Origin of the sequence: Amycolatopsis pittospori (assembly GCF_013870525.1) — a bacterium.
GTDB classification, from domain to species: domain Bacteria; phylum Actinomycetota; class Actinomycetes; order Mycobacteriales; family Pseudonocardiaceae; genus Amycolatopsis; species Amycolatopsis pittospori.
The window spans coordinates 1-110922 of record NZ_JACBXD010000008.1 but is presented as its reverse complement, the minus strand read 5'-3'; the positions used below and the strand labels follow the sequence as shown (position 1 = coordinate 110922).

At 68.4% G+C, this 110922-nt stretch carries 117 protein-coding genes and 1 pseudogene (1 of these 118 only partly in view); 44 read left to right on the top strand and 74 right to left on the bottom strand.

From position 1 onward, the window contains the following. A protein-coding gene (locus tag H5J31_RS06770) for a toll/interleukin-1 receptor domain-containing protein (protein ID WP_181771595.1) crosses the window boundary here: on the top strand, positions 1–298 show its 3' portion. It extends 257 nt beyond the left edge of the window; only the last 298 of its 555 coding nucleotides appear in the window; the start codon falls outside the window, past its left edge; the stop codon is at positions 296–298. A gap of 7 nt (positions 299–305) precedes the next feature. Here the strand turns inward: H5J31_RS06770 and shbA are convergent, their stop codons facing one another. Further along, the gene (gene shbA, locus H5J31_RS06765; RefSeq protein WP_181771594.1) at positions 306–956 is read right to left on the bottom strand and encodes an RNA polymerase sigma factor ShbA; all 651 of its coding nucleotides are present in this window, start codon (positions 954–956) and stop codon (positions 306–308) included. A gap of 4 nt (positions 957–960) precedes the next feature. Then, a complete protein-coding gene (locus H5J31_RS06760) occupies positions 961–1395 on the bottom strand; it encodes a hypothetical protein (protein ID WP_181771593.1) in 435 nt (144 codons plus the stop codon). Positions 1396–1654: 259 nt separating this feature from the next. Here H5J31_RS06760 and H5J31_RS06755 point away from each other — a divergent pair, with 259 nt between their 5' ends. Then, the gene (locus H5J31_RS06755) at positions 1655–4471 is read left to right on the top strand and encodes a tetratricopeptide repeat protein (RefSeq protein ID WP_181771592.1); all 2817 of its coding nucleotides are present in this window, start codon (positions 1655–1657) and stop codon (positions 4469–4471) included. A gap of 3 nt (positions 4472–4474) precedes the next feature. Continuing rightward, positions 4475–6067, top strand: a complete 1593-nt coding sequence (locus H5J31_RS06750; protein WP_181771591.1) for a protein kinase domain-containing protein — start codon at positions 4475–4477, stop codon at positions 6065–6067. 110 nt (positions 6068–6177) lie between these two features. Here H5J31_RS06750 and H5J31_RS06745 read toward each other — a convergent pair whose 3' ends face one another. Next, complete coding sequence (locus H5J31_RS06745) at positions 6178–7158, bottom strand: hypothetical protein (protein ID WP_181771590.1); 981 nt, start codon at positions 7156–7158, stop codon at positions 6178–6180. A gap of 265 nt (positions 7159–7423) precedes the next feature. Between H5J31_RS06745 and H5J31_RS06740 the strand changes: the two genes are divergently transcribed. The 7 genes from H5J31_RS06740 (at position 7424) to H5J31_RS06710 (ending at position 14752) form a co-directional block, all read left to right on the top strand. Next, positions 7424–7582, top strand: a complete 159-nt coding sequence (locus H5J31_RS06740) for a hypothetical protein (protein WP_181771589.1) — start codon at positions 7424–7426, stop codon at positions 7580–7582. A 205-nt stretch (positions 7583–7787) separates the two neighbouring features. Then, complete coding sequence (locus tag H5J31_RS06735) at positions 7788–9971, top strand: tetratricopeptide repeat protein (RefSeq protein WP_181771588.1); 2184 nt, start codon at positions 7788–7790, stop codon at positions 9969–9971. An 80-nt stretch (positions 9972–10051) separates the two neighbouring features. Next, positions 10052–11050, top strand: coding sequence for an SEFIR domain-containing protein (locus H5J31_RS06730; protein WP_181771587.1), 999 nt, complete (start codon positions 10052–10054; stop codon positions 11048–11050). 49 nt (positions 11051–11099) lie between these two features. Continuing rightward, positions 11100–11687 carry an RNA polymerase sigma factor gene (locus H5J31_RS06725; protein WP_181771586.1) on the top strand — a complete coding sequence of 196 codons (588 nt, stop codon included), beginning with the start codon at positions 11100–11102 and terminating at the stop codon, positions 11685–11687. After that, positions 11684–12865 (top strand): hypothetical protein, encoded by a 1182-nt coding sequence (locus H5J31_RS06720; RefSeq protein ID WP_207897585.1) that lies wholly within the window; start codon positions 11684–11686, stop codon positions 12863–12865. Before H5J31_RS06725 ends, H5J31_RS06720 begins: the two co-directional genes overlap by 4 nt. A gap of 152 nt (positions 12866–13017) precedes the next feature. Next, positions 13018–13422: an STAS domain-containing protein gene (locus H5J31_RS06715; protein WP_207897583.1), complete on the top strand. Its 405-nt coding sequence runs from the start codon at positions 13018–13020 to the stop codon at positions 13420–13422. 88 nt (positions 13423–13510) lie between these two features. Continuing rightward, the gene (locus tag H5J31_RS06710; RefSeq protein WP_181771585.1) at positions 13511–14752 is read left to right on the top strand and encodes a PucR family transcriptional regulator; all 1242 of its coding nucleotides are present in this window, start codon (positions 13511–13513) and stop codon (positions 14750–14752) included. A 200-nt stretch (positions 14753–14952) separates the two neighbouring features. On the opposite strand, the gene H5J31_RS06705 is transcribed toward H5J31_RS06710, so the two are convergent. Next, positions 14953–15342, bottom strand: coding sequence for an STAS domain-containing protein (locus H5J31_RS06705; RefSeq protein WP_328701397.1), 390 nt, complete (start codon positions 15340–15342; stop codon positions 14953–14955). A gap of 147 nt (positions 15343–15489) precedes the next feature. Between H5J31_RS06705 and H5J31_RS06700 the strand changes: the two genes are divergently transcribed. Further along, on the top strand, positions 15490–16404 hold the full coding sequence (locus tag H5J31_RS06700; protein ID WP_181771584.1) for a universal stress protein: 915 nt from the start codon (positions 15490–15492) through the stop codon (positions 16402–16404). A gap of 3 nt (positions 16405–16407) precedes the next feature. Here H5J31_RS06700 and H5J31_RS06695 read toward each other — a convergent pair whose 3' ends face one another. Next, on the bottom strand, positions 16408–16776 hold the full coding sequence (locus tag H5J31_RS06695; protein ID WP_181771583.1) for a hypothetical protein: 369 nt from the start codon (positions 16774–16776) through the stop codon (positions 16408–16410). Positions 16777–16847: 71 nt separating this feature from the next. On the opposite strand from H5J31_RS06695, the gene H5J31_RS06690 reads away from it, so the two are divergent. Further along, positions 16848–17921: a carboxylate-amine ligase gene (locus H5J31_RS06690; RefSeq protein WP_181771582.1), complete on the top strand. Its 1074-nt coding sequence runs from the start codon at positions 16848–16850 to the stop codon at positions 17919–17921. Positions 17922–18067: 146 nt separating this feature from the next. Here the strand turns inward: H5J31_RS06690 and H5J31_RS06685 are convergent, their stop codons facing one another. The 11 genes from H5J31_RS06685 to H5J31_RS06635 form a co-directional block, all read right to left on the bottom strand. Next, entirely contained in the window at positions 18068–18928 is an 861-nt protein-coding gene (locus tag H5J31_RS06685) for a glycosyltransferase family protein (RefSeq protein ID WP_236004781.1), read from the bottom strand. A gap of 111 nt (positions 18929–19039) precedes the next feature. Further along, positions 19040–19327 (bottom strand): PhoU domain-containing protein, encoded by a 288-nt coding sequence (locus H5J31_RS06680; protein WP_328701396.1) that lies wholly within the window; start codon positions 19325–19327, stop codon positions 19040–19042. A 63-nt stretch (positions 19328–19390) separates the two neighbouring features. Next, positions 19391–20443, bottom strand: a complete 1053-nt coding sequence (locus H5J31_RS06675; protein ID WP_181771581.1) for an FUSC family protein — start codon at positions 20441–20443, stop codon at positions 19391–19393. A 61-nt stretch (positions 20444–20504) separates the two neighbouring features. Further along, positions 20505–20732: a hypothetical protein gene (locus H5J31_RS06670; protein ID WP_181771580.1), complete on the bottom strand. Its 228-nt coding sequence runs from the start codon at positions 20730–20732 to the stop codon at positions 20505–20507. 148 nt (positions 20733–20880) lie between these two features. Continuing rightward, positions 20881–21894: a TauD/TfdA family dioxygenase gene (locus H5J31_RS06665; RefSeq protein WP_181771579.1), complete on the bottom strand. Its 1014-nt coding sequence runs from the start codon at positions 21892–21894 to the stop codon at positions 20881–20883. Between the two features lie 6 nt (positions 21895–21900). Beyond that, the gene (locus tag H5J31_RS06660) at positions 21901–23322 is read right to left on the bottom strand and encodes a cation:proton antiporter (protein ID WP_181771578.1); all 1422 of its coding nucleotides are present in this window, start codon (positions 23320–23322) and stop codon (positions 21901–21903) included. A 10-nt stretch (positions 23323–23332) separates the two neighbouring features. Then, complete coding sequence (ddaH, locus tag H5J31_RS06655; RefSeq protein WP_407925039.1) at positions 23333–24181, bottom strand: dimethylargininase; 849 nt, start codon at positions 24179–24181, stop codon at positions 23333–23335. Between the two features lie 43 nt (positions 24182–24224). Beyond that, positions 24225–25478 carry an ATP-grasp domain-containing protein gene (locus H5J31_RS06650; protein ID WP_181771576.1) on the bottom strand — a complete coding sequence of 418 codons (1254 nt, stop codon included), beginning with the start codon at positions 25476–25478 and terminating at the stop codon, positions 24225–24227. Then, the gene (locus H5J31_RS06645) at positions 25475–26632 is read right to left on the bottom strand and encodes an NAD(P)/FAD-dependent oxidoreductase (RefSeq protein ID WP_181771575.1); all 1158 of its coding nucleotides are present in this window, start codon (positions 26630–26632) and stop codon (positions 25475–25477) included. Before H5J31_RS06645 ends, H5J31_RS06650 begins: the two co-directional genes overlap by 4 nt. Before the next feature lie 105 nt (positions 26633–26737). After that, on the bottom strand, positions 26738–28306 hold the full coding sequence (locus tag H5J31_RS06640) for a carbamoyltransferase C-terminal domain-containing protein (protein ID WP_181771574.1): 1569 nt from the start codon (positions 28304–28306) through the stop codon (positions 26738–26740). 87 nt (positions 28307–28393) lie between these two features. Continuing rightward, on the bottom strand, positions 28394–29860 hold the full coding sequence (locus tag H5J31_RS06635; RefSeq protein ID WP_181771573.1) for an NB-ARC domain-containing protein: 1467 nt from the start codon (positions 29858–29860) through the stop codon (positions 28394–28396). Positions 29861–30047: 187 nt separating this feature from the next. Here H5J31_RS06635 and H5J31_RS06630 point away from each other — a divergent pair, with 187 nt between their 5' ends. Both H5J31_RS06630 and H5J31_RS06625 read left to right on the top strand, forming a co-directional pair. Then, the gene (locus H5J31_RS06630) at positions 30048–30764 is read left to right on the top strand and encodes a hypothetical protein (protein WP_181771572.1); all 717 of its coding nucleotides are present in this window, start codon (positions 30048–30050) and stop codon (positions 30762–30764) included. Further along, on the top strand, positions 30748–31098 hold the full coding sequence (locus tag H5J31_RS06625; RefSeq protein ID WP_181771571.1) for an MmcQ/YjbR family DNA-binding protein: 351 nt from the start codon (positions 30748–30750) through the stop codon (positions 31096–31098). The genes H5J31_RS06630 and H5J31_RS06625 overlap by 17 nt, the downstream gene beginning before the upstream one ends. A gap of 408 nt (positions 31099–31506) precedes the next feature. On the opposite strand, the gene H5J31_RS06620 is transcribed toward H5J31_RS06625, so the two are convergent. From H5J31_RS06620 to H5J31_RS06560, 13 genes are all read right to left on the bottom strand, one after another. Continuing rightward, the gene (locus tag H5J31_RS06620; RefSeq protein ID WP_181771570.1) at positions 31507–31836 is read right to left on the bottom strand and encodes a hypothetical protein; all 330 of its coding nucleotides are present in this window, start codon (positions 31834–31836) and stop codon (positions 31507–31509) included. Next, positions 31833–33077: a glutamate synthase-related protein gene (locus H5J31_RS06615; RefSeq protein ID WP_181771569.1), complete on the bottom strand. Its 1245-nt coding sequence runs from the start codon at positions 33075–33077 to the stop codon at positions 31833–31835. Before H5J31_RS06615 ends, H5J31_RS06620 begins: the two co-directional genes overlap by 4 nt. Next, positions 33074–34069, bottom strand: a complete 996-nt coding sequence (locus H5J31_RS06610) for an asparagine synthetase A (RefSeq protein WP_181771568.1) — start codon at positions 34067–34069, stop codon at positions 33074–33076. Before H5J31_RS06610 ends, H5J31_RS06615 begins: the two co-directional genes overlap by 4 nt. Continuing rightward, positions 34069–35373, bottom strand: coding sequence for a methylaspartate mutase (locus H5J31_RS06605; protein WP_181771567.1), 1305 nt, complete (start codon positions 35371–35373; stop codon positions 34069–34071). The genes H5J31_RS06610 and H5J31_RS06605 overlap by 1 nt, the downstream gene beginning before the upstream one ends. Further along, positions 35370–35831, bottom strand: coding sequence for a cobalamin B12-binding domain-containing protein (locus H5J31_RS06600; protein ID WP_181771566.1), 462 nt, complete (start codon positions 35829–35831; stop codon positions 35370–35372). The genes H5J31_RS06605 and H5J31_RS06600 overlap by 4 nt, the downstream gene beginning before the upstream one ends. After that, the gene (locus tag H5J31_RS06595) at positions 35828–37108 is read right to left on the bottom strand and encodes an ATP-grasp domain-containing protein (protein ID WP_181771565.1); all 1281 of its coding nucleotides are present in this window, start codon (positions 37106–37108) and stop codon (positions 35828–35830) included. Before H5J31_RS06595 ends, H5J31_RS06600 begins: the two co-directional genes overlap by 4 nt. Continuing rightward, complete coding sequence (locus tag H5J31_RS06590) at positions 37105–38856, bottom strand: ABC transporter substrate-binding protein (RefSeq protein WP_181771564.1); 1752 nt, start codon at positions 38854–38856, stop codon at positions 37105–37107. The genes H5J31_RS06595 and H5J31_RS06590 overlap by 4 nt, the downstream gene beginning before the upstream one ends. A gap of 30 nt (positions 38857–38886) precedes the next feature. Beyond that, entirely contained in the window at positions 38887–40143 is a 1257-nt protein-coding gene (locus H5J31_RS06585; RefSeq protein WP_181771563.1) for an MFS transporter, read from the bottom strand. A gap of 6 nt (positions 40144–40149) precedes the next feature. Further along, positions 40150–41778 carry a class I tRNA ligase family protein gene (locus H5J31_RS06580; RefSeq protein ID WP_181771562.1) on the bottom strand — a complete coding sequence of 543 codons (1629 nt, stop codon included), beginning with the start codon at positions 41776–41778 and terminating at the stop codon, positions 40150–40152. Beyond that, positions 41775–42140, bottom strand: coding sequence for a cupin domain-containing protein (locus H5J31_RS06575; RefSeq protein ID WP_181771561.1), 366 nt, complete (start codon positions 42138–42140; stop codon positions 41775–41777). The genes H5J31_RS06580 and H5J31_RS06575 overlap by 4 nt, the downstream gene beginning before the upstream one ends. A gap of 23 nt (positions 42141–42163) precedes the next feature. Continuing rightward, the gene (locus tag H5J31_RS06570; RefSeq protein WP_181771560.1) at positions 42164–43477 is read right to left on the bottom strand and encodes a lysine N(6)-hydroxylase/L-ornithine N(5)-oxygenase family protein; all 1314 of its coding nucleotides are present in this window, start codon (positions 43475–43477) and stop codon (positions 42164–42166) included. Positions 43478–43535: 58 nt separating this feature from the next. Continuing rightward, positions 43536–44792: an ATP-grasp domain-containing protein gene (locus H5J31_RS06565; protein ID WP_181771559.1), complete on the bottom strand. Its 1257-nt coding sequence runs from the start codon at positions 44790–44792 to the stop codon at positions 43536–43538. 154 nt (positions 44793–44946) lie between these two features. Continuing rightward, positions 44947–45432, bottom strand: coding sequence for a winged helix-turn-helix transcriptional regulator (locus H5J31_RS06560; protein WP_181771558.1), 486 nt, complete (start codon positions 45430–45432; stop codon positions 44947–44949). A 92-nt stretch (positions 45433–45524) separates the two neighbouring features. Here H5J31_RS06560 and H5J31_RS06555 point away from each other — a divergent pair, with 92 nt between their 5' ends. Further along, entirely contained in the window at positions 45525–46076 is a 552-nt protein-coding gene (locus H5J31_RS06555; protein WP_181771557.1) for a dihydrofolate reductase family protein, read from the top strand. Positions 46077–46514: 438 nt separating this feature from the next. On the opposite strand, the gene H5J31_RS06550 is transcribed toward H5J31_RS06555, so the two are convergent. Together H5J31_RS06550 and H5J31_RS06545 are read right to left on the bottom strand one after the other, a co-directional pair. After that, positions 46515–46883 carry a hypothetical protein gene (locus tag H5J31_RS06550; RefSeq protein ID WP_181771556.1) on the bottom strand — a complete coding sequence of 123 codons (369 nt, stop codon included), beginning with the start codon at positions 46881–46883 and terminating at the stop codon, positions 46515–46517. A 143-nt stretch (positions 46884–47026) separates the two neighbouring features. Further along, positions 47027–47434: a VOC family protein gene (locus H5J31_RS06545; protein ID WP_181771555.1), complete on the bottom strand. Its 408-nt coding sequence runs from the start codon at positions 47432–47434 to the stop codon at positions 47027–47029. 520 nt (positions 47435–47954) lie between these two features. Here H5J31_RS06545 and H5J31_RS06540 point away from each other — a divergent pair. Beyond that, positions 47955–48434 (top strand): DUF2975 domain-containing protein, encoded by a 480-nt coding sequence (locus tag H5J31_RS06540; RefSeq protein WP_181771554.1) that lies wholly within the window; start codon positions 47955–47957, stop codon positions 48432–48434. Then, positions 48434–48649 carry a helix-turn-helix domain-containing protein gene (locus tag H5J31_RS06535; protein WP_181771553.1) on the top strand — a complete coding sequence of 72 codons (216 nt, stop codon included), beginning with the start codon at positions 48434–48436 and terminating at the stop codon, positions 48647–48649. The genes H5J31_RS06540 and H5J31_RS06535 overlap by 1 nt, the downstream gene beginning before the upstream one ends. A 134-nt stretch (positions 48650–48783) precedes the next feature. On the opposite strand, the gene groL is transcribed toward H5J31_RS06535, so the two are convergent. The 9 genes from groL to H5J31_RS06490 all read right to left on the bottom strand — a co-directional run bounded on the left by groL (position 48784) and on the right by H5J31_RS06490 (position 58002). Next, entirely contained in the window at positions 48784–50475 is a 1692-nt protein-coding gene (gene groL, locus H5J31_RS06530; protein ID WP_181771552.1) for a chaperonin GroEL, read from the bottom strand. Positions 50476–50504: 29 nt separating this feature from the next. Further along, positions 50505–51530 carry an NAD(P)-dependent alcohol dehydrogenase gene (locus H5J31_RS06525; protein WP_181771551.1) on the bottom strand — a complete coding sequence of 342 codons (1026 nt, stop codon included), beginning with the start codon at positions 51528–51530 and terminating at the stop codon, positions 50505–50507. Beyond that, positions 51527–52246: an iron-sulfur cluster assembly protein gene (locus tag H5J31_RS06520; RefSeq protein WP_181771550.1), complete on the bottom strand. Its 720-nt coding sequence runs from the start codon at positions 52244–52246 to the stop codon at positions 51527–51529. Before H5J31_RS06520 ends, H5J31_RS06525 begins: the two co-directional genes overlap by 4 nt. Next, on the bottom strand, positions 52243–53280 hold the full coding sequence (locus H5J31_RS06515) for an amidohydrolase family protein (RefSeq protein ID WP_181771549.1): 1038 nt from the start codon (positions 53278–53280) through the stop codon (positions 52243–52245). The genes H5J31_RS06520 and H5J31_RS06515 overlap by 4 nt, the downstream gene beginning before the upstream one ends. A 33-nt stretch (positions 53281–53313) precedes the next feature. Next, on the bottom strand, positions 53314–53685 hold the full coding sequence (mimD, locus tag H5J31_RS06510; RefSeq protein ID WP_181771548.1) for a propane 2-monooxygenase effector subunit MimD: 372 nt from the start codon (positions 53683–53685) through the stop codon (positions 53314–53316). Next, positions 53682–54851, bottom strand: coding sequence for a ferritin family protein (locus tag H5J31_RS06505; RefSeq protein WP_181771547.1), 1170 nt, complete (start codon positions 54849–54851; stop codon positions 53682–53684). The genes mimD and H5J31_RS06505 overlap by 4 nt, the downstream gene beginning before the upstream one ends. A gap of 4 nt (positions 54852–54855) precedes the next feature. Further along, positions 54856–55887 (bottom strand): NADH:ubiquinone reductase (Na(+)-transporting) subunit F, encoded by a 1032-nt coding sequence (locus H5J31_RS06500; RefSeq protein WP_181771546.1) that lies wholly within the window; start codon positions 55885–55887, stop codon positions 54856–54858. Between the two features lie 88 nt (positions 55888–55975). Continuing rightward, complete coding sequence (locus H5J31_RS06495) at positions 55976–57625, bottom strand: ferritin family protein (RefSeq protein WP_181771545.1); 1650 nt, start codon at positions 57623–57625, stop codon at positions 55976–55978. 131 nt (positions 57626–57756) lie between these two features. Beyond that, positions 57757–58002: a hypothetical protein gene (locus H5J31_RS06490; protein WP_181771544.1), complete on the bottom strand. Its 246-nt coding sequence runs from the start codon at positions 58000–58002 to the stop codon at positions 57757–57759. Between the two features lie 166 nt (positions 58003–58168). On the opposite strand from H5J31_RS06490, the gene H5J31_RS06485 reads away from it, so the two are divergent. Continuing rightward, positions 58169–59959: a sigma-54-dependent Fis family transcriptional regulator gene (locus tag H5J31_RS06485; protein ID WP_181771624.1), complete on the top strand. Its 1791-nt coding sequence runs from the start codon at positions 58169–58171 to the stop codon at positions 59957–59959. Positions 59960–59963: 4 nt separating this feature from the next. Here H5J31_RS06485 and H5J31_RS06480 read toward each other — a convergent pair whose 3' ends face one another. The 4 genes from H5J31_RS06480 to H5J31_RS06465 form a co-directional block, all read right to left on the bottom strand. Then, positions 59964–60815 (bottom strand): hypothetical protein, encoded by an 852-nt coding sequence (locus tag H5J31_RS06480; RefSeq protein ID WP_181771543.1) that lies wholly within the window; start codon positions 60813–60815, stop codon positions 59964–59966. Between the two features lie 11 nt (positions 60816–60826). Then, on the bottom strand, positions 60827–61321 hold the full coding sequence (locus H5J31_RS06475; RefSeq protein ID WP_181771542.1) for a SigE family RNA polymerase sigma factor: 495 nt from the start codon (positions 61319–61321) through the stop codon (positions 60827–60829). Between the two features lie 368 nt (positions 61322–61689). Continuing rightward, complete coding sequence (locus H5J31_RS06470; RefSeq protein ID WP_181771541.1) at positions 61690–61887, bottom strand: hypothetical protein; 198 nt, start codon at positions 61885–61887, stop codon at positions 61690–61692. Between the two features lie 119 nt (positions 61888–62006). Further along, complete coding sequence (locus tag H5J31_RS06465; protein WP_181771540.1) at positions 62007–62969, bottom strand: TIGR03557 family F420-dependent LLM class oxidoreductase; 963 nt, start codon at positions 62967–62969, stop codon at positions 62007–62009. A 112-nt stretch (positions 62970–63081) separates the two neighbouring features. Between H5J31_RS06465 and H5J31_RS06460 the strand changes: the two genes are divergently transcribed. The 3 genes from H5J31_RS06460 (at position 63082) to H5J31_RS06450 (ending at position 64716) form a co-directional block, all read left to right on the top strand. Then, a complete protein-coding gene (locus tag H5J31_RS06460; protein ID WP_181771539.1) occupies positions 63082–63414 on the top strand; it encodes a plasmid stabilization protein in 333 nt (110 codons plus the stop codon). Positions 63415–63478: 64 nt separating this feature from the next. Continuing rightward, positions 63479–63931 carry an ATP-binding protein gene (locus H5J31_RS06455; protein WP_181771538.1) on the top strand — a complete coding sequence of 151 codons (453 nt, stop codon included), beginning with the start codon at positions 63479–63481 and terminating at the stop codon, positions 63929–63931. After that, a complete protein-coding gene (locus H5J31_RS06450) occupies positions 63928–64716 on the top strand; it encodes a SigB/SigF/SigG family RNA polymerase sigma factor (protein ID WP_181771537.1) in 789 nt (262 codons plus the stop codon). Before H5J31_RS06455 ends, H5J31_RS06450 begins: the two co-directional genes overlap by 4 nt. A gap of 219 nt (positions 64717–64935) precedes the next feature. On the opposite strand, the gene H5J31_RS06445 is transcribed toward H5J31_RS06450, so the two are convergent. Then, the gene (locus tag H5J31_RS06445; RefSeq protein ID WP_181771536.1) at positions 64936–65397 is read right to left on the bottom strand and encodes a hypothetical protein; all 462 of its coding nucleotides are present in this window, start codon (positions 65395–65397) and stop codon (positions 64936–64938) included. Between the two features lie 95 nt (positions 65398–65492). Then, positions 65493–65954, bottom strand: a complete 462-nt coding sequence (locus H5J31_RS06440) for an SRPBCC family protein (protein WP_181771535.1) — start codon at positions 65952–65954, stop codon at positions 65493–65495. 137 nt (positions 65955–66091) lie between these two features. Between H5J31_RS06440 and H5J31_RS06435 the strand changes: the two genes are divergently transcribed. Genes H5J31_RS06435 through H5J31_RS06420 form a run of 4 tightly spaced genes read left to right on the top strand, consistent with a single transcriptional unit; the run spans position 66092 to position 68365 of the window. Next, on the top strand, positions 66092–66505 hold the full coding sequence (locus H5J31_RS06435; RefSeq protein ID WP_181771534.1) for a phage holin family protein: 414 nt from the start codon (positions 66092–66094) through the stop codon (positions 66503–66505). Then, positions 66502–66807 (top strand): DUF3618 domain-containing protein, encoded by a 306-nt coding sequence (locus H5J31_RS06430; protein ID WP_181771533.1) that lies wholly within the window; start codon positions 66502–66504, stop codon positions 66805–66807. Before H5J31_RS06435 ends, H5J31_RS06430 begins: the two co-directional genes overlap by 4 nt. Beyond that, positions 66804–67070, top strand: a complete 267-nt coding sequence (locus tag H5J31_RS06425) for a DUF4235 domain-containing protein (protein WP_181771532.1) — start codon at positions 66804–66806, stop codon at positions 67068–67070. The genes H5J31_RS06430 and H5J31_RS06425 overlap by 4 nt, the downstream gene beginning before the upstream one ends. Positions 67071–67072: 2 nt before the next feature. Next, positions 67073–68365: an NAD(P)/FAD-dependent oxidoreductase gene (locus H5J31_RS06420; protein WP_181771531.1), complete on the top strand. Its 1293-nt coding sequence runs from the start codon at positions 67073–67075 to the stop codon at positions 68363–68365. A gap of 3 nt (positions 68366–68368) precedes the next feature. Here the strand turns inward: H5J31_RS06420 and H5J31_RS06415 are convergent, their stop codons facing one another. Genes H5J31_RS06415 through H5J31_RS06405 form a run of 3 tightly spaced genes read right to left on the bottom strand, consistent with a single transcriptional unit; the run spans position 68369 to position 70174 of the window. After that, a complete protein-coding gene (locus tag H5J31_RS06415; protein WP_181771530.1) occupies positions 68369–69130 on the bottom strand; it encodes an SDR family NAD(P)-dependent oxidoreductase in 762 nt (253 codons plus the stop codon). Between the two features lie 32 nt (positions 69131–69162). Continuing rightward, positions 69163–69759 carry a TetR/AcrR family transcriptional regulator gene (locus H5J31_RS06410; protein ID WP_181771529.1) on the bottom strand — a complete coding sequence of 199 codons (597 nt, stop codon included), beginning with the start codon at positions 69757–69759 and terminating at the stop codon, positions 69163–69165. 46 nt (positions 69760–69805) lie between these two features. After that, a complete protein-coding gene (locus H5J31_RS06405) occupies positions 69806–70174 on the bottom strand; it encodes a winged helix-turn-helix transcriptional regulator (protein ID WP_181771528.1) in 369 nt (122 codons plus the stop codon). Positions 70175–70242: 68 nt separating this feature from the next. Here H5J31_RS06405 and H5J31_RS06400 point away from each other — a divergent pair, with 68 nt between their 5' ends. The 3 genes from H5J31_RS06400 to H5J31_RS06390 all read left to right on the top strand — a co-directional run bounded on the left by H5J31_RS06400 (position 70243) and on the right by H5J31_RS06390 (position 73158). Further along, a complete protein-coding gene (locus tag H5J31_RS06400) occupies positions 70243–70767 on the top strand; it encodes a GNAT family N-acetyltransferase (protein ID WP_181771527.1) in 525 nt (174 codons plus the stop codon). 313 nt (positions 70768–71080) lie between these two features. Then, positions 71081–72274: a cytochrome P450 family protein gene (locus H5J31_RS06395; protein ID WP_181771526.1), complete on the top strand. Its 1194-nt coding sequence runs from the start codon at positions 71081–71083 to the stop codon at positions 72272–72274. A gap of 26 nt (positions 72275–72300) precedes the next feature. Further along, entirely contained in the window at positions 72301–73158 is an 858-nt protein-coding gene (locus H5J31_RS06390; protein ID WP_181771525.1) for an LLM class F420-dependent oxidoreductase, read from the top strand. Here the strand turns inward: H5J31_RS06390 and H5J31_RS06385 are convergent. Beyond that, positions 73139–74539 carry a serine/threonine-protein kinase gene (locus H5J31_RS06385; RefSeq protein WP_181771524.1) on the bottom strand — a complete coding sequence of 467 codons (1401 nt, stop codon included), beginning with the start codon at positions 74537–74539 and terminating at the stop codon, positions 73139–73141. The two genes, H5J31_RS06390 and H5J31_RS06385, sit on opposite strands and share 20 nt — an antisense overlap. Before the next feature lie 229 nt (positions 74540–74768). On the opposite strand from H5J31_RS06385, the gene H5J31_RS06380 reads away from it, so the two are divergent. From H5J31_RS06380 to H5J31_RS06370, 3 genes are all read left to right on the top strand, one after another. After that, positions 74769–75554 carry a helix-turn-helix domain-containing protein gene (locus H5J31_RS06380; RefSeq protein WP_236004779.1) on the top strand — a complete coding sequence of 262 codons (786 nt, stop codon included), beginning with the start codon at positions 74769–74771 and terminating at the stop codon, positions 75552–75554. A 95-nt stretch (positions 75555–75649) separates the two neighbouring features. Next, positions 75650–76912 carry an HNH endonuclease signature motif containing protein gene (locus H5J31_RS06375; protein ID WP_328701394.1) on the top strand — a complete coding sequence of 421 codons (1263 nt, stop codon included), beginning with the start codon at positions 75650–75652 and terminating at the stop codon, positions 76910–76912. A gap of 902 nt (positions 76913–77814) precedes the next feature. After that, positions 77815–79377 carry an amidase gene (locus H5J31_RS06370; protein ID WP_181771623.1) on the top strand — a complete coding sequence of 521 codons (1563 nt, stop codon included), beginning with the start codon at positions 77815–77817 and terminating at the stop codon, positions 79375–79377. A gap of 57 nt (positions 79378–79434) precedes the next feature. Here H5J31_RS06370 and H5J31_RS06365 read toward each other — a convergent pair whose 3' ends face one another. From H5J31_RS06365 to H5J31_RS06315, 11 genes are all read right to left on the bottom strand, one after another. Further along, the gene (locus tag H5J31_RS06365) at positions 79435–79614 is read right to left on the bottom strand and encodes a hypothetical protein (protein ID WP_181771522.1); all 180 of its coding nucleotides are present in this window, start codon (positions 79612–79614) and stop codon (positions 79435–79437) included. Next, positions 79611–80288 carry a hypothetical protein gene (locus H5J31_RS06360; protein ID WP_181771521.1) on the bottom strand — a complete coding sequence of 226 codons (678 nt, stop codon included), beginning with the start codon at positions 80286–80288 and terminating at the stop codon, positions 79611–79613. Before H5J31_RS06360 ends, H5J31_RS06365 begins: the two co-directional genes overlap by 4 nt. Positions 80289–80324: 36 nt before the next feature. Then, positions 80325–80675: a hypothetical protein gene (locus H5J31_RS06355; protein WP_181771520.1), complete on the bottom strand. Its 351-nt coding sequence runs from the start codon at positions 80673–80675 to the stop codon at positions 80325–80327. A gap of 20 nt (positions 80676–80695) precedes the next feature. Then, positions 80696–80995 carry a hypothetical protein gene (locus H5J31_RS06350; protein WP_181771519.1) on the bottom strand — a complete coding sequence of 100 codons (300 nt, stop codon included), beginning with the start codon at positions 80993–80995 and terminating at the stop codon, positions 80696–80698. Beyond that, positions 80992–81318, bottom strand: coding sequence for a YbaB/EbfC family nucleoid-associated protein (locus tag H5J31_RS06345; RefSeq protein ID WP_236004777.1), 327 nt, complete (start codon positions 81316–81318; stop codon positions 80992–80994). The genes H5J31_RS06350 and H5J31_RS06345 overlap by 4 nt, the downstream gene beginning before the upstream one ends. Before the next feature lie 82 nt (positions 81319–81400). Further along, a complete protein-coding gene (locus H5J31_RS06340; protein ID WP_181771518.1) occupies positions 81401–81961 on the bottom strand; it encodes a TetR/AcrR family transcriptional regulator in 561 nt (186 codons plus the stop codon). A gap of 367 nt (positions 81962–82328) precedes the next feature. Next, the gene (gene kstD, locus H5J31_RS06335) at positions 82329–84104 is read right to left on the bottom strand and encodes a 3-oxosteroid 1-dehydrogenase (protein ID WP_181771517.1); all 1776 of its coding nucleotides are present in this window, start codon (positions 84102–84104) and stop codon (positions 82329–82331) included. Positions 84105–84245: 141 nt separating this feature from the next. Further along, complete coding sequence (locus tag H5J31_RS06330; RefSeq protein WP_181771516.1) at positions 84246–85283, bottom strand: LLM class flavin-dependent oxidoreductase; 1038 nt, start codon at positions 85281–85283, stop codon at positions 84246–84248. Next, positions 85283–85798 carry an SRPBCC family protein gene (locus H5J31_RS06325; protein WP_181771515.1) on the bottom strand — a complete coding sequence of 172 codons (516 nt, stop codon included), beginning with the start codon at positions 85796–85798 and terminating at the stop codon, positions 85283–85285. The genes H5J31_RS06330 and H5J31_RS06325 overlap by 1 nt, the downstream gene beginning before the upstream one ends. 47 nt (positions 85799–85845) lie before the next feature. Beyond that, complete coding sequence (locus H5J31_RS06320; RefSeq protein WP_181771514.1) at positions 85846–86370, bottom strand: winged helix-turn-helix transcriptional regulator; 525 nt, start codon at positions 86368–86370, stop codon at positions 85846–85848. Between the two features lie 60 nt (positions 86371–86430). Further along, entirely contained in the window at positions 86431–87354 is a 924-nt protein-coding gene (locus tag H5J31_RS06315; RefSeq protein WP_181771621.1) for a tetratricopeptide repeat protein, read from the bottom strand. Positions 87355–87512: 158 nt separating this feature from the next. On the opposite strand from H5J31_RS06315, the gene H5J31_RS06310 reads away from it, so the two are divergent. Further along, the gene (locus H5J31_RS06310) at positions 87513–87779 is read left to right on the top strand and encodes a hypothetical protein (RefSeq protein ID WP_181771513.1); all 267 of its coding nucleotides are present in this window, start codon (positions 87513–87515) and stop codon (positions 87777–87779) included. A 122-nt stretch (positions 87780–87901) separates the two neighbouring features. After that, on the top strand, positions 87902–88315 hold the full coding sequence (locus tag H5J31_RS06305) for an SsgA family sporulation/cell division regulator (RefSeq protein WP_181771512.1): 414 nt from the start codon (positions 87902–87904) through the stop codon (positions 88313–88315). Between the two features lie 171 nt (positions 88316–88486). On the opposite strand, the gene H5J31_RS06300 is transcribed toward H5J31_RS06305, so the two are convergent. The 4 genes from H5J31_RS06300 to H5J31_RS40385 form a co-directional block, all read right to left on the bottom strand. After that, on the bottom strand, positions 88487–89860 hold the full coding sequence (locus tag H5J31_RS06300) for an LLM class flavin-dependent oxidoreductase (protein WP_181771511.1): 1374 nt from the start codon (positions 89858–89860) through the stop codon (positions 88487–88489). Between the two features lie 103 nt (positions 89861–89963). Continuing rightward, complete coding sequence (fgd, locus tag H5J31_RS06295) at positions 89964–90968, bottom strand: glucose-6-phosphate dehydrogenase (coenzyme-F420) (protein WP_181771510.1); 1005 nt, start codon at positions 90966–90968, stop codon at positions 89964–89966. A gap of 148 nt (positions 90969–91116) precedes the next feature. Then, the gene (locus H5J31_RS06290; RefSeq protein WP_181771509.1) at positions 91117–91638 is read right to left on the bottom strand and encodes a hypothetical protein; all 522 of its coding nucleotides are present in this window, start codon (positions 91636–91638) and stop codon (positions 91117–91119) included. Between the two features lie 19 nt (positions 91639–91657). Then, positions 91658–92881: a lipase family protein gene (locus H5J31_RS40385; protein WP_181771508.1), complete on the bottom strand. Its 1224-nt coding sequence runs from the start codon at positions 92879–92881 to the stop codon at positions 91658–91660. Positions 92882–92989: 108 nt separating this feature from the next. Here H5J31_RS40385 and H5J31_RS06280 point away from each other — a divergent pair, with 108 nt between their 5' ends. Then, complete coding sequence (locus tag H5J31_RS06280) at positions 92990–93601, top strand: TetR/AcrR family transcriptional regulator (protein WP_181771507.1); 612 nt, start codon at positions 92990–92992, stop codon at positions 93599–93601. Positions 93602–93634: 33 nt separating this feature from the next. Then, positions 93635–93859 (top strand): annotated as a pseudogene (locus H5J31_RS06275) (VOC family protein); the annotation flags it as partial. 13 nt (positions 93860–93872) lie between these two features. Here H5J31_RS06275 and H5J31_RS06270 read toward each other — a convergent pair. Beyond that, on the bottom strand, positions 93873–94073 hold the full coding sequence (locus tag H5J31_RS06270; protein ID WP_181771506.1) for a hypothetical protein: 201 nt from the start codon (positions 94071–94073) through the stop codon (positions 93873–93875). Between the two features lie 135 nt (positions 94074–94208). Between H5J31_RS06270 and H5J31_RS06265 the strand changes: the two genes are divergently transcribed. Next, complete coding sequence (locus H5J31_RS06265; RefSeq protein ID WP_407925040.1) at positions 94209–94715, top strand: GNAT family N-acetyltransferase; 507 nt, start codon at positions 94209–94211, stop codon at positions 94713–94715. Here H5J31_RS06265 and H5J31_RS06260 read toward each other — a convergent pair. Further along, positions 94640–95575, bottom strand: coding sequence for a DMT family transporter (locus H5J31_RS06260; RefSeq protein ID WP_181771504.1), 936 nt, complete (start codon positions 95573–95575; stop codon positions 94640–94642). The two genes, H5J31_RS06265 and H5J31_RS06260, sit on opposite strands and share 76 nt — an antisense overlap. A 456-nt stretch (positions 95576–96031) precedes the next feature. Between H5J31_RS06260 and H5J31_RS06255 the strand changes: the two genes are divergently transcribed. Then, positions 96032–98314: an ATP-binding protein gene (locus tag H5J31_RS06255; protein ID WP_328701393.1), complete on the top strand. Its 2283-nt coding sequence runs from the start codon at positions 96032–96034 to the stop codon at positions 98312–98314. Positions 98315–98425: 111 nt separating this feature from the next. Here the strand turns inward: H5J31_RS06255 and H5J31_RS06250 are convergent, their stop codons facing one another. Further along, complete coding sequence (locus H5J31_RS06250) at positions 98426–99649, bottom strand: cytochrome P450 family protein (protein ID WP_181771502.1); 1224 nt, start codon at positions 99647–99649, stop codon at positions 98426–98428. Between the two features lie 140 nt (positions 99650–99789). On the opposite strand from H5J31_RS06250, the gene H5J31_RS06245 reads away from it, so the two are divergent. Further along, entirely contained in the window at positions 99790–101337 is a 1548-nt protein-coding gene (locus H5J31_RS06245; protein ID WP_181771501.1) for a GGDEF domain-containing protein, read from the top strand. Positions 101338–101435: 98 nt separating this feature from the next. Here the strand turns inward: H5J31_RS06245 and H5J31_RS06240 are convergent, their stop codons facing one another. Continuing rightward, positions 101436–102383, bottom strand: a complete 948-nt coding sequence (locus H5J31_RS06240; RefSeq protein ID WP_181771500.1) for a phosphatase PAP2 family protein — start codon at positions 102381–102383, stop codon at positions 101436–101438. Between the two features lie 110 nt (positions 102384–102493). Between H5J31_RS06240 and H5J31_RS06235 the strand changes: the two genes are divergently transcribed. The 4 genes from H5J31_RS06235 to H5J31_RS06220 all read left to right on the top strand — a co-directional run bounded on the left by H5J31_RS06235 (position 102494) and on the right by H5J31_RS06220 (position 105960). Beyond that, entirely contained in the window at positions 102494–103189 is a 696-nt protein-coding gene (locus tag H5J31_RS06235) for a response regulator (protein ID WP_181771499.1), read from the top strand. Further along, complete coding sequence (locus tag H5J31_RS06230) at positions 103186–104598, top strand: sensor histidine kinase (RefSeq protein ID WP_181771498.1); 1413 nt, start codon at positions 103186–103188, stop codon at positions 104596–104598. Before H5J31_RS06235 ends, H5J31_RS06230 begins: the two co-directional genes overlap by 4 nt. Beyond that, complete coding sequence (locus H5J31_RS06225) at positions 104595–105092, top strand: GerMN domain-containing protein (protein ID WP_181771497.1); 498 nt, start codon at positions 104595–104597, stop codon at positions 105090–105092. Before H5J31_RS06230 ends, H5J31_RS06225 begins: the two co-directional genes overlap by 4 nt. A 196-nt stretch (positions 105093–105288) precedes the next feature. Beyond that, a complete protein-coding gene (locus tag H5J31_RS06220) occupies positions 105289–105960 on the top strand; it encodes a hypothetical protein (RefSeq protein ID WP_181771496.1) in 672 nt (223 codons plus the stop codon). A gap of 6 nt (positions 105961–105966) precedes the next feature. Here H5J31_RS06220 and rnhA read toward each other — a convergent pair whose 3' ends face one another. From rnhA to H5J31_RS06200, 4 genes are read right to left on the bottom strand one after another with little or no spacing between them, the layout of a single operon-like run. Beyond that, a complete protein-coding gene (gene rnhA / locus H5J31_RS06215; RefSeq protein ID WP_328701392.1) occupies positions 105967–106461 on the bottom strand; it encodes a ribonuclease HI in 495 nt (164 codons plus the stop codon). 21 nt (positions 106462–106482) lie between these two features. Continuing rightward, positions 106483–107673, bottom strand: a complete 1191-nt coding sequence (gene dinB, locus H5J31_RS06210; protein WP_181771495.1) for a DNA polymerase IV — start codon at positions 107671–107673, stop codon at positions 106483–106485. Positions 107674–107717: 44 nt separating this feature from the next. Then, positions 107718–108011 carry a putative quinol monooxygenase gene (locus H5J31_RS06205; RefSeq protein WP_181771494.1) on the bottom strand — a complete coding sequence of 98 codons (294 nt, stop codon included), beginning with the start codon at positions 108009–108011 and terminating at the stop codon, positions 107718–107720. 21 nt (positions 108012–108032) lie between these two features. Then, positions 108033–108452: a DUF6010 family protein gene (locus tag H5J31_RS06200; protein WP_181771493.1), complete on the bottom strand. Its 420-nt coding sequence runs from the start codon at positions 108450–108452 to the stop codon at positions 108033–108035. Positions 108453–108545: 93 nt separating this feature from the next. Here H5J31_RS06200 and H5J31_RS06195 point away from each other — a divergent pair, with 93 nt between their 5' ends. Continuing rightward, positions 108546–109484, top strand: coding sequence for a GlxA family transcriptional regulator (locus tag H5J31_RS06195; protein ID WP_181771492.1), 939 nt, complete (start codon positions 108546–108548; stop codon positions 109482–109484). 12 nt (positions 109485–109496) lie between these two features. Here H5J31_RS06195 and H5J31_RS06190 read toward each other — a convergent pair whose 3' ends face one another. Beyond that, on the bottom strand, positions 109497–109787 hold the full coding sequence (locus tag H5J31_RS06190) for a hypothetical protein (RefSeq protein WP_181771491.1): 291 nt from the start codon (positions 109785–109787) through the stop codon (positions 109497–109499). A gap of 129 nt (positions 109788–109916) precedes the next feature. Here H5J31_RS06190 and H5J31_RS06185 point away from each other — a divergent pair. Then, positions 109917–110922: MFS transporter (locus tag H5J31_RS06185; RefSeq protein ID WP_181771490.1), on the top strand; the 1006-nt coding region annotated here is incomplete at its 3' end.

Sequence of the window (110922 nt, the reverse complement as noted above, 5' to 3'; positions counted from 1 at the left end):
CGACCGCAATCTCGGCGGTCAAGCCGAAGCGGCCCTGTTACGCGACCTTCTCCAGGGTGACCGGAAGACCTGGACCGCGAAGATCCTTCCTGTCCTGCTTCCCGGTCAAGACATCGAAGGAATTCCACTCTTCCTCCAGCCGTACGCGGCGGACCGGTACCCCATCGCGTCCTTGACCGTCGAGGGGGCCGACGGCCTGCTTCGCACGATCACCGGACAACCACGACACCTCCGGCCCCCGCTCGGACGGCCTCTCGTGCTCCCGCCGGAGTCGGGCCCTGGAGCAGGTCCAAGCTGACCTCGCTTCAGAAGTCGTCTTCCTCTTGCGCCAGTTCGCGGAGCTTCAGCAGGGCCCGGTGCTGCTTGACCCGCACGTTGCCCGGCGTCAGTCCGAGCGCCTCCGCGGTCTCGGTGGCGGACAGGCCGACGACGATCCGCAGGGTGAGTACTTCCTGCTGCATCTTCGGCAGGGTGGCCACCAGCCTGCCGAGCCGGGCGCCGAGGTCGACGCCGAGCATGTGGTCCTCCGGTTCGTTGTGGACCGGCCCGGCCTCCGGGAGTTCCGGTACGGGGTCGGACCGGTCCCGCGAAATTGCGCGGAAGGCGTCGGCGACCTTGTTCGCCGCGATCGCCCGGACGAGGTAGATGAACGAGCCGCCGCGATCTTCATACGCCGGAAGCATCTTGAAGACCGCGAGGCAGACCTCCTGTGCGACGTCGTCGGCCGACAGGTAGGAGAGGTCGCGGCCTCCCATGCGGGCGCGGCAATAGCGCACCAGCGCCGGCTTCACGACGGCCAGCAGTGCGTCGACGGCGGCCGGGTCGCCGGTCTTCGCCGCGACGACGAGCGGATCGAGCACTTCCCTGGTCATCCGGCCGGGCGCGCGCGGCGCGGTCTCCAGCCTGGTGTAGCCCTTGACGTCTTCGTCGGTCGGACGCGTGTCGAGAGTCGTCATCGGATCAGCCCATCACTTTCGCACTGGAATCGAGCCGTCGTACCTGCGCGATGAAGGCGTTCATCCGCCACCGCATCGTGTAACCCTTGGCCGTACCGCCGAGGACCCTCTTCGAATGGCGGATCACGGCCAGTTCCGCGACCGTGCGCCCGTTCGCCTCCGAAATGTTCAGGGAGATCTGACGGCTGATTCCGTCGGGCAACGTGAACTGGGCGACCATCGGATTGCCGTCGTCGGTAATGGACCAGCCGTTCCTCGCGACCTTCTTCTTGAAGACCTGCCGCAGCTGCTGACCGCTCAGCGTCGTTTCCACCCGCCGCGGCCGGAAACCGTGTCTCTTGAAGGCGTTGTAGCCCAGGTACAGACCGATGATCACGATGACGATCAGAGCGCCGACCGTGCTGTTCCCCTCGCTCGCGGGGCCAGTGGCGATTCCCATGTTCTCTCCCGGGCGTTCGCGGTTCGAATGCCCGGTAATCGAGGAGGCGGGCCGCGATGTTGCGGGCCGTCGTTTGTTGTCCAGGTTTTGTCCGTTGACAAAATACGTGTCGCGGAGGTTTCCCGGCGGAATCCGCCGACGGACCTGCCAAATCAAGGACAGTTCCTCGTATCCGCTCGATCACCGGTAGCGAAATCGCGTTCGTGATCGATCCTTGCGCAGGCGAACCGCCGCGACCACTGGGAGAGAGAGTGCGCAGATGACGGATCCCGACCCTGGCCTGTCCGATGCTCGCAGCTCGGATCGTTTCGATGTCTTCGTGTGTTTCACCCGGGCCGATCCCGAGGGGGCGGAACGGGTGGCCGAGCTGGAAACCGCGCTCCGGGCCGCGGGGCTCCGCGTTTTCCGGGACACCGTCATCGACGAGTTCGCGCCGATCACCCGTGAGCTCGCCGACGCGATCGCCGGTTCGCGCGTCCTGCTCGTCTACTACTCCCGTGTGCTTCCGACACGCTATGCCTGCCAGTGGGAGCTGACCGCGGCCTTCATCGCGGCCGGACGTCACGGCGCGCCGGCGAATCGGGTTCTCGCCATCAATCCCGAGCCCGACAGCAGGCATATCGCGCCGGTGGAACTGGCCGACGCGAAATTCTTCTCCGGGCCGGTCACCGAGCGGACCATGCCCGTTCTGGTCGACCGCGTCCGGCGCAAGGTCGCCGAGGCCGGACATCCCCTCGGCGCCGGGAAGCGGCCCCCCGGACGGCGGCCCCCGGCGCGGATCGTCGGAAGGTACCGGGAGCTCTGGTCCGTCCACAGTGGTCTGCATGCCGCTGAATTCCCTGGTATGACCCCGTATTCGCGGCCCGTACTGATGCTGCGTGGACTACCTGGTGTGGGGAAGACCGCGTTGGCCGAGCAGTACGCGTACCTCTTCCACGACGCTTTCGACGGCGGTGTGATCAGGCTGGGACCGTTCGGTCATCACGCGCCCGAAGAGGTCCTTTCCCAGTTCCACCTGGGGTTGGCGCGGGTGGCGGCCGAACGGCTGGGCACCGACGTCTCCGGAATGGACCTCGACCGGTTACGCGACCACGTCGCCGAGCGGCTCGGCGCCGCCGGCGAGAAGGTTCTCGTGATCGTCGACGACGTTCCGGCCGGGCTCCCGCCGAACGTCCTCGACCGGCTGCTACTGCCCGCGTCCGAGGTGTCGACCCTGATCACCAGCCGGGTCGAGCATTCCCCGTGGGACGTCGCCGCGGTCGACCTGCCCGGGCTGTCCCCCGAAGAGGGACTCCGGCTCTTCAGTGAGTATCGCGAGCCCACCGACGACGCCGAACGAGAAGCTGTACTACGTCTCGTCGAGCGCTGCGGCGGACACCCGATCACGGTGCGCGCCAACGCTTTGGCCGCGCGACATCTACCCGGACGACTCGACGACGTCTCCCTCGCCTCTCGCCCGGACACCGCCCCGCCCGCGATCCGTGACCTGCTCGAGGGCTTCGGACCGCTCGCTTCCCGGCTGATCCGGCTGGGCAGCCTGCTGGCCCCGGTGCCCTTCCCACTCGACTTCGCCCGCGAGGTGCTCGGTTTCGCCACCGAACGCGAGTTCGCCGACGCCGTCGACGAACTCGCCGCGCACTGTGCCGCCTCGCGAGTGGACGGGGGCCTCCAGCTGCAGCCGCTCGTGGCCGAGGTGGCCAGGGCCGAACTGGAGCCGGGCGACCTGCACGAGCGCGCGGCGGAAACCTTGCTGCGACTGCTCTCCGACGAAAACGCCGGATACCGGGACTTCCTCCTCCAGCATGCGCGCACCCTCGCCGAACGTGCTCCGGCGCAGCACCGCATCCGGCTGCTGCGCCCGATCGCGACCGCGCACGAGAAGCAGGGTGATCCACTGGCCGCGGGCGAAATCCACGCCATGATCCTGACCACGGAAGGGGCGACGAGCGCGGACTTCGCGGCGGCGGCGCGCGTGGAGATCGCCTGCGGTCTCTACCCGGAGGCGGCCAGGCATGCCCGGCGCGCTCTCCTGCTGGCGGATTCCGAGGACGAACGGTACGCGGCCAGGCTCATCACCGCCCAGGCGCTGGACTGCCAAGGGGACTACGACGCCGGCGACCGGACGTTCTGGCACGAGTATCGCGGCCGGTTCCCGAGCCGCCACGAAGACCGGCTGGCCGCGGTCGTGGCGACCGCGCAGGCGTCCCGGTTGCGCGGGCGCCCCCGCGAGTCCATCGCCGCACTGGACGCGCTCTTGCCGGAGCTCCGCGACGCCCCACCCGGACCGTTACGCGACGACCTCCTGCCCGCCGCTCTGCTCGAGTACGTCCGCGCACTGCTTCTCGACGGCCATCCCAGGCGGGCACGTCAGGTCGCGGCCGAGGTGGTGTCGTCCTTCCATGCCACCGGACGGGAACGGCACTTCCGCTGTACCGAAGCCGAATTACTGCAGGCGGAAGCGACCGTCACGCTCGATCTGCGGGACCTGCGGCCGGATCGGGCCGACTGGGAACGGTCCGCCACGGAACTACGCGAGCTCGAAAGCGCGTACGAGAAACGCTACGGCGCGGAGAACCCGCTGACCCTGACCGTCGCGGTCATGGCCGATCGCGCGCTCCTGGCGCTGGGACAGCCGGAACAGGCCTTGCGCGTGCTGAGCGCGACCGAGCAGACCGTGCTCCGCGTCCTCGGGAGCGAGCACCAGCTGCGGTACCGGATCAGGCACGGGATGGCGCTGGCCCACGGGCAGCTGCGCGAGTTCGGCCGCCAGGCCGACCTCCTGGAGGACATCCTCCAGCCCCAGATCCGGCTGCTGGGCCTGACCCATCCGGAAACCCTGGAAAGCCGGCTCGACCTCGGTATCGCACTGGCGTTCAGCGGACGCGACCAGTACCGGCGCGCCACGGAGCTGGTCGACGGCGCCGCGGACGACATCGTCGCGGCACTCGGCATCGCGACCGAACTCTCCACGAAGGCGATCGCGGCGAAACGGGTGATCCGGCTCCCCCGGCCCCTCGTCTCCGCGCTGTTCACGGCCGAGCGGTTGTTCGGCACGGGCAAGAAGAAAGGCGAATGACTCATGGAAGGTGAACTGGCCGGGCGCTACCGGCTCGGTGAATCGCTGGGCCGGGGTTCGGTGGGAGAGGTCTTCGCCGCCACCGGGCCGGACGGCGAAGACTACGCGATCAAGCTGCTGCCCTTCGGACGCACTCGCGACCCCGCGCTCGTCGAGCGTTTCCTCCGTGCGCAGTCCCAACTCGTCGGTCTGCGGCATGACAACCTCGTGCTCCTGCACGACGTCGTCATCGAGGACGACGCCATCGCGCTCATCCAGGACCGCGTACCCGGTGGATCGCTGAAGCGATGGCTCGGCACCGCGGGCACCCTGCTGCCCGCCGAGATCGCCAGGATCGGCGCGGGGATCGCGTCCGCCCTGCACGAGGTGCACGCGCTCGGCATCGTCCACGGGGACGTCCGGCCCGCGAACGTCCTGATGGACGACAGCGGTTCGGTCCGGGTCCCCCGGTTGGCGGACACGGCCTGTTCGTCGCTGACACAGCGTACTTCCGGACAGACGTCCCTGCTGGCCGCGTCGACCTACGCCGCGCCCGAAGCCGAGGACGCGCCGCCGTCGGACATGTACTCGCTCGGAGCCCTGCTCTACGAGCTGTACTGCGGCGTCACCCCGTTCGCCGCCGGTTTCGTCCGGGCCGTCGACGAGGGACCGGGACGACCGGGTCAGCTGCCGGAACCCCTGTGGGACCTGATCCGGCTCCTGCTGGCCTTCGATCCCTCGTTCCGGCCGACCGCGGACCGGACGGCGGCCGTTCTCCGCGCGATGACACCCGACCTGCTCGGAGCGCCGGTCGGGCAACGACTCGAACGGGCTCCGAAGCCCGAATCCGCGAAGGACCGGCAGGACACTCTCCCACCCTCGTTCATGATCGGAGACCAGATGTACGGCGAGCAGTTGTACAGTCCCCCGCCCAAACGGAAGAGGAAGTGGGTGCCGATCGCCGTCGCGACCACCGTGGTCGCCGCCGGGGCGATCACGACCGTCGCCCTGACCGGCAACTCGCGGACCCCCGTCGAACCGGCGGCCGCGCCGGTGCCCACGACCACCGTGCAGGTCACGGCCACGGCCCCGGCGACCGAGGCGCCGAGCGGCACCGCTCAGGCGGGAAGCGCCTCGGTTTCGGCACCGCCGAGTTCGCCCGCGCTGCCGGCCGAGCGCTACCTCGGCGAACTGGAGCCGGTGCGGGGCCAGTTCGACTCCGACCATCAGACCGGCTCGGTCGCGGGCAAGACCTACCTGCACACCGTCGCCACCAGGATCTACGAGTGCAACGATCCCGGATCCGTCGAGTACAACCTTTCCAAGGGTTTCCGGCGTCTCGTCGCCTCGGCGGGCCTCGACGACAACTCCCCGGACTCGTCGCTCAAGGTACAGCTGGAGATCTTCGGCGACGACCGCAAACTGCTTTCGACCACGACCGTGCTGGGCAAGATGGTGCCGGTCGACGTCGACCTGACCGGGGTGCTCCGGCTCAAGATCGGCTGGCAGCCGGTGAAATCCGGGGAATGCGGCGGGTCTGGCAACTATCTCGACCTCGGCGAGGCCAAATTGCTCGGACTCCCCGAGGAGGTTCCGCCACCCACGACCACGAGTTAGCGGCGCCGGCCGAAGGTAGCGACGGTTACCGAGCAGCGAGGCGAGGGGCGTCTACGGCGGTGTGGGTCGTGCCGAAGACGTCCGTCAGCCGGCACCGGCCCGCCCGGCCGTCAGGTGACCGGGCCGGGATCGGGGTATTTCCAGCGCACCCCGTAGGCGAAACCCGGCGCGAGCCGACGGAACTGGACATGGATCTCGCCCGAGGCGTCCGGTGTCAAGGAAAGCCCGCGTGTCGCCTCATCGCTCGCGTCGTCCTGGAATACCCGGTCCAGTTGCACGACCTCCACGGGCATCGGCAGCGGGAATCGGACGTGCAGGTCGAACAGGTCCACCGGATGCCGGGGAACACACACGAAATGCGGCTGTTTGAACTCGCCCCGGTACCGCAACCCGATTTCGTGGCGACTTCGTTTGTGGAGCGGTTCCGGTAACCGCAACGCGAGGCCGACCCGGTCACTGGACTCCATCACGCGCCCGGTCAGGCGTCCACCGTGGAACACGTCGACCCGGAGCTCCTCGTCGCCGATCGATTCGCCGCGGTAGTCGGAGTCGGTCTGCGTCAGGGCCAGGTCCAGCTCGGCGATGTCGTCGGCGTCCGCGACGATCCGGCGGAACTCGAAAACCTCCGGAACGGGCTGATCGAGCGCGAGGGTCACTCGTAGGTCTTCGGTGTGCCAACTCTTGCTGGGGTAGGAGGCTTCGCCGACCTCGGACTCGCTTGTGGACGCGATCGCGACCTCGGCGAGCTGTTCGATGCCTTCGTCGATCCGGCGCCGCGCCGTCCGGTCGTCACGTTCCAGCTTGCTCGCCAGCCAGTGCACCCTGTCCTGATAGAACGGGTTCCGCGCTTCTTCGTGCAGCGCGAACGCAGCGAGCACGGCGACGCGCAGGTCGTCGGGCAGCGACGCCGCCCACTCGGTGATGCAGTCCCCTATCTTTCTCCGGACCTCCGCGTTTTCGTCGTCTTCGTCGATACGGCAGACCGCGCGCAAGGCCGGCCCGGCTCGTTCGGCGAGCTGAGGTGCCGGAATTCCCCTGCCCCTTCGGAGCAGCTTCAATTCGGCGACCAGGTCCGCGGCGCTGACGTTCACCAGTCCTCCCCTAGTGGTTCAAGCACGGTGGTCAATAGTCGTCAGCGCGGCGGCCCGTGTCCAGCCGGTCACGGCGGTATATCGCCGATCGTTATTTTTGGTTTTCCTTTCCCGCCCATACGGGAAACAGGAAACTCCTTGTCGCCCCCAGGCGGGCATCGCATTCTTGGTGGACCGCGACGATTTCGCGGCGAAATAACAACCGGACCAGCGGTTTTACCGCGTTGTCGAGTGCTGCCCAAGCACGCCCACCCAAGGAGTCGGAATGAAGGTCATGTGCTCGTTTTCGCTGCTCTTGCGGCTGGCCTTCTGGCTCGGGGTGGTCGCGCTCTTCATGGGAGTGCTGCTCGGCAGCGCACAGGGAACCGCGCCCGCGACGCCGGTCGAACCCGTGGTCGCGACGCACGGAGAGGAGGTGCGCTGACCATGCAGACCCACGCCATCGGCCTGATCCTGGCCCTGCTCGGCTTCGTGTTCAGCTGAGGACGACGATGATGAACGACGATCACGGGCTGTGCGCGCAGCCGCCGGCCGGGTCCGCGGACCCGGCCGGCGCCCCCGCGGTGAGCGAACGGTGCCGGGGCACCGTCCACACCGTCATACTGGTCCTCCGACGAGGATGGGTGCTGATGAACGAGAGAGCCACGTTCGGGGCCGAACTCAGACGCCGTCGCCGGGCGGCCGGCCTTTCGCTGACCGAACTCGCGGCTCGCACCCATTACAGCAAGGGTTACCTCAGCAAGGTCGAAACCGGCCTCGCCCAGGCGAATCCGGCACTCGCCGCCCTGTGCGAAACCGAACTCGGGACGCAAGGGCTCACCTCGCTACTGCCCGCCGAACCCGTGCGGCGCCGGACCAGACCCGACGTCCGCCCGTCCGGATTGCCGCCGATGACGAACGCTTTCGCGGGCAGGGACGCGGAATTGCGGGCGATGCGCACGGCGCTGGAAATCGACGGCGGAGTCTGTGTCGTGTCCGGGATGGGCGGTGTCGGCAAGACCGAACTCGCGGTCCGATGCGCGCACCGGCTGGAATCCGGATTCGCCGACGGCTGTCTGTTCATCGATCTGCGCGGATTCGGTGACGCCACCGCCGGAACCGCGGCCGTGCACGACAGATTGTTGCGTGTGCTCGGTGTTCCGGCGGATCGGATCCCCGCCGATCCGGACGATCGTGCCGCGCTGTACCGGTCCCGGCTTCGCGGCCGCAGTCTTCTGCTGGTGCTGGACAACGCGGTCAACGCGGCGCAGGTGCGGCCGCTGCTGCCCGCCGAGCCGAAATGCCGGGTGCTGATCACCAGCAGATCGAGACTGAGTGCGCTCGACGACGCCGGACACGTCTCTTTGGACATGCTCCCGCTCGCCGCGGCCGTCGAACTTTTCAGCTCTGTCACCGGTGTTCCCGCCGGAGATGCCGTCACCCGGGTGGTCCAACGGTGCGCCCGGCTCCCCCTCGCGATCCGGATCGCCGCCGCGAGATTGCGCGCGCATCCCACCTGGGACGTCGCCGAACTCGAGCGCAGGCTCGACGACGAAAACGCTCGCCTGGGAGAACTGGACGACGGCGAACGCACCCTCGCCGCGACTTTCCAGCTGTCCACAAGGCAGCTTACCGATGCCGAATCGCGGCTGTTCGGCCTGCTCACCGTCCACCCCGGAACCGATGTCGACATCCATGCCGCGAGCGCGTTGAGCGCGCTTTCCTATCGGGAGACCGATCGCTTGCTGGAACGTCTGCACGAAGCGCACCTGCTCACCCAACCAGAACCTGACAGGTACGGATTCCATGACCTGCTCCACGCATTTGCCACTGAATTCGTACAAACAGACGCGGAGGACGGCATGAACGCGTTTCGTCGGCTCACCACTTTCGCGGTCCGGAATGCCGCTCACGCCGATAATCTGCTCACTCCGTCCCGGTTCGTCCCGGAGATCTCCTTCGATCCCGGGACCCCGGAACCGGCCCGGCTGGACGACAGCGAAATGGCGATGTCCTGGTTCCGCGCCGAATGGCCGGGGCTGGTCGCGCTGTGCCGGGCGGCGGGCGAGCGCGGCGAACACGAGCGATGCTGGCAGCTCGCCTTCTTCCTGCGTGACTTCTTCTTCGTGGCCAAGCTCTGGGATCCCTGGCTGGACACCCATCGCTGGGCCCGCGCGTCGGCCGCGACGATCGGGAACACCTGGGCGCTCGCCACGACCACGGCCAATCTGGGGGTCGCCTTCGTCGATCGCGGCGACCTCGACGAAGCGTCGGCCTGTTACAGCGAGGCCCTCGGGCTCTTCCGCAGCATCGGTGACGGCCACGGGGAAAGTACGGCGCTCGCGCACAGCGGCTGGGCCGAGCACTACCGGGGCAAGCACACTGACGCGCTGCGGGATCTCCGGCAGGCGCAGGCGTTCTACGTCCGCGACGGCAATCGCCGCAACGCCGCGATCACCGGCCGCGGGATCGCGCTGGTGCTGACGGCACTCGGCGAAGCGACGGAGGCGGCCGAGCTGGCCGCCGGCACGCTGTCCGTCTTCGACGAACTCGGCTTGGACCTCGATGCCGCGATGGCCCTCAACTGCACAGGATGGGCCTGGTACACCGCGGAGCGCCACGAGCTCGCGGCGTCGGCGTACCGAGCCGCGGTGGAACGTGCCGAAGCGTGCGGAAGTCCATATGAGACAGCCCGCGCGTACACCGGCCTCGGCAATGTCGCGGCAGCGCAGGGCTCCGCCGACCTGGCCGCCGAATTCTGGGAGCGCGCCGACGAAATCCACCCGGATCTCGATCAGGTGATGGTCGGCGAGGCGCGGGCGCGGCGGGCGTAACGGCCCGGTCCGGCGGACCGACTTCCGCACGGACACCGCCGATTCGCCGCGTACCGACGTCAGCGGCCTGGAGACCGACGATGACAGCCCGCCCCCGCGTCTTCGTTTCGTATTCGCACGACAGTGAAGAGCACAAGACCCTCGTGCGGCGGTTCGCCGATTTCCTGGCCACGAAGGTCGGGCTCGAGGTGCACCTCGACCAGTGGGCCGACGGCGCCCGGATCGACTGGTCGAGGTGGGCGCTGCGACAGCTGAAGGCCGCGGACTACACGATCGCCATCGCCTCACCGTGGTACCGGCGGCGGACCGACGGCCTGGAATCCCCGCATATCGGCCGCGGTTCGCAGTTCGAAGGCGCGATCCTGCGCGATCTGCTGACCGAGGACATCGAGGAGTACACGGCACGGATCCTGCCGGTGGTCCTGCCCGGCCGGTCCATCGACGACATCCCGCAGTTCCTCAGCCCGTACAGCGCCACGCACTACATCGTCCAGCGGTTCGTCCGTGAGGACCCCGGTGTCGAGGACCTGGTCCGCGCTATCCGGCGGCAGCCCCGATATCCACGACCTTCCGGGGAACTGCCGCCTTTCGAGGACGGCACGTACGTCCGGCCGGCCACCAGGGCGAAACTCCTGCTGACCCGCGAGCTGACCCCGGTGGCGAAGAGCTCCGATCTCCGCGTGGAGGCGGCGACACTCAACGGCGTGCACTACGGCAACAGCCTCACCTATCGCTGTTCGGCGTTCTGCAACGATCCGCGAGGGGTCGTCGAGTACGACCTGGGCAGACGCTACCGACGCTTCTCGGTCACCGCCGGTGTGCTCGACGACGCCCGGGACTCGCGGCAGATCGGGCACTTCGAGGTCTACCTGGACGGCGTCCGGCAACCGGGCGAGTCGGCGAAGCTCGGCTCTCCCGTCCTGATCGAAGCCGAGGTCGCGGAGGTCCTGCGCCTCCAGCTGGTCGCGTACCGGACCGACACGACGGCCCATCCGATGCTCGCCGGGGCGCGGATGGCGGGCGGGCTGTCGAACGGGCTTCCCGAACTTGCTTGGGGCGACCCCACCGTCTCCGTCTGAAACCGGGCCGCAACACTGGCGCGGATGGCGGTCACTGATGGGTGTGACCATGCAAAGGACCGGAGCGGAGGCACCGGTGGGGGCAATCTCCGACCTGGGTGACCGGGAACTGTGGGACCGGGCGGCAGGCGGGGACGAGACGGCGTTCGCGAGGTTGTTCGAGCGGCACGTCCAGGCGGTGTGGAACCACGCGTACCGGCTGACGGGCTCGTGGACGTCCGCCGAGGACCTGACGTCGAACACGTTCCTGATCGCCTGGCGTAAGCGGGCCGACGTGGCGTTGGTGCGGGGTAGCGCGCTGCCCTGGCTGTACACCGTCGCGGGCAACCTCGCGCGCACCGAACGCCGCAGCGCGAGCAGGCGATCACGGCTGTTGCGGCGTATCCCCGATCCACCGGACGTCCAGGACCACGCGGACACCGTCGCCGCGCAGGTGGACGGCGAGGAACGACTACGCCAGGTGATCGACGCGGTACGCGCACTACCGCCCGCCCAACGGCAGGTGGTGGAGCTGTGCCTGCTCGGCGATCTGTCGATCGCCGACGCGGCCTCGTTGCTCAAGGTCGCCGAAGTAACCGTACGTGCACATCTGTCTCGGGCGCGAGCTCAACTGCGCGCCCTGGTGGAGGCGAAATGACCATCGAAGAGCTCCTCCCGCCGCGGCGTGAGCTACCCGAAGACCTGCGGTACCGACTTCGCGAAGACGTCCTGACCAGGCTCGACCGGCCGAAACGGGGACGGTGGGGTGTCGTCGCGGCCGCGGTCGTGCTGCTGGCAGGCGCGGCCACCGCCGGCGTGCAGTTGTGGCGCGACGAGAGCCCGCCGGTGGCGGGTCCTTCGGCGGATCCGGCGGCCCTTGTCCTCGACCGCTGCTGGGCGGCGGCGGAGACCGCGGGCAAGGCCGGGCAACTGCCGCCGCGCGGATCGTGGACGTCGCCGGTCAGCGCCGGCGAAGGCGAGCACGTGGGCGTGGCGTTCCTCGCGGCGGGCAAACCCGCCGTCTGCGAGACGACGGCGACCTCGGTGACGCTCACGAACCCCGACGCGCCGCTCGCTTACGCCGAGGGAAGCCGCACGGCGTTGCTGCTCCACACGACCGGCGGGCTGGCCGCCGGCATCGCCGATCCGGCCTGGGCTCGGCTCGAGCTCTCCCGCGAGGACGGGCTCGGCATCACGATGGAGCGGATCACCTCGCCGGAGCACCTTTTCTTGAGCTTCACGAAGACCCCGCCGTCCATGGGCGCGCTGTGGGCGGGCCGCTGGGACACCGACCAGATCGAGCGCACCTGGCCGCGGGCGGCGCTGCCCGCACCTCCTCCGCCCCTGTTCAGCGTCATCGACCGGGCCGGCGACCGCTCCTCCCCCGCCGGCGCCGCGCTGAAGGAGTGCTTCGCACGGGCGAGCCACCCGCCGGACGACGCCGACTCCTACCAGGCCGGGACGCTGCTCGAAAACGGGCGGTTCCGCGTCGTGGTGGCCCGCAACGCCGCGCACGCCCTCGTCTGCTCCACCGACGGCGAGACCGCCCAGGTCCACGTCGACACCTTCGTGGGCAAGTCGATCCCGGTCCGCCGGCTGATCGTCCCGGACGTCGGCGGGAGAGTGGCGTTCGTCGGGATCGTCCCGCCGTCGGCGACCAGGATGATCGCGGACTTCGGCACCGGGAAGCCCGTCGACGTCCCGGTCGCCAACGGGACGTTCGCGATCTGGCCGCCCGAGGGCTCGATACCGGTCGAAACCAGTGGAACGACCTGGGTGAAGGCCTCCACCGCCCAGGGAACTCCGCTGTTCAACGGGGAGATCGGCGGGAAGTGAACGGCTCGGAGGCGTTCAGCGGGCAGTTCCGGGCGTGGGGCTGCTACGGTTGACTCGTCGCGGTTCAGACACCAGCCGCCGGGCCCTTTTCTCCGGTTTCCGGCCGCCTGCCTGGACCTTGGCCGGTTCCCCCTTACCGGCAAGGAGTCATCTTGACCGACTATCGCGCACCCGCCTCCGATCCGCCCCGTTCGAGCAGGAGATTCGTGTCCTCGCTCGACGTCTCGGTCACGGCCACCGACACCGACACCGTCGTCACCGTGTCCGGCGAAATCGACCTCGCGGTCTCCGACGGCGTACGGCAAAGCCTCGAGGACGAACTCCGCTTCGCACCTGCGGCGCTGATCGCGGACCTCTCCGAGGTCACCTTCTGCGACTCCTCGGGCTTCACCGCTCTCGTCCAGACTCGCGCGAAGGCCGAGGAAGCGGGTATCCCGTTCATCCTGGTCACCCAGGAACGGGCCCTGCTCCGCCCGATGTCCCTCCTCGGCCTCGACGCCGTCTTCAACGTGCACCCGACCATCGCGTCGGCGCGGGACGCCCTCGCTCCTCGCTGACGCGCCCCCGGGCCGGCTGTCATGATGAATCACTGACAGCTGGAGGAGCCATGGGACGCATCACCAGGTCGACCCCGGGATCGTTGTGATGAGTCACAACGATCCGGGGTTCCTCATCGGCGGACGCCCCCTCGCGGAGCGGCTGACCGACGTTCTGCCATCGCTCACGAAGGCGGTACTCGGCGAGATCGTCACCAGGATCCCCGAGTACGGCCTGCTCCCAGCCGAGGAGCTCAGTGGCGACATCACGCACGTGATCGAGCAGAACCTGCGGTCGTTCATCGACACACTGCGTACGGGAGCGATGCCTGCCCGGGAGGAGATCGACTTCCTCCGCGAATCGGCGGCCCGCCGCGCGGAAGAGGGCATCCCGATCGACATCGTCCTCACCGCGTACCACATCGGCATCCAGGTGGTCTGGGCGTCGCTGACCCCGGACGTCCGGCCGGAGGAGGTCACCGACGTCCTGGCCGTCCACCAGCTGACGCTCCGCTACCTCGAAGTGGTCACCCCCGCGGTCGGCGCCGGCTACCTCGACGAACGCCGGACGATGTTCGACGACGAACGTTCGGCGCGGCATACGGTGCTTTCCGCCCTGCTCGACGGGGAATCGGCCGACGTCGCCGCCGGGCAGGCTGGCCTGCGGCTGCCGCCGTGTTACGTCGTCCTCGCCGCGTCGGTCGGGGCACATCCCGACGAGGAGGCCAACGGCGTCGACCCGCTGGTGGCCGGACGGCGGAAGCTGCGACGGCTGCGGGTCGAACTGGAGCGCCAGATCCGGGGCACGGTTTTGACCTCGCTCACGCCCGAGGGCGGGATCGCCTTGCTGCCGCACGAAGACACGGCAGGAGAACTGTCCACACACGACTGGGCGCGACTGGAGCGGATACTGGCGGACGTGGCCCGCACGGCGGGCGCGGAGGTGATCGCCGGGGCCGCGGCGGCCGAACCGGCGCAGCTGCCCGCCGCGGCGAAACTGGCGCAGGACGTCCTCGCGGTCGCCACCGCGTCAGGCAGGCCACCGGGGCTGTACCGGCTCGACGACGTCCTGCTCGAATACCAGCTGTCCCGCCCCGGTCCGGCGCTGGACCGGCTGGCCACCCGGCTGGAACCGTTGGACGGCAACGAAGAACTCCTGCAGACGCTGGAGACGTTCCTGCGCCGTGGAGGCAGGCGGCAGACCGCCGCCGCTCTCCACGTCCATCCCAACACCGTCGACTACCGGTTGCGTCGGATCGCCGACCTCACCGGGCTGGATCCCACCCGGCTCGAACACATCGCCCTGCTGAACGCGGCCCTTGCGGCCCGCACCGTCACCGGACGGAAGTGAGGTCGTGAGTGGCGATTCGGGTTCTACTGAGGTGCACGGCAACGTGTCGTGTCCCGTACCGGCGTTGCCTCCGGCCGCGCGGCGGGTGTTGCGAAAGCCACTTTCGCAACGTTCAAGGTTGCGAAAGTGGCTTTCGCAGCACCTGAAAGTGGGCGGATAACGGGTTCCTGAGTGGTAAGGGGGTTCGACCGGCTTGCCACTCACGAGCCGGCGACCCACTCGGTTCCGGTGCCCCGTGTGCTCGCGAGGGCTCGGAGGCCTTCACCGTCGTAGAGGTCGAGCATCCGGCGCGCGGAACGCGATTCGCCGGGGAAGACGAACAGCAGCGTCCCGGTCTCGTCCGCGAGCAGTTGCGCCCGCTGGAGGACGCGAATCCCGGTGGCGCCGAAGAACTCGACCTCCGAGAGGTTGACGATCAGCTTGGCACCACGGCCATGGAGCCGCTCACTGAGCATCTCCCACAACCGGGGCGCGGTGTCGAGGTCGATCTCGCCGTTCACCTTGACGACAGCGGTTCCCTTCGCGGGCCTCGACACCCGCAGGCGAAGGCGGCCCCCTGGCGCACCCAATGCCTGCAACTCCGCGGGCACGAACAGAGCACGCTTCGTTTGAGGCGTACGAGGTACCGACAGAGAGGTCATACGGTGGAAGTACCCCGTTTTCGCGCCGCGTGAAACAGCCGGACGCTTGAAGATCGGCTCGAACGGGTACTCGTCGCACGTCGGAGGTGATGGTCGATGTCGCAAGCACAGTACGGAACCGGGCCCGTGGTGACCGGATTCGACGGGTCGCGGGAAGCTCGCCGGGCCGCCCAGTGGGCGGCCGCCGAAGCGAAGACCCGAGGGCTCGGCCTGGTCCTCGCGTACTGCACCGGGGATCGCTTGCCACCGCCCGGTTCCGACCCCGTCGCGGCACCGCTCACCGAGGTCGTCCCCGGCTCGGCCGAGGCGGAACCGGCGCGACTCCAACTGGATTCCATGGCCGAAGCGCTCCAGCACACCGACCCGGGACTCGACGTCCGGACGGTCGTCCGGGGCGGCACCCCGGACGAGGTGCTGACGTCCGTCGCCGACGAGACGGACGCGACGATGATCGTGCTGGGCGAATCCCACACCGGCGTATTCGCCCGTGCCATGACCGGCTCGACCGAATCCGAGGTCACCACGCACGCCGGGCGTCCGGTGATCGTCGTCCGCGGGGACGAGGCCCCGCCGGACGGTCCGGTGATCCTCGGTACCGACGGCACGGAGCAGAGCGCTCAGGCGGCCGGATTCGCGTTCGACTTCGCGGCGAGGCACGGTCTGACCGTGCACGCGGTCCACGCCGCGAGGCTTCCCGTCTGGGGACCGGCGAGCGAACCGCTGCTCGGCGGCCCGGTACTGGATCCGGCGCCGGCGATCCCCCAGGACGTGGCCGACGAACTCGTCGACCGGCAGCTGAGCCCCTGGCGGGAACGCTATCCGGACGTGCCCGTGGAGATCGTGCACGGCGTCGGCCCGACAGCGCAGGCGTTGACCGTCCAGTCCAGCGAGGCGGCGTTGCTGGTGCTCGGCCGGAGCGACCATGGCGGTCTGCGGCGTCTGTTGCTGGGTTCGGTCAGCGACGACGCGCTCCATCACGCCCATTGCCCGGTAGCGGTGGTGCGTTCGTGAGGGTCACCCGTCCAGCGGGGCGGCCAGTCCGCCGAGAACCTTTTGCGACGCCCGCAGTTCCTGCGCCATGAGGAGGCCGGCGGCCCGCGCCTTGGCGAGGTTCTGCCCGACCTCGGACACGGCGTCCCAGGCTTCGGCCGCCGGGCCGGTGGCCGGGAGGTCGCCGTCCAGCAGGCTCTCTTCGAGCTGCTGCTGGAGTCCGGGAAGGACGTGGGCGAGGTCGTCGGCCAATTGACGCAACGCCCCGAGCGTCCGGCCGAGGTCGGCTGCCGAGTCCGGCTCGCCGTCGCGCACTCGCCGGTACAGGTGACGCACCACGGAAGAGGCCTGTGCGGCCAGCAGGTACGGCGGCTCCGCCGAAACGAGGTCCATGACCGCTAATACCCAGCGGGGGCATCGGGAAAACAGGTTTGCCGTTTCGAAGCCGGGGTAATCCCCGCTTCGTGACCGGAGACGACCTCACGTTCGGTATCGAAGAGGAGTTCTTCGTTGTCGACCCCCGAGGACAGCTTTCCCAGAGTGGCGACCTCGTCATCGACTCCGCCGAGGAGCCCCGAGGCGAACTCCAGCGCGAACTGACCCGATCGCAGGTCGAAACCGCGACGGACATTTGCCGCACGCACGAAGAAGCGTTGCGTCAGTTGCGGGGCCTGCGGGGCGAACTCGCCGAAGCCGCGGCACAGCGTGGCTGCCGTCTGCTGCCCTGCGGGAGCCCGCCGATGGCCGAGAGCGACCTGCCGCACATCACGCCGAATCCCCGCTACGAGCGGATGGCCGAACATTTCGGTGCCACCGCGAGGACTTCGCATACTTGCGGTTGCCACGTCCACGTCGCGATCCCCGATCGTGAGACGGGGGTCCGGTTGATCTCGCATTTCCGCCCCTGGCTCCCCGCGCTGCTCACGCTCACCGCGAATTCCGCGATCTCCGACGGTTTCGACACCGGCTACTCCAGTTGGCGCTACCAGCAGTGGACCCGATGGCCGTCCGCCGGGCCGCCGCCGGAGTTCACCTCGCTGGACCACTACGAGAGCATCGTCGACGCCTGGCTGCGCGCGGGCGCGATCCTCGACCGCAAGATGGTTTATTGGGACGTAAGGCTTTCCGAGGCGCAACCGACCGTGGAGTTCCGGTTCTCCGACGTGGCGGCGACCCCGGAGGAAGCGACGCTGCTCGGCGTCCTGATCCGGGGCCTGGTCACCACGATCCTCGACAGCACCGAGCCGGCGCCCGGGCTCTCCAACGAAATCCTCCGCGCTCACCTCTGGCGCGCGTCGCGAGAAGGACTTTCCGGCCAGTGCCCGCATCCGCGGACCGGTGACCTCGCCCCCACGGCGAAGGTGATCAGCGACGTCGTGGACTTCGCCGCGGCCGCGCTGGAGATGACCGGGGACCTGGACTTCGTCCGTGACGGCTGTGCCCGGCTGATCGCCGACGGCGGCGGCGCGGACCGCCAGCGCGTACTGTTCGCGCGATGCGGGCTGCCGGGCGACGTCGTGGAGCAGTTCGCCTTCTAGCGCTTGGTCTCGGTGACCGGCGCGCCGACGTCCCTGCTTCGCCGGGGCTGCCCGCGCCGGGTCACCTCGCGGCCGGTGGACGCACAACCTCGCTACGCCGGCCGCTATCCGGCGGGTTACCCGCTTTGGCGGCGATAAACCTCCGGCTACCCGGCCGATCCGGCCTTGAGCGCCTTGAGCATGTCCCGCATCGTGCCGTCGTCCACCGGCAGCGCCCGCAACGCCGCCACCGCCCGGCCCTGAACCGACGAACACCAGCGCCACCAGGAATCGAGGATCTCCGGCTCTCTCGCCTCGTCCGCGGGCACGAGCGCGGGCCAGCCCAGCGCGTCGGCCTGCGCGGTCACCGCGCCACCGCCGTCGACCGGGTCGACGGCCAGCACCGGGATCCCCGCGCGGAGTCCCAGCACCAGCCCGTCCGGGCGGGTGGTGACCGCGACGTCCAAATGGGACAGGATCGAGGTGAATTGATCAGGTGTCGCACAGTGTTCCCAGTCGGAAGCCGCCAGACGCGGGTCGAGCGGGACCCGGCCGCAGTCGAGTCCGGCGAGCCATTTCGTCACCGAGGCCCGCACGGGGCCGGGCTCCGGCCCGAGGATCACCCCCACCACCAGGACCTCGTCGGTCGGGGCGCCGACCGCCAGGTCCGGGGTGGCGATCCCGGGGTGCGCCCCGGCCAGCACCTCCTCGAAGCCGGCGACCGTCTCGTCGTCCGGGTCGTCCACCGAGACGCCGACGGCGATCCGCGAACAGTGCGCGAACCGCCGGTGCACCTCGCGGATCTGCCACCCGTGGACAGGGCCACCGGCGAACACGACATGGCTGTAGCGCGCCGGATCCGCCTCCTCGTAAGCCAGGCCTTCCCGTCGGCAGGCGGGGCTCCACGCTAGGTCGTGAGGCATTCCCGCGGCGGAAAGGGCCACGCCGACCCTGCGCATACCGAGAACGTCCCCCGCGGAAGCGCCACCGTCACGGAAACTCGCCCATCCGATCACCAAAGCTCGCATACCCGACGCTTACCCCGCCTGGCCGGGTTCACACCTCGCGAACCTGTTGCGGGAGAGCCGGCTGTCCGGGGACTCGTGAGTGTTTTGGGTCGTTCTAACGACCCAAAACACTCACGACCGGGCGGAAGCGTCCCGCACGGCCGACTCGGGCAGTTCGCCGGCGGGCGCGACGCCGTCGATCCAGTCCTGCCCGGTGACCAGTTCCATCAGTTCCTCGTAGAGCGCGTCGACGCGCTGGTCGGATCGGGCCAGGGACTGGAACACCTCGGTCGTCGGTCCCTCGAACGCCTTGCCGAGATCCTCCGCCATCGAACAGACCAGCCCGGCCATCTCGCCGAAGCGACCGGAAAGCCCGATCGGGACGGTGAACTCGGGCCGCAGCAGTTCCTTCTCGTTCACGGTCTCGCCCTTGTGGCCCGTATTCCCTTCGTCATGGGTAGGGCTACCCGCTGTGGTTCCGGCTTAACCGGCGTCGAGGCGCTGGACGAGACGGCGGGCGGGCAGCGCCATCGCGCCGAGCCCGATCGACGTCGTCACTTCGTCCGTGGGCGTGACGAGCAGCTGGTCGATCTCTTCGACCAGCGTCCGGCAGCGCTCCAGCTTGTCCGGATCACCCGAACGAGCCACCTCCGCGAGCGTCTCGAGCAGGTCGCCGACCACCCCGCGCGCGTATTCCCCGGGATGCCGGAACGGCTGCTCGCTCCGGGCCGCCTCGCTGACCGCGTCGATCAGCTGGGCGAGCGGCGGCCACAGGGAAACGAGGTTCGCCAGCGGCTCCTCCCGCACCTCACGCCGTCGACGCAGATTCAGGTACCGGCCCTCCCGCTGCCAGCCGATCGCGTCCTCGGCTTCGGCCGCCAGGCTCCGGACGTCGCGCATACGCCGGTCCAGATGATCCGCCGCTTCGGGCGGCTCTCCGCCGCGGACCAATGCGGCGGTCTCCTTCAGGACGTCCTCGATGGCCGACGCGAGCCGGGACGTCGCGGACCACAGGCGTTCACCGTGCAGTGGCGGCAGGACGACCGCGTTGAGCACCGCGCCGATCGCCGCGCCCAGCGCGGTTTCCAGCAGCCTGTCGGCGAGCAGGACGGGTTCGGTCGCGTTGCCGTAGGAGATCAGCAGCATGCCGGTGATCCCGACCCAGATGCCCGAATCACCGAAGCCCTGCCACGAACCGATCAGGAGTCCGGCGAAGATGACCACTCCGAGCGCCACCGTCACCGATGGGATGAAGTGACCGGCGCACGCCGCGAGGAGTACGCCGGCCCCGACCGCGCCGACCTGCTGTGCCCAGCCACGCAAAGACCGGTAGACGGTGGCCTGCACCAGGAACACGGCCGCGTACGGAGCCAGGAACGGCTGCGGCAGGTGCAGGACCGACGTCGCGACGATCCACGCGATCACGGCGGCCGCCGCGGCCTTCGCGGTCTGGACGAGACTCCGTCGTTCCTCACCCGGGAGCCGCATCGCCCGGCGAAACCAGGCGTACGCCGATGTCCGGCCCGTTGTAGTCATGGGCACCTCCTCGTGCCCCGGCTACCCGGTCCGGCCACCCGGCGAAACCGCGGCGCCGGTCTCAGCGCCGGTAGTGGACCTCGCCACGCAGCGCGGGTGCGGTGGGGTCACCGCAAAGCTGTTCGAACGTCACGTCGAGGGCGGTGAGGCCTTCGGCGTCACGTTCGAGGTGGCTGACCGTGTACGTCGAATAGTCGTCTTCGCAGCCCAAACCCAGTGAAATGGCATAGATGCGCGCACCACCGGCGTAGGTGATCGGAGCCGTACACCTCGAGTGGGGGCCCGACACGCGAGTCACGTCCCGCGGGAGTGTTGCGAAGCCACTTTCGCAACGTTGAAGGTTGCGAAAGTGGCTTTCGCAACACTCGTCGCAACACCCGCCACGGCGCCGGACCCGACGACCGGCACCGGCCACGACACGTCTGCCTTACCCCTTCTCAGTGCACCCGCCGGTCTTCGGCCGTGCCCCGGTACCGGATCGTCCACAGGCTGCGCCGGATGTAGGTGCGTTGCAGCCACCGGTCCCGCCCGTTGTGCCGCGCGAAGAACTGCGAACGCGCGTGCAGGCCCTTGCGGTTGTTGATCAGCAGCGCGGTGCCCGGCTCCAGTTTGACCTGGTGCGCGACCTCGCGGCAGATCCGCTGCAGTTCCTCCAGCGCCTGCTCGGCCTCGACGGTCTCCCCCACCACGCCGTTGGCCGAGACGGCCACCTCGGGCGAGTCCGCCGGCCCGGAGATGACCGGCACCAGGTCCGACAGTACGTCGGCGCCCTTCGCGACATCGCGCACGTAGCTGCCGGGCGCGTTGAGCCGGAACAGCGGACGGCGCAGGGTCTCTAGGACCTCGGGGCTCAGGGCCGCCGAGATGTCCCGGCCGTCGGCGTAATAGGTGACGGCTTCCTTGTTCCCGTCCTGGCGAACGCAGTTCAGCACCAGGAAGTCCGGATTGGACACGTCGTACCGGCCGACCTCGTCGTGCACGATGTCGTTGTGGAAGTTCAGGAACACATGCGAGCTCTGATTGGTCTGGCTTCGCGCCCCAGCCGACACCGGGACGACGTCGTGTACGAGACGCCCGCTCTTCTCGGTGGTGAAACCGACCGGCTCGCCGAGCAGCTGGCTCAGTCCCAAAAGGACGGTCTCGGCGACGAAGGTCTTCTTGTCCTTGCTGGGCTCGCCGTCGATCGGGGTCTCCGGCAGTTCCGGGTCCACCGGCAGGTTGCGCACGAGTGCGACGCCGGGCGTGTCGACGTGCCTGCCGAAGTCCAGGATCGTCTGCAGCTGGTCGATGGGCAGCCGTGAGAAGGCCACCCGGAGCATCGCCAGCGAGCGGTCGATGTCGTCGACGGGGTTCGGGAAGGTCCGCAGTTCGCTTCCGATGGTCTCCCGGACCTCGTCGGCGAGGACGACCTCGGCGAACGTGCTGACAAGGGTTTCCTGCTTGCTGGTCATGGCGTCCTATCTACTTTCCGCCGCCGCTGGATCGACGGTCTTCTCCGAGTCCTTTTCGGACTTGTTCCGGAACTTGGCGATCAGGGTGAGCGCGGGCGCGGTGGCGATCGTCGAGACCAGCGTCATGATCACGAGCATCGCGAACACCGTCGGACTGATCACCTTCAACTGGAGCCCGACGTTGAGCACCACCAGTTCGGTCAAGCCCCGGCAGTTCATCAGCGCCCCGAGTGACATCGATTCGCGCCAGCCGACGCCGGTCAGCCGTGCCGCCGTGGTGCTGCCGACCCATTTGCCGAACACCGCCACCGCCGTGATCACCACGGTCCACAGCCACATCGAACCGGAGCCGAGCAGGCTGAACTCGGTGTGCAGTCCGGTATAGGCGAAGAAGAGCGGGAGCAGGAGCGTCAGAGTCACGCTGCCGAGTTTCCCGGCGGCACGGGCGACGACCGGATCCTTCCGCGGCGCGATGACGCCGAACAGGAAGGCGCCGAACAGCGCGTGGATGCCGATCTCGTTGGTGGCCAGCGCGGACAGCATGATCCCGCCGAGCAGGATCGCCAGCACCGCGGGCTCGGGTACCCGGGCGAGCAACTTGAGCAGCAGCGGCCGGACCACGTAGATCATCACCACGACGAACACCATCGTGAGCCCGATGGTCAGGAACACCTCGGACGGCGTGCCGCCCTGGCTGACCGCGACCACCACGGCGAGGAGACACCACGCGGCGACGTCGTCGACGGCCGCGCAGGTGAGCGCGAGCGCGCCCAGCGGGGTCTTCGAGATGCCCCGGTCGGTCAGGATCCTCGCCAGGACCGGGAAGGCCGTCACGCTCATGGAGACCGCGATGAACAGCCCGAAGGCGAGGAAGCTGACGTCACCGCCGAAGATCGGGTACATGCCGAGCGCGAGGACGATGCCGGAGACCATCGGCAGCGCGATGCTGACCTGGCTGACCGTCACCGCGGTGAACCCGCGCCGCCGCACCGCGTCGACGTCGATCTCGGAACCGACCAGATACATGAAGAAGATCAAACCCAGCTGCGACAGGATGTTGATCGCCGAGACGACGCCGGTGGGGAACAGCCAGCCGAACCCGCCGGGCCAGAGCAGCCCGAACAGGGACGGTCCCAGCAGGATGCCCGCGACGATCTCACCGATCACGGCGGGCTGGCCGAGCCGTCTGGCCAGCACTCCCGCCAGGTAACAGGCGCCGAGGATCACCGGCAGCGCGACCAGAAGGCGCGCGTAGGTGTCGGGGCCACCCGCGGCCGCCTTCGCGGGCGTGCCCGCGACCGGCTCGTAGGCCGAACCCAGCCCGAGCACGACGACGACCACCACCGCCGGCACCGCGATCAGTACCGTCCCGACGAGGATCCGGCGCACTGTGGTTCGCCGGCTCCGCTCCTGTACCGCTGACTCCATCGAGATCTCCTTAACCCGCACGCAATTCCAGCGTGCAGCATTTGACGCTGCCACCCGCCTTGAGCAATTCGGACAAATCGGCACCGATGGGTTCGAAACCGTGTTCCCGCAATTGCGCGGTCAGACCGGTGGCCGCCTGCGGAAGCACGACGTGCTTTCCGTCCGACACGGCGTTGAGGCCGAAAACGGCGGCGTCGCGCTCCGAGGCCAAGATCGCGTCGGGGTACATCTCCTTGAGTACCAGGCGGCTGTCCTCCGAGAACGCCTCCGGGTAGTACATGACCGTGTCGTCGTCGAGTACCGCGAGCGCGGTGTCCAGGTGGTAATAACGCGGGTCTATCAAGGTCAGCCCGATCACCGCGCGGCCGAAGAACTCCCGGGATTCGTTGTGCGCCTCGGGGTTCGTGCGGAAACCGGTCCCGGCGAGAATCCGCTGCCCGGCGACGAGGTAGTCGCCCTCCCCCTCGTTGACCCACTGCGCTTGCCGCACATAGCGATAGCCGTTCGCCCGGAACCACTCCAGGTACGCCTCGGATTCACCGGCGCGCTGCATGTGATGGAACCGTGCGACGAGCACCTGACCGTCGACGACGGTGGCGCCGTTGGCGGCGAACACCATGTCGGGCAGGCCGGGCACCGGTTCGAGCACTTCGACGCGGTGCCCCAGATCGGTGTACAGATCGTGCAGCCACTCCCACTGTGCGACGGCCAGTTCGGTGTAAGTGGGCTTCTTCGGGTCCATCCACGGATTGATCGAATACTCGACGTCGAAGTACGTCGGTCTGACCATCAGATAATGCCGTTCAGTGGCTGTACGAGACACGCTGTCCTCCACGCGATTTTGGGCGTCTTCCACCACCGGGCCCTGGGTAAGGGTCCGGATCCGTCGAAAGAATTCGTTGCTACTTCTGGGTTTCGCTGAGCTTGACCTCGATCTTCCCGGCCAGGTCGTTCGCGTTCCGCATGGCGTCGTCGAACGACGAACCGAGCGCGCCGATACCGCCGAAGATGTTGTTGCCCAGCGGCGGCCGCTTGATCAGATCACCCGGCTTCGCGAAGATCTTGAGGTAGTACAAGGATTGCGAGTTGTTCACCGCCGGCGGGACGGCGATCGACTCGATCACGCCACCCGGGCAGATCAGGCACATCGCCGCCGTGTGCACTCCGGTCGGGGTGAAGTGATCGACGTCCGGCCGCACGCCCCGGGAGACGTCCATGAGTCCCTTGATCGGGTCGTAGCCTGCCGAAAGCCGGGCCATATGGTCGAGCCCTCCTCCGCCGGGACGGACGGCGATCTCCAGCAGGAACGGCTTTCCCTGGTGGAAACGGACTTCGGCGTGCAGTGCGCCGCGGGTGATCCCCTGCGACTGGACCCCGGCGGCCACCACGGCCTGCACCTCGGCCACCTGCTCCGGCGTGAGCGACGTCGGGGCGTGGTGCACGTCGTCGTCGAAGGTCTCCCCCTCGGAGGTGACGCGGTCCACAATGGAACCGAGGTAGACCTCTCCGTCCCAGGCGAGTGCCTCGATGAGGTGCTCATGACCGTCCAAGAAGGACTCGACGAGCAGGCCGTGCGGGCCGAGGTCCAGCCCTTCGGCCTCCATGTTGTACCAGGTCATCCGATCGATGCCTTCGCGCGCCTGTGCGTAGCGCTCCCGCATCTTCTCCTCGTCGTCGACCCGGAAGACGAAGTTGCTGGCCGCGCCCAGGGTCGGCTTCAGGATCACCGGGTAGCCGAAGTCTTCGGCGGCCTGCAGGGCCGCGTCGAGGTCCTCGACGAACCGGAAGTCCGGATGCGCCGCACCGCCCTTTTCGTGTGCCTGCCGCATGATGAGCTTGTTCCGGCTGGTCCGCGCCGCGTCGACGCCGATCCCGGGCAGGCCGAGCGCGTCGGCCACCGCGGCGACCAGGACCACGCCGGACTCGGAGAAGGTGAGCACGCCGTCGAAGGATTCCTCGGCGTGCCAGGCCTTCGCGTGGCGGATGAGGTCGTCGATGTGGTTGCTGCCGGCGATCCGGTAGCGCTCGGACGGCCAGAGGTCCTCCGTGCCGATCCCGTTGAGCACGTACAGGACCCCGCCGAAGTCCTCGATCTGCTGATACCGGGGAAGGTAGTAGTAGGAGTTCTGGCTGGCTTCCAGCGCGAGCAGTTTCACGACACACCTCGTAGGGCAGGACGGGTTGGGTGGATGCCGGACGCGCGCACGAGCGGCCGGTCGAGCGGTTCGAGTCCGGTGGGGACCGGGTTCGCGCCGGTCAGGCGGGCGGCCAGCGACCGGGCGATCAGCGGGGCGAATTTGAACGACGAGCCCCCGCACGCCGCGTAGGACAGGACGTGGTCGCCGAGGATGGCGAGCATCGGGCCGAGGGTGGAGCGCCGGGCCAGGTAGTGGCAGTCCCGGGTGTCGACCAGCCAGTCCCGGCGGAAGCCCGGGATCAGCGCGGCGAACGTGTCGATCAGATGCTCGCGCCACCAGGAGGGCGTCCTGCCGCCGCCGACCTCGTCGACGACCCGGCAGGCGCTCGCGGCACTGAGCTTCAACGGCGTCCCGGCGACCGGTGGCACCAGCCAGGCGCCGCCGGGGGTGCCGAGCGAGGTGATCGCCGGTGTGGCCGCCCACGCGGCGGCGTCGGACGGTGGGATGTCGCAGTAGAGCATCGTCTGCCGGTGCAGCACGAGTTCCCTGGACAGCTCGGGCGCCAGCAGGTCTCGCGACCACGGCCCGGCCGCCAGCAGGACGGCGTCGCCCCGCAGGATCTCGCCGTCGGCCAGCCGCACCTCGGCGCGATCGGCGTCGACCCCGACCACCTTGCGGTGCGGATGGAGTTCGGCGTGCGCGTGCCAGCGCAGCCAGCCGGCGCAGGCCGCCAGGACGCGATCCGCGAGCAGGACCCCGGCGTGCGCCTCGTGGACCGCGCCCGTGCCAGGGGCGAACCCGGCGTGGGGGAACTCGGCGGCGAGCTCGCCCGCGCCGAAGAACTCCGCTTTGGACCCCGCGGCGGTCAGCAGTTCCTGCGCGGCCGTCGCCTTGCCGTCGGCGATCGCGGTGAGCGCGCCGACCTGTTCGTAGAACGACGTGGACAGCAGGTGTTCGAGTTCGATCCACGCGTGATGCGCGCCGACCGCGGCCGCCGTCGTGGCGGGATCGTCGAAATGCAGGGCGCGCAGGACCCGGTGACGATCGAACGACGTCGCGCCGGAGAACGGGATGTCGGCCTGGTCGGCGATGACCACCTCGTGCCCGGCCGACACGCACTCGACGGCGGTCAGCAGCGCGATGACGCCACCGCCCGCGAGCACGATCCGCATGGCCTTCCCCCTCCGGACGAAAAGTTCAGGTGGACACCACGGGATGCCCGGACGCCGCGGCCGGGTGAGGCGCGGCGTCCGGGACGACCCCCGGTGCGAAAGGAATCAGGAGTTGCGCGGGGTCACGAACGTGTCGTTGATGACGTAGCCGTCGAGGCCGTACGTCTCCCCGTATTCGATGAGATCACTGGTGCGGTTGAGGAAACCGCGCCCGTTGTTGTTCAGCGAGGTGTTGCACAGCACGCTGAACCCGGTCTGCTCGCGGAACGCCTCGAGCAGATCCGTGATGCCGGCGTTGCGTTCCCGCGTCACCGTCTGGGTGCGCGCGGTGCCGTCGACATGGGTGATGGCCTTCAACTCGTCGGAAGTGACGTGGTTGAAGTACAGCATGTACGGATCCTGCACCGAACCGACGAACCACTGGGGAGCGTCGGATTCCAGCGCGATCGGCGCGATCGGGCGGTAGTCCTCCCGGCGCTTGATCTTGTTGAGCCGCACGGTGGTGTCGACGGTGAACGGCGCGGCGAGAATGGACCGGTTGCCCAGCGCCCGCGGCCCCATCTCGTACCGGCCCCTGGCCCAGCCGATGATGTTGCCGTCCTTGATGTACTTCGCGACCTCGCTCGCCACGAGCGGCCGCGTCTCGTACTTCGCCGGATCCGGGACGACGTCCTCGACGAAGTTCTCCCCCGCGTAGACGTCCCAATCGATGGTCGCCTGCCCGGTGTAGAACCACTGCGCGTCGATCGCCGTGCCCAGCGCGGAACCGCTGTCGTTGGGGCAGGGCGGCACGAACACCGAGGAGAACAGGCCGCTCTCGCGCCACAACCGGTTCCAGTCGCAGTTCAGCCCGCAACCGCCGGAGATCAGCAGAGGCAGTCCCTCGGTCATGTTCTTCGCGGCGTAGTCGTAGAACCGGTCGAAGATCGCCTGCGAGTGTTTGGCGGCCGCGTTGCGGTACTCCTGCGACCAGACACCGGCGTTGTACAGATGGGACCAGGACATCTCCTCTTTGGACAGACCGAGGATGATGCCGTCGCGGTCGAGGATGAAGTCGATGGTCTTCTGCTCGTCGGGTGTGAGCGGGCCCGGCTCCGCGAACCCGGTCAGCGCCATCTGCTTGCCCGCGTCGTTGAACCGGAACTTTCCCTTGCCCAGCGGGAACTTCGGGTCCGCCAGGGCGAACAGGTAGGCGTACTTCGCGCCCGGGTCGGTCAGCACGTGCTGCAGGTGAGTGGCCTCACCGCGCTCGTCGATCCGGTAGAAGTCCCCGATGTTCCCTTCCCACACCAGGGAGTAGTACGCCTGGCCGGGTGCCGCGGGGGCCATCCCGAGGGAGGTGTAGATATGCGAGCGCTCGTGGGTCGAGGAGAAGTAGCGCACGTCCTTGCCGAAGAACTTCCCCGCCTCGTCGGAGACCGCGCCCTCGCCGACACCGAAGTATCCGGTGCGGGAAGGGGGTTCCACCGAGAACTCGCCCTTGACCCAGCCGCCGAGCGCGACCACGTCGGGCTGTCTGTCGAGCATGCCCGCCGCACGCGCCATCAGCTCGCCGGTGATCCGGTCGTAGCGCGGGTAGTTGTCCTTTTCCGACTCCAGCGCGAACAGCAGCTTGCCGTCCTCGATCGCCACGATCCCGCCATCGTGACCCTCTTTCATGGACAGAATCAGCATTGTGTCACCGAATTTCGCTCGCCTTCATTCGTCGATTCATTCAAGCCGCGCGGCCCGTTGACCGGAAGCTCCGCACGGGGAGAACAATCAACCTTCGGACGAGCCACCCGGCAGGGTGCGCACGGCCTCGCGGCGCAGCGACTCGAACGCGGTCTTCCGCGCCCTGCGGCCCGCCATCGGGACGGCGGCGGCGAGCGGGTTCGGATCCCGTTGCCGCTCGGCGGCGAAAGCGCTGACCAACCGGGAAACCGCGTAGCGGCCGGCCACGTTGGCGCGCTGCAGCAAACCGGCGTCCACCACGGATTCGAGGAGTTCGTCGGCCGTTTCGATCATGATGCCCATCGCCGCGGCGACGCCGATGGACGTCGTCCAGCCCGCGCCGCTCTGCCCGAAGTGATGGATGGCCTCCCGCCCGGCGGGCGAAAGATGTTCGTACGCCGACGTGAACCGGTCGCGCACATTGACGTCACCCACACAGAGGCTGTCCATGAGCCGTTCGCGATCGGCGAGCTGGCCCGCCGTGTAGGCGATCGCCCATTCCGGACGCGCCGCGATCCTGCGGCCGACGATGTTGACCGCCAGCGGGAGATCGCCGCACAGATCGGCGATCGCGTCGGTCGCGTCATGTTCGGCGCGGACCCGGTTCGCTCCGGCGATCCGGACGATCAATTCCAGGGATTCGTTGCGCGTGAACGTATCCAGCTCGACACGGTTCGTGTCCTCCAGGCCGAGCAGCCGGGCGCGGCTGGTCACCACGACCTGACTGTGCGGCGCCTGGCCGAGCAGCGGCCGTACCTGACCTTCGTCGCTGACGCCCGCCAGCAACACGAACAACCTGCGTTCCGCCAACAGGGATCGGTACAACCCGATCCGCTGCATCGGGTCGTCGGGTACGAGGTGCGCCGGCACGCCGAGCGCGCGCAGGAAGCCGCGCACGATCCCGTTGGCCGACCGGCCACCGGTTCCGCTGTTGCTCAGATCCGCGTAGAGCTGCCCGTCCGGGAAGTCCGCGGCGACCTCTTCGGCCAGCCGCAAGGCGAAGGCCGTTTTACCTACACCGATCGGACCACTGATGAGCAACGGCACTTTGACCGGCCCGGTCGCCCCGATCATCCCGGCGGCTTCGGCCAGATCACGCTCCCGGCCGACGAAGGTCCTCGAACCCATGGGCAGCTGCGCCGGACGGGCGAGGTGGATGACCCCGGACGCCAGCGCGTGCGCGCCGTCCACGGGAACCTCGGCCTGCGGTGGCGCCGGCGCACGCTCCTCGCGCGCCTCGACGCCGACACCCGTCTGCCCGGCGATGCTCCGCCAACGCCGTTCCCACGCCGCGCGGTCCCCGCCGCACGCGGACACGAACGCCAGTGTCACGGCGAGGGTGGGCAGCCGGTGGCCGCTGGCCGCGCTGGACAGCACGGAAGGCGCGAACAGCGCCGTCCGGGCGAGTTCCCGGTAGCTCGGGTTTCCCGCCCGGTTCCGTAACACCCGCAGATCATGAGCGAATGCGGCGATCGGACCAGTGGAGCCGTCCAACGGTCGCTCGGGTCTGCCCATGCCATCTCCTCCCCTGGATGGGGCAACGCGATCGCGCTGCGTGACCGACATCCTTGCGGCCTTCCTGGCCACAACCCTAAAGGACCAATGAACCATGCAGCAGATACAAATAGGTGACTCAATGTACAAAGTCCAATAGTTGGACGCGGAAATTCACCTGCTTGGTGGCACCGGATAGGGTTCGTCCATGTCTGACCCCCTGCCGCCACTCGCGGAACTCCGGCGAGCCGCCGAAGTGTTCAACGGCTTCGCGAATGCCGACACCTCATGGCTCCGGCTGATCCACGAAACAGCCGACAAAAGAGGGCTCTCCGCGATCGACCTGTCACAGGCCGCTCATCGCACAATTCTTCTGCGCTGGCTGAACTCGTGGGGATGCCGCATCCGGTATCCGCGCGAAGGCGAGCCCGCCCCCTACGACGACGGGGTCCGGACCTGGTGGGAAGCCTGGGGCGCCCGCCTGCCGGACGTCGACCTCGTCCACCTGACGGATGCCGGTATCGACACGGCCGCGAAGGCCTACTCGGACCTCGCGAGCGTCGTCGTCTCAGCCGGACGGTCGCGGCGTACGCTGGGCCCGACCGCCGCGGCCAAGGCACTGTATGCGTTGCGGCCCAACACGATCATGCCGTGGGACGCCGCGATCGCGGCCACCCTCCACGGCGACCGGGACGGCGCCGCGTTCGGCAGGCACCTGCGCCTCGGCCGCGACTGGGCCGCCGCGGTGATCGCGGAGGCCGGGTCTTCCGGGATCTCCGGGGAAGCGATCCCCGCCCTGATGGGCAGGCCGGTGCCCCTGGCGAAGATCCTGGACGAATACCTTTACGTCGCCTTCACCATGGGCGACAGAGGTGACTGGGGAACAGAAAACGGAGAATGGTGGAAAAATGGCAACCGGGGATGACGTCAGGAAGATCGCTTCGGAGCTGCCCCGCGCCTATGAGGCGCTGGTCCGGGACCGAGTGAAGTTCCGGGTGGGGCGAATCGTCTTCCTTTCGCTCTCGCCCGACGAAACCGTACTGGGATTCGGCTATCCCAAAGAAGAGCGGGAAGCACTGGTGGCGGGCGAGCCGGACAAGTTCATGATGCCGATCGCATCCGATATGCGCTATCAGTGGGTTCGCGTCCGGCTGTCCGCGATCGATTACGAGGAGTTACGAGAGCTGATCGTCGACTCGTGGCGAATGTGCGTACCGAAGAAGGTCTGGACGGAATACCTGGAAAAGAACCCGAGCTGACTACGCCTTTCGGAGTGAGCCGTTCAGCCCCTCCGACTGCCCTTTTCGGTCGCGTGAATTGCCTTTCGGCCGACCGAAAAGACCCTTTCACGACAAAGGGGGCCTGCTGCCCGGGCTGCGGGTGGTCGTGAGTGGCGATTCGGGTTAGAACCCGAATCGCCACTCACGACCACCCCGGCCCGGCCGCCTCCCTCCGCCGGAAGTCCGTGAAGGCCTCCTTCCCTACCTTGAGCGTAGGGAAGGAGGCCTTCACGGACCTGGACCCCGCACAACGAGTGGGTGGGCGGGGGACGCGCGTGCAATGAACGGGCCGTTCCTTGCAAATTTTGCAAGGAACGGCCCGTTCATAGCGTCCGGAGCGCCGGCCGGCAGCCGGGAGACAGGAGCGGAGTGCGGCAGGCAGGCCGGCTACTCGGCGACCTCCTCGATCGCCGAGGTCCCGCGTGAACCGTGGCTCCCGTATCGCTCCCACACCTCGTTCAGCCGGATCCGCCCGTCCGGCAGGAACTCCGGCGTGTTCGTGCTGTGTCCCGAGACGACCTGTCCGCTGGCCAGCACCATCGTGTAGGCCATGTCGATCGTCCCGTCCTCGCCGCATTTCCCGGTCAGCGAGCCGAGCCGGACGCCACCGCCGGTCAGTTCGGCCCAGACGAGGTCGTCCTTCTGCCGGTACAGCGTCACCGGCGCGTTCGGGTCGGCGCTGACCTTGCGGAACCGTTTCCCGTCGTAGTTGATCATCCGTTCTGCTCCGTCCGAGTCGGGAACCAGAGGTCGTCCGCGGTGAGGTCCGCGAGGTCGTACTTGCCGAGCGCGCTGGTGAGCAGCCTCAGTTCGAGGTCGAGGCATCGCACCAGCCGCACGAGTCCTTCGGACGCGTCTTCGTCGACGGCCAGCAGCGCTGCCCGGCCGAGGCCGACGGCGGACGCGCCCATGGCGAGGCATTTCAGCGCCCGGCCGCCTTCCCAGATCCGGCCGGACACCAGCAGCGACGCGTCGTGTTTCCCGATCCGGCGCAGGCATTCCACCAGCGGCAGGCCGACCTGGTCGAGGAACACCGACGGCGCCCAGCCGGTGCCGCCTTCGGCACCGTCCACGGTGACGGCGTCCGCTCCCGCGGCCCAGGCGACCTCGGCCGCTTCGGCGACGTCCCGGCCGGGGTGCAGTTTCACCCAGGCGCGGGCCCGCGGGTAGTTGTTGCGCATCAGGTGGATCTGCTGGCGCAGGATCTCCCCGGTGAACGTGCCGGGGCTGCTGGAGCGCAGCACCATGGCGGTGTCCGTGCCGAAGGTTTCGTCCACTGTGTACTGTTCGGCGACCTCGCCGGCGGCCGTGCGCGAGAGTACGGTCATCCCGCCGAGACCCGGTTTGGCGCCCTGCCCGACCTTGAGCTCGAACGCGAGCCGCCCGCTCTCCAGCAGTTTCGTCGCGGACGGGTCGCTGTAGACGAGGTTCCACACCTCGGCGTCGGCGTCCTCGGTGCTCTGCTGCACGACGACGCCACCGAGTCCGTCCGGCACGGCACCGGCGTACGCGCGGATCCGGCCGAGCAGGCCGTCCTCGGCGCTTTCGCCCATCCGGCCGTATCCGTGCATGGGCACGACGTTCTCGCCGATCACCATCGGCATCCCGAGCCTGCCCGCCTGTTCGCTCGCGGCGATCCCGAGACCGCTGCCCGCCACCTGCGTGGATCCGAAGGCGCACAGGAACACCGGCGACGGCGAGACGAAGCCGCCCAGGACCGTCCGCAGCCCGACATCGCCGTAGACCGGTTCGCGCGCGAGGTCGAACATCTTCTCCAGACGCCGCGGGACGAACACCGGCGGCACGATCCGCGCGCGGTCGAGTTCATCGGTACCCGAGTCGACGTCCGCGCCGAACAACGAACGCCCGTATCCCCCGACGTCGGGGAAGATCGCCGCGCTGCCTTCACGCGCCCGGGCGCGGATCGCGTCTTCGGGAAGCTGCCGTGCGGTGATCACGGCGTCGCGATCCCGGGCAGCTTCGGGTACGCGTTGGCCTGCCAGACCGCGTCCAGCCCGGCGAGGTACCGCGTCACCCGCTCCAGTCCCATGCCGAACCCGGCGCTCGCCGGCAGGCCTTCGCGCGCGAGCTCGAGGTACCAGGCGTACTTCGCCGGGTTCTCCCCCGTCTCCCGCATCCGCTCGATGAGCCGCCGGTACTCGTGCGTGCGCTCACCGCCACTGCACAGCTCGCCGTACCCGTCCGAGGCGACCAGGTCGAAGTTCCGCAGCACGCCCGGTTCGGTGCTCGATTCGCCGTCGGTGAACCCGCGCGACCCCTTGGGATAGTCGACGATGAAGAACGGCCGGTTCGTCTGCTCGGAGATGATCCGCTCGCCCTGCCAGTCGATCTCCGCGTCGGCGCTCTGCCCGTGCAGCAGTCCCTGCAGCCGCGACACCGCCTCGCGATGCGTCATCCGCTCGAAGTCCTCTTCCAGCAGCGGAGTGAACGCGTTCTGATCCCGCCCCAGGGCGGCCAGGTCCATTTTGGACTCTCGTAGCGTGTACGTGACCACGTGGCGGAGCAGACCCTGTGCGAGGTCGAGGACGTCCTCACGGCTCGCCCGCGCGACCTCGACGTCGATCTGCGTGAACTCGACCAGGTGACGTCCGGTGGTCGAGGTCTCCAACGGCTCCAGCCGCACGTTCGGGGCGACGTAGAAGATCTTGTCGAACGCGAGCAGCGAAGCCTGCTTGTACAGGATGACACTGGTCATCATCTTGTACTTGTGCCCGTAGTAGTCGACGTCGACCTGTTTGGCGCCACGGCATCCCGGGTCGGTGACCGGCCCGATCAGCGGCGGCTGCAGTTCGACGAACCCGTTCATGCCGAGGTACTCGCGGGTGCCCGCGGTGATGCTGTTCTGGATGCGCAACGCCGCCTGCGTCACCGGTGACGTCAGGTGCTCGCGGGTTCCCGGCGGCAGTGCCGCGCCCGGTGTTCCGGTCATCATCTACTCCCCTGAATTAGTTGCACGGTCTCGATTCCGGGCATCCCGAACCGGTCGTCGAACGACCGCTCGACGTACCGGAGCGCGTCCAGCAGGTCGCCCGACGTCATCCGCCGGTCCGCGGGCAGGTCGACGAGATCCCTCAGCGGCATCGCGCCGATCCGCTGCCATTCCAGGCGCCCGCTGGGGTCCAGCCTGCCCCGCGCGCGGCCGGCGTTGTCCGGGTGCAGGCAGAACGGGACGTCCAGCTGCCCCCGCGCGAACGCGGTGACCAGCGCGCGGCCGAGATCGCCGTCGAGCGAGAGGACGTTGTCCACCAACGCCTTCGCCTGCGCGTGGATCCCGGTGTCGCCGAGGTGCCCGATCCGCGAGACGCCCTTGGCGGCGCCGGCGGCGTGTTCGAGGGCGGTCACGTTCTCCGCCACGGTCGGCAGCCGGTGCGCTTCGGCGGTGGTCTTGACGATCAGCCTGCTCGCGCCGGTGCGGGCGGCCAGCCGCGCGGACTCCGCGATCAGCGCGAGCGCGCCGCCGGGGGTCCTCGGGTAGACGCCCATGTAGCCGTAGATCACCACATGCGTCCGCGCATGCGGTACGTACTCCCTGATGAGGGCGTGCAGCGCGGCGACGGCCTCCTCGTCCTGGCCGGCGTGCGTCTGCTGCGCGTAGCTGAAGGAGATGCAGCGGACGCCGTGCCGCCAGAAGAACATCCCCTCCAGCACGCTGAGCGCGACCAGGAGCGCGGGCGGGCACAGCTGCCCCATCATGCAGCCGCCGAACGTCTCCAGATGCGGCTCCAGCCACGGACTTCTGGCCTCCGCCAGCGTTTCGCAGCACCGACGCCAGTTGTCGACGGCCGCCGAAAGCGGCATCCGGCTGTAGGGCAGGCAGTACGAGACGGGTCCGCCCTCGGTCGCGTGCAGGCCGAAGTCCAGCAGCGTCCGCACGATCCGGCGGGGGTCCGCCGAACCGTGCCGGATCTGCACCGGGAAGTCCCTGGCGAGCACGCCGTCGAGCAACGCCGTCGTCGTCGCGGGGTCGTGGTCGACGAGCGGGTACCCGTTGAGGTCGGCATCGGCGGCCAGCGCCTTCCGCGCCGCCTCGTGGTCGCCGACCCGGGTGTAGCTGTCGATCGTGATGGTGCCGACCGTCGCGGCCCGCGCCGCCCTGGTCGCCAGCAGCCCCCGGGTCATCCGTTCCGGATCGGCGAACCCCATCCGGGGCTGGACGACCAGGTCCCCCTGGGCGTGGTGGCGCGAGACCACCTCGCCGAACGAAAGTCCCCGTCGCGGGGCGAGCACGCTCATCCGGCACCCAGCGGGACACCGGTACGCACGGCCAGGGTGTGGATGAACGTCCGGAACGGGCTCAGCCCGCCGGAGTCCTCGAACACCGCGTCGAAACCGGCCTCCACCAGCCGCGCGGCGTTGCTCCCGCCGATGACGTCGAGCTTCCCCCCGATGACGACCGGCATCGTGACCAGCGCCGGATGCGCCCGGAAGGTGTCCATCAGCCGGACCCCGTCCTGGCAGCCGTGCCCGTTGAGGCTGCTGATCACCACCAGGTCCGGACGGCGGACGGCGCATTCGCCCACGATCGTCGCGTCCGGGACGCAGGCGCCGAGATTGGTCACCCGGCAGCCCAGTTCCTCCAGCAACAGCTCCAGGTACACCAGGTTCCAGGTGTGCGCGTCGGACGAGAGCCCGGTGACGATCACGTCGAGTCCGGCGTCCGGGAGGGCGGGCTGGACGGCTTCGATGCTCATGGCGCGGCTTTCTCCCTCTCCTCACCGTCCGGCCGCACGTCGATCTCGATCAGCGCGACCGCCTCTTCGGCCAGGCGCAAGGCCTTCGCCGGGCTGTCCGCCGTCACCATCAGATCGCCGACGCGGTCCCACGAGCTCTTCAGCCCGTCGAACCGGTCACCGGCCGAAACACCGACGTCGCACATGAACACGCCCTCGGCTTGCGACGCCTTCTCGACGCCGCGCACGTCCTCGATGACGCCGGGCTCGATGGACAGGAACCGCACGGCGGCCCCTCCTTCGGCCTTGCGCGGCAACGTGTCCATGACCGGCTCGTCCTTCATCACCGCGAAGTAGGCGCGGTTGAGCTCCACCGGGTAGGCGCGCTGGATCAGCTCGATGATGCCGTCGCCCGCGAACCGGCCGGCGCATTCGACCAGGTACGGGACGCCGTCCGAGACGATCCATTCACAGTGGACGATCCCGGTCCGGAACCCGGCCGCGCCGGTGAGCCGCCGCGTCTCCTCGTTCAGCAGCGTGGTCAGCTCGTCCGGGATGTCGGCGGGGACGATATGCGCGAGTTCCACCGGACGCGGCCCGGGGAACAGCCGTTTGCCGGTGACGTTGGCGAACAGCGGTTCGCCGTCCCGCAGCAGCATTTCGACGCTGTACTCGTCGCCCTCCACGAACCGCTCGGCCAGCATCCGCAGGTCCATCGCGCGGTCCGGGACGAAGACGCCCTCGTCCTGTTCGGTGCAGTTCTCCCACGCCTGGTCGATCTCGGCGGCGTCGGTGATCACCTGCGTGCCCACCGACGCCTGCCGGTTCGCGGGCTTCAGCACGATCTTCCCCGGATGCTCCGCCAGGAACGCGCGGACGTCTTCGGGGCCTTCGACCCGCGCCGACTCCGGGTTCGCGATCCCCGCCGCCCGGCTGACCTGACGCAGCACCGCCTTGTCCCGCAGGATCTGCGCCGCGCCGAATCCCGCGCCGGGCAGCCCGTAGCGCTCGGCGAGCCGGGCCGCGAACGGTGTCGCGTACTCGGTCAGCGGCACCACCGCGGCCGGGTCCAGGTCGCGGTGCAGATGGTAGAACTCGTCGGCCTTGCCCGGGAGATGGAATTCCCACTCGATCAGCTCGCGCACCAGCGCCGAGCCGGCCACCGTCTCCCGTGCGTTGCGTTTGCGGACGACGTCGGGCTCCTCGACGAAGATCACCGTGCCGTCCTGCTGGAAGTCCTTGATGGACGAACCCAGCGCGGCGGCCACGAACCCGACCAGGACCACCGGGCGCGTCATGATTCGTCCTGGACGTAGTACCAGTTCTCCGGGTTGATCAGCCCGTACGGATTCAGCGGCGCGAATCCGCGCAGGTTCCCGGCGACCTCGAACAGCCGCCGCGGGAACGTCGGCATGAAGATCACCGGGGCCTGGTCGGCGATGTACTCCTGGTACTCGTACAGCGCTTCGAGGGAGTCCGTGGTGACGGTCTTCGCGATGAGCTCGTCCGCCCTGGCGTCGCGGTAGTTGCTGAAGTTGCAGGCCGCGCCGCTCTGGAAGAGGTTCTCGCCGGTCGGGTAGTTGTAGACCCAGCCGCCGCCCCAGCAGGACAGCTCCCACATCCGTTTCTCACCCGGCCCGTCCTCCGCCACCAGGACCGAACCCATCACCTCTTCCAGGCGGATCTCGATGCCGGCCTTGCTCGCGTCGTCCCGGAACTGCGCCATGAGCCGCGCCAGCGACGGACGCCCTTCCCAGTAACGCAGGGAGAAGCTCAGCTCGGTCCCGGCCGGGATACCTTCGCCCGCCTCACCGGGGCCGGTGCCGGGCCGGACGCAGACCGCGGGGGAAGCGCTGACGTCCCACCCGTTCTCGGCCAGCAGCGTCCGCGCCTTCTCCAGGTCGAACGGCCAGAAACCACCGCGTTCGGTGATCTTCGGCGACACGAGGTCGCTCTTGGGCAGCACCGGGATCGACCCGGTCTGGCTCCAGCCGTAGCCCTGGTAGACCTCGCGGGCGCCGTACTCCTGGTCGAAACAGCTCTGCAGCGCCTGCCGGACGTACGGCTGCCCGATCAGCTTGCCGGCGACCGTCGGGTTGCTGAAGTTCACCGCCATGAAGTTGATGTTGAACAGGATCTGCGGCTCCAGCTGGAAGCCGTCCCCCAGCGGGTTCGGCCCGCCCTTGGTCGGGTCGCCGTCCGGCTGGACGCCCATCCCCGGCGGGAGGAAGCCGACCTGGACGTCGCCCGACTTCAGCAGTTCGTACTGCTGCTCGTCCGACGTCGTCGAGACCTGGCGCAGTTCGTCGAGATGCGGCGGGTTCGGGCCGCTGTAGTGCTCGTTCGGGACGAAGGTGATGACGCCTTCCTCCGTGTAGCTCTTCAGCCGCCACGGCCCGTTCACCACACTCCACACAGGACTGGCCGCCCAGCGCGTGCGATGGCTGTTGTCCTCGGCGACCGGGTCGCCGTTCTCCGCCATCAGGAACTCGTAGACGGCTTCGGCCTGATCGATGTCGTGCGTGGCGTCGGCGGGACCGTCCGCGGTGCGGTCCCACGCCTTCGGCATCGGTGTGATCATGGTGAGCTGGTTCAGCAGCACCCAGTTCTTCGAGTACGCCTTGTCGAAGGTGAAACTCACCTTGTCGTCGGCGACCTTCTCGAACGACACCAGGTTGTCCGGGAAGTACCCCTCGGAGTAGGCACCGAACTTCGGCCCCTTCACCTTCAGCATGTTCATCCAGAAGATGACGTTGTCCGCGTTGACCGTCTCGCCGTTGGACCACTTCCACGGTTTGATCCGGACGGTGCAGGTGCGGCCGGTCTCGTCCCACACCGGCTCTTCGCCGACGCTGAGGTCGTAGTCGATCTCCGGCGCGCCGTCCCGGCCCAGCCAGTAGAGCGGCCGGTACATCAGCATCTGGAATTCGTAGAGGTTCCGCACGCCGAAGCGCTCGCCCGGGGTGAACGGGAAGATCACCGCGGGCGGGAACCCGGGCAGGCAGGCCCAGGTCGCCACGCCGCCCTTGATCGGCTTGTCCGTCATGGCTTTCGTTTCCTCCGTAGTGGGCCGCGCTCAGGCGGCGGTCGCCTCGAGAACCTCGACGGGCTGCTTCTTTTCCTGCGCCGAAAGCGGTTTCGCCAGACTGAAGTAAGTGCCGATCACGATCGCGCCCTGCAGGATCGCCAGACCCCAGAAGGCGTAGGGCACGCTGAACGCGTCCGCCAGCGTGGACAGGCCGACCGTCGCGCCGACGCCGAGCCCGAGGCCGACCGCTTGCGTGCCACCGAAGATCCGGCCGACCCGCTCCTCCGGGCTCGCCCGCATCAGCAGCGTCCGGGCGGCGATCCGGCCCTGCGCGAAGCAGAAGCCCGCGAACGGGATGGCCGCCATCAACGCGATGTAGTGCAGTGGCTGGATGGCCAGGCAGATCAGGTTCCCGAGGGTGCCGAGCACGGCGAGATGGATGCCCTTGAACCGTTTGCTGACCTTGCCGTACATCGCGGCGCCGACGATGAACCCGACACCGGCCAGCGCGTCGACCACGCCGATCATCCACGCGCCCTGGCCGAACGTCTGCAGGATCAGCGTCGTCAGGATGACGTTGGCGACCATCAGGCCGATGTTCCCGTTGGCGTACAGCAGCGCGAGCCGCTTGATCGGCTGGCGCACCGGGGCCTCGACCGGCGCCGACGGGTCGATCACCGTCTCCTCGACCACCGGCGCCTTGGCCGGCTTGCGGCCGATCGCGTAGACGAGGACGGCCGAGACGATGAAGGTCAGCGAGTTGAAGATGAACAGCGGCGTCGCGCCGAACCAGATCACCAGGAAGCCGGCCAGCGACGATGCCAGCAGCATGCCGGCGTTGCTCGCCATCTCGAAGTGCGAGTTGAACTTCCCGAGTCGCTCGTCTCGGATCCGTTCCTTGATCAACCCGTTGCTGGCCGGCATGAACAGCGCCGCGGTGCAGGCGAGCATGAAGTTCGCTATGTAGGACCCCAGGTTCGCGGGGCCGCCGATCCACAGCCAGACCGGCAGGGCGAACGCGGTCATCGCGCTGACCAGGTCCGCGGCCACGCACAGCATCCGCCGGTCGACCTTGTCGACCAGCTTGCCGAACAGCAGCGCGAGCGCGACCTGCGGGATCGACACCGCGATGAACAGCCAGCCCACGGCCAGGGTGGTCTGCTCGGCGTGGAAGACCAGGATCGCCGCGGCGGTGATCTGGAACGCGTTGCCCGCCGTGGTGACGAACCCGGCCGGGACCAGCAGGCGTTCGGCGAGCCGGGAACTCCGGACCGCGTCGGCGGAGAGGGTGGTGTCGGGTGACATGGGGTCTCAGACCTCGCTCGTCGGGGAGAATTCCAGTGGTGGCACGGCGAACGCCGTGGTGTGCGTGACGTCGTGGGCGGCCGCGGTGATCCGGAGGTCGAACCCGCCGGCCCGCGCGGCGCGTTCGGTGACGTCGATCAGGATCGGCGACGCGCAGCCGATCAGCGCACGCGTTTCGAGGAAGAGGTCACCCAGCCTGCCGCGGAGCACCTCCTGGTCGAGGTTGCCCTCCAGGGTGCGTTCGGTCTCGGCCCGCAGGCGTTCGACGTGCTGCACCACCAGATCGGCGGCCCGGCTGAGGCTGAAGTCCTCGAGTTCGTAGTTGAGCGCGAACCGCGACACCATCGCCGCCGCGCGTTCCGTGGCCTCCGTCGACACGGGCAGCCGGTCGGCCTCGCCGCCGACCTCCGCGGTCAGCTTCGCGAGCGTCTCGGCGAGCTCGTTCCAGGGCGTGACCAGCCGCTCCCTCGCGATCTTCTCCAGCGCGGCGCGGCTGAAGTTGGTCCGGGCGAACTCGGGCGCGGTGAGGTTGAGGTAGAGCCGCGCGATGTCACGCGGCACCTCGGCCGCGAGATCGCGGGCCCAGACCACGTGTCCCTTGCTGGTGGAGAACTTCTCGTTCTCCAGTTCGTAGAACTCGTTGACCAGCAACGTGTCCGGGAGGACGTAACGGCCTTCGAGGGCCATCAGCTCCGCGACGTGGACGACGCCCCAGGTGAACAACGGGTCGAAGCCCATGAACACCACGACCCGAGCGTCGTTCTGCGCGAGCCACGCGTCGTCGTCGGCGACCACGGGCTTTCCGTTGCGGCGCAGGGCGTACTCGGTGCAGTACATCGAGGCGGGCATACCCTCGACCCACGCGTTGAGCCGCTGACCCGGCGTCTGGAGGAACGGCGCCGGCAGTCCCCATTTCACCGGGTACGTGATCGCGAAGTCGGGCAACGGCCCGGCCAGCAGTTCCCGCATCAGCCCGAGCACATGCGGCCGCCACGCCGGACCGCGCTCCTCGTAGTAGGCGAGGAGCTGCTCGCGGTACTCGGAGACGGGGAAGACCATGATCTCGGTCTCGCGGTAGGTCACCTCGTGGGCCGGGTCGAGTACCGAGTACGGCTCGATGAGCGCGTCGAAGTCGATCGGATGTCCGCAGCCCTCACAGAACCCGCCGCGGCTGTCGGCGAGACAGGTCGGGCAGCGTCCGCCGACGAAGCCCTCGACCAGGAACTCGCCCTTGTTCTCGTCGTAGGGCAGCCGCACCTTGCGAAGGCGAAGCTTTCCCTTGTCGTACAGCCGTTTGACGTAGTCGTGGACGAGTGCCTTGTAGCCGTCGTCGGTCGGAGAGAAGCCGTCGACGTCGACGCCCATCGCCTCGAACGTGCGCTGGATGGCGCCGGTCGACTGCTCCACCAGCGCGGGCGGCGTCGTCCCGACCCGCGCCGCGCTGGTGACGAGATAGGTCTGGCTGTCGTCGGTGCAGGAGGCGAAGACACCCTCCCGGCCGGCCGCACGCAGGTAGCGCCGGTGGACGTCGGCGCCGAGGTACGGGCCGGCGATATGCCCGATGTGCAGGTCCCCGTTGGACGTCGGGGGGCCGCCGATGATCACCACCGGCCTCGTGTCGGGTGACGCGGTCACGCCTTCTCCTCGTGCCGGGCGGCGAACTTCGCCGACATGTCCGTGTCCCACCAGATCGCGTACATCTCGAAGTCTTCGGCGCCGTCGTTGAGGATGCGGTGCTCGGTGCCGGGCTTGTGGTACTCGATGTCACCGGGTTTGAACGCGCGCCGCTCTCCCCCGGTCTCCACGACCGCCTCGCCGCTGACGGCGATGAAGATCTCGTACTCGTGGTGGGAATGCGCACCCGTCGCGCCGTGCGCGGGCACCGTGACCCAGGCGCCTTCGAACGGCGCGTTCAGCGCCGTCCACGGCAGGAGCCGCTGCCCGAAGGCACCGTTCTCGAAGACCATCTTCTCCCGCTCCAGCGGACGGATCTCCATGACTGTCTCTTCCTTTCCGATGCTCAGCGGGTGGCGACGATGGGAGCCGTGTCGGACGTAGGCTGCGGGGGCACCGAAGGCGTCTCGCCGCGATGGGCGAGGATGTCCTGCAGGATGTCGTTGGCGCGCGGGGCGAGGACGCTCAGCAGCGAGTCCGCGATGCCGTGCGTGGCCTCGTTGACGCCCTGCAGGTAGACCGCGGCGGTGGCGGGCTGGTCGATCTCCAGCCGGTAGTCGCGGGTCACCTTGATCTCCGCGAGACCGATCGACTTCGCGATCTCCTGGACCATGCGCGGCATCTCCGGCGAGAAGCCGGTGCCGAGCAGCACGAGGTCCGTGCGCAGTTCCTGGACCTCGCCGGTGCGGCGGTCGGTCAGTTCCAGTACGACCTCGTCGCCCTCGTCGCGGGCGTCGGTGATGTCGTTCATGGTGATCATCCGAAGCCGGGAGCGACCGGACAGGCGGTCCAGGTACACCGAGCGGTAGAGCGAGTCCATCGTGCCCGGCGCCAACCCGGAGTAGTTGGTGTGGTGCATCTCCTCGAGCATCTGCTCGCGGGCGTCCGGCAGCGCGTCGAAGAACTTGTCCACATGGGACGGGAAGAACAGCTCGTTGTTGAACTTGCTGCTCTCGTAGTAGTTCAGCCCGATCGAACGCATCACCATGGTGGGCTTGCATTCGGGCAGGTCGTTCTGCACCGAGCAGAACAGTTCCGCCGCGCTCTGCCCGGCGCCGATCACCGCCACGCGGTACGGCAGGTCCTTGCGGAGCTTCGCGATCCGCGGCAGGTACTGCGTGCTGTGGATGACGCGGTCCTGGTTCACCGTCCGGAGCTGGTCCGGGATCCGGGCGTCACGGCCGGCGCCGACCACCAGGTACCGGCTGCGGATGGTCTCGCCGTCGGCGACCCGCGTGTCCCAGCCGGTGAGGGTGCCGTCCGTCCACACAGGAGTGATGTCGAGGCATTCCCGGCCGCGCTGCAGGTCCACCAGCGAAAGCGACTCGGCCGTCCACTTGAGATAGTCGGCGAGCTCGACCCGGTACGGCACGAAGCTGCCCATGTTCACGAACTCGTTGAGCCGGTTGGTGTCGTGCAGGTAGTTGAGGAACGAGAACCGGCTGCGCGGATTGCGCAGGGTCACCAGATCCTTGAGGAACGAGACCTGCGACAGCGCCTCCGGCAGGAGCATGCCCCGCTGCCAGGAGACCTCCTGGTCGCGCTCGATGAGGACCGAGTCACGGGCAAGGCCGGGTGCGAGCTCCTCCAGCGCCACGGCGAGTGCCAGATTGGACGGTCCTGCTCCGACTGCGAGAAGCTCGACATCACGGTTAGCCATAGTTTGCTCCGCCATCGTTGTGAGTGCTGGGAAAGTGTCCTGTGGTCCCGATGCGCCTTCAGCCACCGGAAGCCACCGAAGGCAGCAGGGGATGCGCGGTCAGCCGGACCTGGGCCATCGCCTTGTCCAGCATCACGTCACAGTCGTCGGGATCGCTGCCGGCGCAGATCACATACGCGTGGCGCGAGATGAACTCCGCCGGCGGCAACCGCATCCGGGAGCCGGGATCGACGAGCGCGTCGGCCGCGAGGATCCCGGTGCCCGGTGAGGAAAGCGGTACGGACACGGACTCGACGACGCAGTCCTGCTTCGGGTAGCCGAACCGCACGCCGACCCACCTGGGCTCGGCCTCGTAGGGGATGTGCGGGCGCATGCCGAGCGCGACGTCGACCGCGGCGGCACCCGGATCGACGCCGGTCGCGTACCGGGCCAGCAAGGGGATCAGGTCCCCGCCGAGCCGTCCGTTGATCTCCACGATCACCGGCCCGCGTCCGGTGAGCTTGAGTTCGGTGTGGGTGATGCCGTACCGGAAATCGATCGCGCTGTGCGCGCGGGCCAGCGTCGAGCGCAGCACCGGGTCGGCGAGCAGTTCGTCCTTCGAACTGACCAGATGGCCCAGTTCCTCGAAGTACGGGTGCATGCCGACCGTCTTGTGCGCCACGAACATCGGCGTGTACTCGCCGTCCACGACGGCGCCGTCCACGCTGATCTCGGGTCCGGTCAGGTACTCCTCGACCAGCGCCCCGCCCTTGTAGGCGGGAGAGCCGCCGAAGCTGGCGTCCTCCGCGGTCCGGAACGCGTCCCGCACGGCCCCGGCGTCCGCCGCGAGACTGACGCCGATGCTCGCCCCTCCCCCGCGCGGTTTGACGACGACCGGGTACCCGATCCGCTCGGCCACCCGGACCGCCTGGTCCTCGTCGTGCACGAACCCGAAGTCCGGCTGCGCGACCCCGGCCGCGGTGAGCGTCCGGCGGCTGAGCCACTTGTCGCGGCAGCCCTCGATCGCGGAGATCCCCGCGCCCGGCACACCGAGTTCGTCCGCGACGTGGGCCGCCGTCACGATCAGCGCTTCGTCCCACGACACCACGCCGAGTACCGGCGTCGTCGCGTCGAGCGCACGGGCCGCGGCCAGTACGGCGTCACGATCCTGCAGGTCCAGCACCGTGGCGCCGGTGATGTAGCGCTCCTGCCAGGTCGGTTCGGCCCCGTTGAACAGCCACAAGGGATGCCGGTGCCCGGCCGACGCCAACAGGTACTCCCGGTACGGCCGCATCCCGCAGCCGATGACCAGGACAACACCCTCCGCTGAGCTCATTCCCTCTCCCCACCAGCCCGTCGCTTCGTCGCGGGCTACTACATCCCGGGGATTGGTTGACCGGAACCCTTGATTCGGGCAGAACAATCAACGAGATGCGAGAGAGGGTGCGGGGTGCTATGGGTCGACCTGAGTCCACAAAGGACCGAACAGGTCAGAGAGCGGCCTCGTAGGCCTCCGCGAGACGTCGCAGCACGCCGGGCCCGTCCCCGGACGACGCCGGTTCGCCGAGGTGGACGACCCGCAGCTCGGCCATGAACTCCGCCCACAGCTCCGGCCCGCCCGCGGCGAGCAGTTCGGCCCGGACACGCAGGCGCTTCGTGGTCGGACGATGGTTCAGTCCCCACGAACCGAGCTGAGCGAACACGGGCACCAGCTGGATCGACGCCTCGGTCAGGCTGTACGCGGCCCGCTTGCCGGGGCCGGCGTCCTCGCGGGTCAGCAGCCCGGCCTTGACCAGCCGCTTCAGCCGGTCGGCCAGGATGTTCGAGGCGATGCCCTCTTCCGAACCGGCGAGCAGTTCCCGGAAGTAGCGACGCGTGCCGAACATGATGTCCCGCAGCACGAGCAGGCTCCAGCCGTCGCCGAACGCCTCGACCGCGGCGTTGATCGGGCAGCCCGAACGGGCGGTGTCCGCCATCCGTTTCACCTCCGGGAGAAGTGGTTGCAATCTACCACCGGGTTTTCTAGGGTGAGCGAACCGGTTGCGAATCGCAAGCAGTAGGAGGCGGGATGCTCGAACCACAGACCGCGAACGGGAAAGTGCTCTGGCACTTCACGATGTCGCTGGACGGCTTCGTCGCGGGCCCGGGCCACAGCATGGACTGGATGACGGGCACCACGTTCCGCCCGAGCCTGGTGGACGAGTACGCGAAGACCACCGGCGCCGTCCTCGGCGGCCGCGACGGCTGGGACGCTTACCCCGACCCCAGCGGCATCTACGGCGGCGCCTGGAAAGGCCCGCTCTTCGTGCTCACCCACCACCCCGAGGACGCGACACCCGTCGAAGGGGTCACCTTCCTGAACTGCGGCCCGGCCGAAGCGGTGCGGATCGGACTCGAGGCGGCGAACGGGAAGAACCTCGAAGTGTTCTCCCCGGACATCGGCCGCCAGCTGCTCGAACTGGGGTTGATCGACGAGATCGACCTGCACATCGCGCCCGTACTGCTCGGCGACGGCATCCGGCTGTACGACAACCCGGGCGGCACGCCGATCCGGCTGCACGGGCTCGGCGTGACCGACCCGTCCGGCTCGACCGACGTCCGCTTCAAGCCGGCTCCTTGAGCCTTCCTGTACTGGGGAAGGTGTGAAGGTCGAGTTTCTGCGGCTGAGCCGAGCGAAGGGGTCCTTCACGGACCACGGCCCCGCCCCGGCAACCGGCGGTAGCCGAAACACTCTTGGTCCTGACCCGAATCGCCAGTCACCACCACCCGGGCCGAGTCGGTACTTTCGCGTGACTGGGTGGACGGCATGTGTGATCGGACGGGCGACGCACGTGATCAGACGGACGACATTCGGCGACGGCCGAGTCCTACTCACGACCCGCTTGCCCAGCCGCTCTCCGGTGTTGCGAAAGCCACTTTCGCAACGTTGAAGGTTGCGAAAGTGGCTTTCGCAACACCCGCCACGCAGCCGGACGACCACCCCGAGAGTGTCCTTTATGCACAGTCGAGAATGTCAGGCCGCTACGAGCCAGACGCAAGAACGGGGCCTTCCTGTACTTCAGTTCCGGTTCCCGTACGACTGCTCGCACGGATACCCGTCGCGATCGGCGTCCCAGCTCAGCGGGCGCCCCGCGTTGATCCACGCGCTGAAGGCGTAGTCGAACGAGTACCCCTCGGAGAACAGGCGCTGACACGGGGTGAGACTCGGCGCCACGGGTGCCCGGGTCACGGTCACCCGCGGCTCCACCACGACGATCGAGGTCGGCGGTGGCGCCACGACGGCGGTGGTCGTAGACGGCGGCGGCGGCACGACCTCCCGCACCACCGTGATCGGTGTCCCGGCGGTCGTCGTTCCACAACCACCCAGTACCGCGACGAAAACGGCGGCACCCGCTGAAACCAGTAGTGCCGCGAATGTCCTGTCCATACCCTCGCCTTCCGGTGAAACCGCTGAACCCTCATAAGGACGGCGGTTTCACCGGTGGCATAACGGGTTTCGCGAGATCGGAGCCGCAAGTCCCCCGAAGTCAGGCGCTTCGGCACGGATCCGGTAGGGCCATAGTCCTCTGGTCAGGACTGGGTGACGTTCACCATCCACGAGATGCCGAACTTGTCGGTGCAGGCGCCGAATTCGTCGCCCCACATCTGCTTTTCGAACGGGACCGAAACGGTACCGTCGGCGGACAGTTTCTCCCAGTATCCGCGCAATTCCTCGCCGTCGTCACCACTGAGGCTGACGGAGAGGTTGGTCCCCGGTTTGTGTTCCATTCCCGGCGGCGTGTCCGACGCCATGATCGTGTAGCCGCCCGGGGAATCGAGCTGGCTGTGCATGATCTGGTCCTCCACACGCGACCCCGCCATACCGGACTCGCCGAACGTGTTCAGCGTCAGTTCTCCGCCGAACACCGATTTGTAGAACTCCATGGCCTGCCGGGCGTCGCCGGCGAAGCTGATGTAGGGATTGAGACGGGAAGCCACTGGACGCTCCTTCGGTTCGGGTCACGAGCATCCTGGCAGACACCACCGGACGCGACAACGACTGAACTACGGCCGGGTGAATTCCTTCGGGCAACGAAAATTCAACCCCGTTCACCGAATGCGGTGAGCAATTCTCCGAACACGCTCCAACAGCCCGAACGGGAACGACCACGCCCTGGGCGGCAAATGGACGGTCCCGCGTGACGGGATGGACGGCGCACATGTTCAGAGGGGAAGGCTCACCGCGCGGCCCGGCCCCGTTCCTGCCGTCCATCCCGTCACGCATGCCGTCCATCCCGTCACGCGTGCCGTCCATCCACTCACGCGAGACCACCGGCTCCAGCACGAGGGCCCTGATCCGCATGGACGATGAGGACCGTCCCGCCCTGTTCCAGGACATCGTGAACAGTTCCGGCCAACGATGCTCGCCCCGCCCGACCAGCGGCCGCTCCTCGTCTTGGCACGCACAAGTCGATAGCTACCGATTGACTTTCGATAGATAACCAGCGAACATCGATGCATGTTCACCGCGCAACGGGCGGTCGCGCCCCTCAGAGTGTTCCTCGTGCTGCTGTTCGGGGTCCTGGTCCTGTTCCAGGTCATGTCCCTGCCGGGGCAGTTCGCGCATATGGCCAGGCAGGACCCGGACATGGCATACCTGCGCTGGCCGGCGACGGCCGTGTCCGTCTTCTGGGTGCTCTGCGTCCAGGTCGTGGTCGTGGCCACCTGGCAACTGCTCACCCTGGTCAAGAAGGACCGGATCTTCACCCGGGCCTCGCTGGTCTGGGTCGACGCGATCGTGTGGGCGATCGTCGCCGGCTGGGTGGTGCTCGCGGGGGTGTTCCTCTACGTCGGCTTCAACGCCGACGACCCGGGCCTGCCGCTCCTGTTGTTCCTGGCGTTGATCGGCGTCGCCGTGCTGGGCCTCCTCATGATCGTGCTGCGCACGCTGTTGCGGCAGGCCACCACGCTGCGGTCCGACATGGAACAGGTGATCTGATGCCGATCGTCGTCCGCATCGACGTCGAACTGGCCAAACGCAAGATGAGCGTCGGCGAGTTCGCCGAACTGGTCGGGCTCACCCCGGCGAACGTGGCGGTGCTGAAGAACGGCCGCGCCAAGGCCGTCCGCTTCAGCACCTTGGAAGCCATGTGCCGGGTCCTCGACTGCCAGCCCGGGGACCTGCTCGAATGGGTCGAAGACGAGACTCGGTGAAGGGCAACCCAGTCCGATTGATGCCTCAAGGTGCAGTTCGTGGCCGGGGGGTCGTGAGTGATAAGTGTCGTTCTAACCCTCCTTATCACTCACGACCCCCTTCTGGAACGCATCGCGCCGCGCGAACCCGTCGATCAGCCGACCGACGGCCCCATCCCCAGCGACTGCGGGGTGCTGGAGTCCGGCGACGGCTGGTGCAATCCGCCGTCGAGGGGCCCGAATTCGGTCATCAGCGCCGCGCTCCCGCCCCACGGCGTCTGTTCCTCGGCGATCAGCGAGTTCGTCGTCAGCAACAGTCCCGCCACCGACGCCCCGTTCTGGATCGCCGAACGGCAGACCCGCAGCGGATCGACGACGCCCATCTCGATCATGTCGCCGTAGCGGTCGTGCAACGCGTCGAAGCCCTCGTCGTCGCCCAGTTCCCTGGTGCGGGCGACGATCTCGTGCGCGGGGTGGCCGGCGTTGAACGCGATGAGGTACGCGGGTTCGCACAACGACTGCCGCACGATCTCGGCGCCGATCGCGTGATCGCCTTCCAGCGCGAGGTCTTCCAACGCCTTCTCCGCGTGCACCAGTGCGGCGCCGCCGCCCGCCACGATCCCTTCGGCCATCGCGGCGCGGGTCGCCGAGAGGGCGTCTTCCACGCGGTGCTGGAGTTCCTTGAGTTCGGCCGGGGTGGCCGCGCCGACGTGGACCACGGCGACCTTGCCGGTCAGTGCGCCGATCCGTTCGGTCAGCACGTCCTCGTCGACGCCGAACTGCGCCCGCTCCAGTTCGGATCGCAACTGCCCGACCCGGAACTCGATGTCGTCCGCGGAGCCGGCGCCGCCCACGATGGTCGTCTTGTTCTCGGTCACCCGGACCTGCTTGGCGCGGCCCAGATGCTCCAGCGTCATGGTCTCCATCGAGAACCCGGACTGGCGCGAGAGCACCGCGCCGCCGACCACCGCGGCGAGGTCCTCCAGTTTGTGCAGCCGCCGGTCGCCGAATCCGGGCGCGCGGATCGCCACCGACTGGAACGTGCCGTTGACGTGGTTGTGCACCAGCATCGACAACGCGGTCCCCTCCACCGTCTCGCCGATCACCACGAGCGGTCTCGGTGCCCGCATGATCTTGTCCAGCAACGGCATCAACTGCTGCACCTGGGTGATCTTCTCGCTGCACATCAGGATGTACGGATCCTCCAGCACGGCCTCCAGCCGTCCCGGATCGGTGACCAGATACGGCGAGAGATACCCGTTGTCGAATTCGAAACCCTCCACGAAGTCGACGCTCATCCCGATGGACGCCGCCTCCTCGACGGTCACCACACCACCCTCGCCGACGGTGTGCAGCGCTTTCGCGATCACTTCACCGACGGCGTCGTCGTCGTTCGCGGAGATGGCGGCGACCCGCGCGTAGTCCTGTTCGGACACCACCGGATGGGCGTGCTTCTCCAGATGCTCGACCAGCAGGCCGACGGCGTGGTCGATACCGCGTTTGACCAGCACCGGGTTCCCGCCACGGCCGATGGCCTGCATCCCGGCGCGGATGATCGCCTGCGCCAGCACCGTCGCCGTGGTGGTGCCGTCGCCCACCACGTCGTTGGTCTTGATCGCCGCCTCCTTCACCAGTTGCGCGCCCATGTTCTCGAACTGGTTCTTGAGGTGGATCTCCCGCGCGATGGTCACGCCGTCGTTGGTCACCACGGGTGAACCGGTGATCTTCTCGATGATCACGTTGCGCCCCTTGGGACCGAGTGTCGATTTCACCGCCTCGGCGAGTTGGTCGACCCCCGAAAGGAGGAGGTCGCGGGCGTCCGAGCCGAAACGCAGTTCCTTGGCCATCGTGCGTGCTCCTCGATCGATGCGGCGGGTCAGGGGGTGAGGATCGCGCGGCCGCGGACCCGGCCGGCGTCGAGATCGGCGAGGGCGTCGAGCGCCGCCTCCAACGGATATTTCTTGGTGTGCAGGGTGACCCGTCCCGTCTGGGCGAGCACCATGAGTTCGACCAGGTCGTTGTAGGTGCCGACCAGGTTGCCGATCACGTTGCGCTCGGTGGAGATCAGGTCGATGGTCGGGATGTCGATGTCGCCGCCGTAGCCGATCACGAACTGCGATCCGGCCCGCCGCGTCATCGCGAACGCGTCCTGCTGCGCGCCCTGTTCGGCGACGAAGTCGAGGACGACCTCCGCGCCGTTGCCGCCGGTGAGATCGAGGACGGCCTCGACGTGTTTCCCATCGGCGAGCACGGTGTGGTCGGCACCGAGTTTCGCCGCCAGGTCAAGGGCTTCGGCGTTGCGGTCGACCACGACGACGGTGGCCGCGGTCAGCGCGCGCAGCGACTGGATACCGATATGCCCGAGCCCGCCTGCGCCGTTCACCACGCACACCGTGCCCGGAGGAAGCAACGGAACGGCCTTGCGTACGGCGTGATAGGCGGTGATCCCGGCGTCCGCGAGCGCGGCGACGTCCTCGGGCCGAGTCTCCGGGTCGAGTTTGATGCAGGCTCTGGCCGAGGTCAGCAGGTACTCGGCCATCCCGCCGTCACTGTCGATCCCGGGGAAGCTCCCGTTAGGACAGTGCATGTCGTCACCGGCGCGGCAGGCGTGGCACAGTCCGCAGGTCGGCGTCGGATGCAGGATGACCGTGTCGCCGACCTCCACATTGGACACGGACGAGCCGATCTCGTGCACCCAGCCCGCGTTCTCGTGCCCGATCGTGTAAGGCAGCGTGACCCCGGATTTCTCCGCCCACTGTTCCTCGATGATGTGCAGATCGGTGCGGCACACGCCGGCACCGCCGATCTTGACCACGACGTCGAACGGGCCGGTGGCGCGGGGTTCCGGGACCTCCTCGACGACGGGCTGCTTGTGGTACGAGTGCAGGCGGACCGCTTTCATCCCGTGTTCTCCTCTTCCTGGACTTGCGGGTACCGCACGCGCAGCATGCCGCGGCACACGCCGGAATTGGCCTCCATACTCGTCCGGGTGAGCCGGGCGAAGGCCAGATGCCGCTTCGCCTCCGACGGCGTGATCGGCAGCGCCGTCACCGGGTCGAGCAGTAACGCGTCCTCGTCACCGGCGGGCAGGCACAGTTCGGCCCGCCGCCGTCGCACCCTGTCGAGATCGGGACCGGCCGGGACGTCGCCCAAGGTGAGCCCGGGCAGCCGGGCGGCGTCGACGCCCTTGGCGAGCAACGCCCGGCATACCCGGTCGGTCCCGGCGAGGACGGCCTTGCGGACGAAATCGGTACGCAGACCGTCCAGCTCACCGGCCGCTTCCCCTTCGAACGACGCCACGAACCCTTCCCGCGCCGCCACCCCGCGATTGATGGCGTCGGCGGCGAAATGGTCGAGCAGTACCACTTCCACCGCGGTCACCTCGTCCACACCCGCCACCGCGTCGTAGGCGTCGGCGACCATGAGGAACGCGAAGTTGGGTGCGCAGAAGTACGTGGGCAGCCGCAGTTCCACCCGGGCCCGTCCCGCCGAGTCGACCTCGCACAGTGCCACGAATCCGAGGTCCGGCAGCGGTTCGTCCAGTTCCGGATCCCGGACGGCGCGCAGGGCGGACCAGACCGCCGCGGTGGCGGTGCGGTCCGCCGACACGGCGGTCATGGCTGTTGCACGCCGACCGGCTCGACCTCGGTCTCCTGGGCGAGCCGCAGCTCGGGCGGGACTTCGATGTCGTAGAGCCGGGCCGCGTTCAAGCCCAGGATCTTCTTCTTCTGCGCGACGGTGAGCGGGGCGAAGTCCGACAACTCGTCGTCCTCGGGCATGTTCCAGTCGACGAAGCCCTCGACCTGCCACTTCGGTTCCCAGATCGCGTAGTCGGCGCCGAAGATCAGCTTGTCCTCGCCGATCCAGAACATCAGCTCGCCCATCACCTTCGCGAAGAACTTCGGCCGGGCGTGCATCAGCCCGCCGACGACGACCGCGAGCCCCGCGTAGACGTTGCGTTCCTGCGTGGCCATGAAGCAGAAGTCCTCGATCCGAGGCAGACCGACGTGCTCCACGATGAAGTTCAGCCCCTGGAAGTTCGTCGCCACGTGGTCGATGTCGGAGACGTCGAAGGCGTCCTTGTCCAGCGGCCAGATCGTCGGTCCTTTGTGGACGTGGATGTTCTTGACGCCCAGTTCCTCGCACTTCTCCAGATATCGGGCGGCTTCCGGATCCTTCAGGCTCCAGCCGCGCGACTCGCCCCGCCACTCCGCCGTGTAGAGCTTGACGCCCTTGGCGCCGTAGCGCTTGACCCGTTCCTCGAACGCCTTCAGCCCTTCGTCGCCCTCACGCGGGTCGAACGTGGTGTTGACGAGGAACCTGCCGGGATACTTCTCGGCCAGCGCGCCGTCGACCTCGGTGGTGTTGAACCCGTTCTTGTACCACTGCCGCAGATTCGTCGGCTGGAAGATCGCCTTGTCGACGTGTCCCACTTCGAACAGGTCGTGCATCATCAGTTCTTCGGAGTACTTCTGGAACCGGTCGATCGGCCAGTGGGTCTCCTTCGGGCCGAGTCCCTGGTAGGCGTGGAAGCATTCGATCCAGCCCTTGGCGAACTCCTCCTGCCCCGCCACCCAGTTCTCCGGGCTGGCGTCCCAGAAATGGGTGTGGCTGTCGACGACGAAGTACTTCTCTCCGTCCTTTGTGTACATGAGCGTGCCTCCGGCTGGGTGGTGGGCGGGGCGTCAGCTGACGGGCTTGAGGTCGAAGTCGAGGTACTCGGCCGCGTCCTCCGGGTTGGCGAACATGATCGTGCGGTCGTCGAGGTGCACCATCCGGCCGTAGTGGGTGGACATGCTCTCCTCGAACTCGGCCGCGTTGAACCAGCCCTCCTCCTCGCCGGCGGCCTCGTCGACCTCGGCGTACACGAGGTCCATCCGGCCGGTGGCGTCGACTCGGATCATCGAAGGCAGTGGCGTGATCGTGACGTTCTCCAGGCTTCCCGCGACCTCCGCGATGATCGCCCCGACCTGGTTGTTCATCAGGGTGAACCCGCACATGTTGGACGCGGTGTTGTTGGCCTTGTACGGGCTTTCGGCCGTTTTGAAGATGGTCACTGGCCCAGCTCCTTCGGTGCTTTGAGACCCAGATCGGACAGGATGCCGACGAACCGGCTCTTCGCCCGGTCGAGGCCGTCTTCGAACCGGGTCGGTTTGGCGTCGGGCTGCGACCACAGCGGCTGCAGCGTGCGGGCGGCGGCGATGCACCGGGGAACCCAGTCCTGGAGCCAGCCCTGGAGGATCTCCTTGTTGGGGTCGGCGTACTGGCGGTCGTCGACGAGCAGGTCGAACATCTGCTTCGTGTAGCGGAGATCCCGCTCGGAGTAGTCGAATTCCTCGGCACCGACGAGGGTCGGGGTGACGAAGTCGCCGTTCGCCGGCGCGGCCTGCTGTACGAGGTTGCTGCGGAACAATTCGCCGACCAGCGGCTCGAACACGACGTTCGCGGCGAAGATCGCCTCGCACCAGTCCCAGATGCCGGTCAGCTGCTCGGCCGTCTCGCGTACGCCCTGCCACGCGGGATCGGAGTTCCACGTCTCCAGATGCGCGGAGCCGTCGAAACCCTCGATCTCCTCGGTGAGGGTGAGGTTGTACAGCGCCAGATCCTGCGCCGCGCGGATGCGGTGCATGCTGTTCACCGAGATCGCGTTGTTGTGCATGTTGGTGGGCGCGCGGCGGTTGGCGTTGGCGAACAGGTACAGCCCGAGACCGTGGTCGACGTGCATCCACGCCCCGACGTTCTTCGCCACGAAGTCGATCCAGTTGGGGTTCCACTGCTCGAAGGCCTTGGCCTGCCGCGCCGCGTCGACGTTCTGGTTGAGCTGGCGGACGACGTTCGCGTTGTACCGGTAGAGGGTCAGCTCCCATTCCTCGTTGGGGTCACGGAATTCGTGCCAGCCGTGCGCGGGCCAGTCGTAACCCTTGCCTCCCGAACCCGGGCCGCGTTCCGGTTCCGGCCGATCCGAACCCCATGCCTTGAGCGCCGTCCACTCGAGCGGGTAGCCGCCCTTGCCGTCGGCGAACGCGTACAGCCAGCCTTGGGAGAGGTAGTGCCGCGGATCTGGCTGGACCTCGACGGTGACATCCTCGTAGTGGCTCTGCTTGCGCTTGGCCGAGTGGTAGTAGTTGAACCGGCGCGCGTCCGAATCCGGGAACACCTTGGCTCCGGCCTCGGCGTCGGTGAAGACCGGCTTCGGCACACTGCGTTCTTCGGTGGCTGTCATGGGTTCATTCCTCACCGGTAGTGGTGAACTTGTCGTAGAAGACGCGTTTGTCCGCGACTCCGAGGGAAGGCAGCAACTCCAGAGCCGCCTCCACCATCGGCGGTGGCCCGCAGACATAGGCGTCGGCGCCGGCGAGATCGTGTCCGGCTCGCTTGAGCACGTCGGTGACGAACCCGGTCTCGCCGTCCCAGTCCTCGTCCCCGGATTCGGAAAGTGCCGGTATGTAGCGGAAATTCTTCAGTTTCCCGGCGAGTGCGGTCAGTTCTTCCTCGAAGCAGAGATCCTGGCGCCGCCGGGCTCCGTAGTAGAAGGCGGCCTTGCGGTCGATACCGCGTTCGGCCATCGTCCGCAGCAGGGCCAGGATGGGCGCCATCCCGGCCCCGCCGCCGACGAACACCACCTCGGCGCCCGGCGCGTCCCGGAGGGTGAACACGCCGAACGGGCCGGTGACCTCCAGCCGGTCGCCCGCTTCCACCTTGCTGTCGAGGAACTCCGAGAACAGGCCACCGGGGTAGATCTTGACGACGAACTCCAGCAACCCGTCCCGCGCGGAGGTGTTGGCCATGGAGAACGACCGCGTCTCGTCCGTGCCGGGGATCTTGAAGTCCAGGTACTGGCCGGGAAAGAACTTCAGGTCCGCCGGTTCGACCAGCCGGACGACGAGATGCCGCAGATCGTGGGTGACGTTCTCGTTCGAAACGACCTCCACCACCGCGTCGGTGATCGGCAGCCCGGACTGGATCATCTCCTCGTCGTAGTTGAGGAGTTCGATCGTGAGGTCTTCGTAGGCGTGTGCCCGGCACAGCAGGGTGAAGCCCTCTTCCTTTTCGTAGTCGGGCAGGGCGAAGGTCGAGTACCGGTCGTGTTCGACGTCGTCGCCGTCGAGGATGAAGGATTTGCAGGCCGCGCACTGCCCTTCCTTGCAGCCGTGCATGAGCATGACGCCCTGCTCGGCGGCGGCACGCAGGATCGTCTGGTCCTCGTCGACGTCGATCTCGATGCCGACCGGCTCGAACCGCACCCTGTGCTTTTCCATGGGCTCCTCGTCCGGGCGAGAATTGGTGGCGGGGAGGACGTTGTGTCGCGGAGGGGTCCGCCCTCCCCACCTGGTCTCAGGGTGCGTCTCAGGTACGCGGTGCCGGGCGGCCGGCCGGGCCTTGGCGGTTGTAGTCGGCCTGGAACGCGGCGCGTTCGGCGTCGGTCATCTGGTTCAGCAGCACGTTCGGCGACTGCACCTCGGGCATCCGGCGCAGATGGTCGAGCGTCCACATCTTCTTCGGGTCGAGGTCCAGATGCGGCTGCGCGACCATCGTCTTGCCGTCGTCACGCACGAAACCCATGTCGGAGACGACGTCGGCCCAGTTCCAGCCGTGGTACAGCGTTTCCCATTCACGGGCGCCGACGAGCTTGCCCATGTTCGGCGTGCTACGGCCCTGGTAGGTGGGCTGGAAGGCTTCGGCGTCGGTCCAGCGACAGGTTTCCGAGCAGTAGGTGCGCCACTGTCCCTCGACCTTGTCGGTGACCATGTCCTCGCGGATGAGGCACGGCACCATGCAGGTCCAGCACCGGTGCGGGTACACGTAGTCGACGCCTTCGGCGACGATCGGGTGGTGCCCGTTCGGCGTGGCGAGGCGGTTGTAGTTCTCCCACCACTTGCCGTACTTGTCGTACCAGCCCGGATACTTGTACTCGAACCACTCGAAGTCCTTGTCCGTCATCGGGTCGATCCGCCAGTAGTTGGCGAGCCAGCCGGTGGCGAAGAACTGCGCGACCTCGTGCACGTAACCCTTGTTCCAGATCCGGTTCCACGACTCTTCGATGAGGTCGTGCGGGATGACGAGACCGTACTTCTCCAGCGGGACGAGGTAGCTGCGGTAGTAGTCGTCGTAGATCCAGCGGCGCCACATCTCCGCGTAACTCTCGCGGTCCTTGCGGCGGTCCTTGGTGCCGTATTCGATGAACGTGCCGATCGCCGCGTCGACGACGGCGTGGTTGTTCCACCACGCGTACCGCAGGTCGCGTTCGAGCAGTTGATGGTTGCTCTCGTCGGACAACGCCATCAGCAGTGTCGCGTAGCCGTTGCTGATGTGGCGGGATTCGTCGGACTGCACGGAGTGGAACACCGTCGGCAGCAGATAGTCGCCGTTGGCGGCGGCCTCGGCGGGCATCGCGACGAACAGCGTGTTCGTGAACGCCGTCTCCGCCACGATGGTCAGGTAGATGCTCGCCGCGGTGATGGCGTCACCGGTGATGAACCCCTCGGCGAACTGACGGCCGATCGTGCCGCAGTAGTCGTTCTGGAAGTTGCGCAGACTCGAGTTGAAGCCGGCCGGGTCGATGTAGTTCTGCATGTACAGGCGTTTGAGGTTCTGCTGGATCGTGGAATGCCGGACCTCGTCGATCATCTGGATGGCCTGGCCGTTGTGCAGTTCCGGGTTCGGCACCGTGCGGAACAGCAGCGGCATCGCCCGCGCGGCCGAGATCTCGGGCAGCGGGATGATGCTCAGGAACAGTTTCTGCCACTCCAGCCAGCGTTCCTGGACCTGACGGAACATATTGCCGCGGATCGCGCCGTCCTCGGCACCGTAGACCCGGTGGTCCTTTTCCTCCTGCATCGGGAAATAGGACCGGAGGACTTGTTTGAGCGGATCCTTCTTCTTGGCCTTGCGGAAGGTGTAATCGGTTCCGTAGTGCGACACCGGCGTGTGATACGCCGGTTCCCAGGACAGTTCCTGGATCTTCTGGTGGGCTTTCGCCACACTCTGGCGGCTCATGGATCACTCCTTAATCCGTGGCACCCGGCGGCCGGGCTGCTCCCCCACCGGCCGGTTCGGGGCGCACGTCCTGCGCTCACCATTAGAGGGCGGCCCGCGAACGCCGCGGGTCTCAATGTGAGACACCCGGCCTAACGCTCGCCGAGCATCCGGGCGCGGAGTTCGGCCAGCTCGTCGTGGATCCCGCGCTGGATCCGCGCGTCGCCCTCGACGGTCGGGGTGATCCCGAAGGCACGCAGAAGGTCCGCGGCCGGTTCACCCGGATGGCCGTCGGCGCCGAGCACGGGGTGCAGACCCTGCTCGGCCAGATGACGGAAGACGAGATTGACGACGGTCCACGGGTTGTAGGTCTCCGAGGGCGGGCTGGCCGGTGGCATCGGGCACTCCTCGCTTCGGCGGGCTGACCCCTCATCGCACCTCGCGCACCGACACCCGGACGTCTCAATTTGAGACACCGCCCCCGCCCACCCGCCTCTACCCTGGGAGGAGCGGCACAAGGGTGTGCCCGCACCCACGCGGGCCGCGGGACTCGCGGGAGGTCAGGTGGACGGCATGGTCGTCGCCGACGAAGAGCTCGCCCGGACCAGGATCCGGTTCCTCACCGAGGAGCAGGTCGAATCGCGCCATGTCCGGCAGCCGATCCTGGCTTCGTGGCGCCGGTCGCGGGACTTCCGGGTGCAGGCCGACCGGATCGACCCGCGCTACCTCGGCGACCAGAACCTCGACATCCCGCTGATCCGCGGTGCCGAGCCGGTGCTGGCGAAGCTCGGCGAGCAGTTCGACGGCCAGCCGATCAGCCTCATTCTCACCGACCCGAACGGCGTGGTCCTCACCCAGAGCACCGGTGACAACGAACTGCGCCGCCATCTCGAAAGTGTCGAACTGGTCCCCGGGTTCAGTTACGGCGAACAGTCCGTCGGCACCAACGGGATCGGCACCGCGCTCGAAGACGGCCGGGCCACGCAGGTGTTCGGGCACGAGCACTACGCGGAGCATCTGGAGAACCTGGCCTGCGCCGGCGTCCCGATCCATCATCCGATCTCCGGTAAGAAGATCGGCGCGATCGACCTCACCTGCTGGTACAAGGACGCGGGCGGGCTGCTGCTGGCGCTGGCCCGTTCCACCGCCGAGCAGATCCGGCAGGCGATGCTCCGGCACAGCGATCTGCGGGAGATGCTGCTGTTCCAGAACTATCTGCAGACCTGCCGCCGCTGGACCGGGATCGTCCTGGCGTTCAACGAGGACATCGTGATGATGAACGACCGGGCGCGGCAGTTGCTCGACCCGGCCGACCAGTCGGTCCTGCTCGGGTTCGCCGCCGAGGCGCTGGAGTCGGGTGGCCGGACGACGGCGAGTCTCGCGTTGTCGAGCGGTCAGCGGGTCCGCCTGTTCTGCCGCCGCGTCCCCGGACGACGGGACGGCGACGTCGCGGGCGGCGTGCTGTCGGTCAAACTCGTCGAAACCGAGGAGTCCACCTCCGGGAGCACACCGATGCTGCCGATGTACCTGCCCGGCGTCGTCGGCTCCGCGCCGATGTGGCTGCGGTGCGGCCACGAGCTCGAAGCCGGGTTCGGCCGCAAGGAATGGGTCGTCCTCGAAGGCGGCCCCGGCACCGGGAAACACGTCCTGGCCAAGGGTATGCACATGCGCCGCAGTCCGGCGGAACGACTGTGCACAGTGGACACCGCGGGCGCGGAGGGCGCGGAGTGGGCGGCCGATCTGCACCGCGAACTCCGCGCCCATCCCCCGGCCACCCTGGTCATCCGGCAAGCGCACCGCCTCCCGGCCGCCGCCGCGGACGCGCTCGTCCAGGTGCTCCGGGAACTCCACGACGACGGCCCGTGGGTGGTGCTGACGCTGGCTCCCGGCACCGAAGCCGCGCCCGCGCTGGCGGAGGTGCTGAAATTCTTCCCGCGTACCGTCCAGGTCCCACCGCTGCGCCACCACGCCGAAGACCTCGCCGAGCTCGTCCCCTTGTTCCTGAGCAAACTCGGCTACGGCGGGCGGCTCACCTGTTCGGCGGCCGCACTGCACCTGCTCATGCGGGCCGAATGGCCGGGCAACGCCGGCCAGCTCTACCAGGTGCTGCGGAAGGTCGCGCAACGCCGCCGCGCGGGGACCATCGTCCCCGGCGACCTCCCCGCCGAGTTCCACGCCGTCACCCGCCGCCCGCTCAACCGGTTCGAGGTGATCGAACGCGACGCGATCGTGCGGAGCCTCGAGGACGCCGACGGCAACAAGATGCGCGCGGCCCAGCTTCTCGGCATCTCCAGGGCGACGATCTACCGGAAGATCCACGAGTACGGCATCGTCGCGCCGGCGCGGAACTCGTGACCGCTCACGGGTAGAGCGTCATCCCGGGATCGAGCGCGATCTCGGTCAGCTGCTCCAGGGTGAGCGGCGGCGCCGGGCTGTCCGGCTTCCCGTCGCGCTTCGCGTCGACGGCGTTCGCGGCATCGAGGATCACCCCGATCCTGTCGGCGCGGGCGACCTCGACCCGGTGGATCGACGGCCCGCCGCCTTTCGCGGTCAAGGTGGTCGCCACGATGACCTCCCCCTTCGGCCCGATCGTCCGGCGGCACACCTGCTCCATCCCCTCCGGTGCCTGGTCCACGCAGTCCGCGGGCAGGTTCAGGCGGCCGCCCATCCGCCCCAGCGTCGCTTGGACGCCGCCTCTCTTGCCCGACCGGACCGTGGTCGCCCCCGCGAGGAACTCGTCCTCGCCGCCGCTGCACATGCCGCCGCCGCCGTTGGTCACCGGCCTCGACGAGTGGACGACCTGCAGCGGTCCGCGCCCGGGGTCGGCCTCGGGGTAGTTCGCCGCGCTGGGGGTCAGTGTCGTGCCCGCCGCGAGCCGGGCGGTCACCGCCGTGGTCAACACCCCGGTGAGCCGTGTCATCGCGTCGGCCGGTTTCTCCGTCGGCACCGGGCCCATCAGGGTGGGGATCTTGCAGGGCTCCGGTAGTTCCGGCGGCGAGGACGGCGGAGCCGCCGGGCTCACCGTCCCCGACGATCCGGGGGCGAGGACGAAGGCCGCCCCGACCGCGACGGCGGCCACCCCGGCGGCCGCCGCCATCCAGGGGTTCGGCCGGAGCCAGGCTGTCTTCCGCTCTCGCGCCACGATCGCGTCGACGTCCACAGTGGACGGCGGGGCCGCGCCGATGATCTCGTCGATCCGTTCCTTGGTCATCTCGATCTCCTTCAGCTCAAGGTGGTTTCGGCCAGCCGGGCACGCAACGTGTCGAGGCCCCGCGCGGTCTGGCTCTTCACCGTTCCCGCCGAACAGCCGAGGATCCCGGCCGTTTCCTCGACCGAGAGGTCGCAATAGATGCGCAGCACGACCGCCGCCCGGCGCCGCGGCGGCAGGGCTTCGAGCAGATCGAACAGCTGCGCCCGGTCCAGTACCCTCGAGGTCAGCTCCACCGCCGGTTCGGGCAGGTCATCCGCCGGTTCTTCCCGCCGCCACGGCCTGCCGCGTTCGTCGAGCCAGGTGCGCACGAGGATCCGGCGCACGTAGGCGTCGAGATGGTCGACGCCGCTCGCCCGTTTCCAATGCCGGTAGAGCTTGGCGATCGTGATCGACACCAGATCGTCCGCGAGATGCCAGTCGTGGCAGAGCAGGTAGCCCGTCCGCCGCAGTACCTCCATCCGGGACGTGACGTACTCCCGGTACGCCGTTTCGTCGGACCGCTTCACCCAGGCCTCCCCTGTTTTTCGCTCATACCTCCTAGAACCGGGGGTGAGCGCGCCGGGGTTGCCCAGCGGGAAGGAAATCCTGACTCAGACGGGGCTGGCCGCGAACTTCGGGTGACCGCCCGGCGGCCAAGGCGCCGGCGCGGATCGATCCGAGACCACCGATCCGGCGGGCGGACAGCCGGGAGATCAGGAGGACGGGCGGCGAAGGCTCTTCTGGGCGACGACTTCCGCATCACCCGAAGCCGCGGCGAGGCGATCGAGTTCCGCGGTGGCGACGGTTCATCCGTCGGCGGTACTTCGCGCACCGACCGCGACGAGGCATATCAGGCCTTCGTCGCGGTCTTCGTGGTGGCGCACGGCACTTCGAATCAAGCCACTTCGGAGGTTCGGCCACCGTCGTGCAGGCCGAGCATGTCCAGCAGCATCGCGCAGTCGTCGGAGTCCTTCGCCCCCGAAGCCACGGCGAGCGCCGCCTTCCGGCGCACTTCCGCCTGCTCAGGTGAGCCGGGGTCCTCGGCCAGCAGGTCGGGTACCGGATGGAGTCCGGTCGACAGGTCTCGTTTCATCGGTTCCCCCTTGGGTCGAAGGCCGGTGTCCGTCCCTTATTACCCACGAGCGCCGGCTTGAACACAGGAGTCCACGCCCGGGTGCCAGAGACCGGCAACGCCTACTCCGTCCGTGTGAATCAGCCCCGCAGCGCCGGGAGCAGGGCGTCTTCGGCGAACCGGAGGAAGCCGTCCTGCTGGTCGCCGCCGATCTGGATGAGGGCGAGGTCGGTGAATCCGGCCGCCTCGAACTCGGCGACCTGTTTCAGGATCGGATCGACGTCCGGCCCGCACGGGATGGCCGCGGCGACATCCTCGGGTTTGACGAACCGGGTGGCGCCGGCGAACCCGGCCGGACCGGGCAGTTCGGCGTTGACCTTCCAGCCCCCGCCCAACCAGCGGAACTGCTCGTGCGCGCGCCGGATCGCGGCGTCGCGGTCTTCACCCCAGGAGACCGGGAGCTGGGCGATCTTGCGGGCGGGCGAGCCGGGTTTGGTGGCGTCCCACTCCCGGCCCAGCGACGCGTTCGGGTCGACGGCGATCATCGCGTCGGCGATCGGCGCGAACCGGGTCACCGACTGTGAACCGGACACCGCGACGGCGATCGGCACGCGCTGCTCCGGCAGATCCCAGAGCTTCGCCGAATCCACCCTGAAGTGGTCTCCCGCGTAGTTGAAGTATCCGCCGTCGAACAGCCCGCCGATGATCTGGACGGCTTCGGCGAGCATGTCGTGCCGGACGTTCGCCGGTGGCCAGCCGCGCCCGACAACATGCTCGTTCAGGTTCTCCCCCGCGCCGAGTCCGAGGGTGAACCGGCCGTCCGACAGCGCCTGGACGGTCGCCGCCTTCTGCGCCACCACCGCGGGGTGATACCGCATGGTCGGACAGGTCACGAAGGTCATCAGCTCCACCCGTTCGGTGGTCTGGGTCACCGCCCCCAGCACGCTCCAGGCGTACGGCGAATGGCCCTGTGCGTCCAGCCAAGGCGAGTAGTGGTCGCTCATCACCTCGAAGTCGAATCCCGCCTTCTCCGCCCCGGCGGCGTATCCGACCAGGTCCTTCGGTCCGGCCTGTTCGGTCATGAGCGTGTAGCCGATGCGCATCGAAGCCTCCCTTCACGTCTGACCACCGCGTACCCGCCCGTTCCCGAGGCCAACCAGAGGTTTATCCGGCGAAACGATCGGGGTACCTGTCCGAAGAAGAAAGGAGCCCGTCATGCCGCAGCAGACTTGGAGCGACAAACGCGAGCGTCAGTACAAGCACATCAAGGACTCGGCGAAGGACCGCGGCGCGAGTACCGACCGCGCCGAGGAGATCGCCGCGCGTACGGTCAACAAGAACCGCGCCCAGTCGGGCGAGTCGCGCGAAGCGAGCCGCACCTCCACTCAGGACATGTCACCACAGCGGCGCGGCGGGAAGCGGTCCGGGAACCGGCAGGGCCCGAACGGCCCTACCAAGGACCAGCTCTACAACGAAGCGAAGAAGCGCAACGTCGAAGGCAGGTCGAAGATGTCCAAAAAGGAGCTTCAGCGCGCCCTCGGCCGTTGAGTACGCGTCCCGCGGCGGATCCCCTCCGCGGTTCTCCCACGGCCACGGACGGATAGGTACCGCAATGGATGCACACGGACGGGGCGGTCTGACCCCCCAGATTCGGCCTCAGTCGGACGGCTTGCTCGACCGGGTCGAGCTTCGCCTCCCCGCCGAGGCCGAGCAGATTCCACTCGTCCGCACGCTCACCCACGGTGTGGTGGCGCGCGCGGACTTCGGCTTGGACGCCATTTCAGACGCGAAGATGGCCGTCGACGAAGCCTGTTCCCAACTTGTCCAGCCCGCAGAACTGGGAGCGACCCTGTGCTGTGTCTTTCACGAGATACCGGAGGGAATCGCCGTCTCGATCTCGACGACGACGGCGAAGCCCTACCTGCCGAGCGAAACGACGTTCGGATGGCACGTCCTGACGACCTTGACGCATTCGGTGACGGCCCGCTGCGAGCCGGCGCCCGGCGAGACTGGGGGTACGACGACGATCGACCTCGTCCTGGCCCCGGGAACGAGCGACGGGTGAGCGCCGAGCGCCGATCGAGCACGCGGCAGGCGGACGACTACGCCCACTGCGAGCCGCTGTTCCAAGAGATGTTCTCGCTGCCGGGAGATTCCCCACAGCGTCAAGACCTTCGGGATCGCCTGGTCACCGAACTGCTGCCGCTCGCGGAGCACATCGCCACCCGGTTCTCCGGCAGGGGCGAGCCCCGCGAGGATCTGGTGCAGGTGGCGCGGATCGGGTTGATCAACGCCGTCGACCGGTTCGACCCCGGCCGCGGCCACGACTTCCTCTCCTTCGCCGTGCCCACGATCATGGGTGAGGTCCGGCGGCACTTCCGCGACACCGGCTGGTCGGTCCGGGTACCCAGGCGGCTCAAGGAACTCCACGTCTCCCTCAGCCAGGGCACGGCCGCGCTCTCCCAGCGCCTCGGCCGCGCGCCGACGCCGACCGAACTCGCCGAATACCTCGGCCTCGAAGTCAACGAAGTACGCGAAGGACTGCTCGCCGGCCAGGCGTACCAGACGTTGTCGGTCGACAAGCCGGTGCACGATGACAACACCGATGCCCTCTCGCTCGCCGACACGATCGGCGAGGAAGACCACGAGATGGCGTTGGTGGAGAACCACGAGGCGTTGCAACCACTGCTTCGGGAGCTCCCGAAGCGGGAACGCGCGATCCTCGTGATGCGGTTCTTCGGCGGCTACACCCAGACGCAGATCGCGGAACGGGTCGGTATCTCGCAGATGCACGTCTCGCGGCTTCTCTCGCAGACGTTGGAGCAGCTGCGAGGGAAGCTCTCGGAGTAGTCCCGGACGCTATGAACGGCCCGTTACTTGCAAATTTTGCAAGTAACGGGCCGTTCATAGCGTTCCCGGAGAGGTTGCCGAATCCGCCGAGACGACGTTGCGAAAGCCACGTTCGCAACCTTCAGTGTTGCGAACGTGGCTTTCGCCACACTGAGCTCCCGAGGACGCACTTTTCGAGAGGTAGGGCCGGTTTTAGCGGGATAGCCGGCCCAGGGTTGATCACGGCGTCGTATACGGCGCCTGCTGCTCGATCGACGGGCTCGCGGTCGGGTAGCGGCCGGCCTGGCCGGGAACCGGGGTCACCGTCGTGCCCTGCTGCTCGGGCTCGACGCGCTGCTTGCGGTTGATGACCGCTTCGGCCTCCTGCTCACCACGGATCCGGGAGAGCACGCTGAGCGTGATCGCGTGCGCGATGGCCAGGACCAGCAACAGGACGCCCAGACGGCCCACGACACCGGGCAGGTCGCTGCCGCCGATGTCGATGGTCGACAGGAGCGCCAGCACGCCCAGCGTCGCGAGGTGGAACAGCACCGTGACCAGCCACGACATGGAAGCTCCGGTGGCGGGATCACCGCTGGAACCCTGGAGGTAGCGCTTGCCGCTCTGGTAGATGATCAAGCCGTCGAGCATGACCAGCGCCACCCCGATGACGAGGAAGGCGACATATGCGTTGGTAGTCATGCCGGGACGCTCCCTTCGTTGTGGACCTCACCCCTGAGATACCCGGGACCTCCTCCTGGAAAACGCGTCATCCAGGGGGAGGTCCCGGGCTCGGATCAGCTGCCGGGGCGGTCCACGTCGCCGCGCCACGCGCCGGTCTCGCCACCGCGGCTCTCGATGAACTCCTTGAACCGCTTCATGTCGCTCTTGACGCGACGGTCAAGGACGCCGAGTTTGTCGGCGACGTTCTCGACGAAACCCTCGGGGTCGATCTCCATCTGCGCGGTGACCCTGGTCTTGTTGTCGTCCAGGCGATGGAAGGTGATCACGCCGGCGTGGTCGGGACCGGAGTCCGAGGTCCACGCGACGCGCTCGTCGGGATGTTGTTCGGTGATGGTCGCGTCGAACTCCCGGCTCACACCACCGAATTTCGTCACCCAGTGGGTGTGGGTCGCGTCGATCTGACGGATCTCTTCGACGCCTTCCATGAACTTCGGAAAGGATTCGAACTGCGTCCACTGGTTGTATGCGGTTTTCACCGGGACTTCGACGTCGACCATTTCGGTGATCGTGCTCATGCATCCTCCATTCGGTTGGGTGCTTTCGAGCCGGTACTCCCCTCGGCTACCCGGCGTCCGGAGGCCTGAAACTCATCGTGATTGATCGTCCTTACTCCCGGGTACCCGGCGGGCAGACAGCCCTGAGGAGGTGCTCCATGATCGAAGAAACCCACCGGAAGCCGGCCGCGGATCGGTCGGTCGGCGAGCTGGTCTCCGACCTGAGCGACGAGGTCAAACGCCTGGTCCGCGACGAAATGCGGCTGGCCGTGTTCGAGTTGCAGCGCAAGGGGAAACGGATGGGGCTGGGCGCCGGGTTGTTCGGTGCCGCCGGTGTCCTCGCCTTGTTCGGCCTGGCGACCCTGATCGCCGCGGTGGTCCTGGCGCTCGCCCTGGTCATGCCCGCCTGGCTGGCGGCCGTGGTGACCGGAGCCGCCCTGTTGCTGGTGGCCGGCATCTCGGCCATCGTCGGCCGCAAGGAGGTCGCGAGCGCGACGCCGCCGTTGCCGGAAGAAGCCATCGAGGGCGTCCGCGAGGACGTCGACACCGTAAAGCAGGGAGTGCACTCATGAGCGATTTCCCCAAGAACGCCGAAGAAGCGCGCGCCGACCGTGACGTGGCGCGCGAAGAACTCACCGAAACCCTCGACGCGCTCGGCCAGAAACTCGACGTGAAGACGCGGGTCAATGACAACCTCGACGAAAAGGTCGACCAGGCCAGCGCCAAGATCTCGGAGAAGGTCTCCGAGCCGGCCGCCCAAAAGTTCCGTCAGGGCACCGAAGTCGTCCGTGCGAACCCCGTGCCGATTTTCGCCGGTCTGCTCGCCTTGCTGGTGACGATCCGGCTGATCATGCGAAAGAGGTCCTCGTCGTGAACAAAGTGCTCTACAAGCCGCTGAGCATGGCCGTGAGCGCCGCGGGCGGCGTACTGGCCGGAATCGCGTTCAAGCAGGTATGGAAACGCGTGAGCGGGAACGAAGACGCGCCGGACGCCACTGACCGCGATTTCACCTGGACCCAGGTGATCGTCGCCGCCGCGGCGCAGGGCGCGATCTTCGGCGCTGTCAAGGCGGCCACCGAACGGGCGGGCGCGATCGGCTATCGCAAGGCGACCGGCGACTGGCCCACCGAGGACTGATGATGCGCGTAGTGATCGTCGGCGGCGGGTTCGCCGGGTACAACGCCGCGAAGGCGCTGCTCAAGACGGTCTCCGACGACACGGAGATCGTCGTCCTCAACCCGACCGACTACTTCCTGTACCTCCCGCTCCTGCCCGAGGTCGCCGCCGGGATCCTCGAACCACGGCGGATCTCGGTGTCCATTCCGGGCACCTTGCCCGGCGTGCGCCTGGTGCTCGGTACGGCGAAGTCCGTCGACTTCGAGGGCCGCAGCGTGCGCTACGCGGATCCTGAGGATCGCGAACACCGCCTCGGCTACGACAGGCTCGTCCTCGCCGCGGGCAGCGTCAACAAACTGCTGCCGATCCCCGGCGTTCCCGAGCACGCCCACGGTTTCCGCGGTCTGCCCGAAGCCCTCTACCTGCGTGACCACATCACCCGGCAGGTGGAACTCGCCGCCTCGGCCGAGGATCCGGCCGAACGCGACGCCCGCTGCACGTTCGTCGTGGTCGGTGCCGGCTACACCGGCACCGAGGTCGCCGCGCAGGGACCCGCGTTCACCGCCGCGCTCGCGGCGCGGCACCCCGAACTGGACGGACAGCGGTTCCGGTGGCTGCTGCTGGACGTGGCCGAGCGTGTCCTGCCGGAACTCGACCGGCGTCTGGGCACCACCGCCGACGAGGTCCTGCGGTCGCGTGACGTCGAGGTGCTGATGAGGACGTCCGTCGACAACGCCGACGAAAAGGGCGTCACGCTGACTTCGGGTGAATCCGTGCCCACCCGCACCCTCGTCTGGTGCGTCGGGGTCCGTCCCGATCCGCTGATCGCGGACCTCGGCCTGGAAACGGCCAAGGGCAGACTCGTCGTCACCGCGCAACTGAACGTCCCCGGCCGACGGGACGTCTACGCGTGCGGCGATGCCGCCGCCGTCCCGGATCTGACCCGGCCGGGCGAGTACACGCCGATGACCGCGCAACATGCCGAGCGGCAAGGGAAACTCGCCGGGCGGAACGTGGCCGCGTCCCTCGGTCACGGCTCGCACCGCACCTACCGCCACCACGACCTCGGCTTCGTGGTCGACCTCGGCGGCCATCAGGCGGCGGCGAATCCCTTGCACATCCCGCTTTCCGGCCTCGCCGCCAAGGCGGTCACCCGCGGGTACCACCTGCTGGCGATGCCGGGAAACCGGCTCCGTACCGCCACCGATTGGGCGCTGGAAGCGGTGTCCAAGCGGCAGACGGTCCAATTAGGACTCGTGCGGTCGGCCGCGGTACCGCTGGACACCGATTCCCCGGAGCTGCCTTCACGACGCTGAAGGTCAGGCGCTCGCACCGCCGTCGAGGACGATGTCGTGCCCGACGACGTAAGCGGATTCGTCGGAGGCCAGCCACAGCACCGCCGCGGCGATCTCGTCGACCGCGCCGATCCGGCCGAGCGGGATGACCGCGCCGAGCCGTTCGGCGCGGTCGGCTTCGGTCTCACCGGGCCGGAACGACATACCGGTGTCGGTGGCGCCCGGGCTGACCGCGTTGATACGGATGCCTTCCGCGATGTGGTCGCGGGCGGCGGTGCGGGTCAGCACGTCGACAGCGGCCTTCGAGGCGGCGTAGGCGGCCATTCCCGGCAAGCGGCTGTGCGAGCCGATGTTGGACGCCATGTTGACGATGACTCCCCCGCCGCCGCGCCGCATCTGCGCGATCTCGTGTTTCATGGAGAGCCAGGTGCCGGTGAGGTTGGTCTGCACGACGGCGTTGAACCCGTCCTCGTCGAGGTCGGCGGTCGGGGCCGGGGTGCCGAGGACGCCGGCGTTGTTGAACGCGATGTCGAGTTTGCCGTGGCGACGCACGGTCTCGGTGACGAGCCGCTCGACCTCCGCACCTGCACCGACGTCGGCGACCACCGCGTCGGCCGCCCCGCCGTCGGCCTCGATCTCCTTCACCGTCTGACGCAGCTTTTCCCCGTCACGCCCCGAAACGACGACCTGCGCACCTTCGCGCGCGAAGGCCGCCGCGGTGGCACGGCCGATCCCGGATCCTCCCCCGGTGACCAGGACGACCTTGCCGCTGAATCGCTTCCCCACAGTTCCCACTTTCTGGTCCGATCGTTCTAGTATTACCGCATGCGAGAGGCTTCGAGGACGGCGATGGCCTGCCCCGCGGCCGCTCGTGCCCGCGCCGCGGGATCCGGCCCTTTGCTCAGCACTCGCATCCCCTGCAGAACCGTGAGCAGGAAGCCCGCGAGCGTCTCCGGGTCGGCGTCGGGGGCGAGTTCGCCCTGCGCCTTCGCCCGGGTCAACGCCATCCGCAAAGCGAGTTCGAGCCCGTCCCAGCTCCGCTCGACGACCCGGGCGACCTCGGGATCCCTCGGCATCATCTCCATGGCCGCGTTGACCACGAAGCAGCCGTCCCGCCCCGATTCGTCGAGGATTTCGGCCAGATAGCGCTCCACGAGCCGCCGCACACCCGCCAGCGCCGGCCCCGGTCCGGCGAAGTCCTGGACGAACCGCTCGTCGCCTCGGGCGATGTAGCGGTTCAGCGCCTTCAGGTACAGCTCGTGCTTGGTACCGAAGGTCGCGTAGAGACTGGCCTTGCCGATGCCGAGTTCGGCGACGAGATCGCTGACCGAGGTGGCCTCATACCCCTGCCGCCAGAACAGAGCGAGTGCGGCCTCGCAGGCCGCGTCGACGTCGAATTCCTTCACCCGGGACACGCGAAGAAGCGTAACCCTATCTGGACCGATCGGTCAAGAAAGAAACTCAGGGAGCCGAGTCGTAGGCCGACCGGGCGTCCTCCACCTTCGGCAGGTTCTCGGTCGACCAGTCGGCGAGCGTCGCGAACAACGGCGCCAAACTGCGCCCCAAGTCACTGATCTCGTACTCGACCCGGGGCGGCACCTCGGCGTGATAGGTCCGCGTGACGAGACCGTCGCGTTCCAGTTGCCGCAGCCGCTGGGTCAGCACCTTCGGCGTGATCGTGCCGATGAGCCGCTCGAGTTCGACGAACCGCTGCCTGCCGAACTCGTTGAGCGCCCACAGGATCGGCGTGGTCCAACGGCTGAAGACGATGTCGACGACCGGTGCGATCGGGCAGGCCTGCTCGGGGGTCGTCGAGGTTTCGGCGCGCATGTGTGAGCTCACTTTCCTTCGGATACCGACGCTACCCCGGTCGCACGAATGCGGCGTAGCGTTCTGTTATGGACTTGACCACCGAAAGGCTCGTCGTCCGCGAGTGGTCCGAGGACGACGCCGAAGCCGCGCTGGCGATCTACGGCACCAGCGACGTGACCCGCTGGCTCACCCCGGCGATGGACCGGGTGACCGACGCCGCGGCCATGCGTTCCGTACTGCAGGCCTGGCAACAGGCCCAGCCCAATCTCGTGCCGCCGCGCGGGAGATGGGCGGTGCAGCGCAAGGAGGACGGCGTGGTCGTCGGCGGGCTCGGCATCCATCTGCTGCCACCGTACGAAGAGGACCTGGAGATCAGCTGGCAGCTGCATCCGGACGCCTGGGGCGAGGGTTACGCCTCCGAGGCCGCCCGCGCACTGCTCGGCTGGGCGTTCACCCAGGACACCGACGAACTCTTCGCCGTCGCGCGGCCGAACAACGTGCGCGCCATCGCGACCGCGAAACGACTCGGGATGATGTGGGTCGGCGAAACCGAGAAGTACTACGGACTCCGGCTGCAGGTGTACCGCATCCGGCATACGGACATCGTCTAGCGATACTCCACACGGGACACACTGCCCGCCGCCGTGACGGCACGCCCGTCGCCACGGCCGTCCGCCGTCGCGATGCTCCTCCGCCCACTCGGCGATGACGTCGATCTCGACGCCACCGGAAGGCCCGTCCCGCGAACTCGTCACGAGCGGCGGCCGGCACTTTCGCGCGATCGCGCGACCGCGTCCCCACTCCGCCCAAGCGGACCATCGACTCCCCTTCACCCAGGGTGATTGCCCTACGCCTCGGATCGAGATACCTTGAACATCCAGATGTCATGAACATCTGATTTCTCATCCGAACTGGGAGACCGCCTTGTCCGACGTTCCCGAGATCCTCCTGACCGACCCCGGGGTCCTGAACGATCCCTTCACCGCCTACGGCCCCGCCCGCGAGCGCTCCCCCGTCGCCAAACTGGTCGCACCGGGTTTCGGCCCGATGTGGGCGGTGCTGCGCCATGAGCAAGCACGCAAGATGCTCAGCGACCCGCGTTTCGCCCTGAGCCAGGCCAGCTATCAGCGCATGGAGATCCCCGAGCACTGCCGCCCGTACATGCGGACGATGCAGGAGGTCGAGGGCCCGGAGCACCTTCGGCTCCGCCGTCTCGTCGCCCCCGCCTTCACTCCGCGCCGCGCCTCCGCACTCCGGCCCGGCATCGAGCGGATCGTCGATGGCCTGCTCGACGGCTTCGCGGGCCGCGACCGGATCGACCTGGTCACCGATTTCGCGCGTCCGCTGCCGATCGACACCATCTGCGCCCTGGTCGGCATCCCCGAAGGCGACCGCCCGCGCTGGCGCGAGTACGGCACCGCGATCGCGGCAGGCGACGGCGCCGGACTCATGAAGGCCGTACCCGGCATCGTCGAGGACTCGCTCGCCGCGATCGCGCACCGGAAACTCGAGCCCGGCGAGGACGTCGTCTCGGAGCTTCTCCGCATCCAGGCCGAGGACGGCGACAGGCTCAGCGAGACCGAACTCGTCGCCCTGGTCTGGCAACTGGTCCTGGGCGGCCAGGTGCCCGGCAACCTCATCGCCAACTCCGTCGAGGCCCTGTTCGCCCATCCCGCCCAGCTCGCCGAGCTTCGCGAAGACCCGGCACTCATGCCCGGCGCGGTCGAGGAACTGATGCGCTGGTGCAGCCCGCAGCTGCTCACGGTCCCCCGGCTCACCACCGAGGACGTCCGGATCGGCGACGTCCTGATCCCCGAAGGAGAACCTGTTACCGTCGCGATCGCGGCGGCGAACCGGGATCCGAGGGCGTTCCCCGAGCCCGAGGTCTTCGACATCCGCCGCGCGGCCGGACCCGCCTGGCATCTGGCATTCGCCCACGGCCCGCATTTCTGCCTCGGCGCCGCCCTGGCCAGGGTGCAGACCGAAGTCGCGCTCACCGCACTGCTGCGCCGCTTCCCCGATCTCGCCCCCGCCGACGGGCCGTCGCGGATCCCGGACCCGGGCACGTGGCGACTGCACACGCTTCCGGTCACCCTGCACGCGCCGGTTGCAAACTGAAACACGTTCTAATAACGTGACCGCCTGTGAGACACGGGATCGTGCTGTTCACCAGTGACCGGGGCATCTCCCCCGCTTCCGCCGCGCGTGCCGCGGAGGCCGCGGGGTTCGACGCCTTCCATGTGCCGGAGCACACGCACATCCCGGTCAAACGGGAAGCCCCGCATCCGCGCACCGGCGACTCGTCGCTCCCCGACGACCGCTACCTGCGCACACTGGACCCGTGGGTCGCGCTGGCCACGGTGGCCTCGGTGACCACACGGATCCGGCTGGCGACCGCGGTGGCCCTGCCGGTCGAGAGCGACCCGATCACGCTGGCGAAGACCATCGCCAGCCTCGATCACCTCTCGGGCGGCCGGGTCACCCTCGGCGTCGGCTTCGGCTGGAACGTCGACGAACTGGCCGATCACGGCGTCCCCGGCGGCAAGCGGCGGACGGTCCTGCGCGAGTACCTCGAAGCGATGCGCGCGCTCTGGACGGACGAAGAGGCCTCGTACGCGGGCGAATTCGTCTCGTTCGGGGCTAGCTGGGCCTGGCCGAAACCGGCGCAGGCACAGATCCCGGTGATCGTCGGCGCGGGCGCGACCGAGAAGACCTTCCGCTGGATCGCGAAATCGGCCGACGGCTGGCTGACCACGCCGGGCGACACGGACATCGAGGACAAGGCCCGGAGGCTCCGCGAGATCTGGCGGGAGGAAGGGCGCTCCGGGGAACCCGAGATCTCGGCGCTCGGCGTCCGTCCGGATCCCGGACAGCTCGCGAAGCTGGAAGCGGCCGGTGTCACCGAAACGATCTTCGGCCTGCCCGACCGCTCACCCGAGGAGGTCGAGGCCTGGATTCAGCGCCTCGCCGGGAAACTCGATCTCAGCGCTGGGAATCGATGAGGTAGCGCCCGTCCTGCTGCACCATGACGAAGGTCGCCTTCTCCGTCATGGTGCCGCCCGCGGCCCTGCTGTAGGTGAGCGTCGCCGACACCGTGTTCCCGGATTCGACGATGTTCGACACGGCCACCCCGCGGTAGTCCTTCCAGAAGTTCGAGTACCGCTCGAAGCTCTGGTTCTTGGTGCGCTTGAAGTTGTCGGTCAGCGTCGCGAACCCGGCCTGGAGATTCCCGGGAATGAGCGCGTAGTACGCCGAAAGTGCCTGGCCGGGCGTCTGCGCCGGAGGTGGCGGAGCTGAAGACGACGTCGACGGCGGAGGGGTCGAGGGCGGCGCCGAAGAGGGTGACGGCGGCGGAGCGGCCGGTTCGGAGGACGGCGTCGGGGTGGTGGCCTGCGACTGCGAAGCCGGCGGAGGTGCCGCGCCCGTCTGGCCGTCGTCGCCGCGGGTGAGCACGACGACCACGGCCGCGGCGACGGCGGCGAGCACCAGGAACCCGGCGAGGACGCCGATCAGCATGCCTTTGCGCGCCTTCGGCGGCGGCTCCTCGGCGACGAGCGTCGTGGGCTCCCCGGCCGCCAGCGCCCGCAGTTCCCGTTCGGTCTCGGTCATCGTCGGCCTGCTGTCGGGTCTGACGTCGAGCAGACGGTTCAGCAGCGGCGTGAGGATGCCCGACCGCGTCGGCGGGGTGATCTCGCCGCTCGACGCGCGGTAGAGCAGCGCGATCGGGTTCTCCGCCGTGCCGTAGGGCGTGCCGCCTTCGAGCGCGGTGTACAGCGTCGCGCCGAGCGAGAACACGTCGGAGGCGAAGGTGGCGTCCTCACCGCGGGCGACCTCGGGCGCCAGGAACGCCGGCGTCCCGGAGATCTCGCCGGTCGCGGTGAGCTGGACGTCGCCCATCGCGCGCGAAATGCCGAAGTCGGTGATCTTGACGGTGCCGTCGTCCTCGCCCAGGAGGACGTTGCCGGGCTTGATGTCGCGGTGCACGATGCCCGCCCGGTGCGCGGCCGCCAGCGCCGAGCACAGCTGGATGGCCAGGCGGATGACGTCGTCGACCTCCATCGGCCCTTCGCGCAGTTTGTCCGCGAGGCTGGTCGAGGGCAGGTACTCCATGATGATCCACGGGCGGTCCTGCTCGTCGATCACGCCGAAGACGGTGATGGCGTGCGGATGGACCAGCCGCGCGGCGATCCGGGCCTCGCGCAGCGCGCGATTCTTGGCCTCGTCGGACTTCTCTTCCCCTTGCCCGTGCGGCAGGAGCAGTTCCTTGACCGCGACCGTGCGCTCCAGGTTGTCGTCGCGCGCCCGCCAGACGGTGCCCATGGAGCCGCCACCGACGGGCTCGATGAGATCGAACCGGTCGGCGAGGCGGCGGGTCTCCTCCATTATCGACGTCCCCCTGGAGCTGTGGTGTTCGCGCGAACCTTGTCAGCATGCCAGGAACACGCGGGAGAGCCCGACCCGGCACGGCCGTTTCCGGCGCGGTGTCCGTCACGTCCCCGACTGGGCCGTTCAGCGGAACCCTGCCCCTTCACCTGCCCGAAAGTTCGTATCTCGGGCCGCCTGCGACGCACTTTACTTCTCCGGTGTGGCCTTACGCGGGGGAAGGGCGGCGATGCGGGAAACCATCGGCGGAAGAGGCGTGCTCGAAGGCGCGTTCACGTTGCTCGAAGCACTCGACGACCACGGCGGTCAGGCCGGCCTGACCCAGCTCGTGCGGGCCAGCGGGCTCCCGAAGACCACCGTGCACCGGCTCCTGGACCAGATGGTCGGGCTCGGCGCCGTCGAGCGGGCGGGCGTCGGCTACCGGATCGGCTCACGGGTGTTCCGGCTCGGCCGGTTCTGGCAGCCCGAACTGCGGGACCTGGCCAAGGAGTGGCTGCCGTCGCTCTCGACGCGGATGCGCGCGAGCCTTGTCCTCGTGGTCCCCCGGGAGGGCCGCGCGCTCGTCGCCGCGGGCGCCGTCCTGCCCTCCGACGACGTCCCCGTGGTCCCGGGCGGCCCGTTGCCACCCGGAACCGCCGCCGGACGCCTCCTCGCCGCCCACCATCCCGCCCTGGCGGAACCGGACGGCGGCGCGCGGGAGATCCGCACGGCCGGGTTCGCGGTCGAATCGGGGACCATCACATCCGGCCTCGGCTGCGCCGCCGTCCCGATCCGGACCCCGGACGGCCGGGTCGGCGCGGCACTCGCCGCCGTCCTGCGTACCTCACGCAACTACCGCATTCAGAGGACTAAACGCGTGACTTTCGCATTTAGTCCTCTGAATGCGGTGCTTACGTCATGCAACTATCGCGTTCAGGGTGCCGAACTGTGCAGGTGGCGCACTCTCTCCCCGAGGACTGTGAGCAGACGCCGTTACCCCGAGATCGGGGGCGGATGCCTGCCTGCGGTCGTCTAGTTGCGACGAAATCACCCTCCAGGGTTATTCAGACCACTTTAAATGTGGCCTAAAATTACGAACACATGTTCGACCGGTTTTGGTATTCTTGGAGTGTGTCCGAGACGACGTTCCTCCCCGAGTTGCCGCAGGAGCTGTGGCGCGCAGGCAAGCTGGAGCTTGCCCACGGCGTGCAGCAGTTCCTGCAGCTGATGCGGGTCGCCTCTGCTGGTCTGGGCCGGTATCTGGCGGAGATCGAGTCTCGTGGCTGCAAGGATTTGTATGGGTATGGGACGACATTGGCGTGGTTCGCCGATGTCGCCGGGTTGTCCCAAACTGAGGCGCGTCCGTATGTGAATCAGGCGATCGATCTGAATCCCACACGTGCGTTGGATGGTCGTGAGGTTCCGGCGTTCGCTCCCGCGACGGCTGTGGCGGCGGCGGACGGTGCGATCGGGCAGGAACGGATCAAGCAGGTCCTGGGGATCTTGAAGGAGATCCCGGCCGAGGTGTCTGTCGAGGCTCGGGAGCGTACGGAGAAGACCCTCGTCGACCTGGCTCGGGACGCGGGTCCCAGTGAGGTTTCGGAACTGGGGAACACCCTGCTGGGCTTGCTGGATCCCGACGGTGCAGAACCGAAGGATCCCGAACCCGCCCAGCCGCGCCGTGAACTCACCGTGGAACGCCGCAAGGACGGGTTCTGGAAGATCAAAGGTCTTCTTGACGATGAGTTGGGTGCCCGGACCGCGGCCGCGCTTGAGGCTTATGCGAAGCCTCGCCCGGCCGACGAGTTCGGCCAAGCCGACTGGCGCACCAAAGCGGAACGCCAGGGCGACGCGTGGGCGGAACTGCTGGATCTGGCGATCGCCTGCCCGGATCAGCCGGGCACCAGCGGGTACCGCACTCTGATCCACGTGACCGTCGGTCTCGACGAGTTGAAGACCGGGATCGGCAAGGCCTGCCTGGATTTCGTCGGGGAGATGACGGCCCGCGAAGCGCGGATGGCCGCCTGCGACTGCCTCATGCTCCCGGTGATACTCAACGCCGCCGGGGAACCTCTCGACGTGGGGCGGCTCAGACGGTTCGTCACCCCGGGCCAGCGACGGGCGTTGAACATCCGAGACGGGGGCTGCGCGTTCCCCGGCTGCCATCGGCGACCGAAGAACTGTCACGCACACCATATCCATCACTGGGCAGACGGCGGACGAACCGACCTCCGCAACCTCGTCCTGCTCTGCAGCTTCCACCACCGCCTGATTCACCACGGTGAATGGGAAGTCCGCATGGCCGCCGACGGGTTACCCGAGTTCATCCCACCCCAATACCGAGACCCACTTCGAAGTCCCCGGCGCAACACCCTCCACCGCGCCGCAGCCTGACCCGAAGAGCCCGCCACCGAACCGGCGACGGGCCCTTCGGCATGCCCACCGGAAGCCGGGCAAGCCGGCGTCAGCGGAAATAACCGATTCGCCCGCCCCTCCCTCAACGACCCCCAGCCCAAGGATTGATCTGAGTACAAGCTGGCCCTAAGTGGCAAGTCGCCTTAGAACGACACTCACCACTCACGACTCCAACCACGTCAAGGCAACCCGAGCCAGGCACAACACCACGCCCCCGTTTCCTTCTCGTGACTCGTGGCCGCCAGGCCCGGCATGACCTATCCCCCCCCAGCCACGTCCATGACCCGAGGGGCGGCGTAACCGGACTTAGTGGCATCGAGGGACCACTGACAGGGACACGCCCGCCCGGCAGGCCTCGTTCTCATGTGGTTGCCTGCCGTCAACGCTCGACTGCTGACCATGCACGACAGACGGAAAATACCTTCGATCAACAGCCCGTCCGGCGCGACCCGGCTTCGGCGGTGGCGGGATTGGCGAGTACCGCGCGTTCTTTCAGCGCCGCTCTCGCCGAGCACTCCCGACCCGGCAGGACCGGATGATCGACGATAATCCGACCAATTCCCGATCAATTGAGCAATGCGGTTCCCGGCCGAATTCCGACGGAATATTTCCGACGAAGTGGACCTTCGCCGCGAACCGGATCACGCTGCGTCCACACCCGGGCGCACCGCGTACTGAAATCGGCCGATAACCCTGCCTTGAGGTCGTTTCCGTAACCGGACGCCTACCGGATAATTGTTCGACGACAATTCATCCACCCTTTCCCCTGCTCCATTCGGCGGTTCTGGACAGGAGCGGTACACGTACGGTTCAGTAATTCTTTCGACCAAGGAGGGAATTCCTTGAAAAGACGCTTTGCGGCCGTGTCCGCATTTCTCGTCATGGTGTTCGTCGCGTCCGCGACCGTGGCGGTCCCGGCACAGGCCACGTCGCTTTCCGGACGTCCGGTCGTCGCCGGGATCGACCTGGAACGGGCGACGATCCCCGATCTGCAACGGGCGATGCGCTCCGGGAGGCTGTCGTCGGTCGAGCTGACGCTCTTCTACCTGCAGCGGATCCGCAAGCTGAACCCGACCCTGCACGCCGTGCTCACCACGAACCCCGACGCGCTGCGGCTCGCCGCGGCCAGTGACATCCGGCGGCTGCGGCACCAGTCGAAGGGCCCGATGGACGGCATTCCGGTGCTGCTCAAGGACAACATCGACACCGCCGACCGGCAGCCGACCACGGCGGGGTCGACGGCCCTGCTGGAATCCCGCCCCTACCGCGACGCCGGCGTGGTCGACAACCTGCGCGAAGCCGGAGCGGTGCTCCTCGGGAAGGCCAACCTTTCCGAGTGGTCGAGCTACCGGTCCACCAGTTCGTCGAACGGCTGGAGCCCGCTCGCCGGCCAGACCGCCAATCCCTACGTCCTCGACCGCAACCCGTGCGGTTCGTCGGCCGGTTCCGGGGTCGCCGTCGCGGCACATCTGGCGACCGTCGCCGTCGGGACCGAGACGGACGGTTCGGTCACCTGCCCGTCCGGCGCCAACGGCATCGTGGGCGTCAAACCGAGCCTCGGCCTGGTCAGCCGCAGCGGGATCGTGCCGGTGTCGAAGCAGCAGGACACCGCCGGCCCGATGGCGCGCAACGTGGTCGACGCCGCGATCCTGCTCGCCGCCATGAACGGTGCCGACCGTCGCGACCCGATCACCGTCGACGCGGCCCGCCAGTCGCTCGACGACTACACGAAGTTCCTGCACCCCAACGCCTTGCGCGGTAAGCGGATCGGCGTCTGGCGTGAGGTCTACACCCCGGACGACGCGACGAAGGCGGCGTACGAACAGGCACTGGGCAAGCTGCGGAAGCTCGGCGCCACCACGGTGGAGATCACCATCCCGTACCTGGACGTCATCGCGGCCAACGAGTTCCCCGCGATCAGGACCGAGTTCAAGCACGACATGAACGCCTACCTCGCGTCCACCGGCGGTAAGCACCCGGCCGATCTCGCCGGGCTGATCCAGTACAACCTGGACCACGCCGCGGTCGAGATGCCGTACTGGACCCACAACCTGTGGGACCGGTCGCAGGCCACCACCGGTGATCTCACCGATCCGGCCTACCGCGCGATGCGGGAAGCCGCGACGAGCGCCGCCCGGCGAGGTCTCGACGAGACGCTGCGCGGCAACAAGCTGGACGCGATCGTGGCGCCGACCAACAACGCCGCGTGGAAGACGCAACTCGGGACCGGTGACGGCGCGCTGCTCATCGACTCCTCCGGTCCGGCCGCGGTTTCGGGCTACGCCAACATGACCGTCCCGATGGCCTACTCCGGGCCGTTGCCGCTGGGACTGTCGATCATGGGCGGGCGGTTCAGCGAACCGTCGCTGCTGGCCATCGCCTACGCCTTCGAGCAGGACACGAAGGTCCGGCGGCTGCCGACGTACATCCCGTCCATCGGCTAGGAGACTCGAAGGCGTCCTTCACCGCATGGCACACGGTGAAGGACGCCTTCTTCAGTCCTACCAGGCTTTGCCGAACTTGAAGCGGAACTCCGGGTCCCCCTCGGAAGGCTTGTTCGCCCCCTTGATCCGGGCTTTCGGCTTGCCCGCCTTCTTGCGTTTGGCGGCCAGTGTCTCCGGATCCCACGGGTTCTCGAGGAGGTTTTCCGCGCCCTCTTCCTTCGGAGACTCCTCCGTCACCGCGCGGCCGCGGGTTCCTTCGGCACCGGCTTGACCGCCCAGAGGTCGGGGTTCCCGGCCGGTTCGGCCATTTCCTTGACGTCGGCGAAGTCGTTCGCCTGCCGGGCGAGGAAGACACCCATCTGGCGCAGGTCGCCCATCTTGCGGACCGACGCTTCGATCAGGTCACTGATGGCCTGGACGAACCCGTTGAGCACCCGGATGATGTTTCCCGCCTCACCGAACGGGTTGATGACGTCTTCGAGGAAGTTCGACGCGGCGTCGGCGAGCTGATTGGCGCATTCGCTGATGAAGGCGATCGCGTCGCCATAGGTTTCGTAGACGATGTCGATGCAGCTCTCCATCGTGCCCGCGATCTCGTTGAACACGCCTTCGTTACGCGAGATGCGCTTGGTCGCGTTGATCGCGTAGGTGTTGTAAGAGTCGTACCCGCCGCCCTGCCAGTACGCGGCGAGGTTGTTGCGGGAGTCGTCGATGGCGTTCTCGGAGTCGACCATGTACGGGGCCTGGCCCCACCACACGGCCAGTTCCTCCATCCGGTCGGCGTTGCCGAAAAGGACGTCACGGACCATGAAGAGGGCGTCCAGCGCACCTTTGTGCTTACGCTTCTCAGCCTCCTTCTGAACCTTGTTGGCGGCGTTCTCCGGCCACTCGGCCTTCTCGCGTGTCGGCATGCGTCGTTCGTTCCTTAAGTCTCGGGAGGGCGGGGCCTAGAAGCGCTTGTTCGCGTCGTCGTCGCCCATGTAGCCGAACTTCTCGTAGTACTCGGCGTCGCGCTCTTCGTAGTCCTTGGCGACCTTGTCCAGGTTTTGGCGGACTTCCTGGATCTGTTCGTAGCCGGTCCGAGTGGTCTTCAGGATGGTTTCGCGGGCGACGTTGTAGTCCCGCGGGAAACCGGTCTTCATGCCGAGCAGCCCCATGTCGATGTCGGACATCGCCGCGTAGTCGCCACCGAGCTTGAGAAACTCGTACCAGGCGTCGCCCGCGATGACCCAGGCGTCGGTGTTCTTGCGGAGGGCGTCGGGCACGACGTAGTAGCCGGTGCCGTCGATCTGAGCCAAGGTCGTTCTCCGTTCAGCGATCAGCGGGGGCGCGAGGCGTCGAGGGCCTGCTGCCTGAGTTCCTGTGCGTGTTCCTCGGCGGCGACGATCGCCTCCAGCAGGTTCGCGCTCAAGGCGGGAGCCGTGGTGTAGGGCAGGTTGTCGAGATCGAGTTCGATCCGCTCCAGGCGCCCGGCGCCGGAGACCTCGACGACGCCGAGATCGTCGGGAATGTCGACCTCGATGGTCTGCGCCCGGGCGGTCGCGATCGCCCGCGTCCGCTTCTCGTCGCGCTCCTCGATCTCGCTGACCAGGTTCTCCAGCCTGCTCCTGCGGCTCACGCGAACACCCCCGGGAAGAGTTCCGCGGCCTTCTCGCGACCGGCGGCACCGGCCGCGGCACGCGCGGCGGCGATGGCTTCGATCGTGTCCGGGCCGATGTTCTGCGGGTAGGCCTGACGCAGGGCGTCCGGGCTGACGTCCAGGTCGATCAGCCGTCCGTTGCCGTCCACCTCGGCCTCGACGAGCCCACTGTCCGAACGACCGGTGAAGCGTTCTTCGGCGTGTTCGGCAGCGAGACGTTCGAATTCCGCGGCCTGCGCCTCCCATACGGCCATTTCCGCAGCCGTGGGCGGCTCCCAGTCGTATCCGTTCATACGATGCATGTAAGCACCGTTGACTTTGCCGGGACGGGCACTTCGGGACATCGTCGGAGGCAATGTGGCCCAGATCACCTCAGGGCGAGTCTCAGCCAGCCGGCGGCACCACGCCGCCCGCCAGGAAAGCGAGGCTGCGCTCGGCTTCCGCGATGGCGGAGCCGCGGGCGACGTGACCGTCGATCACCAGCGTGGCCAGCCCGTGGAGCAGGCACCACAGTGTGGTGGCGAAGCCGCCGGGGTCGATCCGGTCGCCCATCCGATCGGCCAGCACCGCACAGGTCTCCCGATGGGCCTCGGCGAGTTCCGGATGCGCGGCGCGATCACCGATCCCGGCACCCGCCATCAGCCGGTACAACGCGGGATTCTCCAGCGCGAACCCGAGGTAGGAATGCCCGAGCGCGGTCACCGTCCCGGTGCCGCAGCCCCGGAGCGCGTCCTGCAACTCGGCATGCCCCTCCAGCGCGACGGCCACGAGCAGCGCGTCCTTGTCACGGAAATGCCGGTACGGCGCAGCGGTGGAGGCTCCCACCTTCGCGACCGCTCCGCGCAGGCTCACCCCCTCGGGTCCTCGCTCGACGAGGACCTCCCGTGCGGCCAGAACGAGCGCACGACGAAGGTCCCCGTGGTGATAGGCACGTTTGACGATCATGGCGGACCCCCCAGTCCTTGATGCCACGTGAACGGCCCCACCCTAACCGGTGGCCGCGCGCGCGGGAGCCGAACGCGCCATACCCGCGCCAGATTCGGCCCACCGGGAGAGCCACTGTGTGGATTTCGGGACATCTGACGTCCCGAAATCCACACAGTGGCGCACGAAAGGTCCAGTGACGACGAGCGGCATCATCACGTGTTCGCCAGATTCGAAACCGCCCCTCGAACTGCGATCATGGTCTGATGGCCGACGATTCGCAGCTACACCACATTCCTTCACAACTTCAACCACACAAGCCATTCGAGGACGACTGAAGGTTTCGGCCGAGGGACGCCATACCCACGTGACGACGTGAGGGCCGGTGTCACGACGACTGGTCCGCGAGGTCGTTCGCCGCGACGTAGCCGAACGTCATCGCCGGCCCGATGGTCGAGCCCGCCCCGGCGTAGCTGGTGCCCATGACGGCCGCGCTCGCGTTCCCGGCGGCGTACAGGCCGGTGATGACCGAGCCGTCGGCGCGAAGGACCCGCGCTCGCGCGTCGGTCCGCATCCCGCCCTTCGTGCCGAGGTCGCCGGGCACGATCTTGAACGCGTAGAACGGCGGCTCCCAGAGCGCGGCGAGGCACGAGTTCGGCAGGACGTACGGGTCGGTGTAGTAGTGGTCGTAGGCGCTGGCGCCACGGCGGAAGTCACTGTCCACACCGGACAGCGCCTGGCCGTTGAACCGGTTCACCGTGGCACGCAGGGCTTGCGGCGGGACGCCGATGGCGGATCCGAGCGCTTCCACCGTCCATGCCTTCTTCACCGCGCCCGCCGAGTACCACTCATCGGGAAGCGGCAGCAGCGGCGCGACGTCGCGGAAGAGATACTTGTTCCGGTAGTGCTGGTCGACGACGAGCCACGCCGGGATCGTGGGCGACGTCGGATTCCGGTCGTACATCGTGTGCACGACGTCGCTGTAGGGCGCGGCCTCGTTGACGAACCGTTTGCCCGCCGCGTCCACCATCAGGCCACCGGGCAGCGTCCGTTCGGCGAGGCAGAAGTACGGCTCGCCGGGCAGCGGGATCGCCGGTCCCCACCAGGCGTCGTCCATCAGGTCGAGCGTGGCGCCCGCCCGTTTCCCCGCCAGGATCCCGTCCCCGGTGTTCGACCGCGCACCGACCGTCCATTGTGTACCGATGGGCTGGCGCTGGTATTCCGCCCGCATCGCCGCGTTGTGCTCGAACCCGCCCGAGCCGACGACGACGCCGCGCCGCGCCTTCACCACGCCGGCCGATCCGCCGCGCGTCACCGTCACGCCGGTGGCCTTCCCGTTTTCGATGACGAGGTCGGTCAACGGCGTGTTCAGCCAGACCGGGACGCCCGCCCGGAGCAGCCCGGCGCGCAACCCCGCGGCCAGGGATTGCCCCATGGTGAGCGGTTTCTGCCCGGCGAGCGCGGCGGCGGTGCCGCGGGCGAGACAGGCCGCGGCCACGGCGGCGCCCTTCGGATTCACCGCGGCCAGCGCGAGCCATTTGTAGTCGGCGCTGAACACGACCATCCCGGCGGGCGTCGCGAGGTACGGCGGGTTCAGGTTGGCCAGTTCGGCACCGAGGACGTTCCCGTCGAGTTGATCGGGTTCGATCGAGCGGCCGTCCGGCATCCCGCCGGGCAGTTCCGGGTAGTAGTCGCTGTAGCCCTCCATCCAGCGGAACCGCAGCGGGCTGTTGGCCATCACGAACGACAGCATCGACGGGCCGTTGGCGAGGAACGCCTGTTGCCGCGACGCGGGGATCGACGGGCCGACGACGGCGGACAGGTAGCGCGCGGCCTGCTCCGGGGTGTCGCGGACGCCGGCCGCGGCCAGCACGGAATTGCACGGGATCCAGATCCCCGCGCCCGACCGGGCGGCCGAGCCGCCGAACTTCGCGGCCTTCTCCAGGACGACGCAGCTGAGCCCGCGTTTCGCCGCCGTCAGCGCAGCGGTCATCCCGGCCGCGCCCGCCCCGACCACGACGACGTCGTACTCGCCGAGCACCGGAGCGGCGGCCGAGGCCGTTCCGGCGAACGGCAGGCCCGAAGCGAGCGCGATCCCGGTACCGGCGGCGGTGCCGCGCAGGACCTGGCGCCGGGACAGACGGGGGTCGGGGACCGGATTCATGAATCCTCCTCGCGTCGCGTTCGAGCGAGGTCATGTTCTCCAGCCGGACGGAAAAGTGAAACAAGTTCTACCCGCTTGGAGCACGCCGGGACGGCCACGCTCGGCCGGTCACCTCAACCGGCGCGGGCATTCGGCGGAGCTTCAGCCCAGGGCGCGGACCAGGTCGAGCGCGCGGCCGAGGGTGGTGAGCCGGTCGCCGACGGTCTCCCCCGCCGGATAGAGCCGGACGGTGTCGACGCCGGCGTCGCGCCACACGCGCAGCCGCTCGGCCACCATCGGTTCGGTTCCGATCAGCGTCGTGCCGAGCACCATCTCGTCGGTCACCAGTGCGGCCGCGCCTTCCCGGTCACCGCCCTGCCAGCGCTCGCGTACGGCGGCGGCGACGTCGGCCCAGCCCTGCCTGCTGTAGGCGTTGTTGTAGAAGTTCGTCTTCGCCGAACCCATCCCGCCGAGACTGAACGCGAGTTCGGCCTTCCGTCCCGCGACCATCCCGCGCAACTCGTCCTCGTCGCGGGCGAACGCGACCTCGGCGCCTTGGCAGACTTCGAGGTCGGAGCGCGACCGCCCGGCCTTCGCGAGCCCCGTGTCCAGATGCGAGAAGTACGCGTGCGCCCCCTCGGGGACGAAACTGGTACCCAGCCAGCCGTCGGCGATCTCGCCGGTCAGCTCCAGCAGCTTCGGCGAAAGCGTGGCCAGGTGGATCGGGATGTCCGGATTCGGCGTCATCGAAAGTCGCATCGGCTTGGCCTCACCGGGCAGCGGGATCTCGAACTCCTCGCCGGAGTAGGAGATCTTCTCGCCCGCGAACGCCTGCCGGATGATCGCGACGGTCTCGCGCATCCGTGCCAGCGGCCGGGCGAACGGCACGCCGTGCAGCCCCTCGATCACCTGCGGCCCCGAAGCGCCCAGGCCGAGGGCGAACCGGCCGCCCGAGAGCTCCGAAAGGGTCAGGGCGGCCTGCGCGATCGCGACCGGGGTGCGGGTGCCGAGCTGGACGATCCCGGACCCGAGCCGGATCCGTTCGGTCCGCGCGGCGAGATACCCGAGCACCGACGGCGCGTCCGAACCCCACGCTTCGGCGACCCAGCAGTCGTCGAGGCCGAGCTTTTCCGCCTCCAGCACGAAATCCAGCGTCTCGCGCCAGCCGCGGGAGGCCTCGACCGTGGTCGCCGTCCGCATCACGCGCGCGCCGCCTCGGCCCGCTCCTTGATCGCGGCGAGGGTGCCGGTCATCGCGTTCTCGAACTCCCGCAGCCGGACGAAGACGATCTTCTGTTCCTTGTCCGGCATCTGATCGATGGCCAGCGAAAGCCCCGACCGGCCCGGCCCCAGCTGCATCCACTGCCGGACCTTGGTGCCACCGTTCTCCGGCTCCAGTGTGAAGCGCCACAACGCCGTCGGCGTCTCGGGGTCGTGGACGGCCCAGGTGAAGACGCGGGGCTCGTCGCATTCGACGACATGCGAGGTCGTCTCCCATTCGCCGAGCGCGTCGTGCTTGCTGCGGCCGACGAACTTCCGGCCGACGGCGGCGCCGTCCGCGCCATCGCACCATTCGACCGACTGGAGTTCCCGGCTCATCTCCGGCATCAGCCGCACGTCCGAGACGATCGACCAGACCCGCTCCGGGTCGGCGTCGACCCAGGCCTGGACCTCGACCGTCGGTTTGTCGGCGTATCTGGCGCCGGTCCACTCCATCGTGGTCGCCTCCCGTGCTCGTGACCTCGATAGTTGCGTAGATGGACTTACGTTGTCAAACCTTCGGGAGACTCCTGGGCGGCGAACCGGCGTACGACGTCGGGACGGCTCGCGAGCTTGGGCGGGTAGCCGGGCCCGAGCCGTGCCCGGGTGTTCTCCCCGGTCAGCGGTCCGGCACAGTGCGCGCAGACGACCTCCGCATGCGTGTCGTGCCCACAGGCGTCGTGGTGGAGGGTGACCGGCGGCCCCGCCTCACCGGAGAGCCAGCGGTCACCCCACCGCGTCATCGCGGCCAGGACGCCGTAGAAATCGGCGCCCTTCTCCGTCAGCACGTAGTCGTAGCGGACCGGGTCGGCCTGGTAGGCCCGCTTTTCCAGCAGGCCCTCGCCGACCAGGCGGCGCAACCGGTCGGCGAGGGTGTTCCGGGCGATGCCGAGTTCCTGCTGGAACTCGTCGAACCTGCGGATTCCGTAGAACGCCTCCCGCAGGACCAGCGGGGTCCACCAGTCGCCGAGCAGGTCCATGGTGCGCGCGATCGAGCACGGCCACTGCGCGAACGAAGTCCGTTTCATGCCCGCGAGCCTACGCCCGGCCGAATTGATCCGGTCATTCCTCCACACATTCTCCAGCGCTCAGGCACTGGCTCGAAATGTTGCGATACGGTCAAGGAGATCCCGGGCATTAATGTCGCCCACCCGCTTCCGCACGCATTCCGACAACGGACGCAAACGATCCCGCGTGCGGGCGGAACGGATTCCGCCGGCGATCTCCATCGCGGCGAGCCCGACCTCCGCCGCGCGATCCAGGTCCCCTTCCAGGGTGTGATCGACGGCGAGCCAGATCATCGTCAGCGAGCGGCTTCGCACCATGTCCGGCCCGTAGCCGTCGACGGCCTCGGTGAGCGCCGGAATGGCCTCCCGGCAGTGGCGGACGTCCACGAGTCTGGCGAGTTCGGTGCGCACCGTGCCGATCATCGCGGCCAGGTCGTTGGCGGTGAAGAATGCCGACCACGACGGGACAGCCTCGCTGGACGCGTCGGCGAACTGTTCCGGCGCAAGGGAAAGCTTGCTCAACGCCTGCTGGACGTCGCCGAGCAGGGCGTAGGCCCAGGCCTCGTTCGCGGTGAGGATCGCCTGAGACAACGGCGTTCCGGCCCGGCGCGCGGCGTGCTGTCCCCGACCGAACTGATCGAGCGCCTCCGCCGGGGAGCGGTGGTGCAGATACATCCTGCCGAGCCGGTAGTGGATGTTGGCGACGAGATCGTCGTTACCCGACTCCTCCGCGAGTTCGAGCGCGCGACGGAAATGCCGCTCGGCCCGGACGGGGCGGCCGGAGTCGAATTCCGTCCAGCCCAGCAGGTTGTGCAGATCCGCGACCACCCCGGCCAGCTTCCGCGCCAGCACCTCGGACATCATCCCGCGTTGCAGCGCGACGCCGTAGGGTTGCAGTACCCGCAGCAATTCGCGGCAGGAACCGCCGCCTTCCCGGTAGTCACGCGCCCGAAGCGCGCCGATCACACCCTCCAGCCGGTCGACATCGGGCTGCCCGACGCGCATCGGGAGCCGGTCAATCACGGCGACGCCCCTGGACCCTCGGCTCGGCGGGTTCGGTCCCTTGACCCGATCGTGACGGGGGCAGCACACACCCCGGTAGCACCCGCCGGCGCGGCCCGTAAACGGCGTCACGCCGCCGGTGGTCTTCCTTCGGAATGGCGATGGTGATTCGCACGCCCATTGATCGCTCTCCTTCCCAATCCACAACGATCACGCTCGCCGAGGTCCAGGACGGAGCCACGCCGGACTCCAGACAATTTGTGAACGACGCGATGTCGATGTTAACCGCGAAGGAAATCGAAACCATCCGCCGAATGGTTGGCTATTTTCATTCACTGGAATATGCACGTGCGGAGTCTCTTTCCTTTGCACGAATGCTCGCACCTCCCGGCCGCTCACCCCGCGTGCACGATGAAGACGGTCCGTGAGCACATGAGACACAGCTCTCAGCCGAACGTGTGAAAGTTGTCGACTCGGGTCACGAAAAGGCTTCACATTGCGTTATCCATAGCTGAAGATCAACAGCAACCGAACGTAAGGGGCTGAAGCGTTGGACAAGGAAAGCAACCTCATCCGGGGGACGATCGTGTTCGGTCTGCGCACTTTCGGTGCCGACCCCCTCCCCGTCCACGCCGATCTCGAGTACGACCCGGAAGACCCGTACGCCATCGTGGTCGCCTACCACTCAGGCGGCGGAACGGTCCGCTGGATGTTCGGCCGCGATCTGCTCGCCGACGGCCTTCTCACACCATCGGGTGAGGGCGACGTGATCATCAGCCCGGCCGACGACACCTCGATCGTGGTGTTCGCGCTCAGCGCGCCCGACGGCTGCGCCGTCCTCGAAGCCTCCGCGCAGGAACTGGCCGAATTCCTGGACCGCACCTACGACCTGGTGCCCGCCGGTTCCGAGCCGGAATGGTTCGACTTCGACCAGGAGATCGGCAAGCTCGTCACCGAGTCCTGAGCCGCCCCGTTCAGCCGTACAGGCAGCGGAAGGCCGCTTCGACGAACACCTCGAAGGTCTCCTCCGCGGTGTCGGTTTCGGCGACCGCGACGCAGTACGGCAGAACCCGGGTGAACTGACCCCTCGGGCGTTGCGAAGGGCAGCGCCGACCACGTCACATCTGCCCACCCCTCACCGATTGCGGCGGTAGCGAGCCCCCGGATGGTCGTCCCGCAGCCGCACCTGGCCGGGTTCGTAGACGCTCTCCCGCAGCGTCTCGCCCTCGTAGTCCTCCCAGACAACTCCGCGCCGCTGCAGTTCCGGGACCACGAGGTCGATGAAGTCGGTGAAGGTGCCCGGCGTGATCGCGTAGGCGATGTTGAAGCCGTCGACGTCGGCCTCCTCGACCCAGCGCTCCAGTTCGTCGGCCACGGTCGTGGGCGAGCCGACGATCACCGGGCCGAGCCCGCCGATGCCGAGGAACTTCCCGATCTCCTCCGGCGTCCAGGTCCGCGTCGGGTCGGCCTTGGAGAAGTTCTCCACCACCGACTGGATCGCCTCGCTGTGCACGTGTTCGAGGATTTCGGTCGGCGAGTAGCCGGAAAGGTCGATCCCGGTCCAGCCGCCGAACAGGGTGAGCGCGCCTTCGTAACTGGCTCGGTCGAGATAGTCGCGGTACTTCTCCCGCGCGGCCTCGTCGGTCTCGGCGACGATCGGGGTCACGAGCGCGAAGAACTTGACGCTTTCCGGAGCCCGGCCGAATTCGGCGGCCTGGCGGCGGACGTCGGCGACGTTCCGGCCGACGAGTTCGGTCGAATGCCCCATGATGAACACGGCTTCGGCGTGTTCGGCGGCGAAAGAACGTCCCTTGGTCGACGTCCCGGCCTGATAGAGCACCGGCGTTCGCTGTGGCGACGGTTCGGCGAGGAAAACGCCGGGAACCGAGTAGTACTCCCCTTTGTGTTCGATGGGGTGGACCTTGTCCGGATCGGCGTAACGGCCGGTGGTCTTGTCCGCGACGACGGCGTCGTCCTCCCAGGACGACTCCCACAGTTTGTACGTGACCTCGAGGAATTCCTCGCCGATGTCGTACCGGTTGTCGTGGGTGATCTGCTGGTCCAGTCCCAGGTTCACCGCCGCGCTGTCCAAATAGGACGTCACGATGTTCCAGGCGACCCGGCCCTTGCTCAGATGGTCGAGGGTGGTGAACTTGCGCGCCAAGGCATACGGCTGTTCGTAGGTGAGGGAAACCGTGACGCCGAACCCGAGATGCTTCGTGACCGCGGCCATCGCCGAGACCGACAGCAGCGGATCGTTCACCGGGACCTGCGTGCCCGTGCTCACCGCGGGATCCCGCGAATCGCGGTACACGTCGTAGACGCCGAGGACGTCGGCGAGGAAAAGACCGTCGAATTTACCGCGCTCCAGCAGTTTCGCCAATTCGGTCCAGTAGTCGAGATCCTTGTACCGATGCGCCTGATCGTCGGGATGGGTCCACACACCGGGAGCCAGATGACCCGTGACGGCCATGTCGAAAGCGTTGAGGCGAATTCGTTTCGCGGGCATGGGCGAAAGGAAACCCAGCGGTGGCCGGAACGGTCAAGAAAGTCTCACCAGCCGGGAGCCGGGTGGCGGCGCCAGGTGAACGGTGCCGCCACCCGCGCGGGCGTCAGCCGAGTTCGCGGAGCCCCGGGACGACCTGCTCCGAGAACGAGCGCAGGAACCGCTCCTGGTCGTGGCCCGGTCCGTGGAAGACCAGGTGGTTGAACCCGGCTTCGACGTACGGCTTGATCTGCTCGACGGCGTCGGCCGGGTCGGAGGTGACGATCCAGCGCTTCGCGACCTGCTCGATCGGGAGCGCGTCCGCCGCCTTCTCCATCTCGGACGGGTCCTCGATACCCGCCTTCTGCTCCGGCGTCAGCGAGAGCGGCGCCCAGAACCGGGTGTTCTCCAGCGCCTGCGCCGGATCCGGGTCGTAGGACAGCTTGATCTCGATCATCTTGTCGATGTCGCCGGTGCTCCGGCCGACCTGCTCCGCGCCTTCCGCGACCGCGGGCAGCAGCTTCTCGGTGTAGAGGTCCATGCCCTTGCCGCTGGTGCAGATGAAGCCGTCGCCCTGCTTGCCGACGTACTTCGCCATCACCGGGCCGCCGGCCGCGATGTAGATCGGCACCCCGCCCTCGGGTCGGTCGTACACGGTCGCGTCGGTGGTCTGGTAGTACTCGCCCTCGAAGGTCACGCGCTCCTCGGACCACAGCTTCCGCATCAACTCGATCGCCTCGCGCAGCCGCGCGAACCGCTCCTTGAACGCGGGCCACTCGATGCGGGCGACCGCGACCTCGTTGAGCGCCTCGCCGCTGCCGACGCCGAGCAGGACGCGGCCCGGGTACAGGCTGCCGAGCGTGCCGAACGCCTGCGCCACCACGGCCGGGTTGTAGCGGAAGGTCGCCGTCAGCACGCTGGTGCCGAGAACCACCCGTTCGGTGCGCTCACCGACCGCCGCCATCCACGCGAACGAGAACGGCGCGTGCCCGCCCTGATGCCGCCAGGGCTGGAAATGGTCGCTGACCATCACGCTGTCCAGCCCGACCTGCTCGGCGAGCACGGAGTACTCGACGAGGTCGCGCGGGCCGAATTGCTCGGCCGACGCCTTGTAACCGATCTTCAGTGCCATCCGGGGTCACCACCTGGGCTCTTGGGTTGTTCCGCTCTTCACCTTGGCACAGAGTCGATCAGGTCCGCCCATGGTTCGACGAGGTCGGCGGTGTCGGGAACGCCACTGGGCGGTCGGGAATGCGCCGAACCCCATCGCATTCAGAGGACTAAACGCGATGCCTTCGGGAGGAGGGGCCCGGCTCGGTGAACTCGAGGCCGTTCTCGTCCATGGCGTTGATGACGGTGAAGCGGCCGTGCGGGAAGACGAAGCCGAGGTCGACCACGCCGCGTGCCATGTCCTGTCCCGTCCACTCGAGCAGTTCGACGTCCTGGAGCACCTGTCCCTCCAAAGCGGACAGTTCGGGGCGGGTGTCGTGCCGCCATCGCAGCGGGCTGGGCTCCGCCGGGTCGCCCCAGTTCCACTCGGCCCTGCCGTACGGGTCGATCGTGTTCCAGGTGAGCGAAAGGTCGTCGAACTCGAAGTGCCTGATCTCCAGTCGTTCGTCACCGAAGTCGACGATGACCGGCGCGTCCTCCAGCCACTCGTCGTATTCGACGAACCAGGTCAGGTGGACGCGCTGGAGCCGCTTGCCCACCAGGCTGCGCAGGCGATCCCCGTGGGCTCTCCGGATCTCGGAGAGTCCGGAGAGCCACACGGGTTCGTATCCGTCGATGTCGAAGAAGGCCACCAGCGGAGTATGCCGGTGATCAGCAGCTACTCGGCACCGGTTTTCCGGCGAGCCGGTCGTTGACGTAGGCGAGCGCGCCGGGCGCGCCCTGGACGGCCACCGTCACGTGCTCGCCGACCGGGATCCGGTTGTACTTGATCTTCACGCCGGCCGCGCAGTACTTCGCGACCAGCTTGTCGACCGGCGGGATCGGGGTCAGTTCGTCGAAGATGCCTTGGTAGAAGTACGTCGGCGAGCCGGGTTTGTGTCCGCCCATGACGTTCTCGGCGATGACCTTCTTCACCGCGGGCACGTCGAGCAGTTCCGGCACGGTCACGTAGTCGGCCATGCGCCGGAACGCCTGCCCGACGCTGAACTGGTCGATGCACTGCTTCCCGACTTCGGCGAACGCCGTCTTGCCGCGTTCGTTGAGGAGGGTCGCGAGGTCGATCTCCGGGTACGCGCGGCTCAGCCCGACGGCCGCTCCGATGTAGATACCCGAAAGCGGTCCGCCGTCGATCTGCCGGGCGATGTAGCCCATGTCGGCCGGGACACCGCCCGCCGCGACGGCGGCGAACTTGAGTTCGGGCGCGTACGACGGCTGGATCTCGTTGGCCCACTGGCTCGCCAGCGCGCCGCCGGAGTAGCCCATCAACGCCGTCGGCGTGGCGGCACCGTTCAGCCGCGCGGGCGCGAACCGTTGTGCCGCGCGGATTCCGTCGATGACGCCGTGCGCTGTGTTGAGCCCGGCCGTCCACTGCGAGTCGGGACCTTCGTAATCCGAGGTGACGACGGTGTGCCCCGCGGCCAGCAGCGGCACCATCAGGGCGAGTTCTTCCGCGGGCAGGGCCAGCCCGGTCCGCAGGACGTACGACGGCGCGCAATCGGTGCTGAGACCGTCCTGCGCCGTCTGGTACGAAACGAGTTTTCGTTGCCCCAGGGGCGGAAAGAGCGGCTGGAGGACCGTCGCGACGTCGGCGACCGGCCTCCCCCGCGTGTCGGTGGACTTGTACTTGACCTGCCAGGCGCGGATCGGCACCGGCAGGGCCAGCGCCCGGATGGTGACCGGCCGGGAATCGAGCACACTGCCCGGCTCGACGTCGGGGAACGGCGAAGGCTGGGCGTAGAAGGGATCGTTACGAGGATTCTGCGGGAAATCGGCGGCGCGCACGGGCTGTGCGGCGACGGCGAGGGTGGCGAGAGCGACGAAGGCGGCGGCCAGGACGGCCAGGGCGCGGCGCGCGTCGACGGTGACTGCGAACACGGGACCTCCAACTCAATACCGAACGGTATCGAGTTGCCTGAGTACCATATGAGCCAGATCACAGTCAATGTCCGGAGCCGGAGTCAGCGGGTTGTACCCTCCGGTTCCATGGCCGCCTCACGCCCTCCCCGCACCCGTCCGAGCCGGGCCGAAACCCGGCGGCGCGTGCTCGACGCGGCGACGGCCGTGTTCGCCCGTCAAGGCATCGCGGGTACTTCGCTCAACGACATCGCGGCCGAAGCCGGGCTCACCAAGGGCGCCGTGTACTCGAACTTCAGCGGCCGCGACGATCTGGTGCTGACGATCATGGAAGAGCACATCGTCGACCGGATGGGCGCCGCCACCGCGGTCTTCGACGAGATCGCCGACCTGGAGGAGGCCACGGCCGAAGCCGGGGCCCGGCTGCTGAGCGGCATCGGCACCGACGCCACCTGGCACCGGCTGCTGCTGGAGTACTGGGGCCTCGCGATGCGGGACCCCGCGATCCACGCCGGTTTCGCCGAGCGTCGGGCCCGCCTGCGCGAGGCCATCACCGGCGCGATCCGCAAGGCGGCCGGCGCGCACTCGGTGGAACTCCCGCTTCCGGCCGAACAGCTGGCGGTGGTGATCCTCGCGTTGTCGAACGGCCTCGCCGTCGAGCGCGGGGTCGACGCCGGCGCGGTCCCCGAAACGCTCTTCACCGACGTCCTGCGCCTGCTGATCACGCCGCGTCCCAGCTGATCTGCGAGCCCCGCCGGTCCGTGGCACCGTGAAAGGAGCCCCGACGTCCCGAGTCTGCTCTTCCAGCCCGTTCCCGAGGCGAAGTCCGGCAAGAACCGGCTGCACCTCGACATCGCCCCCACCGAACTCGACCAGCGCGAAGAGGTCGCTCGTCTGGTTTCGCTCGGCGCCAAGATCGTCGACGACCCCGAAGACGACGACTGGGTCGTCATGACCGACCCCGAAGGCAACGAATTCTGCGTGCTGCCCCGGCGCTGAGTCCCGTGTGGACTCAGGCCGCCTCGTCGGCCTCTTCCACCGCGAGGCGCGAGTGCAGCCCGAGCATCTCCAGCAGCATCCGGCAATCCTTCGCGTCGCGGGCGTTCGCGACCACCGTTTCGGTCGCCTTGCGCAGCACCGCCGCGCGCACGGCCGTCTCCCCGCCGTCGATCAGTTCACCGGCCGGACGCAGTTCCTCGTACAGGTTCCCCATGACCCACCTCTCCTTCCCCTGTCGTTGATACCCGATCCGGACCGAGAAGACCCCCTGCCTTAGTGCTGTCCCGGCGGCGCGCCCCGCGATTTCTCTCTAGACTGGCGCCACTCGAACGAGCGGACGGAGCGGGAACTGACCACCGAGTTGCGCGGGGAAGTCGTGATACTGGCCCCGGTCACCGAGGCCCATGTCCCGGAACTGCGGCGGATCCGCCGTACGGCGGGGGTCCGAGCCCGCTGGGGTTCGGTCGACGACTCCCCCACCTGGCCGTTCGACGACCCGACGACGTCCTGCTTCACCGTCCTGGAGGGCAGCGTCGTACGAGGTTTCGTCCAGTACGGCGAAGAAGAGGACCCGATGTACCGGCACGCGTCGGTCGACCTGTTCCTCGATCCGGAGGCGCACGGCCGCGGGCTCGGCACGGACACCGTCCGCACCATGGCCCGCCACCTCGTGCACGATCGCGGCCACCATCGGCTGGTGATCGACCCCGCGGTGGACAACGACGCCGCGATCCGCTGCTACAAGGCGGTCGGTTTCCGCGAGGTCGGCGTGATGCGCCGTTACGAACGCGACACCGAGGGCGACGGCTGGCACGACGGACTGCTGATGGATTTGCTCGCCGAAGACCTCACGTAGCGGGTCAGCGCGACGCCGATCAGCACCACCGCCATCCCGGCCAGCACGCGAAGGCCCAGTTCCTCGCCGAGCACGATCGCGCCCAGCGCCACCGAAACGACCGGCAACAGGTAGCCGACGGTCGCCGCCGACGTCGCGCCTTCGTCCTCGATGAGCCGGTAGTTGAGGTAGAAGGTGATGCCGGTGCCGAAGATCCCGAGGACGACCACGGCGATCACCGCGGTCACGTTCAGTGGTCCGGTCGGTGTCGCGTCGAACGGCAGTGCGACCGCGCTCAACCCGGTGGCCGTCAGCAACTGCGCGGCGGAGATCGCGATCGGACCGCCCTGGCCGACGAGTTTCCGCCCCATGTAAGCGAAAGCGATGGCGTAGCTGACTCCGGCGCCGAGCAGCGCCAGCGTCCCCCAGCCGAGCAGGCCGCTCTTCTGCCAGGGCGCGAAGATCAGCAGGATGCCGGCGAAGCCGAGGATCAGCCCGCCCACGCGGACCACGGTGATGCGACGTTCGGTACCGATCCCGATACCGATCAGCAACGACCACAACGGAGTCGTCGCGTTCATCACGCCGGCGATACCGGAGTCGACGGTCAGTTCGCCGATGCTGAACAACGCGAACGGCAGGGCGTTGCAGAAGAAGGCGGCGACGAGGAGCCTGCCCCAGATCCGGCGGTCACGCGGAAGGCGTTGCCCAGCCCAGCGGCTCAGTACGAGAAGGACGGCCGCGCCGAGGGCGCAGCGGACGACGGTGACCTGGATGGGCGACAGCCCGGTCAACGCGAGTTTGATCCACAGGAACCCCGATCCCCAGAGCAGGGCGAGAACGCCCATCCGGATCAGGGTTCCCGGCGCGCCAATGCTCACTGTCGTCCTTTCGCGGAGCCGCTCGATACCTCTCCAAGCTGCCTCCCGCGACTCGACAGGACAAGTGAAAAGATCTACACCGACGTTAAGCGGTCCTACACGTTCCGAAAGGTCACGGTCGTGGCCGCCGGAGAGGCGACCACGACCGGCTTGCGAGGAGATCAGTACTCGCCCGGTTGCTCGCAAGGCGGAACAAGGGCCTGCTCACATTTCGCGGTCGCGCATGATCCACCTCCCTTTCGACTGGCGCACCGGTGGGGAACGGGCGCGTTCTCGCACAGTTTGGGGGCTGACTTTCCTCATCCGCACACCCGGTGGCCGTCTTGTGACCCATGTAATGGGAAGGTTGTCGCACGCGGAGCCATTCCGCCCAGCGGCGAATCGGCAGATGGCCCTGCCAGGCGCCGTACCCTTGTGGCACGATCTGCCGCGAAGCAGGGAAGAAAGGTGCTTCTGGTGACCGAGAATTCCGGCTCGGCCAGATCCGGGGAAACCGGGAAAGCACGGGCGGAACCGCGACCGGTTTCGACGGCCGCCTTGCAGTTCGGGCGCGCCCTGCGACAACGGCGCCAGGCCAAAGGGCTGGCACTGCGCGAACTCCAGAAACTCGCCTATGTCGACAAGAGCCTCATCAGCCGGGTCGAACGCGGGCTCACCCCGCCGAGTGTGGAATTCGCCGAAGCCTGCGATCGCGCGCTGGAGGCGGGCGGCACGCTGGTCGTGCTCGCCGAAGCCGCCCGCGCGGAACCGTATGTTCACCTTCCGCCACCGCCGAGCCATTTCGTCGGCCGCGAGGAACACTTCACGCTGCTCGACGAAACGGTGTTCACGGGACCGGCCAAAGTGGTCTTCGTGGCGGGACCGCCCGGGGTCGGGAAGACCGCGCTCGTCCTGAAATGGGCGAACCGGCGGCAAGAGGAGTTCGACGGCGTCCTCTGGTCGGATCTGCGCGGTTACGCGGCGGGCTCCCCCGCGCAGCCCGCGGACATCCTCGATGATCTCCTCCGCTGTGTCGGAGTCCGCCCCGACCGCATCCCCGCCGAGGAGCACATGCGACTCGCGCTGCTGCGCGGCCTGCTTCGCGGACAGCGCACGCTCGTCGTCCTGGACAACGCGCTCGACTCGCATCAGGTGCGCCCGGTACTGCCCGGCACTCCGGACACCACCGTGCTGATCACCAGCAGGCGGCGGCTCTCCGGACTGGTCGTCGGCAGCGGCGCGGTCCAGGTTTCGTTGGAGCCACTGGAAGATCTCGAAGCGACGCGGCTCATGGCCGACCTCATCGGCGCCGACCGCGCGGCAGGTGATCCCGAAGGTGTCGGCCGGCTGGTGCGGTTGTGCGCGGCGCTGCCGCTGGCCGTGAACATCGCCGCCGAACGGGTCGCCACGCATCCTCATCAGAGCGTCGGCGAACTCGCCCGCGAACTCGTCGCCGAGGGACGGCGGCTGGAACTGCTCGCCGTCGACGACGACGCCGTCGGGGTCCGGGCCGCCTTCAGCTGGTCCTACCGAGCGCTCGACGCCGACACCGCCCGCATGTTCCGGCTGCTCGGTGTCCACCCGGGTCCGCGATTCACCTCAGGCGCCGCCGCCGCGCTCGCCGGACTGCCCGAACACGACGCGCGGCGCCTTGTCGACAAACTCGTCCAGGCCCATCTCGTCCAGCAGGTCGGCGCGCGGTACTACCGCTTCCACGATCTGCTCCGCGTCTACGCCGCCGAAGAGGCGGCCACCGAGCAATGGCGGGACGAACGGCAGGCCGCGGTCTCCCGGCTGACGCACTGGTATCTCTACGCCGCCAACGCGGCGAGCTGGAGGCTGACCCCGGCGCGCGATCACCACGTCGACCTCGGCCCGGCTCCCGAAGGCGTCGAGCCGCTGCGGTTCGAGACGTTCGACGACGCCTACATCTGGTGCGCGGAGGAGATGCCGAGCATCACCGGCGTCGCGCGGCTGGCACTGGACCACGGCCTGTACGAGATCGGCTGGCGGCTGCCGGTGGAGATGTTCGACTACCACCTGCTCGGTCGTCCTTGGCAGACCTGGATCTCCAGCCACGACGTCGCGATCGAGTCCGCGAAGGCGGGCGGCGACCTCGGCGGGCTGGCGTGGTCGGCGATCAACCTCGCGGAGGCGCATCGTCGGCGCGGCGATCTCGACCGGGCGCACGAACTGTTCGGTCAGGCCGTCGACCTCGCCGAGGAGATCGGCGAGAACCCGAGTCTCGGCTGGGCGCTGGTGGGACTCGGCAACATCGCGCACGAGCGGGAGGACTACGCCGGTGCCGTCCGGCTGATCGGCGACGGCGTCGACGTGTGCGCGCGGATCGGTTACCAGCTCGGCGAAGCGACCGCGCGGGTCCACCTCGGCCGCGCCTACCGGGACCTCGGCGAACACGACCTCGCCCTCGACCACGGCCGCCGCGCCCTCGACGTCTACGCGAAGGACGCCGACCAGCACGGCATGGGCTTCGCGCTGGTGCCGCTCGCCCGGACCTGCCGCCGCTTCGGCGACCTCGACCAGGCACTCGGTTACTGCGACCAGGCACTGACCGCGTACCGGAACTGCGGCGACGTCTGGGGACAGGCCGACGCGCTCGACGAACGCGGCTGCGCGCTGGCCGAACAAGGCCATGCCAAAGACGCGCTGGAGGTGTGGCGCGACGCGCTGCAGCTCGTCATGGACCTCGACGACCGGAAGGCGAGCGTGCTGCGGGGCCGGATCGAAGGCGCTGTCTAGAGCGGTGACGCGAGGCCGCACTCGCGTGCTCGGACTCGGATCTCGCGTGCTCAAACCCGGATCACGCGAGTCACGTGTCCGCGCACGCGTGTCACGCCTTCGCCGTCCCCCTCAGGACAGCTTCACCGGCAGGTTGTGCAGACCGCGGGTGATCGCGCTCGGCCACCACACGAGCCTGTCCTCCGGCACGGTCAGCGTCATCGACGGCGCGCGGTCGAACAGCGTCTCCAGCGCCGCGGACGCCTGCATCCGCGCGAGTGCGGCGCCGATGCAGATATGCGGTCCGACGCCGAACGCCACATGCCGCACCGGGCGTTCGCCGGGCCGGAAGGCGAGCGGGTCCGGGTGGACCTCGGGGTCGCGATTGGCCGCCAGCAACGACAACAGGATCGGGTCGCCCGCCTCCATCCGCTGCCCCGCGAGTTCCATCGGCTCGGTGACGAAACGCCAGCTCGTGTTCTGGAGCGGGGTGTCGCGGCGCAGGACCTCCTCGATGACGAGCGTCAGATGCGCGCCGTCGGCGCGGGCACGGGCCGCCTCCTCCGGATGCGTGATGAGGGTCAGCGCGGTGGACGCGATGAGGCTGATCGTCGTCTCGTGCCCGGCGATCAGCGAAAGGAACGCCGTCGCCGCGACCTCTTGATCGGTCAGTTTCCCGTCGGCCTCCTGCGTGAGCAGGTCGCTGATCAGGTCCGCGCCGGGTTCGGTGCGTTTCCGCGCGACGACGTCGGCGAGCAGTTCGTCCAGCTCGTCGGTCGCCTTCAGCATCGACGCCATGTCGGTGACGTCGCCGGCGGCGACCACCAGCGCGGGCGGGCGGACCTCGTCCAGGAGTGTGTCCGGGATGCCGATCAGTTCGCAGATCGAACGGATCCCCAACGGGTAGGCGAAATCCTCTACGAGATCGCCCTCGCCGCGTTCCAGGATCGGGTCGAGCAGTTCGTTCGCCAGCCGGTGCGTGCGGTCGCGCATATGGTGCAGCCGCCGCGGCCCGAACGCGCCGGCACACGCCTTGCGCAGCCGTGCGTGCTCATCGCCCTCGACGTTGTTCATATGCCCGATGAGCGTCGGCCGGTGGTCGGCGGGGAGCCCGAGATTGGCCTTGCGCCAGTGTTCGGAGGCCACGGACGGGCATTTGGACAGCCTCGGGTCGGCCATCGCCGAAACGACGTCCGCGTGCCGGGTCAGCAACCACGTCCAGGTGTCGCCGGGCAACGGAAGCCGGAAGGCGGGCGCGTTCGCACGCAGCCATTCGTAAGCAGGAGAAGGATTCCGGTCGAATTCCGGACCGAACATGACCGGGCCCGCTTCGGCGTCGTATGCGGCTTCTGGCATACGAGTCACCCTGCCAGCTTGTGGCGGTATCGCGTCCGGCGAACGCAGGCATTGGCCTGTCTCACGCGATCGTCAACGCGGTCCCCCTGTCACCCTCTTGTGGTGACCAGCAAGATCGAGGCGGGTGCGGTGCGTAACGGATGGAGGTGGCCGTCGTCAGCGAGTTCGGGCTACGGAACGAACCGAAGACCGGCATGCACGACCGCGATGCGGGCACTGAGCAGCAGGCCGGACCGCTTCGCGGGTTCGCCGACACCGTCGGTCTGGCCGCCGCCCGGGTCTGGCGGCTCCGAAGCCGTGCCTGGAACACGCTCCGGCATCCGGCGGGCTGGGAACTGTGGCGGCTGCCGCCCGCGGCCATCGTCTGGATGCTCGGCGCCGAGATCGCCGTCGCGGGCTGGGCGCTCTACAGCGGCTTCAAGGCCTCCGCGACGACCACGGACCTCGTCCGCTTCGCCGTCATCGCCGGCTGCGCCATCTGGTACCTCATCCAGACCCAGCACCCCGAAGAACAGCGCCGCGCCGACGACCGCCGCGGTGAGCACATCGACCAGACCGCGGTCTGGCTGGGCAGCGCGGCCGTCCTGCTGCCGCCCACGTTGTCGCTCGCACTGCTGCTGATGGTGCGCGTGCAGCGCTACTCCATCGCGCACAAGGCGATGACGACGTTCCTCTTCACCACCGCCGCGCACGCGGCGTCCATCCTCGGCGTGCACACGATCACCGAACTGACGTCACTGCACACCTGGCTCGAATCGGGCATGCTCCCCCAGCAGGCGGGCGACATCGTGTTCGCCGCCGTCGCACTGGTGGGCGCCGCGCTCTGGTACTTCGCGTCGCAGACGCTCCTGATCAGCATCGCGCGCGGCCTGGCCTGGGGCGGCTGGCGACGCCAGAAGCTGATCGGCAGCTGGGCCGACAACGCCGACTTCGTCTACGCGCTCCAGCTCGCCGCGTGCACCACGATCCTCGGCGCGGTCAACATCGCGCTCGTGCCGCTGGTGATGATCGGCGTCGCGCTCCGTTCGACGCGGCTCTCGCAGGCCCTCGCGGACACGATCGCGCGCAGCCAGCGCGACCGGAAGACCGGTCTGCTGACCGAGGACTCGTTCCACGCCCCGGCGGCCCTCCGGCTGCTCGAAGACCAGACCGACGAGCGGCCGACGGCGTTCCTGATGCTGGACCTCGACCACTTCAAGCAGTGGAACGACAAGTACGGGCACTCCGGCGGTGACATCGTGCTCGGCTGCGTCAGCGCGGTGCTGCGCCAGAACACGCGCGCCTCCGACGTCGTCGGCCGGTGGGGCGGCGAGGAGTTCGCCGTCCTGCTGCCGGACACCACTCGCGACGAGGCCCTGCGGGTCGCAGAACGGATCCGGTCGGCGGTCGCCGCGACGGCGATCACCGGGCTGACGGAACTCGCCAGCGGTCACGCCACCAACGAACCCCGCGCCGTGGGGCCGATCCACGGCTGCACGGTGTCGATCGGGGTCGGACTCTCGCCGGAGCACTCGACGGACTACGGCGAGCTCTTCCGTGCCGCGGACTCGGCGATGTACGAGGCCAAGCGGGGTGGGCGGAATCGGGTGGTACTGGCTCCGGTCCTCGCTTCGGCGCCTGAGCCTCCCGCGCCGCGGGCACCCACTTCGCCGCTGAGCCGGGCCGGGGACTCACGCCGAGAGTGGTGATCGCATTTAGTCCTCTGAATGCGGCTCCGAACACCGATGTCACGTATGAGACGGTTCCGTCCCATACGTGACATTCGGGGCACCTCCGAAGGCCCGCGTCAGCGGCGGGTCACGAGGCGGGTCTCGAGCAGGTCGTCGACCACGCGGGTCTCGACGCCGGCGCGCCGTTCGAACGCCGATCCGCGCAGCGGCCACAGCGCGACCAGCACGATCCCCACCGCGGACAGCGCGGCCAGCACCAGCGCGGCGACGAACTGGGCGGCGCCGGCGGTCGCGGTGCTGAGCACGGCGAAGCCGATCAGCACGATCACCGTCGGCAGGACGGCGGCCACCGCCACGAGCCAGGCGGGTGTGCGGCGGAGGTCGCGGCGCCGGGTGGTGAGCCAGGCGGCGAGGAGGCAGGCGAACGACGCGCCCAGCAGGCAGGCACCGGCGGTGTCGGACAGGCGGTGCCAGCCGAGGGCGATGGTCGACGACGCGACCCAGGCGACCACGACGCCGCCCAGCCCGATCATCACCGGGCGGAATCGTTGGGGCAGAACGAAAGCGGCCGCCATCAGGATCGCCATGGCGGCACTGACGTGCCCACTGGGGAAGCTGTTGTGGCCGGGTCCGTAACCGCCGTCGGGCAGTTCCGGACGTTCGAGCACGTACAGCTTGAGCAACTGCGCGGTGACGAGCGGGAGTACGAGGACGCTCAGTGCGGGGATCAGCAGACCGGGTTTCCGGCGGAGCAGGGCGAGGACGACCAGTGCCACCGCGGCCGCGCCGATCACCAGCACCATGTCCTGGTCCCGCAACGGGCCAGCCCAGTCCATTGTGGACCATCGGCCGGACTGCGCGCTGCGGACGACGCCGTTCTCCGCGAGCTGGCCCGCCGACGTGTGCACGAAGAGCACGAAGGTCACGGCGAACGCGACGGCCAGCCCCAGTCCGGTGGAGAGCTGGAACACGGCCCGGGACAGGGTGAGCCGGGTCTCGGCGTGCCGTCCGGGCGACGGGCGGTGGGCGGGGGTCTGCTTCGCTTCGGGGGTGAGTACGGCCATGCATCTCACTGTCCCGGCGCCGTTTAGCCAAGAGGTCCGGACAATGTCATGGTTCTGCTACAAGATCGAGCCGAGTCGCACTCGCGCCGTGACATCCGAATAATGGCGGCGTGGCAAGTGTCCTTTTGATCGAAGACGACGCGTCCGTGCGAGAGGGGCTGGAACTCGCTCTGCGCCGCCAGGCGCACACCGTCCACACCGCCGAAAGCGGTGAGCTCGGCCTGGAGAAACTGCGGGTGTACCAGCCCGACATCGTCGTGCTGGACCTCATGCTGCCCGGAATCGACGGCTTCGAGACCTGCCGTCGCATCCGCGCCGCCGGCGAGGTCCCGATCATCATGCTCACCGCCCGCAGCGACGACTTCGACATCGTGGCCGGCCTGGAGGCGGGCGCCGACGACTACGTGACCAAGCCGATCGAACCCCGGGTGCTCGACGCCCGGATCCGCGCCGTCCTGCGCCGCGCGGTGAGCGAGAAGCCCGCGAACGCCGACGACGACGCCGCCGCCGAACGGCACGGCGGGCTGGTCATCGACCGGGCCGGGCTGGTGGTCACGAAGAACGGCGAGCCGGTTTCGCTCACCCCGACGGAGCTGAAGCTGCTGCTGGAACTGTCGCGCACGCCCGGGCAGGTCTACAGCCGTCAGCAGATCCTCTCCGCCGTCTGGGATCACGACTACCTCGGCGACTCCCGGCTGGTCGACGCCTGTGTCCAGCGGTTACGCGCGAAGATCGAAGACGTGCCCGCGAAACCCGACCACGTCCAGACCGTCCGCGGCTTCGGGTACCGGTTCGGCCGTTCATGAGGGTCCTCTCCGGCCTGCGGCCCCGGCTCATCCTGGCCTTCGCGGCGATGACGCTCATCGGGGCGGCCGCCGCGGCCGGGGCCAGCTACGTCTCGGCCAGGAACGCCATTCTCGGGGCCGTCCAGGACGCGGCGATGAACCAGCTCAAGGACCGGGTCGCCGCGTACGGTCGCCCGCTGTCCACACCGCCGACCCAGGAACAGCTCAACGACTTCGCCGGCAGCCTGCGGTTGAACGCGGTCGCGGTCTACCGGAGCATGCGGTCGGTCAACGGTCCGGATCTGACCACGTTCTCCACCGAACTGAGGGAGACGGTCTCCACCGACAACCGGATCCAGTTCCAGCGCCTGGACCGCGACGCCGTCCCCGAACTCCTGGTCGGCATGCCGGTGCTGTCGCGGCAGCCGGACGGGTCGATGGGACCCAGCGGGCTCCAGGTCTACTCGCTCACCTCACTCGCCCAGCAGCAACAGGCCATCGAAGAACTCGCGAAGTACGCCTGGCAGATGGCGGCGCTCGCCCTGCCGCTCGCCGCCGCGCTCGCCCTGCTGGCGGCCAGACAGGTGCTGCGGCCGGTGCGCGCGCTCAACACCGCGGCGGCCCAGCTCGGCGAGGGGAGACTCGACGTCCGGCTGCCCGCCAAGGGGTCGGACGAGCTGGCCGAACTGGTCACGACCTTCAACAACACGGCCGCCGAGCTGGAGCGGACGGTCGGCGAGCTTCGGTCGATGGAGGCCGACGCCCGCCGGTTCGTGGCCGACGTCTCCCATGAACTGCGTACCCCGCTCGCGGCGATGAACGCGGTCACCGACGTCCTGGACGAGGACGCGGAGGCCCTGCCGCCGGACACCGCGGTCGCGGCGCGGCTGGTCTCCGGAGAGACCCGCAGGCTGACGCGGCTGGTTCAGGATCTGGTCGAGATCTCCCGGTTCGACGCGGGCCGCGCCGAACTCGTCCTCGACGAATGGGATCTCGCGACGGCGATCCGCGACAGCCTCGACGCCCGGGGCTGGCGGGACGGCGAAGACCTGGTGACCGACCTGCCGGAAGGCGTCATCGCCCGGGTCGACCGGCGGCGGCTCGACCTGATCGTGGCCAACCTCGTCGGCAACGCGTTCCGGCACGGGTCCGGCCCGGTCGAGGTCCGCCTGCGCACCCACGACGACGGTGTCACCCTGGAGGTCGACGACCACGGTCCCGGGATCGACCCCGAGGTCCTGCCGCATGTGTTCGACCGGTTCACCAAGGCGGACACCTCCCGCGCCCGGTCCGAAGGCAGCGGCCTGGGCCTGGCGATCGCGCTGGAGAACGCCCGGCTGCACGGCGGCGACATCACCGCGGCCAACACCGGCCACGGCGCACGGTTCGTCCTGCGCATCCCGAACCGGGCAGAGGGGGTGACCCGATGAGGAAGGCGCGCGTTCTCGCGATCCTGGCGGCCGCGACGCTGGTGACCGCCTGCGGCGTGCAGCCGACCGGCGTCATCCCGGCCGGACCCGGACCGTCGATCCGCCCGACCACGGGGACGACCGTCATGGGTGGCGTGACCCTGTATTTCGTCTCCGAGGGGCGCGTCATCCCGGTGACCCGGCCGACGGAAGGGTTCATCTCCCCCGAAGGCGCACTCATGCTGCTTCTCAAGGGACCGAGCGAGGAAGAGGCCGCGCAGGGGCTGACGACGTTCGTGCCGCCCGAAGTGAGCGGCATCGCGGTTTCTTCGGGCGATCCGGGCTATATCTCCCTGCCGTTCAGCGCGCGGAAATTGTCCGGGCAAGCCGTCAACCAGCTGGTTTGTACCGCGATTTCAGCGTCGACGGCGATGGGGCGGGCTCCGCGCGTCCCGGGGATGACCGTGATCTCACCGGACGGTGAGGCACAGTTCCAGGCCTGCAAATCCGGCTGAACCGATCACTCACAGTGCTCACATAAAAGCACTTCTTGTGTCTGTACGGACGTGAGCCCACTTCGGTTCAACGATCAAGGTAACTGTGGGCGACAACACTCGGGCGTGACTTTGCCGTGTCCATTTCGTAATGTTGCCCGGAGCTCGCGGCCCCCGACGCGAGTTCCCGTCCCCGAAGTGGTGAGTGATCAGAGAAATGGCCGGCAGACATCGCAAGACCAACGCTCCGAAGTGGAAGCTCCCCGCGGGTATCGCGGCAGCGGTCGCCACGGCGCTCCCGGCGTCGATGTGGCTGACCACCGCGGGTTCCCCCGACGTCGAAGCGGCCAGTGCCGCGCTCTCGCTGCAGACTCCCCCGATCTCCAGCGTGACTCCCCCGCCGTCGACCAGCAGCACCCCGCCTTCCAGCACGACGACCCCACCCCCGTCGACCACCGCGGCTCCCCCGAAGCCGACGACGTCGACCAAGGCCCCCGCCCCGGTCAAGAAGACCGTGCCGGCCGCGACGGCCTCCTGTTCGACCAGCCTCTCCGGCACCAAGCCCCATGTGGCACAGGTCGGCAATCACATCAAGGCGAAGTTCGGTGTCAAGAACATCGGCGGCGTCGCCGGCCGTGCGAACGCCAGCGACCACCCCTCCGGCCTCGCGCTGGACTTCATGGTGGACACCGCCACCGGCAACGCCATCGCCGACTACATCCTGGCCAACCAGAAGGACTTCGGCGTCACGTACGTCATCTGGCGCCAGCGCTACAACGACGGCAGCGGCTGGGACACCATGGAGGACCGCGGCGGCGCGACCGCCAACCACATGGACCACGTCCACGTGTCGTTCTCCAAGAGCGCCAAGGTCAACGTCAGCTGCTGACGGTTCCTAACGACGCCGGGCGGACCGCTCGCCGGGCTGGACGACGGGTCGGCCGACGACCTCTTCCACGCCCTTGACGGCGAGCCGGTCCGCTCGCTCGTTCTCCGGGTGCCCCGCGTGCCCCTTGACCCAGTGCCATTCGACGTCGTGCCGCGAAGCGGCCTCGTCGAGACGGCGCCACAGGTCCGCGTTCTTGACCGGCGTCTTCGCCGAGGTCATCCAGCCGTTGTTCTTCCAGTTCCGCACCCAGCTGGTGATGCCGTTCCGGACGTACGTGCTGTCGGTGTAGATGTTCACCGTGACCCGGCGCTTCAGGCTTTCCAGCGCCTCGATGGGCGCGGTCAGTTCCATCCGGTTGTTCGTGGTCGGCCCGAGTTCGCCGCCGTAGATCTCCTTCTCGACCGTGCCGTACCGCAGGACCGCGCCCCAGCCGCCGGGACCGGGATTCCCGCTGCACGCGCCGTCGGTGTAGATCTCGACCGAACCCGTTGAATCCACCACCGGGACACCCTAGCGACGGGGTCAGTCCGGTAGCAGCGGCACCCACGGCTGCTCGGCCTGCCCCAGGTGCACGGCTCTGGTGATGGACTTCGATCCGAAGCGGTCCCGGACGGTGTCGAGCGTCGAGTCCAGCGCGTCCCTCGGTTTCGCCTCGAACGGCAACGCCAGCTGGATCGCGTCGTCCTTCGACAGGTTGGTGAGCGCGAGGCCGATCAGGGTGAGCCCGCGTTCGTCGATCAGCGGTCTCGCCGCGGCGAGCAGATCTCGCGCGGCCGCGACGATCGTGCCGGTCTGTTCGGTCGCCTCCAGCAGGGTGTGCGAGCGCGTGGCCTTGGTGAAGTCGGCGAACCGCATCCGCAGCACGACGGTCCGGCACACCCGGTGCGCGGCGCGCAACCGCCGGGCGAGCCTGTCGGCCAGCGTCAGCAGCATAGCGTCGAGTTCGGCGGGTGACCGCGGTCTGCTGCCGAGCGCGCGCTGCGCCCCGATCGACCGGCGACGCCGGCCGGTCTGCACCCGCCGCGGATCGTCGTTGTGGGACAAGGCATGCAGGTGAACGCCGACACCGCGGCCGAGCATCCGCACGAGTTCCTTCTCGCCGAACCCCTCCATCTGCCCGACCGTCGTCACCCCGCGCTCGCGCAGCTTCCGCGCGGTCACCTTCCCGACGCCCCACAGTCGCTCGACCGGCAGCGGGTGCAGGAACTCCAGTTCGCCGTCGTGCGGGACGACGAGGAGGCCGTCGGGTTTCGCGACACCGCTGGCGACCTTCGCGAGGAACTTCGTCCTTGCGACGCCCACCGTGATCGGCAGACCGACCTGCTCCAGGATGTCCCGGCGCAGTTTCGCGGCGATCTGGCTCGGCGTGCCCGCGATCTTCAGCAGCCCACCGACGTCGAGGAAGGCCTCGTCGATCGAAATGCCCTCCACCAGCGGCGTCGTGTTGTCGAAGACCTCGAAGACGGCCTTGCTCGCCGCCGAATAGGCGTGCATCCGCGGCGGGACCACGATCGCGTGCGGGCACAGCCGCCGCGCCTGACCGCCGCCCATCGCCGTCCGCACGCCGTACGCCTTGGCCTCGTAACTGGCCGCCAGCACCACACCGCCGCCGACGATGACCGGCCGCCCGCGCAGGCTCGGGTCGTCCCGCTGCTCGACCGAGGCGTAGAACGAATCCAGGTCGGCGTGCAGGATGGGACCCTCGATCGTCATAGAACATATGTTCGCATCAAGCGGCCTACCAGCCAAGACCCGGTTCAGTCGAACGGCGGACCCGAACGCGCGATCCGGTGTTTGAGGACCTCGACGTCCCGGATCTCGGCCGTGAACGTGGGCGCGGGCGAGATCGCGCGCCAGGCGTCCAGCACCTCCTCCGACTCGAAGTGCTCGAAGATGTTCACCCGGCCCGCTTCGAGCGGATCCGGCGAGATCGACACGTCGAGACAGCCGGGATACACGCGCGCCCGCTCGACGATCACCTGATGGCCTTCGACGTACGGGTCCCGCACCTCCGGGTCCACGTACACCTTCCCCGCGACGATCACCGTCATCCGTGTCTCCTTCCGGTCGTTTCACCCGACCGACGAACGCACGCGACGGGAACCGACACGGGCGCGGACGAAATCCGTCACCGATCGTCCGCCCGCGAAGCACCAGATGGCGATCACCGGGTCGCAGATCGCGCAGCCGAACGAAGAGTGTTCCGCGAACGGGATGAGCGGAGCGCCTTTGAGGTGATGGACGACGTCCCAGCCGGTGTGCAGCAGCCAGGCGATCCCGATGAACGTCCACGATTCGAGGCCGCGGTAGGCCACGTAGGTCACGACGGCGATGAAGGCGAATTCCCAGCCACCGAGCGCGCCGCCGCTCAGATACGCGGCACCGGCGCCCGCGACCATGATCGCGTTGAAGCGGCGGCGATGCGGCTCGTGGATGAGCGACATCAGCACGACGTAGACGAGCCCGATCAGAATCGGCGCGATGATCATCATGGTTCGACGCTAGAACCCGGCCGCGTCCGCTCCCAGTGGCGTGAACGACGCCTTCCAACGGGATCCCGCCATCCTCGCGGTAGGTTCGCGGTCATGCACACCGTCGCCGTGCTCGCGCTGGACCAGGTGATCCCGTTCGACCTGTCCACGCCCATCGAGGTCTTCACCAGGACCCGGCTGCCGGACGGGAGCGCCGGCTACCGCGTCCTCATCTGCGCCGAACATCCGGACGTCGACGCCGGGCACTTCAGCCTGCGCGCGCCCTGGGGCCTGGAAGTGCTGTGCGAGGCCGACACGATCATCGTCCCGGGCACCGCGAAACCGGCCCAGCCGCTGCCGCCCGCCGTCCGCGACGCGCTCACTTCGGCCGCCGCGAAGGGAAAGCGGATCGCCTCGATCTGTTCCGGCACCTTCGTTCTCGCCGCCGCGGGCCTGCTCGACGGCCTCCGCGCCACCACGCATTGGGTCGCGGCCGAGGTACTCGCCGAGTCCTACCCGGAGATCGACGTCGACCCGGACGTCCTCTACGTCGACAACGGGCAGATCCTCACCTCCGCCGGCGCCGCCGCGGGGCTCGACCTGTGCCTGCACCTGATCCGCCACGACTACGGATCCGCCGTCGCGGCCGACGCGGCCCGCCTTTCGGTGATGCCGCTGGAACGGGAAGGCGGTCAGGCGCAATTCATCGCGCTTCAGCATCCGCCCGCACCGCGAGGAGCCGCGCTGGAGCCGACTTTGCTGTGGATGCAAGAGAATCTCGCCCACGACCTCAGCCTGGCGGATATCGCCGCCCGGGCCGGAACGAGTACGCGCACGCTGATCCGGCATTTCCGCGAACAGACCGGGACGACACCGTTGCAGTGGCTGCATCGGGCGCGTATCCGGCAGGCGCAACATCTTCTGGAGACCACTCAAGACGCCGTCGAGCGGATCGGCGCCGACGTCGGTTTCGGCTCCCCCACGTCGTTTCGCGACCGGTTCAAGCGGACGACCGGTGTCAGTCCGCTGACCTATCGTCGCGCTTTCCGTTGAGCGGCAGGAAGATCAGGCGGCGAGCGCAAGTTCGCGTTCTCCGGCGCGCACGCGGGCCTGCTCGGCGAAACGCCTTCGGGCGGCGACGACTCTGAGCCATCGTTCGGAGCGTTCGGCGTCCAGGTCGAAGGTGGCGCGGGCGAGCACCTCGGCGGCGTGCGCGGCGGAGTCGATCTCGGCGGCGGCACCGAGGTAGTCGCCCACCTCGATCAGTTTGTAGGCGTGGCGCATCTCGGTCTGCGCGGTCGAGTAGATGGCGTAGGCGGCCAGGTTGTTCGCCAGCGGCCCCAGTGAATGCGACATCGGATTCTCCGTTCCTCGTCTCTTACTCACACGTCGAACGGACTCGCCCCGGTTCGACACCGGCCCGGATATTTTTCGAACTTTTTCGGGGGTTGCGCAAAGTGGCCGCTTCACGACAGCCTGAGGCGCATGCCAGCACGGGCGGCGACGTTCCGCAGTGTCTTCGCGGTCGCCGAGTTCCGCCGGATCTGGCTCGCGCATCTGCTCTCGGTGGCCGGCGACCAGCTGGCCAGGGTCGCGCTCACGGTGCTGGTGTTCGACCGGACGGCGTCCGCGGGCTGGGCGTCGGCCGCGTACGCGCTGACTTTCGTGCCCGATCTTCTCGGCGGAGCGCTGGGCGGGATCGCCGACCGGTTCTCGCGCCGCACCGTGATGGTGGCGGCCGACGTCGGCCGCGCGGTCCTGATCGCGCTGATGGCGGTGCCCGGCCTGCCGCTGCCCGCCGCGGCCGCGCTGTTGTTCCTCGTGCAGCTGATGGCCGGTCCCTTCTACGCGGCGCGCCAGGCGATGCTGCCGGATCTGCTCGACCCGGACAGGCTGGTCGTCGGCCAGGCCGTCATCTCCTCGACGTATCAGGCCGGGCTCGTGGTCGGTTTCGGCGCGGGCGCCGCCGTCGTCACCGGCCTCGGCGTTCCCGGCGCGCTGCTGATCGACGCGGGAACGTTCGCGCTCTCGGCGGTCATGCTCCGCTTCGGGCTCAAGCGGTACCCGCCCGCGGCGCCGCGTCACCACGCGCGACCCTCCCTGATCGAGGGATGCCGCCTGGTCGCCCGTGACCGCAAGCTGCGCTGGCTGCTGCTCATCGCCTGCTGCTGTGGTTTCTACGTCGTGCCCGAAGGCCTCGCCGTCCCGGTCGCCGCCGAACTCGGCGGGGCGGGTGCCCTGCCGTGGCTCCTGGCCGCGAACCCGGTCGGTTCGGTGCTCGGCGGGATCCTGCTGAGCCGGATCCCCCGGGAACGGCAGGTCAAGGTCCTGGGCGCGCTGACCGTCGCGAGCAGCCTGGTGCTGATCCCGACCGGCTGGGCACCAGGCCTGGTCACGCTCGTAGTGCTGTGGACGATCTCGGGCGTGTTCTCCGCGCACGACATGATCACCCAGACGCAGTACAGCCTCGCCGCGCCCGCCGAACACCGAG

Excerpts from the sequence above, each read along its gene's own strand:
- shbA (WP_181771594.1), bottom strand. The coding sequence starts at position 956 with ATGACGACTCTCGACACGCGTCCGACCGACGAAGACGTCAAGGGCTAC.
- H5J31_RS06760 (WP_181771593.1), bottom strand. The coding sequence starts at position 1,395 with ATGGGAATCGCCACTGGCCCCGCGAGCGAGGGGAACAGCACGGTCGGC.
- H5J31_RS06755 (WP_181771592.1), top strand. The coding sequence starts at position 1,655 with ATGACGGATCCCGACCCTGGCCTGTCCGATGCTCGCAGCTCGGATCGT.
- H5J31_RS06750 (WP_181771591.1), top strand. The coding sequence starts at position 4,475 with ATGGAAGGTGAACTGGCCGGGCGCTACCGGCTCGGTGAATCGCTGGGC.
- H5J31_RS06740 (WP_181771589.1), top strand. The coding sequence starts at position 7,424 with ATGAAGGTCATGTGCTCGTTTTCGCTGCTCTTGCGGCTGGCCTTCTGG.
- H5J31_RS06735 (WP_181771588.1), top strand. The coding sequence starts at position 7,788 with ATGAACGAGAGAGCCACGTTCGGGGCCGAACTCAGACGCCGTCGCCGG.
- H5J31_RS06730 (WP_181771587.1), top strand. The coding sequence starts at position 10,052 with ATGACAGCCCGCCCCCGCGTCTTCGTTTCGTATTCGCACGACAGTGAA.
- H5J31_RS06725 (WP_181771586.1), top strand. The coding sequence starts at position 11,100 with ATGCAAAGGACCGGAGCGGAGGCACCGGTGGGGGCAATCTCCGACCTG.
- H5J31_RS06720 (WP_207897585.1), top strand. The coding sequence starts at position 11,684 with ATGACCATCGAAGAGCTCCTCCCGCCGCGGCGTGAGCTACCCGAAGAC.
- H5J31_RS06710 (WP_181771585.1), top strand. The coding sequence starts at position 13,511 with ATGAGTCACAACGATCCGGGGTTCCTCATCGGCGGACGCCCCCTCGCG.
- H5J31_RS06700 (WP_181771584.1), top strand. The coding sequence starts at position 15,490 with ATGTCGCAAGCACAGTACGGAACCGGGCCCGTGGTGACCGGATTCGAC.
- H5J31_RS06695 (WP_181771583.1), bottom strand. The coding sequence starts at position 16,776 with ATGGACCTCGTTTCGGCGGAGCCGCCGTACCTGCTGGCCGCACAGGCC.
- H5J31_RS06685 (WP_236004781.1), bottom strand. The coding sequence starts at position 18,928 with ATGCGAGCTTTGGTGATCGGATGGGCGAGTTTCCGTGACGGTGGCGCT.
- H5J31_RS06675 (WP_181771581.1), bottom strand. The coding sequence starts at position 20,443 with ATGACTACAACGGGCCGGACATCGGCGTACGCCTGGTTTCGCCGGGCG.
- H5J31_RS06665 (WP_181771579.1), bottom strand. The coding sequence starts at position 21,894 with ATGACCAGCAAGCAGGAAACCCTTGTCAGCACGTTCGCCGAGGTCGTC.
- H5J31_RS06660 (WP_181771578.1), bottom strand. The coding sequence starts at position 23,322 with ATGGAGTCAGCGGTACAGGAGCGGAGCCGGCGAACCACAGTGCGCCGG.
- H5J31_RS06645 (WP_181771575.1), bottom strand. The coding sequence starts at position 26,632 with ATGCGGATCGTGCTCGCGGGCGGTGGCGTCATCGCGCTGCTGACCGCC.
- H5J31_RS06640 (WP_181771574.1), bottom strand. The coding sequence starts at position 28,306 with ATGCTGATTCTGTCCATGAAAGAGGGTCACGATGGCGGGATCGTGGCG.
- H5J31_RS06635 (WP_181771573.1), bottom strand. The coding sequence starts at position 29,860 with ATGGGCAGACCCGAGCGACCGTTGGACGGCTCCACTGGTCCGATCGCC.
- H5J31_RS06630 (WP_181771572.1), top strand. The coding sequence starts at position 30,048 with ATGTCTGACCCCCTGCCGCCACTCGCGGAACTCCGGCGAGCCGCCGAA.
- H5J31_RS06625 (WP_181771571.1), top strand. The coding sequence starts at position 30,748 with ATGGCAACCGGGGATGACGTCAGGAAGATCGCTTCGGAGCTGCCCCGC.
- H5J31_RS06620 (WP_181771570.1), bottom strand. The coding sequence starts at position 31,836 with ATGATCAACTACGACGGGAAACGGTTCCGCAAGGTCAGCGCCGACCCG.
- H5J31_RS06610 (WP_181771568.1), bottom strand. The coding sequence starts at position 34,069 with ATGACCGGAACACCGGGCGCGGCACTGCCGCCGGGAACCCGCGAGCAC.
- H5J31_RS06605 (WP_181771567.1), bottom strand. The coding sequence starts at position 35,373 with ATGAGCGTGCTCGCCCCGCGACGGGGACTTTCGTTCGGCGAGGTGGTC.
- H5J31_RS06600 (WP_181771566.1), bottom strand. The coding sequence starts at position 35,831 with ATGAGCATCGAAGCCGTCCAGCCCGCCCTCCCGGACGCCGGACTCGAC.
- H5J31_RS06595 (WP_181771565.1), bottom strand. The coding sequence starts at position 37,108 with ATGACGCGCCCGGTGGTCCTGGTCGGGTTCGTGGCCGCCGCGCTGGGT.
- H5J31_RS06590 (WP_181771564.1), bottom strand. The coding sequence starts at position 38,856 with ATGACGGACAAGCCGATCAAGGGCGGCGTGGCGACCTGGGCCTGCCTG.
- H5J31_RS06585 (WP_181771563.1), bottom strand. The coding sequence starts at position 40,143 with ATGTCACCCGACACCACCCTCTCCGCCGACGCGGTCCGGAGTTCCCGG.
- H5J31_RS06575 (WP_181771561.1), bottom strand. The coding sequence starts at position 42,140 with ATGGAGATCCGTCCGCTGGAGCGGGAGAAGATGGTCTTCGAGAACGGT.
- H5J31_RS06570 (WP_181771560.1), bottom strand. The coding sequence starts at position 43,477 with ATGGCTAACCGTGATGTCGAGCTTCTCGCAGTCGGAGCAGGACCGTCC.
- H5J31_RS06565 (WP_181771559.1), bottom strand. The coding sequence starts at position 44,792 with ATGAGCTCAGCGGAGGGTGTTGTCCTGGTCATCGGCTGCGGGATGCGG.
- H5J31_RS06560 (WP_181771558.1), bottom strand. The coding sequence starts at position 45,432 with ATGGCGGACACCGCCCGTTCGGGCTGCCCGATCAACGCCGCGGTCGAG.
- H5J31_RS06555 (WP_181771557.1), top strand. The coding sequence starts at position 45,525 with ATGCTCGAACCACAGACCGCGAACGGGAAAGTGCTCTGGCACTTCACG.
- H5J31_RS06550 (WP_181771556.1), bottom strand. The coding sequence starts at position 46,883 with ATGGACAGGACATTCGCGGCACTACTGGTTTCAGCGGGTGCCGCCGTT.
- H5J31_RS06540 (WP_181771554.1), top strand. The coding sequence starts at position 47,955 with ATGTTCACCGCGCAACGGGCGGTCGCGCCCCTCAGAGTGTTCCTCGTG.
- H5J31_RS06535 (WP_181771553.1), top strand. The coding sequence starts at position 48,434 with ATGCCGATCGTCGTCCGCATCGACGTCGAACTGGCCAAACGCAAGATG.
- groL (WP_181771552.1), bottom strand. The coding sequence starts at position 50,475 with ATGGCCAAGGAACTGCGTTTCGGCTCGGACGCCCGCGACCTCCTCCTT.
- H5J31_RS06525 (WP_181771551.1), bottom strand. The coding sequence starts at position 51,530 with ATGAAAGCGGTCCGCCTGCACTCGTACCACAAGCAGCCCGTCGTCGAG.
- H5J31_RS06520 (WP_181771550.1), bottom strand. The coding sequence starts at position 52,246 with ATGACCGCCGTGTCGGCGGACCGCACCGCCACCGCGGCGGTCTGGTCC.
- H5J31_RS06515 (WP_181771549.1), bottom strand. The coding sequence starts at position 53,280 with ATGTACACAAAGGACGGAGAGAAGTACTTCGTCGTCGACAGCCACACC.
- H5J31_RS06505 (WP_181771547.1), bottom strand. The coding sequence starts at position 54,851 with ATGACAGCCACCGAAGAACGCAGTGTGCCGAAGCCGGTCTTCACCGAC.
- H5J31_RS06500 (WP_181771546.1), bottom strand. The coding sequence starts at position 55,887 with ATGGAAAAGCACAGGGTGCGGTTCGAGCCGGTCGGCATCGAGATCGAC.
- H5J31_RS06495 (WP_181771545.1), bottom strand. The coding sequence starts at position 57,625 with ATGAGCCGCCAGAGTGTGGCGAAAGCCCACCAGAAGATCCAGGAACTG.
- H5J31_RS06490 (WP_181771544.1), bottom strand. The coding sequence starts at position 58,002 with ATGCCACCGGCCAGCCCGCCCTCGGAGACCTACAACCCGTGGACCGTC.
- H5J31_RS06480 (WP_181771543.1), bottom strand. The coding sequence starts at position 60,815 with ATGACCAAGGAACGGATCGACGAGATCATCGGCGCGGCCCCGCCGTCC.
- H5J31_RS06470 (WP_181771541.1), bottom strand. The coding sequence starts at position 61,887 with ATGAAACGAGACCTGTCGACCGGACTCCATCCGGTACCCGACCTGCTG.
- H5J31_RS06465 (WP_181771540.1), bottom strand. The coding sequence starts at position 62,969 with ATGCGCATCGGCTACACGCTCATGACCGAACAGGCCGGACCGAAGGAC.
- H5J31_RS06460 (WP_181771539.1), top strand. The coding sequence starts at position 63,082 with ATGCCGCAGCAGACTTGGAGCGACAAACGCGAGCGTCAGTACAAGCAC.
- H5J31_RS06455 (WP_181771538.1), top strand. The coding sequence starts at position 63,479 with ATGGATGCACACGGACGGGGCGGTCTGACCCCCCAGATTCGGCCTCAG.
- H5J31_RS06445 (WP_181771536.1), bottom strand. The coding sequence starts at position 65,397 with ATGACTACCAACGCATATGTCGCCTTCCTCGTCATCGGGGTGGCGCTG.
- H5J31_RS06440 (WP_181771535.1), bottom strand. The coding sequence starts at position 65,954 with ATGAGCACGATCACCGAAATGGTCGACGTCGAAGTCCCGGTGAAAACC.
- H5J31_RS06435 (WP_181771534.1), top strand. The coding sequence starts at position 66,092 with ATGATCGAAGAAACCCACCGGAAGCCGGCCGCGGATCGGTCGGTCGGC.
- H5J31_RS06430 (WP_181771533.1), top strand. The coding sequence starts at position 66,502 with ATGAGCGATTTCCCCAAGAACGCCGAAGAAGCGCGCGCCGACCGTGAC.
- H5J31_RS06420 (WP_181771531.1), top strand. The coding sequence starts at position 67,073 with ATGCGCGTAGTGATCGTCGGCGGCGGGTTCGCCGGGTACAACGCCGCG.
- H5J31_RS06405 (WP_181771528.1), bottom strand. The coding sequence starts at position 70,174 with ATGCGCGCCGAAACCTCGACGACCCCCGAGCAGGCCTGCCCGATCGCA.
- H5J31_RS06400 (WP_181771527.1), top strand. The coding sequence starts at position 70,243 with ATGGACTTGACCACCGAAAGGCTCGTCGTCCGCGAGTGGTCCGAGGAC.
- H5J31_RS06385 (WP_181771524.1), bottom strand. The coding sequence starts at position 74,539 with ATGGAGGAGACCCGCCGCCTCGCCGACCGGTTCGATCTCATCGAGCCC.
- H5J31_RS06380 (WP_236004779.1), top strand. The coding sequence starts at position 74,769 with ATGCGGGAAACCATCGGCGGAAGAGGCGTGCTCGAAGGCGCGTTCACG.
- H5J31_RS06370 (WP_181771623.1), top strand. The coding sequence starts at position 77,815 with ATGGTGTTCGTCGCGTCCGCGACCGTGGCGGTCCCGGCACAGGCCACG.
- H5J31_RS06360 (WP_181771521.1), bottom strand. The coding sequence starts at position 80,288 with ATGCCGACACGCGAGAAGGCCGAGTGGCCGGAGAACGCCGCCAACAAG.
- H5J31_RS06345 (WP_236004777.1), bottom strand. The coding sequence starts at position 81,318 with ATGCATCGTATGAACGGATACGACTGGGAGCCGCCCACGGCTGCGGAA.
- H5J31_RS06340 (WP_181771518.1), bottom strand. The coding sequence starts at position 81,961 with ATGATCGTCAAACGTGCCTATCACCACGGGGACCTTCGTCGTGCGCTC.
- kstD (WP_181771517.1), bottom strand. The coding sequence starts at position 84,104 with ATGAATCCGGTCCCCGACCCCCGTCTGTCCCGGCGCCAGGTCCTGCGC.
- H5J31_RS06330 (WP_181771516.1), bottom strand. The coding sequence starts at position 85,283 with ATGCGGACGGCGACCACGGTCGAGGCCTCCCGCGGCTGGCGCGAGACG.
- H5J31_RS06325 (WP_181771515.1), bottom strand. The coding sequence starts at position 85,798 with ATGGAGTGGACCGGCGCCAGATACGCCGACAAACCGACGGTCGAGGTC.
- H5J31_RS06320 (WP_181771514.1), bottom strand. The coding sequence starts at position 86,370 with ATGAAACGGACTTCGTTCGCGCAGTGGCCGTGCTCGATCGCGCGCACC.
- H5J31_RS06315 (WP_181771621.1), bottom strand. The coding sequence starts at position 87,354 with ATGCGCGTCGGGCAGCCCGATGTCGACCGGCTGGAGGGTGTGATCGGC.
- H5J31_RS06310 (WP_181771513.1), top strand. The coding sequence starts at position 87,513 with ATGGTGATTCGCACGCCCATTGATCGCTCTCCTTCCCAATCCACAACG.
- H5J31_RS06300 (WP_181771511.1), bottom strand. The coding sequence starts at position 89,860 with ATGCCCGCGAAACGAATTCGCCTCAACGCTTTCGACATGGCCGTCACG.
- fgd (WP_181771510.1), bottom strand. The coding sequence starts at position 90,968 with ATGGCACTGAAGATCGGTTACAAGGCGTCGGCCGAGCAATTCGGCCCG.
- H5J31_RS06280 (WP_181771507.1), top strand. The coding sequence starts at position 92,990 with ATGGCCGCCTCACGCCCTCCCCGCACCCGTCCGAGCCGGGCCGAAACC.
- H5J31_RS06270 (WP_181771506.1), bottom strand. The coding sequence starts at position 94,073 with ATGGGGAACCTGTACGAGGAACTGCGTCCGGCCGGTGAACTGATCGAC.
- H5J31_RS06250 (WP_181771502.1), bottom strand. The coding sequence starts at position 99,649 with ATGCCAGAAGCCGCATACGACGCCGAAGCGGGCCCGGTCATGTTCGGT.
- H5J31_RS06245 (WP_181771501.1), top strand. The coding sequence starts at position 99,790 with ATGGAGGTGGCCGTCGTCAGCGAGTTCGGGCTACGGAACGAACCGAAG.
- H5J31_RS06240 (WP_181771500.1), bottom strand. The coding sequence starts at position 102,383 with ATGGCCGTACTCACCCCCGAAGCGAAGCAGACCCCCGCCCACCGCCCG.
- H5J31_RS06230 (WP_181771498.1), top strand. The coding sequence starts at position 103,186 with ATGAGGGTCCTCTCCGGCCTGCGGCCCCGGCTCATCCTGGCCTTCGCG.
- H5J31_RS06225 (WP_181771497.1), top strand. The coding sequence starts at position 104,595 with ATGAGGAAGGCGCGCGTTCTCGCGATCCTGGCGGCCGCGACGCTGGTG.
- H5J31_RS06220 (WP_181771496.1), top strand. The coding sequence starts at position 105,289 with ATGGCCGGCAGACATCGCAAGACCAACGCTCCGAAGTGGAAGCTCCCC.
- dinB (WP_181771495.1), bottom strand. The coding sequence starts at position 107,673 with ATGACGATCGAGGGTCCCATCCTGCACGCCGACCTGGATTCGTTCTAC.
- H5J31_RS06205 (WP_181771494.1), bottom strand. The coding sequence starts at position 108,011 with ATGACGGTGATCGTCGCGGGGAAGGTGTACGTGGACCCGGAGGTGCGG.
- H5J31_RS06200 (WP_181771493.1), bottom strand. The coding sequence starts at position 108,452 with ATGATGATCATCGCGCCGATTCTGATCGGGCTCGTCTACGTCGTGCTG.
- H5J31_RS06195 (WP_181771492.1), top strand. The coding sequence starts at position 108,546 with ATGCACACCGTCGCCGTGCTCGCGCTGGACCAGGTGATCCCGTTCGAC.
- H5J31_RS06190 (WP_181771491.1), bottom strand. The coding sequence starts at position 109,787 with ATGTCGCATTCACTGGGGCCGCTGGCGAACAACCTGGCCGCCTACGCC.